The organism is Bradyrhizobium sp. HKCCYLRH3061 (assembly GCF_051168015.1).
GTDB lineage: Bacteria > Pseudomonadota > Alphaproteobacteria > Rhizobiales > Xanthobacteraceae > Bradyrhizobium.
The window spans coordinates 55326-140636 of record NZ_JBNPUE010000021.1 but is presented as its reverse complement, the minus strand read 5'-3'; the positions used below and the strand labels follow the sequence as shown (position 1 = coordinate 140636).

The 85311-nt window shown below is 65.9% G+C and carries 79 protein-coding genes (1 of these 79 cut by a window edge); 52 read left to right on the top strand and 27 right to left on the bottom strand.

Annotated features, from left to right (window positions below):
• Positions 1-298: 298 nt before the first annotated feature.
• The 4 genes from ACQR2C_RS28240 (at position 299) to ACQR2C_RS28225 (ending at position 4014) form a co-directional block, all read left to right on the top strand.
• A complete protein-coding gene (locus ACQR2C_RS28240) occupies positions 299-907 on the top strand; it encodes a nuclear transport factor 2 family protein (RefSeq protein WP_315805845.1) in 609 nt (202 codons plus the stop codon).
• Positions 908-1217: 310 nt separating this feature from the next.
• The gene (locus ACQR2C_RS28235; protein ID WP_315805846.1) at positions 1218-2261 is read left to right on the top strand and encodes an aromatic ring-hydroxylating dioxygenase subunit alpha; all 1044 of its coding nucleotides are present in this window, start codon (positions 1218-1220) and stop codon (positions 2259-2261) included.
• Between the two features lie 6 nt (positions 2262-2267).
• Positions 2268-3023: a GntR family transcriptional regulator gene (locus ACQR2C_RS28230; protein ID WP_315805847.1), complete on the top strand. Its 756-nt coding sequence runs from the start codon at positions 2268-2270 to the stop codon at positions 3021-3023.
• 10 nt (positions 3024-3033) lie between these two features.
• The gene (locus ACQR2C_RS28225; protein WP_434839127.1) at positions 3034-4014 is read left to right on the top strand and encodes a PDR/VanB family oxidoreductase; all 981 of its coding nucleotides are present in this window, start codon (positions 3034-3036) and stop codon (positions 4012-4014) included.
• Between the two features lie 12 nt (positions 4015-4026).
• Here the strand turns inward: ACQR2C_RS28225 and ACQR2C_RS28220 are convergent, their stop codons facing one another.
• Positions 4027-4677 (bottom strand): hypothetical protein, encoded by a 651-nt coding sequence (locus ACQR2C_RS28220; protein ID WP_316218631.1) that lies wholly within the window; start codon positions 4675-4677, stop codon positions 4027-4029.
• 138 nt (positions 4678-4815) lie between these two features.
• Positions 4816-5850 (bottom strand): uroporphyrinogen decarboxylase family protein, encoded by a 1035-nt coding sequence (locus ACQR2C_RS28215; RefSeq protein ID WP_434882575.1) that lies wholly within the window; start codon positions 5848-5850, stop codon positions 4816-4818.
• Positions 5851-6021: 171 nt separating this feature from the next.
• On the opposite strand from ACQR2C_RS28215, the gene ACQR2C_RS28210 reads away from it, so the two are divergent.
• The 3 genes from ACQR2C_RS28210 (at position 6022) to hemC (ending at position 9915) form a co-directional block, all read left to right on the top strand.
• A complete protein-coding gene (locus ACQR2C_RS28210) occupies positions 6022-7200 on the top strand; it encodes an acetate/propionate family kinase (protein WP_434882571.1) in 1179 nt (392 codons plus the stop codon).
• Positions 7201-7296: 96 nt separating this feature from the next.
• Positions 7297-8922, top strand: coding sequence for a GMC family oxidoreductase (locus ACQR2C_RS28205; RefSeq protein WP_434882570.1), 1626 nt, complete (start codon positions 7297-7299; stop codon positions 8920-8922).
• Between the two features lie 15 nt (positions 8923-8937).
• Complete coding sequence (hemC, locus tag ACQR2C_RS28200) at positions 8938-9915, top strand: hydroxymethylbilane synthase (protein ID WP_316218627.1); 978 nt, start codon at positions 8938-8940, stop codon at positions 9913-9915.
• A gap of 4 nt (positions 9916-9919) precedes the next feature.
• Here hemC and hemE read toward each other — a convergent pair whose 3' ends face one another.
• A complete protein-coding gene (gene hemE / locus ACQR2C_RS28195) occupies positions 9920-10951 on the bottom strand; it encodes a uroporphyrinogen decarboxylase (protein WP_410051925.1) in 1032 nt (343 codons plus the stop codon).
• A 197-nt stretch (positions 10952-11148) separates the two neighbouring features.
• Between hemE and ACQR2C_RS28190 the strand changes: the two genes are divergently transcribed.
• Both ACQR2C_RS28190 and ACQR2C_RS28185 read left to right on the top strand, forming a co-directional pair.
• On the top strand, positions 11149-11391 hold the full coding sequence (locus ACQR2C_RS28190; protein ID WP_315805854.1) for a hypothetical protein: 243 nt from the start codon (positions 11149-11151) through the stop codon (positions 11389-11391).
• Positions 11392-11561: 170 nt separating this feature from the next.
• Positions 11562-13472, top strand: coding sequence for a diguanylate cyclase (locus tag ACQR2C_RS28185; protein WP_434882569.1), 1911 nt, complete (start codon positions 11562-11564; stop codon positions 13470-13472).
• Between the two features lie 13 nt (positions 13473-13485).
• On the opposite strand, the gene ACQR2C_RS28180 is transcribed toward ACQR2C_RS28185, so the two are convergent.
• On the bottom strand, positions 13486-13713 hold the full coding sequence (locus ACQR2C_RS28180) for a SlyX family protein (RefSeq protein WP_434882568.1): 228 nt from the start codon (positions 13711-13713) through the stop codon (positions 13486-13488).
• On the bottom strand, positions 13700-14479 hold the full coding sequence (locus ACQR2C_RS28175; protein WP_434882567.1) for a rhodanese-related sulfurtransferase: 780 nt from the start codon (positions 14477-14479) through the stop codon (positions 13700-13702). The genes ACQR2C_RS28180 and ACQR2C_RS28175 overlap by 14 nt, the downstream gene beginning before the upstream one ends.
• Before the next feature lie 132 nt (positions 14480-14611).
• On the opposite strand from ACQR2C_RS28175, the gene ggt reads away from it, so the two are divergent.
• Entirely contained in the window at positions 14612-16198 is a 1587-nt protein-coding gene (gene ggt, locus ACQR2C_RS28170) for a gamma-glutamyltransferase (RefSeq protein WP_315805858.1), read from the top strand.
• An 841-nt stretch (positions 16199-17039) separates the two neighbouring features.
• Positions 17040-17498 (top strand): FKBP-type peptidyl-prolyl cis-trans isomerase, encoded by a 459-nt coding sequence (locus ACQR2C_RS28165; RefSeq protein WP_434882566.1) that lies wholly within the window; start codon positions 17040-17042, stop codon positions 17496-17498.
• Between the two features lie 375 nt (positions 17499-17873).
• Here ACQR2C_RS28165 and ACQR2C_RS28160 read toward each other — a convergent pair whose 3' ends face one another.
• Positions 17874-18089, bottom strand: coding sequence for a CsbD family protein (locus ACQR2C_RS28160; RefSeq protein WP_315802709.1), 216 nt, complete (start codon positions 18087-18089; stop codon positions 17874-17876).
• 148 nt (positions 18090-18237) lie between these two features.
• On the opposite strand from ACQR2C_RS28160, the gene ACQR2C_RS28155 reads away from it, so the two are divergent.
• The gene (locus ACQR2C_RS28155) at positions 18238-18756 is read left to right on the top strand and encodes a cupin domain-containing protein (RefSeq protein ID WP_316217385.1); all 519 of its coding nucleotides are present in this window, start codon (positions 18238-18240) and stop codon (positions 18754-18756) included.
• Positions 18757-18906: 150 nt separating this feature from the next.
• Here ACQR2C_RS28155 and zigA read toward each other — a convergent pair whose 3' ends face one another.
• The 5 genes from zigA to ACQR2C_RS28130 form a co-directional block, all read right to left on the bottom strand.
• Positions 18907-20112 (bottom strand): zinc metallochaperone GTPase ZigA, encoded by a 1206-nt coding sequence (gene zigA, locus ACQR2C_RS28150; protein WP_434882565.1) that lies wholly within the window; start codon positions 20110-20112, stop codon positions 18907-18909.
• A 572-nt stretch (positions 20113-20684) separates the two neighbouring features.
• Positions 20685-21914 carry a TadE/TadG family type IV pilus assembly protein gene (locus ACQR2C_RS28145; protein ID WP_434882564.1) on the bottom strand — a complete coding sequence of 410 codons (1230 nt, stop codon included), beginning with the start codon at positions 21912-21914 and terminating at the stop codon, positions 20685-20687.
• A gap of 282 nt (positions 21915-22196) precedes the next feature.
• Positions 22197-23648, bottom strand: coding sequence for an MATE family efflux transporter (locus ACQR2C_RS28140; protein WP_434882563.1), 1452 nt, complete (start codon positions 23646-23648; stop codon positions 22197-22199).
• Between the two features lie 150 nt (positions 23649-23798).
• Positions 23799-24965 (bottom strand): hypothetical protein, encoded by a 1167-nt coding sequence (locus ACQR2C_RS28135; RefSeq protein WP_434882562.1) that lies wholly within the window; start codon positions 24963-24965, stop codon positions 23799-23801.
• The gene (locus ACQR2C_RS28130; RefSeq protein ID WP_434882561.1) at positions 24962-25663 is read right to left on the bottom strand and encodes a FecR family protein; all 702 of its coding nucleotides are present in this window, start codon (positions 25661-25663) and stop codon (positions 24962-24964) included. Before ACQR2C_RS28130 ends, ACQR2C_RS28135 begins: the two co-directional genes overlap by 4 nt.
• Positions 25664-25802: 139 nt before the next feature.
• On the opposite strand from ACQR2C_RS28130, the gene ACQR2C_RS28125 reads away from it, so the two are divergent.
• Positions 25803-27131 carry a phospholipid carrier-dependent glycosyltransferase gene (locus ACQR2C_RS28125; RefSeq protein ID WP_434882560.1) on the top strand — a complete coding sequence of 443 codons (1329 nt, stop codon included), beginning with the start codon at positions 25803-25805 and terminating at the stop codon, positions 27129-27131.
• A gap of 66 nt (positions 27132-27197) precedes the next feature.
• Here the strand turns inward: ACQR2C_RS28125 and ACQR2C_RS28120 are convergent, their stop codons facing one another.
• Positions 27198-27848, bottom strand: coding sequence for an OmpA family protein (locus ACQR2C_RS28120; protein ID WP_434882559.1), 651 nt, complete (start codon positions 27846-27848; stop codon positions 27198-27200).
• 75 nt (positions 27849-27923) lie between these two features.
• Here ACQR2C_RS28120 and ACQR2C_RS28115 point away from each other — a divergent pair, with 75 nt between their 5' ends.
• The 5 genes from ACQR2C_RS28115 to ACQR2C_RS28095 all read left to right on the top strand — a co-directional run bounded on the left by ACQR2C_RS28115 (position 27924) and on the right by ACQR2C_RS28095 (position 31405).
• Entirely contained in the window at positions 27924-28097 is a 174-nt protein-coding gene (locus tag ACQR2C_RS28115; RefSeq protein WP_434882558.1) for a hypothetical protein, read from the top strand.
• Positions 28098-28232: 135 nt separating this feature from the next.
• Positions 28233-28463 (top strand): hypothetical protein, encoded by a 231-nt coding sequence (locus tag ACQR2C_RS28110; RefSeq protein WP_315802718.1) that lies wholly within the window; start codon positions 28233-28235, stop codon positions 28461-28463.
• A gap of 74 nt (positions 28464-28537) precedes the next feature.
• On the top strand, positions 28538-29710 hold the full coding sequence (locus tag ACQR2C_RS28105; RefSeq protein WP_434882557.1) for a winged helix-turn-helix domain-containing protein: 1173 nt from the start codon (positions 28538-28540) through the stop codon (positions 29708-29710).
• A 126-nt stretch (positions 29711-29836) separates the two neighbouring features.
• The gene (locus ACQR2C_RS28100; protein ID WP_434882556.1) at positions 29837-30394 is read left to right on the top strand and encodes a TetR/AcrR family transcriptional regulator; all 558 of its coding nucleotides are present in this window, start codon (positions 29837-29839) and stop codon (positions 30392-30394) included.
• 48 nt (positions 30395-30442) lie between these two features.
• Complete coding sequence (locus ACQR2C_RS28095; RefSeq protein WP_434882555.1) at positions 30443-31405, top strand: alpha/beta fold hydrolase; 963 nt, start codon at positions 30443-30445, stop codon at positions 31403-31405.
• 36 nt (positions 31406-31441) lie between these two features.
• Here ACQR2C_RS28095 and ACQR2C_RS28090 read toward each other — a convergent pair whose 3' ends face one another.
• Positions 31442-31876, bottom strand: coding sequence for a DUF2809 domain-containing protein (locus ACQR2C_RS28090; protein ID WP_434882554.1), 435 nt, complete (start codon positions 31874-31876; stop codon positions 31442-31444).
• 129 nt (positions 31877-32005) lie between these two features.
• Here ACQR2C_RS28090 and ACQR2C_RS28085 point away from each other — a divergent pair, with 129 nt between their 5' ends.
• From ACQR2C_RS28085 to ACQR2C_RS28005, 17 genes are all read left to right on the top strand, one after another.
• Positions 32006-33337: an MFS transporter gene (locus ACQR2C_RS28085; RefSeq protein WP_434882553.1), complete on the top strand. Its 1332-nt coding sequence runs from the start codon at positions 32006-32008 to the stop codon at positions 33335-33337.
• 416 nt (positions 33338-33753) lie between these two features.
• Positions 33754-34860: an efflux RND transporter periplasmic adaptor subunit gene (locus ACQR2C_RS28080; protein WP_434882552.1), complete on the top strand. Its 1107-nt coding sequence runs from the start codon at positions 33754-33756 to the stop codon at positions 34858-34860.
• A 137-nt stretch (positions 34861-34997) separates the two neighbouring features.
• On the top strand, positions 34998-38138 hold the full coding sequence (locus ACQR2C_RS28075; protein ID WP_315802725.1) for an efflux RND transporter permease subunit: 3141 nt from the start codon (positions 34998-35000) through the stop codon (positions 38136-38138).
• Positions 38139-38162: 24 nt separating this feature from the next.
• The gene (locus tag ACQR2C_RS28070) at positions 38163-38771 is read left to right on the top strand and encodes a TetR/AcrR family transcriptional regulator (protein WP_315802870.1); all 609 of its coding nucleotides are present in this window, start codon (positions 38163-38165) and stop codon (positions 38769-38771) included.
• Between the two features lie 139 nt (positions 38772-38910).
• Positions 38911-39534, top strand: a complete 624-nt coding sequence (locus tag ACQR2C_RS28065; protein WP_434882551.1) for a flavin reductase family protein — start codon at positions 38911-38913, stop codon at positions 39532-39534.
• A 52-nt stretch (positions 39535-39586) separates the two neighbouring features.
• Entirely contained in the window at positions 39587-40006 is a 420-nt protein-coding gene (locus ACQR2C_RS28060; RefSeq protein ID WP_315802727.1) for an acyl-CoA thioesterase, read from the top strand.
• Between the two features lie 372 nt (positions 40007-40378).
• Positions 40379-40621 (top strand): hypothetical protein, encoded by a 243-nt coding sequence (locus ACQR2C_RS28055; protein ID WP_315802728.1) that lies wholly within the window; start codon positions 40379-40381, stop codon positions 40619-40621.
• Between the two features lie 159 nt (positions 40622-40780).
• Positions 40781-40972 carry a hypothetical protein gene (locus tag ACQR2C_RS28050; RefSeq protein ID WP_315802729.1) on the top strand — a complete coding sequence of 64 codons (192 nt, stop codon included), beginning with the start codon at positions 40781-40783 and terminating at the stop codon, positions 40970-40972.
• A gap of 150 nt (positions 40973-41122) precedes the next feature.
• Positions 41123-41956 (top strand): DeoR/GlpR family DNA-binding transcription regulator, encoded by an 834-nt coding sequence (locus ACQR2C_RS28045; protein ID WP_316178064.1) that lies wholly within the window; start codon positions 41123-41125, stop codon positions 41954-41956.
• A gap of 153 nt (positions 41957-42109) precedes the next feature.
• The gene (gene glpD / locus ACQR2C_RS28040) at positions 42110-43663 is read left to right on the top strand and encodes a glycerol-3-phosphate dehydrogenase (RefSeq protein ID WP_434882550.1); all 1554 of its coding nucleotides are present in this window, start codon (positions 42110-42112) and stop codon (positions 43661-43663) included.
• On the top strand, positions 43660-44742 hold the full coding sequence (locus tag ACQR2C_RS28035; protein WP_315802731.1) for an ABC transporter ATP-binding protein: 1083 nt from the start codon (positions 43660-43662) through the stop codon (positions 44740-44742). Before glpD ends, ACQR2C_RS28035 begins: the two co-directional genes overlap by 4 nt.
• A gap of 12 nt (positions 44743-44754) precedes the next feature.
• The gene (locus ACQR2C_RS28030) at positions 44755-45837 is read left to right on the top strand and encodes an ABC transporter ATP-binding protein (RefSeq protein ID WP_315802732.1); all 1083 of its coding nucleotides are present in this window, start codon (positions 44755-44757) and stop codon (positions 45835-45837) included.
• Positions 45838-45840: 3 nt separating this feature from the next.
• A complete protein-coding gene (locus tag ACQR2C_RS28025) occupies positions 45841-46743 on the top strand; it encodes a carbohydrate ABC transporter permease (RefSeq protein WP_315802733.1) in 903 nt (300 codons plus the stop codon).
• Positions 46743-47549 carry a carbohydrate ABC transporter permease gene (locus ACQR2C_RS28020; protein WP_434882549.1) on the top strand — a complete coding sequence of 269 codons (807 nt, stop codon included), beginning with the start codon at positions 46743-46745 and terminating at the stop codon, positions 47547-47549. The genes ACQR2C_RS28025 and ACQR2C_RS28020 overlap by 1 nt, the downstream gene beginning before the upstream one ends.
• 188 nt (positions 47550-47737) lie before the next feature.
• Positions 47738-48067, top strand: a complete 330-nt coding sequence (locus tag ACQR2C_RS28015) for a DUF2160 domain-containing protein (protein ID WP_315802735.1) — start codon at positions 47738-47740, stop codon at positions 48065-48067.
• A 67-nt stretch (positions 48068-48134) separates the two neighbouring features.
• Positions 48135-49931 carry an ABC transporter substrate-binding protein gene (locus tag ACQR2C_RS28010; protein WP_315802736.1) on the top strand — a complete coding sequence of 599 codons (1797 nt, stop codon included), beginning with the start codon at positions 48135-48137 and terminating at the stop codon, positions 49929-49931.
• Positions 49932-50097: 166 nt separating this feature from the next.
• Complete coding sequence (locus ACQR2C_RS28005; RefSeq protein ID WP_315802872.1) at positions 50098-50811, top strand: hypothetical protein; 714 nt, start codon at positions 50098-50100, stop codon at positions 50809-50811.
• Here the strand turns inward: ACQR2C_RS28005 and ACQR2C_RS28000 are convergent.
• Positions 50800-51615 (bottom strand): tetratricopeptide repeat protein, encoded by an 816-nt coding sequence (locus ACQR2C_RS28000; protein ID WP_434882548.1) that lies wholly within the window; start codon positions 51613-51615, stop codon positions 50800-50802. The two genes, ACQR2C_RS28005 and ACQR2C_RS28000, sit on opposite strands and share 12 nt — an antisense overlap.
• Positions 51616-51995: 380 nt before the next feature.
• Between ACQR2C_RS28000 and exbB the strand changes: the two genes are divergently transcribed.
• The 3 genes from exbB to ACQR2C_RS27985 are packed head-to-tail and all read left to right on the top strand — an operon-like array spanning position 51996 to position 54145.
• Positions 51996-52772, top strand: coding sequence for a tonB-system energizer ExbB (gene exbB / locus ACQR2C_RS27995; RefSeq protein ID WP_434882547.1), 777 nt, complete (start codon positions 51996-51998; stop codon positions 52770-52772).
• Between the two features lie 3 nt (positions 52773-52775).
• On the top strand, positions 52776-53201 hold the full coding sequence (gene exbD / locus ACQR2C_RS27990; RefSeq protein WP_315802739.1) for a TonB system transport protein ExbD: 426 nt from the start codon (positions 52776-52778) through the stop codon (positions 53199-53201).
• A complete protein-coding gene (locus tag ACQR2C_RS27985; protein WP_434882546.1) occupies positions 53198-54145 on the top strand; it encodes a TonB family protein in 948 nt (315 codons plus the stop codon). Before exbD ends, ACQR2C_RS27985 begins: the two co-directional genes overlap by 4 nt.
• Before the next feature lie 43 nt (positions 54146-54188).
• On the opposite strand, the gene ACQR2C_RS27980 is transcribed toward ACQR2C_RS27985, so the two are convergent.
• Both ACQR2C_RS27980 and ACQR2C_RS27975 read right to left on the bottom strand, forming a co-directional pair.
• A complete protein-coding gene (locus ACQR2C_RS27980) occupies positions 54189-54530 on the bottom strand; it encodes a hypothetical protein (protein WP_315717331.1) in 342 nt (113 codons plus the stop codon).
• Between the two features lie 48 nt (positions 54531-54578).
• Positions 54579-55421, bottom strand: coding sequence for a hypothetical protein (locus ACQR2C_RS27975; RefSeq protein WP_316217355.1), 843 nt, complete (start codon positions 55419-55421; stop codon positions 54579-54581).
• A 369-nt stretch (positions 55422-55790) separates the two neighbouring features.
• Between ACQR2C_RS27975 and ACQR2C_RS27970 the strand changes: the two genes are divergently transcribed.
• Together ACQR2C_RS27970 and ACQR2C_RS27965 are read left to right on the top strand one after the other, a co-directional pair.
• Positions 55791-56159: a hypothetical protein gene (locus ACQR2C_RS27970; RefSeq protein WP_434882545.1), complete on the top strand. Its 369-nt coding sequence runs from the start codon at positions 55791-55793 to the stop codon at positions 56157-56159.
• A 219-nt stretch (positions 56160-56378) separates the two neighbouring features.
• Entirely contained in the window at positions 56379-56735 is a 357-nt protein-coding gene (locus tag ACQR2C_RS27965; protein WP_434882574.1) for an EF-hand domain-containing protein, read from the top strand.
• A gap of 83 nt (positions 56736-56818) precedes the next feature.
• Here ACQR2C_RS27965 and ACQR2C_RS27960 read toward each other — a convergent pair whose 3' ends face one another.
• The gene (locus ACQR2C_RS27960; RefSeq protein ID WP_315802742.1) at positions 56819-57451 is read right to left on the bottom strand and encodes a response regulator transcription factor; all 633 of its coding nucleotides are present in this window, start codon (positions 57449-57451) and stop codon (positions 56819-56821) included.
• A gap of 310 nt (positions 57452-57761) precedes the next feature.
• Here ACQR2C_RS27960 and ACQR2C_RS27955 point away from each other — a divergent pair, with 310 nt between their 5' ends.
• Positions 57762-60155, top strand: a complete 2394-nt coding sequence (locus tag ACQR2C_RS27955) for a TonB-dependent receptor (RefSeq protein WP_434882544.1) — start codon at positions 57762-57764, stop codon at positions 60153-60155.
• A 394-nt stretch (positions 60156-60549) separates the two neighbouring features.
• Here the strand turns inward: ACQR2C_RS27955 and ACQR2C_RS27950 are convergent, their stop codons facing one another.
• Positions 60550-60687, bottom strand: coding sequence for a hypothetical protein (locus ACQR2C_RS27950; protein ID WP_434882543.1), 138 nt, complete (start codon positions 60685-60687; stop codon positions 60550-60552).
• Positions 60688-60703: 16 nt separating this feature from the next.
• Here ACQR2C_RS27950 and ACQR2C_RS27945 point away from each other — a divergent pair, with 16 nt between their 5' ends.
• Positions 60704-63631: an autotransporter domain-containing protein gene (locus ACQR2C_RS27945; RefSeq protein WP_434882542.1), complete on the top strand. Its 2928-nt coding sequence runs from the start codon at positions 60704-60706 to the stop codon at positions 63629-63631.
• Positions 63632-64177: 546 nt separating this feature from the next.
• A complete protein-coding gene (locus ACQR2C_RS27940) occupies positions 64178-64546 on the top strand; it encodes a hypothetical protein (RefSeq protein ID WP_409997934.1) in 369 nt (122 codons plus the stop codon).
• Between the two features lie 172 nt (positions 64547-64718).
• Here ACQR2C_RS27940 and ACQR2C_RS27935 read toward each other — a convergent pair whose 3' ends face one another.
• Both ACQR2C_RS27935 and ACQR2C_RS27930 read right to left on the bottom strand, forming a co-directional pair.
• A complete protein-coding gene (locus ACQR2C_RS27935; protein ID WP_434845387.1) occupies positions 64719-65816 on the bottom strand; it encodes an alkene reductase in 1098 nt (365 codons plus the stop codon).
• Between the two features lie 162 nt (positions 65817-65978).
• A complete protein-coding gene (locus tag ACQR2C_RS27930) occupies positions 65979-66482 on the bottom strand; it encodes a DUF1993 domain-containing protein (RefSeq protein WP_316178084.1) in 504 nt (167 codons plus the stop codon).
• A gap of 188 nt (positions 66483-66670) precedes the next feature.
• Here ACQR2C_RS27930 and ACQR2C_RS27925 point away from each other — a divergent pair, with 188 nt between their 5' ends.
• Both ACQR2C_RS27925 and ACQR2C_RS27920 read left to right on the top strand, forming a co-directional pair.
• Entirely contained in the window at positions 66671-66862 is a 192-nt protein-coding gene (locus ACQR2C_RS27925) for a hypothetical protein (protein ID WP_316217349.1), read from the top strand.
• Between the two features lie 203 nt (positions 66863-67065).
• Positions 67066-67440, top strand: a complete 375-nt coding sequence (locus ACQR2C_RS27920; RefSeq protein ID WP_434882541.1) for a VOC family protein — start codon at positions 67066-67068, stop codon at positions 67438-67440.
• A gap of 62 nt (positions 67441-67502) precedes the next feature.
• Here the strand turns inward: ACQR2C_RS27920 and ACQR2C_RS27915 are convergent, their stop codons facing one another.
• On the bottom strand, positions 67503-68741 hold the full coding sequence (locus ACQR2C_RS27915; protein ID WP_434882573.1) for a lytic murein transglycosylase: 1239 nt from the start codon (positions 68739-68741) through the stop codon (positions 67503-67505).
• Between the two features lie 245 nt (positions 68742-68986).
• Entirely contained in the window at positions 68987-70627 is a 1641-nt protein-coding gene (gene pgm / locus ACQR2C_RS27910) for a phosphoglucomutase (alpha-D-glucose-1,6-bisphosphate-dependent) (protein WP_316238485.1), read from the bottom strand.
• Between the two features lie 488 nt (positions 70628-71115).
• On the opposite strand from pgm, the gene ACQR2C_RS27905 reads away from it, so the two are divergent.
• Positions 71116-71820, top strand: coding sequence for a hypothetical protein (locus ACQR2C_RS27905; RefSeq protein WP_434874658.1), 705 nt, complete (start codon positions 71116-71118; stop codon positions 71818-71820).
• Between the two features lie 159 nt (positions 71821-71979).
• On the opposite strand, the gene ACQR2C_RS27900 is transcribed toward ACQR2C_RS27905, so the two are convergent.
• Positions 71980-72390 carry a hypothetical protein gene (locus ACQR2C_RS27900; protein WP_434882540.1) on the bottom strand — a complete coding sequence of 137 codons (411 nt, stop codon included), beginning with the start codon at positions 72388-72390 and terminating at the stop codon, positions 71980-71982.
• A 335-nt stretch (positions 72391-72725) separates the two neighbouring features.
• On the opposite strand from ACQR2C_RS27900, the gene ACQR2C_RS27895 reads away from it, so the two are divergent.
• Positions 72726-74024: a TadE/TadG family type IV pilus assembly protein gene (locus ACQR2C_RS27895; RefSeq protein ID WP_434882539.1), complete on the top strand. Its 1299-nt coding sequence runs from the start codon at positions 72726-72728 to the stop codon at positions 74022-74024.
• A 7-nt stretch (positions 74025-74031) separates the two neighbouring features.
• Here ACQR2C_RS27895 and mdoH read toward each other — a convergent pair whose 3' ends face one another.
• Entirely contained in the window at positions 74032-76170 is a 2139-nt protein-coding gene (gene mdoH, locus ACQR2C_RS27890) for a glucans biosynthesis glucosyltransferase MdoH (protein ID WP_434882538.1), read from the bottom strand.
• A complete protein-coding gene (locus ACQR2C_RS27885) occupies positions 76158-77663 on the bottom strand; it encodes a glucan biosynthesis protein G (protein WP_315802755.1) in 1506 nt (501 codons plus the stop codon). The genes mdoH and ACQR2C_RS27885 overlap by 13 nt, the downstream gene beginning before the upstream one ends.
• Before the next feature lie 591 nt (positions 77664-78254).
• On the opposite strand from ACQR2C_RS27885, the gene arsA reads away from it, so the two are divergent.
• On the top strand, positions 78255-80024 hold the full coding sequence (gene arsA / locus ACQR2C_RS27880; protein ID WP_434882537.1) for an arsenical pump-driving ATPase: 1770 nt from the start codon (positions 78255-78257) through the stop codon (positions 80022-80024).
• An 814-nt stretch (positions 80025-80838) separates the two neighbouring features.
• Here arsA and ACQR2C_RS27875 read toward each other — a convergent pair.
• The gene (locus ACQR2C_RS27875; RefSeq protein WP_315802757.1) at positions 80839-82284 is read right to left on the bottom strand and encodes a helix-turn-helix domain-containing protein; all 1446 of its coding nucleotides are present in this window, start codon (positions 82282-82284) and stop codon (positions 80839-80841) included.
• A gap of 195 nt (positions 82285-82479) precedes the next feature.
• Here ACQR2C_RS27875 and ACQR2C_RS27870 point away from each other — a divergent pair, with 195 nt between their 5' ends.
• A complete protein-coding gene (locus ACQR2C_RS27870; RefSeq protein ID WP_006612464.1) occupies positions 82480-82686 on the top strand; it encodes a DUF4170 domain-containing protein in 207 nt (68 codons plus the stop codon).
• Positions 82687-82920: 234 nt separating this feature from the next.
• Positions 82921-83469, top strand: a complete 549-nt coding sequence (locus ACQR2C_RS27865; RefSeq protein ID WP_434882536.1) for a hypothetical protein — start codon at positions 82921-82923, stop codon at positions 83467-83469.
• A gap of 15 nt (positions 83470-83484) precedes the next feature.
• Here the strand turns inward: ACQR2C_RS27865 and ACQR2C_RS27860 are convergent, their stop codons facing one another.
• Entirely contained in the window at positions 83485-84369 is an 885-nt protein-coding gene (locus tag ACQR2C_RS27860; RefSeq protein ID WP_316178101.1) for a metallophosphoesterase family protein, read from the bottom strand.
• 131 nt (positions 84370-84500) lie between these two features.
• Here ACQR2C_RS27860 and ACQR2C_RS27855 point away from each other — a divergent pair, with 131 nt between their 5' ends.
• Entirely contained in the window at positions 84501-85022 is a 522-nt protein-coding gene (locus ACQR2C_RS27855) for an NUDIX domain-containing protein (RefSeq protein ID WP_434882535.1), read from the top strand.
• Positions 85023-85072: 50 nt separating this feature from the next.
• Positions 85073-85311 carry the start of a glycosyltransferase family 2 protein gene (locus tag ACQR2C_RS27850; RefSeq protein WP_315802761.1) on the top strand. The gene runs 694 nt beyond the window's last position, so 239 of the gene's 933 nt are visible here — the first part of the coding sequence; it begins with the start codon at positions 85073-85075; the stop codon falls past the right edge of the window.

Genomic DNA, 85311 nt, shown 5'->3' with positions numbered 1-85311 from the left:
TACCTGCCGCCTGCATTCTTTTGAGCAGGCGGGCCACGGGCCTCAGCCGAGGTCCGGCCTTCCTCGCGCCCTCTCGTATTTCAGGAGGGACATGATTGCCGCATGACCTGGGCGCTGCGCGCCGCGGGAATGTGGGGCCGTGTCTCTGTAGCCGGCAGGGCCAACTCCGTCCTTCGGTGTCTCAAGGCCGGGACGACACCGAATTTGTCGCACGCACCGGGCAGCCATGATCAGCCGTGCCTTTGCAGCGCACTCCAGATCCCGTATCCAGCAGCAACAACGCAAAGAGGAAACCACCATGACCAAGACCGCCGCCGAGATCGAGGACGACCGCCAGATTCGCGAGCTGTTGCAGAATTGGGCGATCTGGCGCGATGCGGGCGATTGGGAGCGCTTCCGCACGGTGTGGCATCCGGATGGGCGGATGATGGCGACGTGGACGCAGGGCACCGGCGACGAGTTCATCGAGATCAGCAAGGCGGCCTGGGCCAAGGGTGTCAACATCCTGCACTTCCTCGGCGGCATCTCGGTCGATCTCGCCGGTCATCGTGCGATCTCCCAGACCAAGATGACGATCTCGCAGCGGGCCGAGGTCGAGGGCGTCGTCTGCGACGTGCTGTGCACCGGCCGCTTCTACGACTTCCTCGAGAAGCGCGCGGGCAAATGGGGCATCGTGCTGCGCCAGCCGATCTACGAGAAGGACCGCATGGACCCGGTGACGCCCGGCGCGGTGCCGGCGCTGGACCGTGCGCTGCTGGAGCAGTTTCCCGTGGGGTATCGGCATCTCGCTTATCTGCAGACGCGCATCGGCTACACAGTGAAGCGCGACATGCCTGGGCTGAAGGGGCCGGAGGTCGAAGCGCTCTATGCGCGCGGTGCCGCGTGGCTTCGGGGCGAGGGGCTGTGATCGTCGACCCCTGCCTCGCGGGAGCCGCGCTCCGAACGGGACCAGCTCTCGCCGTGAGGGGCTGATCCGGCGGATCTCTGGTGCCGTTACAGAGCGGGTGCCTCTTGCTGGGAGTGCATAGCGAGGAATCAGGGCAAGTGCCTGAATCAGAAAGGATTGTCTGTCAGCCTTGTTCCTTGGAGCGGAACCGTCGCGCGGGTATTGTATACAGGATCGGCAGTTTCTGCCGAAAGAAGGCGGAACTTGCGCCTCGTCCCCTGCTTGATGTATACAATACTCAGTTGGAAGTATACCGACACGAGGACACGCCATGGCCGCTTCTTTTCCGATGAATGCATGGTACGCCGCGGCCTGGGACGCCGAGGTCAAGCAGGCTCTGCTGCCGCGGACGATCTGCGGCAAGCACGTCGTGATGTACCGCAAGGCCGATGGCACCATCGCCGCGCTGGAAGATGCCTGCTGGCACCGGCTGGTGCCGCTGTCCAAGGGCCGGCTGGAAGGCGACACGGTCGTTTGCGGCTATCACGGCCTGAAATTCAGCCCGCAGGGCCGCTGCACCTTCATGCCGTCGCAGGAGACCATCAATCCCTCGGCCTGCGTACGTGCCTATCCGGCGGTCGAACGGCATCGGTTCATCTGGCTGTGGATGGGCGATCCGGCGCTGGCCGATCCCGCTATTATTCCCGACATGCACTGGAATCACGATCCGGCCTGGGCCGGCGACGGCAAGACCATCCACGTCAAATGCGACTACCGGCTGGTGGTCGACAATCTGATGGATCTCACGCACGAGACCTTCGTGCACGGCTCGTCGATCGGCAACGACGCGGTGGCCGAAGCGCCGTTCGACGTCACCCATGGCGAGCGCACCGCCACCGTGACGCGCTGGATGCGCGGTATCGAGCCGCCCCCATTCTGGGCGAAGCAGCTCGGCAAGCCGGGCCTAGTGGACCGCTGGCAGATCATCCGCTTCGAGGCGCCGTGCACGGTGACGATCGACGTCGGCGTCGCGCCGACCGGGACGGGCGCGCCGGAGGGTGACCGCTCGCAGGGCGTCAACGGCATGGTGCTCAACACCATCACGCCGGAGACCGACACGACCTGCCATTATTTCTGGGCGTTCGCCCGCAACTACCAGCTCACCGAGCAGCGGTTGACGACCGAGATCCGCGAGGGTGTGTCGGGCATCTTCCGCGAGGACGAACTGATCCTGGAAGCGCAGCAGCGCGCGATGGACGAGAATCCGGGGCGCGTGTTCTACAATCTCAACATCGATGCAGGCGCAATGTGGGCACGGCGGATCATCGATCGGATGATCGCGCGCGAAACGCCGCTGCGTGAAGCCGCGGAGTAGAATGGAATGGCCGAGCGTGACAGCGAGCGTTCGATCTCGCAGACCGTCCGAGCGCAGCTCACCTTGCGCGACCTGATCCTCACCGGCGGCTTGCGCCCCGGTGAGCGCATATCCGAGCTGCAGGCGGTCGAGGCCGCCGGCGTTTCCCGCACGCCGGTGCGCATGGCGCTGGTCCGGCTCGAGGAGGAGGGGCTGCTGGAGGCGATTCCGTCCGGCGGCTTCATGGTGAAATCGTTCTCCGAGCGCGACGTGCTCGACTCCATCGAGGTGCGCGGCACGATGGAAGGACTGGCGGCGCGGCTCGCCGCCGAGCGCGGCGTGTCCGTGCGCGACACCGAGCCGATGCGCGAATGCCTCGCCCAGATCGACGAACTGATCGCGCCCGCCGAGCTCTCCTTCGACGGGTTCTCGGCCTATGTGGCGCTGAATGCGCGCTTTCATGCCTTGCTGGCCGAGTTGTCGCGCAGTCCGCCGGTGATCCGCCAGGTCGACCGCGCCAGCGCGCTGCCGTTCGCCTCGCCGAGCGGATTCGTGATGGCGCAATCGGCGCTGCCGGAGGCGCGCCACATCCTGGTGGTCGCGCAGGAGCATCACCGCATCGTCATCGATGCGATCGAGAACCGCGAGGGCGCCCGCGCCGAGAGCATCATGCGTGAGCATGCCCGGCTGGCCGCCCGCAACCTGCGGCTGGCCGTGAAGGCGCGTGGTCCTATGGACCTGGTGCCGGCGGCGGTGCTGATCAAGACGCAGATCAACGGCTGAGGAGGCGATCATGCGTTTCCAGGACAATTGGTCGCCTGCGACCCTGGTCTCGACACGCGACCTTGCGCCGGGCATCCGCGAATTCATCCTGCGGCCCGACGGCTATGTCTGCGCGCCCTATGCGGTCGGCAGCCACATCAAGGTCGGCGTCCTCGCCGGCGGCCAGCCCGATGTCCGCTCCTATTCGCTGGTCGGCGAGGCGGACCCGCGGGGCTACCGGATCGCCGTGCGCTTCGCCGAGGATTCCCGCGGCGGATCGCGCTATCTGTGGTCGCTGCAGCCCGGCGCGCGGCTGGACGTGGCGAGCCCGACCTCGCTGCTGCAGGTCGATTGGCAGTATCAGCATTATTGTCTGGTCGCCGGCGGCATCGGCATCACGCCGCTGGTCGGGGCGGCGCATGCGCTGCTGCGCAAGACGCCGAGCGTCTCGCTGCATTACGCGGTGCGATCCCGCGGTGATGCGGCCTACCTCGATGAGCTCTCGGCGCTGCTCGGCGACCGTCTCGCGGTGTATGCCGCGGACCAGTCGCAGCGGCTCGACCTGACCGATCTTTTTTCGAGTCTGCCGTCCGGAGCAGCCGTGCTGTTCTGCGGACCGATGCGGATGCTGGACGCCGCGCGCAGCGCGTGGGCGGCGTGCGGCCGCGCGCCGGCCGATCTCAGCTATGAGACGTTCGGATCGAGCGGCCGGCTGTCGACCGAGCCATTCAAGGTCCGGCTGCGCGACAGCGGCGAGGAGATCGTGGTGCCGCGCGACCGCTCGATGCTCGACGTGCTCAATGCCGCCGGCCACGAGGTCATGGCGGATTGCCGGCGCGGCGAGTGCGGCGTCTGCGCGGTTGACGTCGTCGAAGTCGAGGGCGAGATCGATCATCGCGACGTGTTCTTCAGCGCCGAGCAGAAGCACGAGAGCCGCAAGCTCTGCGCCTGCGTTTCCCGCGCCCACGGCGTGGTCACGATCGATACGCTGGAGCGGGCCGACGCGCTGTGAGCGCACTGCCGGCTATTTGTCGGCGAGCAGGTTGACCGGCGTCGCCGACGGCGGCTTGCCTGAGGACTTCCGGCCGCTCTGCTCGGCTGCGACGGCGGCGCGTGCGGCCTTCAGGCGTGCATCGGTCTCCTTGTCGGCCAATAGCGCGTCGGTGAGGTTCGCTTCGGCGGTGTACGCCGCCTCGGCCGCGGCCTTGGCCGCCGCGATGTTGGCTGCGGTGGGATTGGCCTTTGCCACCGCCTCCGCCGCGTCGCGGTCGGAAATGGCCTTCTCGTTGGCCGCCAGCGCGGCATCGAGATTGGCGTCGGCGACCGTCTCGGCCGCATCGGCAGCCGCCAGCGTCGCCGCGGCCGGACTGAGCGGCGGCCGGGGGCGCAATGGTTTCGCTGCCGCCTGCGGCTTGACGGCCTGGGCCTGCGGCGGGAACGCGGGCCGAGAGGGTGGTGGCAGTGCCGTTGGCTGCTGGATGGGAGGCGGCTGGAGCGATGGCATGGTCGGCACGAGCCCGATCGGCACCATCCGCGCAAACGAGCTGCGCGCGTCGCGCATCAGGCCGCCCATGATATCGTCGAGCGGGTCGGCCATCGCGGTCCCGCTCACCGCTGCGCCGGCAAGCATGCCGATCGCGGCGGCGACGTTCCTCGTCGTGATGCAGACGGCCATCGGAGCCTCCCTCGCGACGAAATCGGGCCAGCCGACCCCCGGCGCTCACCGCCTGCCTTATTCCGGAAATGGGTTTGCAGGGTGGCGCCATCGTGGAGCGCCGCGCCCGACATGCGCCGCATCTGCCACATTGGGCTGTCAGGCGAGTTCCTCGCGCACCCGCGCCGCCGCCGCGCACATCGCCTTCAATTTCCCGAAGGCGGTCGCGCGCGGCAGATATTTCATGCCACAGTCGGGCGCCACGACCAGCCGCTCCGGCGCCACCACTTTCAGGCCGTTGCGGATGCGCTCGGCCACGACAGCGATCGGCTCGATCTCGGGATCGCCGAGATCGAGGACGCCGAGCACGATGGTCTTGGTCGAGAGATCTCTGAGAACGCCGAGGTCGAGCCGCGGCTGCGCCGCCTCGATCGCGATCTGCGCAGCGTGGCAATCGGCAAGCTCGGCCAGGAACGCATATCCGCTCGGCTTGCTGGAGCCCGGCACGATGGCGGCATAACCGAAGCAGACGTGAACGATGGTGGGCACCGTAATATGATCCAGAGCCCGGTTGATCGCCTTGACGGCATAGCGCCGCGCCGCCTGCGGATTGTTGCGGACCCAGGGCTCGTCGAGCTGGATGACGTCGGCGCCGGCGCGTTGCAGGTCGCGGGCCTCGGCATTGACGACCTCGGCGAAAGCCATCGCGAGCGCCTCGTCGTCGCCGTAGAAGTCGTCCTGGGCCTGCTGGCTCAATGTGAACGGCCCGGGCAGGGTGATCTTGGCGGCACGCCGGGTATTACGGCGGAGGAACTCCATGTCGCGCAGCTCGACCGGCTGCGTCCGCCGGATCGGACCGACGACGCGCGGCACTGGCGTCTTGATCCCGGACGGCGAGATGATGATGGCGGGATTGTCGGCATCGACGCCGTTGAGCGCGGTCGCGAACCGGTTGGAGTAGCTTTCGCGCCGGATCTCGCCATCCGACACGATGTCGATCCCCGCCTGTTCCATGTCGTGGATCGCGACGATGGTCGCGTCGTCCTGGGCGTCGTCGAGCAGCGGCCGGGGAATGCGCCACATGCCCTGCATGCGAATGCGAGGAACGGATTTCGAGAGCATTGCGCGATCGACCAGCCAATCCGGCTGCGGGTAGCTTCCGACCACGGTGGTCGGGAGGAGATGTCGAGGCATATTCACGCAATGGCCCTCCCGCGGGTCCGACTCAACCTTGGGTACGATGGCAGACGATAATTCGGTGTCAGAATGCAACCTAGCGTTTTGTTCGTCTTCGGATCGTCATGGAAATAATTCGTATTTTCTGCAGTTTATCAGTTCAACATTCGTCACGAGGCGGCATCACCGATGCAACACATCCTGACCCTCAACTCCGGCTCATCCTCGATCAAATTCGCCTTGTTCGAGGAAGATGCCGTCCTTGTCGAGACCGTGCATGGCCAGATCGAGGGGCTTGGCCGTAACGCGCCGCATCTCGAAGCAAAGCTGAGGGGCGCTCCGCTGGCCGATGAACGCCTGGATGCAGCGAGCGCCGCCGATCACGAAGCGGCTCTCGGCGTCGTGCTCGAGGTCCTGCAGCGCGCCATCGGCCGCACCGAAGTCGACGCCGTCGGTCACCGCGTCGTTCATGGCGGGCTCGCATTCACGCGGCCGATCGTCGTCAATGACGATGTTCTGAATGATCTGCAAAAGCTCATTCCGCTGGCGCCGCTGCACCAGCCTCACAATCTCTCTGGTGTCCGCGCCGCCCATCGCGCCTTTCCTGGCGCCATGCAGGTCGCATGTTTCGATACCGCGTTCCATCGCTCGCACCCCTGGGTTAACGACACCTACGCCTTGCCGCGCGAGTTCTACGATCAGGGCGTCCGCCGCTACGGCTTTCACGGCCTGTCCTATGAATACGTCGTGTCGCGATTGAAGGAGATCGCTCCGCTCGACGAGAAGGGCCGGGTGGTCGTGATGCATCTCGGCAACGGCGCCTCGATGTGTGCGATCCGGGATGGGCAGAGCATCGGTTCGTCGATGGGCTTCACGGCACTCGACGGTCTGCCGATGGGCACGCGCTGCGGTCAGCTCGACCCTGGCGTCGTTCTCTATCTGCTTGAGGAGAAGCGCATGACGGCCGAGGCGGTCACCGATCTCCTCTACAATCACTCGGGCCTCAAGGGATTGTCGGGGTTGTCGCAGGACATGCGCGAACTGGAGGCCGCCGGCACGCCGGAGGCGCGGCAGGCGATCGACTACTTCGTCGACCGCATCAGGCGCGAGCTCGGCGCCATGGCCGCGATCCTCTCTGGCATCGACGCGGTGGTGTTCTGCGGCGGGATCGGCGAGCATGCATGGCGCATTCGCGAGCGCGTCTGCCAACGATTCGAGTGGCTCGGGATCGCGTTGGACGAAAGCCGCAACCGCGCGAGCCATTCCTTGATCTCTTCGGACCAGTCGCGGGTGCGTGTGCGGGTGGTCAATACCGATGAAGAGATGATGATCGCACGGCACGCCGCGCGGCTGCTGAAGCAGTCATGACTGAGATGGCCGACCAGATCTGCTGATTTGCCGCTTGCATGCGCCGGCTTTTGGTATCATCGAGGATGAAACAACAACAAGGCCGGTGGGGAAGCGATGGAAGGCAGCGCAGCGTTGCGTGAGACGGACCTGGAGTTCGACTATATCGTGGTCGGTGCCGGCTCGGCCGGGTGCGTTCTCGCCAACAGGCTCAGCAGTGACGGCAAGCACACGGTGCTGCTGCTCGAGGCCGGTCCGAAGGACACCAACATCTGGATCCACGTTCCGCTCGGCTACGGCAAGCTTTTCAAGGAAAAGACCGTCAACTGGATGTACCAGACCGAGCCGGAGCCGGGGCTCGACGGCCGCTCGGTGTTTCAGCCGCGCGGCAAGGTGCTCGGCGGCTCCAGCTCGATCAACGGCCTGCTCTATGTGCGCGGTCAGCACGAGGACTACGACCGCTGGCGGCAGCGCGGCAATGTCGGCTGGGGCTATGACGACGTGCTGCCCTATTTCAAGCGGGCGGAAAATCAGTCCCGCGGCGCCGACGACTATCATGGCATCGACGGCCCGCTGCCGGTGTCCGACTGGCGGCACGAGGACCCCTTGTCTGAAGCCTTCGTGAAGGCGGCGGTCGAGGCCGGGTTGCCCTTCAATGGCGACTTCAATGGTGCGAGCCAGGAGGGCGCGGGGTTCTTCCAGACGACGACCCGGCGCGGCCGTCGCGCCAGCACCGCGGCCTCCTACCTGCGGCCGGCGCTCGGTCGCAGCAACCTGCACGTCGAGACCGACGCGCTGGCCCAGCGGATCGTGTTCGAGGGACGCCGGGCCGGCGGCGTCACGTTCAGCCAGCGCGGCCGGATGCGGACGGCCCGCGCCCGCAGGGAGATCCTGGTGTCGAGCGGCGCCTACAACTCGCCGCAACTGCTGCAGCTGTCCGGGGTCGGTCCGGCCGAGCTGTTGAAGCAGCATGGTCTCGACGTGGTCCTTGATGCGCCCGGTGTCGGGAGTGACCTGCAGGACCATCTGCAGGTGCGTATCGTGATGCGCTGCAGCCAGCGCATCACGCTCAACGACATCGTCAACAATCCGGTGCGCAAGGTGCTGGCTGGCGCACGCTATGCGGCCTTCCGCAACGGTCCGCTGACGATCGCGGCGGGGACGGCCGGCGCATTCTTCAAGACCGATCCGCGGCTTGCGAGCCCGGACATCCAGATCCACTTCATCCCGTTCTCGACCGACAAGATGGGCGAGAAGTTGCACACCTTCTCCGGCTTCACCGCCTCGGTCTGCCAGCTCAGGCCCGAAAGCCGTGGTTCGCTGCGGATCAGGAGCGCGGATCCGGCGGTGCCGCCGGAAATCCGCATCAATTATCTCGCCAGTGAAACCGACCGGCGGGCCAACGTCGATGGCCTCCGGATCCTGCGGAAAATCCTGGCGGCCCCGGCCTTGAGGCCGTATGTCTCGGATGAAGCCTATCCGGGGTCCAAGATCGTGAGCGATGACGATATCCTGGCCTATTGCCGGCAGACCGGCAGCACGATCTACCATCCGACCTCGACCTGCCGGATGGGGACCGATGCTGCCGCCGTGGTCGATCAGCGCCTGCGGGTACGCGGCGTCGACGGCCTGCGCGTCGTCGATGCCTCGATCATGCCGGACCTGGTTTCGGGCAACACCAACGCGCCGGTCATCATGATCGCGGAGAAGGCCTCCGACATGATCTTGCAGGACGCGCGCTGACGCAGGAATGAGTTCGTGACACGTTTCCGGATCGGCACCCGCAAGAGCACGATGGCCTTGGCGCAGACGGAGGAGATCGCCCGCCGGCTGCAGGCCGCGATTCCGTCGCTCGACATCGAGATCGTTAAGTTCGAGACGACGGGCGATTCCGACCAGACCAGCAAGCTGCTCACCCATGGCGGCAAGGGCGGGGCGTTCGTGGCCGAGATCCGCCGCGCCATGCTGGATGGCAGGCTGCATGCAGCAATGCACTCGCTGAAGGACATGCCGGGCAACGAGGAAACGCCGGGGCTGGTGGTTGCGGCGCTGCTGTCGCGCGATCCGCCGGGCGACGTGCTGGTGCTGCGGCGGGGGCTGTCGCTGGACGAATTCCGCAACGATGGCGGCCGGGGCTTCAAGATCGGCACCAATGCCGTGCGCCGGGCCGCCTATGCGCGACGACTGTTTCCGCAGGCCGAGCTGATCCATTTTCGCGGCGCGGCCGATACCCGCATCCGCAAGCTCGACAATGGCGAGCTGCAGAAGCTGCCGGACGGCGGCGCCGTGGGGCCGGCTGATGCGCTGATCATGGCGCGCTCCGGGCTGGAACGGGTCGGCCTGTCCGACCGCGCCTCCTACGACTTCCCGGTCGCCGACATGCTGCCGGCGGTCGGGCAGGGCATCGTCGCCGTCGAGTGCCCGGCCTCCGACTGGGACACGCGGCGCATCCTGGCGACCATCGACGACGCCGCGGCGCGGACCTGCGCCGATGCCGAGCGCGAGGTGCTGTGGGTGCTCAACGGTCACTGCAACTCGCCGATCGCTGGCTTTTCGACCATCGACGGCGGTCAGCTGACGCTGACCGCCTCTGTTCTCGACGAGGATGGCGGCCGCTTCATCGAGGCGCAGCGCTCGGCGCCTGCGGATCGTCCGCGCGAGCTCGGCCGGGCGGTCGGGCTCGAGCTGCTTGCCAACGGCGCGGCGGAGCTGATCGAGCGCAGCCGGCCGCGCTAGCAAGTCATCCCTTGTAGGCGCGGACCCGCGCCAGCATCTGCTCCACATGGGCGATCGGGGTTTCCGGCAGGATGCCGTGGCCGAGGTTGAAGATGTGGCGGCCGCCGGAATAGCTCGCCAGCACGTCGTCGACCGCCTGGTCGAGCGCCGCGCCGCCGGTGATCAGTGCCAGCGGATCGAGATTGCCCTGCACCGCGACCTTGCTCTGCACCTTCTCGCGCACGAGGCCCGGCTCCGCGGTCCAGTCGATGCTGACGGCATCGATGCCGGTTTCGGCGACGTAGCCCGGCAACAGCGCACCGGCCCCGCGCGGAAAACCGATGATCTTCGCATCCGGACGTACCTTGCGGACGCCCTCGACGATGCGCCGTGTCGGCGCGACGGACCAGCGCGCGAACTCGCGCGGCGACAGCACGCCGGCCCAGGTGTCGAAGATCTGCAGTGCGTCGGCGCCGGCCTCCAGCTGCTTCAGGAGATAGGCGATCGAGCTTTCGACCAGCGCATCGATGATTCTGCCGAACGCATCGGGATGCCGATAGGCGAGCAGCCGCGCTGGCGCCTGATCAGGCGTGCCTTGGCCTGCGACCATGTAGGTCGCGACCGTCCATGGGGCGCCGCAGAAGCCGATCAGCGCGGTGCTCCGCGGCAGCTCGGCCCGCACCCTGCGCAGCGCCTCGAACACCGCTTCCAGCTTCGACAAATCGGCCTTCGCCGACAGCGTCGCGATCTTGTCCGGCGTATCGAGCGGGTCCAGCCGCGGGCCTTCGCCGATTTCGAAGCGGACGCTGCGGCCGAGCGCGTGCGGGATCACCAGAATGTCGGAAAAGATGATCGCCGCATCGAAGCCGAAGCGCCGGATCGGCTGCAGCGTGACTTCGGCCGCGAGCTCGGGATTGAAGCAGAGGTCGAGAAAGCCGCCGGCCTTGGCGCGGACCTCGCGGTACTCCGGCAAATAGCGGCCGGCCTGCCGCATCATCCAGATCGGGGGCACGCTCTGCCGCCGTCCGGCCAGCACGTCGATGAAGGGCTTGTTCACGGCAGTCTCACTCACGCTGGGGCTCCGCAACTTTCGGGAACAGTTTACCGTCCGTGATACATGCCCACGCGGTTCCGGCCAAGGTGATATCGACGCGGAAGCGGCGGGAGATACGAGCGCCATTGCGGTCGCCGGCCGCCACATCTCGCGGAACACGTCTTTCGCCACTGCGTTGTCGTTCCACAGGGAGATTGACCATGGCTGAGAAATTCAATCCTGCGCCCCACGACAAGCACGCGGTCGATCCGCGCGAGGCCGCGCGTCTCGATCGTGAGACGGCCACGCAACTCGACAAGGGACTGATGGATACGTTCCCGGCATCGGATCCGGTGAGCCTGCAACAGCCCTCGACGACCCGAGCGAAGGACGACGACGTCGACCACGATCCGGCGCATGCGTCATCGTTGTGGGACAAGGTGCGATCGGTGTTCGCCCGTTGAACTAACAAGCGGGACGCCGCTTGCGACCGCGGATTTCTCGGTGTGGCTCCGTATTTGTACGGGAGCAGCCGTAGTCTTACGGGCCGCTGAGGACACCTTCGGAGCAGCCGCATTTCAGAGTTAAATAAGATGTCCATGGGAACCTCGGCGCGTCCGGAGAGTCCCGCGGAATGGACGTTGGTGCGACCAGAGTTGATCGAGGCCGCCTGCCCATGTGGGCGGCTGGCGTGCTTGCGCTCGTGTCGGTCGCCATTCTCGCTTTCAGCATCTGGGGCGAATGGACCTCCCGCCAGGCGGAGGTGCGAAATGCCGAAACCGATCTCAGCAATCTCGCTCATTCGCTCACCCAGCACGTCGAGGACACATTCGAGCTTGCGGATTCGCTGTTGCGGGGCGTCGTCGCCGCCCTCGAAACCGATGACGGCAAGCCCGGCGCGATCACCCGGCTGCAGACGATCCTGAAGGCGAGGAAGCCCAATCTCGGGCGCATCCGCGGCATCTTCGCGTATGGCGAAAACGGCGACTGGCTCGCGACCACCGAGGACGTCACGCTCACCAACTACAACAATGCCGATCGCGACTACTTCGCGCACCACAGGGTTTCCGCCGATCGTTCGCTGCTGATCGGTCGCCCGGTGCAGAGCAGGGCTGGCGGCCAGTGGGTCATCACCCTGTCGCGGCGCTGGAATCACGCGGATGGCCGGTTCGGCGGCGTCGTGCTGGCAACCATCGACGTTGCCTATTTTGCTCAGTTCTACCGTCAGTTTGCCGTCGGTCGTCAGGGCACGATCAGCCTGATGAGCCGCGATGGGGCCGTCCTCGCCGACAATGCGGAGCCCGACGCTCAGACGGTTGGGCGCGCCATCCTCGAAGCGATTCCCTATCATCCTGCGTCGGGGACGCTGCATTTCCGGCGGCTCGGCGAAACGTCCGACCGCATCGGGTTCTATCAGCACGCGCAGCGCTATCCGTTCCTCATTCTGGTGACGCGCACGGAGGCGGAGGTGCTGGCCGAATGGAAGCGTGATGCGCTGATTCGGCTCACGGTGCTGGTCTGTCTGGTCGCGCTCGTCATTGCGATCGGCATCTTCCTGGCGAAGCAGTTGCTGCAGCGCCAGCAGCTCGCCGCGGCGCTGGCCGCCAAGGAAGAAAACTTCCGGCTGCTCGCCGAAGGCTCCAGCGACATCGTGACGCGGATCGAGCTGGACGAATGCATCGGCTACGTTTCGCCCTCGACGATGCGCGTGCTGGGCTGGCATCCGTCGCAGCTCCTGGGCAAGCGCGCGCTCTCCGGCGTGCATCCGCTCGATCGCCCGCAGTTGCAGGAGATCCTCGATCAGCTCAGGCGAGGGGCCGTCGACGAAGCCCGCGCCACCTATCGCATGCGCCGCCGCGACAAGTCTGAGATCTGGGTCGAGGCCACGATCCGCGCCACCCGTCAGCCGGATGGCGCGCTCGATGGCTTCGTCGCGGTCACCCGCGACGTAACCCAGCAGAAGACGCTGCAGGGCCGGCTCGAGACACTGGCCATCGAGGACGGCCTCACCGGGCTCGCCAACCGCCGCCGGTTCGACGAGCGGCTGCTGGAGGAGTGGGGCAGGGCCTACCGCGACAAGACCTCGCTGGCGCTGCTGATGATCGACATCGACCACTTCAAGGCCTTCAACGACGCCTATGGCCATCCGGCCGGCGACGAGTGCCTGCACACCGTGGCCGGCATTCTCGCCGACGAGGCGCAGCGCAGCTCGGATCTGGCCGCCCGCTACGGCGGCGAGGAGTTCGCCATCCTGCTGCCGAACACCGATGCCGGGGGCTGCGCCAGGCTCGGCGAGCGGATCAGGCGGGCATTGCACGAGGCCCGCATCGTTCACGATCACAACCCGGCGGGCATCGTCACCGCGAGCATCGGCGGCGCGGTGTGCCGGCCGGGCTTCGAGCGCTCCGCCGGCCCGGCCTCGCTGATCGAGGCGGCCGACCGCGCGCTCTATGCCGCGAAGGACGCCGGCCGCGACCGCCTGATCATGGCCGGCGAGGTGATCGACCTGCCCGGCGGCAGGGCGCCGGCGACCGTCCCGGCCTGAGATCGCCGCCCGCTCAGTAGTGTGGCGGAGGCTCATGGCGCGGCCCCTCGGCGTTGCCTTGCGCGTCCTCGAGCCGCTCGACCAGCAGGGCGACCTGTCGCTTCAGCGCATCGATCTCGCGCCACTGCGCGGTGATGGTCTGGTTCAGCGTCTCGATCGTGTCGTCCTGGAAGGTCAGGCGCATCTCCACCGTGTCGATCCGCTCGCCAAGCTCCGCGTTGGACGGCTCAGAACTGCTCATCGCGTGCTCCCTCCGGAACGGCCTTGATGACGGCCTCGCTGTGCTCCCGCAGCCCGTGACCGAGCGCCACCCGTTCGTCGAACACGAAACAGCCGCCGCGCCAGCGGCTCTCGGCTTCCGGGATCTCCTCGAGATATTTCAGGATGCCCCCCTTGAGGTGGTAGACCTCGGAAAAGCCGCGCGCCAGCAGCAGCGCACTCGCCTTCTCGCAGCGGATGCCGCCGGTGCAGAACATCGCGATCCGCTTGTGCCTGGCAGGATCGAGTGCGCGTGCTGCAAAATCCTTGAACTGTCCGAAGCTCCGCAGGCCTGGATCGACCGCGCCTTCGAACGTTCCGATCGCCACCTCGAATGCATTCCTTGTGTCGAGCACGACGGTATCGGGCGCTGCGATCAGTGCGTTCCAGTCGGCGGGACTGACATAGGTCCCGACCTGCCGGGTCGGATCGGCGGCGGGATCGCCGAGCGTCACGATTTCCCGCTTCAGCCGCACCTTGAGGCGCCGGAACGGCATGGCGGTGGCGCGCGAGTATTTCAGCTCCAGATTGTGCAGCCGGCCGGCGAACAGCGTTCCGTGGCGAAACTCGCCCACCAGGGCGGCAATCGCCGGCTCGGTGCCGGCCACGGTGCCGTTGATGCCCTCCTCGGCCAGCAGGACGCTGCCCTTGATGCCGCGTTCGGCGCAAAAGGCGTGGAGCGGCGCACGCAGGTCGCGAAAATCCGGCAGGGCGACGAACTGATAGAAGGCGGCGATGGCGAGGGACATGCGGCCGTTTACCAGCAGAGCTGACCATAGAAAAGCTGGTATCCCCGGGCATTGCCGAGCCTGGAAGGAATGTGCGATGTAGCCGGCCAGCACTGGTATTCCAACCACCACACGATCACGCAGCGAGCAACGATGAGAAGCTTCCATTTCCCCGGCAGGTCGACGGTCCACGCCCAGAACGGAATGATCGCGACATCGCACCCGCAGGCGGCGCTGGCCGGGATCGAGGTGCTGCGGGCCGGCGGCACCGCGGCCGATGCGGCGGTGGCAGCCTGCGCCCTGCTCGGAGTGATCGAGCCGCAATCGACCGGTATCGGCGGCGACTGCTTCGCCCTGGTCCAGCCCAGGGGCGAGGGCCGGATCATGGCCTATAACGGCTCGGGCCGAGCGCCTGCCGCCGCGACCGTGGACTGGTACCTCGAGCGCAAGATCCATTCGGTGCCGCTGACCTCCGCCCACGCCGTCTCCGTGCCCGGTGCCATCGATGCCTGGGCGCGCATCCTGCACGACCATGGCCGGCTCGGCCTCGACCGGCTGCTGCAGCCGGCGATCCGCGCCGCCGAGGACGGCTATGTGGTGGCGCCGCGGGTGGCCTTCGACTGGAACAACCAGTTCGAGAAGCTCAAGAACGGCACCAACACCGCGCGCTACTTCCTGCCGCGCGGCAAGGCGGCGGCGGTCGGCGACGTGATCCGCCAGCCGGAGCTGGCGCAGACGCTGCGCGTGATCGCCAAGGAGGGGGCGAAGGGCTTCTACACCGGCGCGGTCGCCGAGGACATGGTGCAGACGCTGCGCGGCATCGGCGGCCTGCACACCCTGGAGGACTTCGCCAATCACCAGACCGAGGTGACCTCGCCGATCGGCACCACCTACAAGGATCACGACGTCTGGCAGTGCCCGCCGAACGGCCCGGGCATCACCATGCTGGTGATGCTCAACATTCTTTCCCGCTTCGACCTCACGCGGATCGATCCGCTCAGCGTCGAGCGCTTCCACCTCGAGGCCGAGGCCGCGCGCATCGCCTACATGATGCGCGAGCAGCATATCGGCGACCCCGCGCACATGACCACCGAGGTCGCGAGCATCCTCGCCAAGGAGTTCGCCGACGAGTACATCTCGCAGATCAGCCTCGACAAGCTGCTCGATCTGCCGAACGTCGCGCCGCCGATGAATCCGGAGACGGTCTACATCACCGTCGTCGACCGCGACCGCAACGTCTGCTCCTTCATCAACTCGATCGCGCATTCGTTCGGCTCGGCCATCGTCTCCAACGAGACCGGCGTGCTGCTGCAGAACCGCGCCGGCGGCTTCCGCATCCAGCCCGGTCATCCGAACTGCATCGGTCCGGGCAAGCGTCCGCTGCACACCATCATCCCGGCGCTCGCCACCAAGGCCGGCCGCGCCCAGATGTCGTTCGGCGTGATGGGCGGCCAGTATCAGCCGGTCGGCCAGACCCACGTGCTGACCAACATCCTCGATTATGGCTGCGACGTGCAGGAAGCGATCGATATGGCGCGCGGCCTGCATTACGAGGGCGTCTATCAGCTCGAGGACGGCGTGCCGGCCGATGTCGTCGAAGGCTTGCAGAAGATCGGCCACAAGACCACCAAGGTGGTGTCGCCGCTCGGCGGCGGCCAGGCGATCTGGATCGACTGGGACAAGGGCACGCTCACCGGCGGCTCCGACCCGCGCAAGGACGGCTGCGCGCTGGGATATTGAGGCGGGCGCGTTCTCGCGGACTATCTCACCATCACTGCGCTTGGGCCCAGTCGTGTCCACACATTCCGCTGTCGTCCCGGCCTTGAGCCGGGACCCATACCCCCAGGGAGCGGTTTGAGGCAGGATGGCAATTGGCTTTTTGCCCATCACGTCTGCTGCGGCGTATGGGTCCCGGATCGGCGCCGCGACGCGCTGGCGCGCGTCACGGCTTGTCCGGGACGACAGCGGTGGGTTTGGCGGATTTACAATTCAAACAGTCATCGAGTTGAAGACATGAGGACGTGATCTCGCGGCGAGACTCGCCCGAGGTCTGCACTTGGTCGTCCCTCGCAATCATGCAGAGGGCGCAGGGAATGCCGGGTGAAGGCCTCACCCATGGCCCGCCTGCGAAAAAAATGCAGGCGGCAGGTACCACAGGCAAAGCCGAACACTCCGGCATTCCCTGCGCGACGGTCTTCACGCTTATACGCAGTCTCCCTGGTGCGCCGGGCTTGTTGGCCACCATGCCGCGACGATGCTTGCGCATCGCGCGGGTGACACCAGCGTCGGGGTGTCAGGACGCTGCGACTTCACGTCCGCAAGATATCGTTCGTCCGCATCCTCGTCGAAGAGAATGCTGCGATCTCTCGCGGCCATCGCACCCCGCCTCGCGTGTCGTGACGATCGCGCGCTACGCCCCTCTGCGGTGAGGCGGGATGCGCGGAGATAATCATGATTTCCGATTATTGGCAATAGGATTATTTTTTTCGGAAGCAGATGCCGGGCTGGTCAGCCGCTCCCGCTTGGGCTAAACCGCGGCTCCCGTGAACGAGCAGAGGCGGTCTGGAGCATGCGGCGTCCGATGAACAGAAGAGTTGCGCTGATGATGGCGGCATCGGCCGCGGCCGGTGGCGTGCTGGGCTCCCGCGCGGTCGCGGCCCAGACCAGTTCCGCCCAACCGACAGGAAAGACCATGACCACTCCCTCCGGACTGCAGATCATCGACACCAAGGAAGGCACCGGCGCGACGCCGACGCGCGGTCAGACCTGCGTGATGCATTATACGGGCTGGCTCTACGAGAACGGCCAGAAGGGCAAGAAATTCGACTCGTCGGTGGATCGCAACGAGCCGTTCGAATTCCCGATCGGCATGAAGCGCGTGATCGCCGGCTGGGACGAGGGCGTCGCGACCATGAAGGTCGGCGGCAAGCGCACGCTGATCATTCCGCCCGAGCTCGGCTATGGCGCACGCGGTGCCGGCGGCGTGATTCCGCCGAACGCGACCTTGATGTTCGACGTCGAACTGCTGGGCGTGAAGTAGGTCTGGGCGAGTGACGGCGGTTCGGTCAGCAAGCGTGCTGTGCGATACAGCGTCCTCTCCCCCAAGGCGAAGCGGAGCTTCGCCAGGGTGGGAGAGGACATCACCGGCCCATCCGCGAACGCTATAGGGTGAGGGGCATCCTTCGGCGAGCGATGCTCGGGGAGAGATACCCCTCACCCGACGAAGCTTGTGGGGACTGTCCTGCATGCCCTCTCCCACAAGGGGAGAGGGCGCATTCATAGGCGCCGGTTGGGACGCCGATAGTTGCTATTCGTCGTCAACTAACAACGGCGCGAAGACCGGCCCGCGAGGGGCCGGTCTTGTTAGTTTCTGGAGATCGTCATCGCGCGACCTCAGCGACCGCGCCGATCCTGCTCAGAGGTTCTTGTTCGCAGCGCCGGCGGCGGTGTTCACCGCGTCCTTGGTCGCCTGCTTGGCATCGCCCAGCGCCTGCTGGCCCTTGCCCTTCACTTCCTGGATCGCGCCTTCGCCCTGCAGACGGTCGTTGCCGGTGGCTTCGCCGATGCCCTGCTTGGCCTTGCCGATCGCCTCGTTGGTCGCACCTTTGATCTTGTCCATGGTCGCACCCATGATGTCTCTCCATTGTGTGTGTGAACTGTGCGGACTCAACGCGGGCGTTGCGAAAAGGTTCGCGTGGAACCGCAATGGCGCCGATGCGGCATTTCGACTACAATCGCGCCGGTTCCTCCGAACACAAGAATCCGAGAAGAAGAAAATCATGTCAGGCTCTCACGATCACACGCACGGCCATTCCCACGATCACGGCGACGAGCGCTGGAAGCACGACGGCGTCCGCGTCATTCCGGGTCATCAGCTCGATGGCAACGTGCCGTCGACACCGGGCATGGACCGCAAGGCCGCGATCAACTTCGCGCGCGTCGGCGCGCAGAAATTGTGGGCCGGCACCGTCACGATCCGGCCGGACGCCAAGACCGGCGCGCATCATCACGGCCATCTCGAAAGCGTGATCTACGTCGTCAAGGGCAAGGCGCGGATGCGCTGGGGCGATCGGCTGCAATTCACCGCGGAGGCCGGCCCCGGCGACTTCATCTTCGTGCCGCCCTATGTGCCGCACCAGGAGATCAACGCCAGCCCGGACGAAGTGCTGGAATGCGTGCTGGTGCGCAGCGACGGCGAGGCGGTCGCGATCAACATCGACATCGAGCCGGTCGAGAAGCCGGAGACGGTGCTGTGGATCGATCCGGTGCACCGCGATCCCGCCGAGTCGAAGCCGTAGCCATCAAGGAAATGGCGGAGCCGTCTCGCGACGGCTCCGCCGGGCAGGGAGTGGCTATACCGCCCTCCCTCTCACACGCGAAGCAGGGGCGACTGTCGCGCGTGTGTCTCGCGGTTCGTTGTCTCGAGCCGCAGTTCGGATGAATGCCGATCAGGCCGCCTCGTCGGCGCGGCGCCAGACCGGAAACGGATCCGACAGCCGCGCCCATGCGGCGACATCCATCGCAGGCTTCCCCGGCAGCAGGCAGGCGTCGAGCCGCGCGCTCAGGCCCGCCTCATCCATGTTGCTGCCGATGAACACGATCTCCTGGCGGCGGTCGCCATAGACCTCGTCCCAGCGCCCGAGCATGCGCGTGCGCCAGTCGAGGTCCTCGGGCCACAATTTCTGCGGCACCGCAGCCCACCAGAAGCCGAGCGCGCTGGTGCGGACGATGGCGCCGGCCTGGCTGATCTCTCCGAGCCATTGCGGCCGGGTCGCCAGCCAGAAATGGCCCTTGGCGCGGATCACGCCCGGCCAGGATTCGCGCAGGAACCGGTCGAAGCGGGCCGGAATGAACGGCCGCCGGGCGCGGTAGACGAAGCTCGTCACGCCATAGGCCTCGGTCTCCGGCGCATGGTCGGCGAAGCCGTAGAGCTCGCTGTACCAGAGCGGGTGCTGCTGGGCGCGGTCGAAGTCGAAGCGCCCGGTCGCAAGCACGCGCTCCAGTGGCACACGGCCCTGGTTGGTCTCGATGATGTCGGCGTCCGGATTGAGCGCGCGAATGATCTTGCGCGCGGCGTCGCGCTGATCGCTGCTGGCATCGTCGACCTTGTTGAGCACGATCACGTCGGCGAACTCGATCTGCTCGACCAGCAGATCGACCAGCGCGCGCCGATCGCCGTCGAACTGGTCGCCGCGGTCAGTCAGGAAGTCGGACGACGAATAGTCCTTGAGCAGGTTGACCGCGTCGACCACCGTCACCATCGTGTCGAGGCGCGCGACATCCGACAGGCTCATGCCATGCTCGTCGCGGAAGTCGAAGGTCGCCGCCACCGGCAGCGGCTCTGAAATGCCGGTGGCCTCGATCACGAGATAGTCGAGACGACCGCTCTCGGCCAGCGTGCGGACTTCCTTCAGCAGGTCGTCGCGCAGGGTGCAGCAGATGCAGCCATTGGTCATCTCGACCAGTTGCTCATCCGTCCGTGACAGATTGGCACCGCCATCGCGAACGAGGTCCGCATCGATGTTCACCTCGCTCATGTCGTTGACGATCACCGCCACCTTCAGACCCTGGCGGTTGTTCAGGACGTGGTTCAGCAAAGTGGTCTTCCCAGCCCCGAGGAAGCCGGACAAGACCGTGACGGGGAGTTTGCGCATCGAGATCGAACAGCCTCTTCAGGGGAAGGGGTCGGTGCCGGCGAACGGGCATGCGGCCTCAATCGTTATGTTATAACATAACATCATCTCAAGTCGCGCTGGGTGTCAAGGGAGAGTGGGTGACAAAGGTGTGAGAGGCGTGATGACGTGGGATCTTGCCGCGGGCGGTGGACGCGCGGGGGAGGCGTCGGCCTCAAGGAGAGCAGAGCAGGTTCAGCGGTGTGCTTTAGAATCGCCGGGAAACCGATCCGCTTGAGCGATGTTGCAGGAGCGACGCTGCAAGAACAACGCTGCAAGAACAACGACTGGTGCGCTCCCTCTCCCCGTTCTTACGGGGAGAGGGTCGGGGTGAGGGGCAGCCACACAAGAAGTCTTAGTTGTTAGGTCCGTTCTTTCTTGGCGTGAGGACGTTCGTGATGTGATCCGAACCTCTGTGATTCAGGTGAGACGGGTGGAGGCTATCGACTCAAACCGCTCGTGCGGCTGCCGCTCACCCCAACCCTCTCCCCGTGAAGAACGGGGAGAGGGGGCGCACCGTCATTGCGGCTGGAGCGTGCCTCATATGCAGCAAGCTACTTCGACAAAAACGCCGTGCCGGCCTGGCCGCTGGTCGCCGACATCGACAGCGCGCCGGGCGCGATCGCCCAGTTGGTCTGGTTGAGGATCAGCGTGTTGAACACCATCGTGACGCTGTTGCTGCTCATGGTCGAGACCGAGTTGATGGTGACGTTGCGGCTCGGCAGGTACATCAGGCCGGTGTAGGACGAGCTGCTGGTGCCGTTGATCGGCAGGTTCGTCGTCGACAGGCCTGACGGCTCGTACATCAGGATGTTGGCGTAGGTGCCGCTGGTCGGCGCCGACAGCGTCGCATTGACGTTGCCGTTGAAGGTGAGCGTCGCGTTCTGGTCGACGAGGTAGAAGGTGACGCCGCTGCCCGTCACCGTCCACCCCGAGTTGAAGGTCATCGCGCCGCCCTTGATGATGTAGAGGCCGGGATTGAGCGTCAGCGTGCCGGAGCCGTTGAAATTGGTCGCGCCGCAATACACGCCGGGGCTGAGCGTGACCGAGCCGGGATCGTAGACCTTGTTGTTGGTGGTGCACGCGCCCACCGTGACGGCGGGCAGCTTGCCGGCGAAGGGATCGGCGATCGCCGCGCAGCCGGTCTCGGCCGGCGGCGTGACGCCGCCGTTCTTGGTGATGTTGGTGCCCTTGATGCAGATGCGCTTGACGTTGAGCGTGGCGTTGAACATCGCCGCCGGGCTCTGCGTCGACAGCACGTGAACCTCGCAGCTCGGCGCATTGAGCTGGGCGCCGGAATTCACCAGCAACGATTGCGCGTTGATGGTGCTGACCAGCAGGATGCAGACCGGCGACCTGGCCTGCGCACCGGCTTTCGCCGTAGCGGACGCCGTCACGCCGAGCGACGTCGTGCCCATGACGTTGAGGAACGAGGTCTTCACCATGGTCGTCGCGGTGCCCGACAGCGAGCCGTCGCCGTTGGGCGTGAAGGTCGCCGATGTGCCGCTGCCGAACCGGCCCTTGAAGCTGCCCGAGAACACCGCGCTCGCGGTCGAGACCTGCTGCGCGCTGGCCTGGGTCACGCCGGCGAGGACCGCGGCATCGACCGACTTCTGGAGTTGCGCCTTGGTGTCGCTGGATTTGGCGAAATCGACGGCGGCGCCGACCGACACCAGGATGGGGATGATGGTGATGGCGAAGATCATGCTGATCTGGCCGTCCTTCGCGCGGCCAAATCTCCATGCCAGATCGCGAAGTGTCTTCGACGAAATCGATACGGTCATGTGCAACGCTTCCTGCTGATGGCTGTCCGAGGCTCGACGCCGGCGGATGCGAGCCCGTGCTGCAAGGAAGTGGCGGCCAGACATTACCGCATGCTGAATCCGGTTCCGTAAAGGAACCCTGCGACGTCGTTGCGGAAGCCGAAGGTTATCAGTGTATTTGCCGGATCATCGAGAGGTGCTCGTTCGCACCACTCACTGGTAGTAGCCGCGCGAATTGCTTGTATTCGGCGGTGACTGGTTGTGAGTTGCAGGTCGTTGGATTGCGCTTGCCGGTTGGTGTCGCTAAGCAGGCGCGCGCCAGATCCAGGGCGAGAGAACGAGGCTGCACACCAGTGCGTAGGCGACGAGCGACAGGGTGACCATCGCGGCGAGCGAGGCCATGCCGCCGCCGAGCATGACGACGGCGGCATAGCCGCCGCCCGCCGCGATCAGCACGCGCAGGGCGGAGCCGACGAACGGCCATAGCACGTGCCCCGCGCCTTGGCCGGCAAAAGCCAGCACGAAGCCGAAGCCGAGTGCGGCGTAGGCCGGCGCCACGGTGCGCAGATAGGTCGCGCCCTCGCGCACAACCTCGGCGTCGCGGCTGAACAGGCCGAGCCAGAGCGGCGGATGCAGCGCCACGATCACGCCGATGGTCCCGACCAGCGCTGCGCCCGCCAGGGCGCTGATCCAGGCGATGCGGCGCGCACGGCCGCGCTGTCCGGCGCCGACATTGATGCCGACCATGGTCAGGGTGGCCGTGCACAGTCCGAACAGGATCGGGATCATGATGTAGTCGAGCCGCGAGGCGATGCCATAGGCGGCGAGTTCGGAGGTGCCGAAGCGGCCGGCGAGCGCGGTCACCAGGATGACGGTGAGATTGACCATGACCGCGTTCAGCGCGGTCGGCAGCCCGACTCTCAGGATGTCGGCGAACAGCCGGGCCTGCAGCCGCGCCACGCGCACATGCAGGCTCGAGCGGCCGGAGGCCATGTAGCGCACCAGCACCAGCATGGCGCCGCAGTAATACAGGCCGAAGGCGATGCCCGCGCCGGCGATGCCGAGCCCCGGCAGCGGACCGAGGCCGAAGATCAGCAGCGGCGAGGCGGGGATCATGACCAGCGCGCCGACCAGGGTGACCAGCGCCGGCACGCGCACATTGCCGGCGCCGCGCAGCGCTGCCGCCTGCAGGTTGACGATCCACACCGGGATGGCGCCGGCGAACAGATAGTTGGAGTAGCGCAGCGCCGCCTCCAGCGCGCCGGCACGCCCGCCGAGCGCGTGATACAGGGCCGGGCCGAACAGGGCGGTCGCGAGCGTGAACAGGCCGCCGGCGATCACCGCCAGCACGATCGCATGGAACGCGATGGCATCGGCATCGGCGTTGTGCCCGGCGCCGACGGCGCGCGCCACCGCCGAGGAGACGCCGCTGCCGATGCCGCCATTGGACATCATCGTCATCAGCATGAAGATCGGGAACACCAGCGCGACGCCGGCCAGCGCATCAGTGCCGAGGAAGCCGACGTAGTAGGCCTCGGCGACGTTGACCGCGGTCTGCGCCACCAGCACCGTCATGGTCGGCAGCGCCAGCCGGAACAGCGTCGGCAGCACCGGGCCGGAGAGCAATGCCGTGCGGACCGATTCGGCCTTGGCGCGCGACGGAGCCGGGGCCGGCGTGACAAGCGGCGTTGGCGCCTCCGGAGCTGCCGTGCCGCTACGCCGGGCCTCGCTGGTCGCCTGGGTGGAAACGTCCATCGGATCTCCGCGCGCCTGGCGAGCCGTTGCATTGAAATGACGATCATCATTCAATAGGTCCGCCGCCGGGCGCGGGTCAAGGCGACGCGGGCGCAGGCCGATCATGAAAATTTGGCGGAGCAGGGTGATCCGCTGCGCCGGGGCGGCCCGCTAGTAATGGACGCGCAGGCCGATGCCGCCGTGGATGGTGTTGCCGACCGGCTGCGGGCCGAGCGTGCCGTTGACGAACAGGTCGGCGATCCAGCCCTGCGGCAGGCGGAAGCCGAGCCGGCCGCCATATTCGAACCAGCCCTGGTTGCCCATGGTCGGCGTCACCGTGCCGTTGCCGGTGACGGTGGCGACGATGCCGGAGCTGGTCGCGAACGACTGGACGTAGCCGCCATTGATGTTGGCCTCGATGCTCGTGCCGAACAGGTGGGTCCACTGGCCGCCGACCTTGACCAGGCTGGTGCGGTCGGTGCCGCCGGCGATCGTCGCGTCGAACGGGTTGAAGGCCACCGTGGGATCGCGATAGCCGGCGACGTGCTGCCACAATTGCCAAAGCTCGACCGAAGCCGCGAGCTCGTCGCGCGGCGAGAACCGGCTGATCCAGCCGGCGCGGCCATAGACCGCGTAGTTCGATGCCGTGGTGGTGCCGTCCACGGTGACGTTGCCGAGGCTCGTCGCATAGCTGCGGCCGTAGCGCACGCGCTCATAGGGCGTCAGGATGGTGCCGACGTCGAAGAACGGCCGCGACGAGCCCCAGTCGGCGAAGTCGTAGCGCAGTGCAAAGGCGCCGATCGGCGCAGACGTCACGTGATAGCCGTTCTCGTCGTAGTGCGTGTAGGCGAGGCCGGCGAGCAGCGCCAGATTGCTGGTGAGCTGCTTGCGGCCATGGATGCCCGCCGAGAACGAGCCGGCCGAGCCGAACGCGCTGACGCAGTCGCTGCAGTTGACCTGCTCATTGACGCCGAGCAGCACCAGCCCGAGCACGCGGTTGGTGATCATCTGGTTGAAGCGCTGGTCGGCGAGGCTGTTGATCGCGTTGGCGCTGTTTCCCGCGCCGGTGGGCGACGGCGACGGGGTCGGCGTGCTCGAGGGCGAGGGCGTCGGCGTCGGACTGGCGGTCGACGTCGGCGTGGCCGACGGCGTCGGCGTCGCGGTGGGCGAGGAGGTCGGAGACGGCGACGGGGTCGGGCACGGCGCCGCCTCGAAATTGTCCACCCCGCAATTGCTCTGCGCGGCGGCCGGCGCGGCTTGCAGGGCGAGCGCGAGCAGCCCGCCGGCGATGGCCGTCATCAGGAGAGCAAGCTGACCGCGTCGCGTCCTCATCGTCATCGCCCGCACAGGATGCCGGTGAAGTCCTGCGGCGGCGCATTGCTGGCGAGATCGGTGACCGTGCAGAGGCCCGATGTCGACGCGCAGCTCGCCGCAAAGCTCCAGGACGGATTGCTGGTCTTCTTGATCGTGCTCCTGCCGTTGCCGGTTGCGGTGATGATGGCCGTGTCGCCGGGCTGGGTCAGCTCGAGGCATTGGAAGGTGAGGGTGCAGACCCGCGACGCGCCTTCCTGCAGCACGACCATGGTCTGGCCGCGCTGCGAGCGGATGTCGAGGATGGTGCCGCGCACGCCGATGGTCGCGAGCGGCGTGTTGATCTTGTAGGCGGTCTTCTCGGAATGGCCGGTGACGAAGCGGAACGCGCCGGTGCCGAGCCGGATCGCGATGTCGCGATAGCTGGTCTCGTCGTTGAAGACGGTGCGGTCGAGCGTCAGGGTGGCGTTGGCGCCGAGCGAGAGATTGGTGCTGTCGATCATGACGAGCCGCGCGGCGCTGTCATTGCCGGTGCGCACCGTCTCGTTGCGCACGACGCCGTCGCCGACATTGATCGGGCTGCTCGCCGCGCCTGCAACGCGCAGCACGTCCTTCTGCACCAGCACGGCTTCGCCGATGCGGCCGTCGGCGCTTGCCCCGCCCGCCGCGCCCAGCAGGGCGGCAGCCGAGATTGCAGCGACACAGGTTCGGCGACGCTGACTCATATCCACACCGAAGATTGTTCCTTGCTCAATCTAGCCGAAGACGGCGCGCGGGGTTGTTGTAAAATGGGCACAAGTTTGCCTCGATGACCGTTCGGTGGTTAGTTGCCGTCACCGTGGGATCAGTTCAACGCGGAGGCCCATGAAGGTATCTGCTGCTCGCCGGGATGACGACGAAGATGACGGCGAGGTTGCGCAGGATGGCGCTCTGTCGGTCCGCCGCTGCGTGATGACGGCGTTGCTGATCTTCGCGATCGCGCACGTCGTGCTGATGATCGGGCTCGCTTCTCCGCCGAAATTCGTCTTCGACGAGGTGCATTACGTGCCGGCGGCGCGGCAGATGCTGGGACTGGGGCCGGCGACGCCGCAGCTCAACCCGATGCATCCGCCGCTCGCCAAGGAGCTGATCGCGCTGTCGATCAGGACGTTCGGCGACAATGCCTTCGCATGGCGCTATCCCGGTACCGTGCTCGGCGGGCTCGCCGTCGCCGCGATCTATCTGTGCGGCCTGGCGCTGTTCGCGGCGCAATGGCCTGCCATCGCGGCGGCGGTGCTCGCGGCCTTCAACCAGATGCTGTTCGTGCAGGCGCGCATCGCGATGCTCGACATCGGCGCGCTCGCCTTCAGCCTGCTCGGGATCGCAGCCTTCCTGTTTTCGTTCAGGCAGCGCCGGCCGCAGGTCGTGTTCGCGCTGGCGGGGGCGCTGTTCGGCCTTGCGATCGCCTGCAAATGGAGCGGGCTGTTTCCGCTCTTGACGGCGCTTCTCATCGTCGGTCTCATCAAGCTGTTGCAGCATTGGCAGACCTCGTTCGGCGATGGCGAGCCGACCGACTGGTATCGGCCCGAGCAATGGCCGCAACTGAGCTGGCTGCAGATCGTGCTGTGCCTCGTCGCGATGCCCGCTGTCTGCTATCTCGCGACCTTCGTCCCGCTGCACGGCCTGTCCGTCATGGGCATCTTCGAGGCGCAGCGGCGCATCTTCGCCGACAGCGTCACCACGGCGATCGCCGGCCACACCTATATGAGCGCATGGCCGACCTGGCCGCTGCTGGTCCGTCCGGTCTGGTTCCTGTTCGACAAGAATGGTGACACCGACATCGCCGCGGTGGTGCTGCTCGGCAATCCGCTGGTGCTGTGGCCGGCGCTGGCCGCGCTCGCGATCTGCGCCCGGGATTTCATCGCGACGCGCAGCGCGACGGCGTTCCTGATCCTGGCGTTCTATCTCGGCTGCTATCTGCCCTGGGCGCTGCTGCCGCGCGCGCTAAGCTTCATCTACTACTACCTGCCGTCGGCGACGCTGGCGAGCCTCGCGCTCGTCCATGCGCTGCTGCGCTGGCCGCGCTGGGTGCTGGTGAGCTATGTCGCCGTCGCGATCCTGGGCTTCGTCGCGATGCTGCCGATCAGCGCCGCCTTCATCGGCACGACGATGCAGACCTTCACCCGGCTGATGCTGTTCCAGAGCTGGATCTGAACGCGGACAAAAAGCGTCCCGCCCGCCAGGGACCGTAAGCAGGCGGGGCGATGCGCGGCGGAGCGCTCACTTCGCCGCGGTTTTGGTGTCCATGTTGACGACCTGGACCCGCCGGTTGAGCGGATCGGCCGGGTTGGCCGCGTCCTTGAGCTTGGTCTTGCCGTAGCCGACCGTGACGAGGTCCTGGCCGGGGAGGGCGAACTTCTCGACCAGATAGCGCTTGATGGTGTCGGCGCGGCGCTCCGAGAGATCCTGGTTGAAGCCGTCGCTACCGATGCCGTCGGTATGGCCGGCGACCACGAAGGTCGAGCCCTTCAGGTTCGGATCGGACAGCGCCTTGCCGAGCTCCTGCACGGCCGGCATCGAGGCCTTGCTGATGTCGGCCGAATTGTAGTCGAACTGGATCTCGAGATCGATCTTGGGCTTGGTCGCCGCGATCTCGGCGATCTGCTCGCGCTCGCCGAGCGACAGCGAGCGGGTCTTGCGGTTGCGCATGCTGTCGATGAAGGCCGCTTGCTTCGCCTGCGTCGCCGTGTCGGCCTGCGGGTTCGCCTGCGGTCCGATCGAGATGCCGCGCGTCACGGCCTTCGGCCTCAGCGCGTTGAGGATCTTGTCGGCCGACACGGCCTCGCCGGCGAAAGCGGTGCCTGCGCCGATTGCCAGCATCGCGGAGAACGCCGCCGCCTGAACTGCAAAACGTCCAAAATATGGGGTCATCGTCGTTATCCTCGGGTCGTCATGCCCTATGGCCATTGGATGCGTGAACGATAGAACGGGTTCAAAGCGTCCAATGTGATCGACGTCACGTTGTCGGGCCAGGCGGCCCTCGAGGGGCGAAGCGAGCGGTCCGCGGGACGCGCCGCGCGCTGCCGCAAAGCGATCGGCAGCTGGCCGGTCCGCGAACAACAAATCGGCCAGATGCGGTTCTACCGGATAGCGCTCGCCGGGAAAAAATCGCAAACCTGAGGGACGCGAACGGCGAGTGGATTCGTAGTCAAGAAACGCGAACAGAAAAGCAGAGCCGTGTTCAACCCATCGCACAGGCGCGACTATCAGTCCCATCGGGCGAGCAGCCAGGATCAGGCGGGATCGTCCGGTTCCATGTCGACGCTGATTGGAGCAGGGATCATTGCCGCATCGATCCTGCTGTCGACGCTGTTCACGGCTGTCGGCAACCGCTATGTCGGCCTGGAAAGTCCCTCCGAGGATACGGCCTGGCTGGTCGACCGCCTGACCGGCCGCATCTACAAATGCCGTGCGCCCGATCCCGGCCGCGCCAGCTGCAAGGCCGAGATCGCCACCGGCAGCATTCCGGACAAGTCCAAGCCTTGAGGTTCCGCAAGGGGTTCCCGTCGGCCTGATTCGCCGTTGCGGGAGCGGGGGCGAATCTCGCACCATTGCGCGGCATGCCCGCCGTTTCCACGCCCATCCCGCTCTCCAAGCCGCAGGCGCGCCGCATCTGGCTGCGCGCGCAGCGCCTCGATGCCGAGGCACCGTTCGGCGCGGGCCCGGAGGCGGTCGCCGCCGCCATCGCCCATCTCGGCTATGTGCAGATCGACACCATCAACGTCATCGAGCGCTGCCATCACCACATCCTGTTCAACCGCATTCCAGCCTATCGCCGCGCCGATCTCAGGCAGGCGCAGAGCGCGGACAAGACCGTGTTCGAATATTGGACCCACGCGCTGTCCTATATTCCGGTGCAGGACTTCCGCTACTTCGTTCCGGCGATGCGCCGCCACCGCCGCGAGGGCCATCGCTGGCTCACGACCGTGAAGCCGGAGGATACGCGCAAGGTCATGCGGCTGATCCGCCAAGGCGGCGCGCTGACGATCCGCGACATCGACGACGACGTGCTGCGCGAGAAGGACCACGCCTGGGCCAGCCGCAAGCCGTCGAAGCGCGCGCTGCAACTCGGCTTCTACGAGGGCGTGCTGACGGTGTCGGGCCGCGACGGCATGCTCAAGACCTACGACCTCACCACCCGGCATTTCGGCTGGGAACGGCTGCCGAAGGGCGCCAACGATCGCGAGATCGCGGCCTATCTGCTCGACCGCGGCCTGCGCGCGCAAGGCGTCGTCAGCCTCGATTCGCTCTGCCATCTCAATGCCCCCAGCAAGGCCGCGGTGCGCCGGGTGATCGATGCCAGGGTCAGGCGCGGCACGCTTGTGCCGGTGGCGCTGGAGGGCGCCGGCAAGCAGGAGCACTGGGCGACGCCAGCAGCGTTGGACGAGCCGGTTGAAATCGATCCGGCGCGCGTGCACATCCTGTCGCCGTTCGATCCGCTGATCATCCAGCGCAAGCGGACGCAGGCGATCTTCGACTACGATCATCGCTTCGAGGCCTATGTCCCGAAGGACAAGCGTCTGTTCGGCTATTTCGCGCTGCCCGTCCTGGTCGGGGACGAGATCGTCGCCGCGCTCGACCTCAAGACCGACCGCCAGAACGGCAAGCTCCTGATGCAGAAATGGAGCTGGGTCGGCCAGGGCAAGGCCGCGCGTGGCGAGCCGCGCAAGGCGCTGAAGCGGCAGATCGAGGACGAGTTGCACCGGTTCCAGCGCTTTCAACTTGGAGACTGACCGCTGCGCCGGAGAGTCCCGTCGTGCTCTTGATTTGGAAATGAATGTTTCCTAAAAGAAGGAATGACGCGGTCACGAACGAATTCATCCGAGCGCCGCGGCCCCGGTCGGCCGCGCGAGTTCGATATGGACACTGCACTGAACAGGGCCCTGGTGGTCTTCAGCGAGCGCGGCTACCACGGCGCGTCGCTGGCCGAATTGCGCGCTGCCATGAAGCTCACCACCGGAAGCCTCTACAAGGCCTTCGCGGACAAGCACGCGATCTTTCTGGCGACGCTCGATCACTACATCGCGCGCCGCGACCGGCAGGTTCGCGACTGCCTCGATCCACACCACAGCGGATGCGACAAGCTCAAGGCCTTGCTGCAGTTCTACGCGGAATCCGCCAGCGACAGCGAAGGCCGGCGCGGCTGCCTCGTCGTCACCAGCGCGACCGAACTCGCTACCTTGGATGCGGAGGCTGCCGCCAAGGTCCGGGGGGCGTTGCGCCGGGTTGAGACCTTGTTGCGCGACCTGATCAAGTTGGGACAGGCCGACGGATCGATCCGGCCGGCGCTCGACCCGGAAGCCGTCGCGGGCGCGCTCTTCTGCGTGATCCAAGGGCTGCGGGTGGTTGGCAAGACGGGGCGTGCAAGGAGCGAGATGATGAGCGTCGCAAATCAGGCCGCGGCGTTGCTCGCATGATGTCGTGCCGAAATAGGAAACGTTTGTTCTAAAATAGGAGAGTGATCAATGCCCGAGTTGATGAACGCCATCCCTGCCAAAACTCCACCGCGGCTGGTCGCGGCGGAGCCGTTCAGTCGCGCCGAGCCGTCGCTGCTGGGATTCACCCATCGCTTCGAAACCGTCGACGGCGTCCGGCTGCACTATGTCAGCGGTGGCCCGCCGGCTGGCGATGTCGTGGTGCTGCTCGCCGGCTTTCCCGAAAGCTGGTTTGCCTGGCGCAAGGTCATGCCGCTGCTCGGGTCGCGGTATCGGGTCATTGCCGTCGATGTCCCAGGGCAGGGTGACTCGGACCGGCCGGCCGACGGCTACGACACGCAGGCCCTGGCGACGGCGGTGCATCGCCTGCTGCAGCAACTCGGCCTCACCAGTTATCATCTGGTGGGGCACGATATCGGCGCGTGGGTGGCCTATCCCTATGCGGCCTTGTTCGAAGCCGAGGTGCGCAGCCTGGCCCTGCTCGACGCGGGAATTCCCGGCGTCACCTTGCCGGAGGCGCTGCCGTTCACGCCCGACCGTGCGTGGCGCACCTGGCACTTCGCGTTCCACGCCGTCGCGGATCTCCCGGAGATGCTGATCCACGGTCGCGAACGCGACTATCTCGCCTGGTTCCTGCGGCGGAAAGGTGCCAATCCCCAAGCCTTCTCCGAAAGCGATCTCGACGAATACGCCCGGGTGCTGACCAAGGCCGGCGGCTTGCGCGCCGGGCTCGCCTATTATCGTGCCGCCGCACTGTCCGCGCTCCAGAATCGCGAGCTGAAAGCCCGGGGCAAGCTGAAGCCGCCGGTGCTGGCCGTCGACGCCGACCAGGGATCGATCGTGGACATGGCCGCGCCGCTCAGGGAGGTCGCTGATCACGTCGAGGGCATCACCATATCTTCGTGCGGCCACTACATCCCGGAAGAGCAGCCTGCCGTTCTGGCCGAGGAGCTGAACGCCTTTTTCAGCCGCGTCGGTACCGCGTCGGGCTGAGCTCTCGCGCGATGTCGCAGCTTGCCCGGGGCAAGCCTATGCCGAAGCCGGCCGCATCGCGATCCGGTCGATCCAGACGCCGATGAGGATGCCGACCACATAGGCGGCAATGTTCCACAGCGAGAAGATGCGGCCGAGCAGCAGCGCGCCCGCCAGCGTCAGGCGAAAGCTGTCGAGCCAGGGCGTGTGGATCAGCCTGAAGGCTTCGACGATGGCGGCGATGGCGAGCGCGAGGCCGGCGATCTGCCACACCGCCATTCGCGGCAGCAGCGCGACGAGCAGCATATAGACCATCGTCGCCCAGAGCACGGAGCCGCCATACTTGACGATCAAGGCGGGAAGGCCGAGGCCGGGACCGTGGAAACGCAGGCCGAGCCCGAGCGCGATCACGATCAGCGCCGTCGCGAGCGCTCGTGCTGCGCGGCGGCGCCTGTCAGCGCGGGCGAGCATCCCGGGTGACGAGAGCGTCATGCGCGTGCCGCGCCCCCGCGATGCGCCGACGGGCTGTGGGATGTCAGGTTTTCCGATTGACTTGCCACGACCGATGCTCAACACCGCCCATCAACTACCAATGTCTGCAATGCTCCCGGGAGGAGATCGATGAGTCCGTCCGCCACCACCCCGGCCGCGCCTGGCCGCTCCGACATCGAGGCCGCGACCATCCGCGCCATCTCCTGGCGGCTGATTCCGTTCCTGGTGCTGGCCTATTTCTTCTCCTATCTCGACCGGGTCAATCTCGGCTTCGCCGCGCTGACCATGAATGCGGAGCTGAAGTTCTCGCCGCTGGTGTTCGCCTGGGGCGCCGGCATCTTCTTCATTGGCTATTTCATCTTCGAGGTGCCGAGCAATCTGGCGCTGGAGAAGTTCGGCGCCAGCCGCTGGATCGCGCGCATCATGGTGACCTGGGGCATCATCTCGGCGCTGATGGCGCTGGTCTCGGGCCCGTGGAGCTTCTACACGCTGCGCTTCCTGCTCGGCGTCGCCGAGGCCGGATTCTTCCCGGGCATCATCCTCTATCTCACTTACTGGTATCCCGCGCAGTATCGCGCGCGCTTCCTCGCCGCCTTTGCGGTCGCCGTGCCGATCTCGACCGTGATCGGCGCGCCCGTGTCGGGCCTATTGCTCGGCCTGCACGGCCTGATGGGACTGCAGGGCTGGCAGTGGCTGTTCATCATCGAGGGCATCCCCTCGGTCATCCTCGGCGTCGTCACCTGGTTCTACCTGACCGACCGGCCGGAGCACGCGACCTGGCTGTCGGCGGAGCAGAAGGCCTGGCTCGCGGCAAAGCTCGAGGCCGAGACCGCGGCGAAGCAGGCCGCCGGACACATGACGCTCGGTGAGGCGCTGTCGTCGCCCAAGGTGATCGTGCTCAGCCTGATCTATTTCGGTTTCGTCGGCGCGCTCTACGGCATGCAGTTCTGGCTTCCGCAGATCGTCAAGGCGTTCGGACTGAGCAATGTGCAGACCGGCTTCGTCACCGCGATCCCCTATGCGTTCGGCACCGTGGCGATGATCCTGTGGGCGCGGCATTCGGATGCGACGCGCGAGCGCGTCGTGCACGTCGGTGCGCCACTGATCCTGATCGCGGTGGCGCTGGCGGCATCGAGCATGATCGGCGATCCCACGCTCACCATGGTCGCGCTGACGGTTGCCGCGATCGGCGTGTTCTGCGTCTTCGGCGTGTTCTGGACCTTGCCCACGGCGTGGCTGTCGGGCACGGCCGCCGCCGGCGCCATCGCGCTGATCAACTCGATCGGCAATCTCGCCGGTTTCGGCGGCCCCTATCTGGTCGGCTGGATCAAGGACACCACCGGCTCGACCACCCATGGCCTGCTCGCATTGTCGGTGCTGCCGCTGATCGCCGGGCTGCTGGTGTTCTTCGGCGGCCATGAGAGCAAGGTGGAGTTCGCCGGCCAGGCGCCGGCGGAATAGCGACCGCACAATCGGCTGACGATTGCAGAGGCTTGAGATCGCCCATCGAGTGAGGTGACGAAGGGCCCGGTCTCGACCGGGCTCTTTGTTGTGGCTTCCAGGCAAGGGCACGTGCGCTCCGCGGGGTCGAGGCGGGGGCGATCCGCGGCGGCCGCGCGGACGTTCGTTGGCAGGCTGCATCAGCCGACCGAACCCGAAGCTCGAGATGAGGAGGATGGTGCCGACCAGCGCGGGATTCCGGGTTCGACGGCTGCCGCCGTCGCCTTGGCTGGGGGGAGCTCCCCAAGAGCGCCTGCCGCGCCAACGAGCACCTGCGGCAACGTGTCCAGATGTTCACGAAGTCATGATCACTGACGAATATTGACAATCATCACTCAACATTCGACACTCGCTCGCAACTGCAGCGAGGGTGCGCCATGTTGATCCGCCTGATTTTCGCGAGCTATTCCAAGCTGTTGACCGGTCTTGCGCTGGCCACCATGGCCGTCGCCCTGGCCGGGTGCAATGAGACCGTCGCCCAGAAGGCCGAGCCGGTCCGGCCGGTTCTGGTCGCCCCGGTCCACTATGAGGCCGAGACGCCCGAACGCAGCTTCGTCGGCACCATCCGCCCGCGCATCGAGGCCGATATCGGCTTCCGCGTCGCCGGCAAGGTCGCCAAGCGCCTGGTCGAGATCGGCCAGACCGTCGATGTCGGCCAGCCGCTCGCCACGCTCGACGAGGTCGACCTGAAGCTCCAGGCCGAGCAGGCCGAAGCCGAATTCCGCGCCGCCACCGGCGTGCTGGCGCAAGCGTCCGCCGCCGAGACCCGCGCCAAGGAGCTGCGGGCCAAGGGCTGGACCACCGACGCCCAGATGGACCAGGCCAGGGCGTCCGCCGACGAGGCGAGGGCACGGCTCAACCGTGCCGAACGCTCGGTCGAGCTGACCCGCAACTCGCTGTCCTATGCGACGCTGGTTGCGGATGCGCGCGGCGTGGTCACCGCGAGCATGATCGAGCCGGGCGTGGTGGTTGCCGCCGGCCAGGCCGCGATCCGTGTCGCGCGCTTCGCCGAGAAGGAGGCGGTGGTCGCGATCCCGGAGACGCTGCTCGAACGCGCCAAGACCGGCAGCGCCTACGTCACGCTGTGGTCGGACGCCGACAAGAAATATGCGGCCAAGCTGCGCGAGATCGCGCCGGCCGCCGATCCCGCCACGCGCACCTATCTCGCCAAATTCTCGCTGCCGGACGCCGGCGAGGCCGTCTCGCTCGGCATGACCGCGACCTTGACGCTCGCCGATCCCGCCACCACCCGCGTCGCGCGGCTGCCGCTGTCGGCGCTGTTCAGCGAGGGCCGCGAGCCCTCGCTCTACGTGGTGAACGACAAAGGCGAGGTGTCGCTCAAGCCGGTGAAGGTGAAATCCTACGACAGCAAGGACGTGCTGGTCACGTCAGGCGTCGACGAAGGCGAGAAGGTCGTGGCGCTCGGCGTGCAGAAGATCGATCCCGCGCAGAAGGTGCGGGTGGTCTCGGCGCTGACGTTCTAGCTCTGCTGTCGTTCCGGGGCGCACGCAGTGCGAACCCGGAACCTCGAGATTCCGGGCTCGATGCTGCGCATCGCCCCGGAATGACGATCTCTAGCAAATCGATCTCGCATACGGCATCGGATCATCGGAGAGCACCCATGAAGCGGTTCAACCTGTCGGCCTGGGCGGTCAATCATCCGCCGCTGGTGCTGTTCCTGATCATTGCGCTCGGCGTCGCCGGCTTCTTCTCCTATCAGAAGCTCGGCCGCGCCGAAGATCCGTTCTTCACCGTCAAGGTCGTCAACGTCTCGGTGATGTGGCCGGGCGCGACGGCCGTGGAGATGCAGAGCCAGGTCGCCGACCCCATCGAGAAGAAGCTGCAGGAGCTGCCTTATTTCGAGAAGGTGCAGACCTATTCGAAGCCGGCCTTCACCGCGATGCAGGTGACCTTCCGCGATTCGACGCCGCCGAAGGAGGTGCCGCATCTGTTCTACCTGATCCGCAAGAAGCTCGACGACGTGCAGTCCTCGCTGCCGTCGGGCATCGTCGGTCCGTTCGTCAATGACGAGTTCTCCGACGTCGATTCGATCCTGTTCATGATGACCGGCGACGGCGCCGACTATGCGCAATTGAAGAAGACCGCCGAAGGCCTGCGCCAGCGCCTGCTGAAGGTCGCCGGCGTCACCAAGGTCAATCTCTACGGCACCCAGGACGAGCGCATCTATGTCGAGTTCAGCCATGCCAAGCTCGCCACGCTCGGCATCACGCCGCAGGCGCTGTTCGATTCGCTTGCCAAGCAGAACAATGTGACACCGGCCGGCACGGTCGAGACCTCGTCGCAGCGCGTGCCGCTGCGTGTCACCGGCGCGCTCGATGGCGCCAAGGCGGTGGCGGAGACGCCGGTCGAAAGCAACGGTCGGGTGTTCCGGCTCGGCGACATCGCCACCGTCACTCACGGCTACGTCGATCCGCCGAGCTTCAAGGTGCGGCAGGAGGGCAAGCCCGCGCTCGGCATCGGCGTGGTCACGGCCAAGGAGGCCAACATCCTGGAGCTCGGCAAGGAGGTCCACGCCGCGGCCGACGACTTCATGAAGGCCGTGCCGCAGGGCATCGAGATCGAGCAGATTGCCGACCAGCCCAAGGTGGTCGAGCACGCCGTCAGCGAGTTCGTGCATTCGTTCGTCGAGGCGCTGGTGATCGTGCTGTTCGTGTCGTTCCTGGCGCTGGGGTGGCGTACCGGCATCGTGGTGGCGCTGTCGGTGCCGCTGGTGCTGGGGCTCGTCTTCATCGTCATGAACATCATGGGGCTGAACCTGCACCGCATTTCGCTTGGTGCCCTCATCATTGCGCTCGGCCTTCTGGTCGATGATGCCATCATCGCGGTCGAGATGATGGTGGTGAAGATGGAGCAGGGCTGGGACCGGATGCGCGCGGCGTCGTTTGCGTGGGAGTCCACCGCGTTCCCGATGCTGACCGGCACCCTGGTCACGGCCGCCGGCTTCCTGCCGATCGGCTTCGCCAATTCCGCGGTCGGCGAATATGCCGGCAGCATCTTCTGGATCGTCGCCATCGCGCTGGTCGCGTCCTGGTTCGTCGCGGTGATCTTCACGCCCTATATCGGCGTCAAGCTGCTGCCGGACATGAAGGCCCATCACGGCCATGACGAGCACGCGGTCTACGACACGCGCATGTATCGCGGCCTGCGCGCCATCGTGCGCTGGTGCGTCGATCACCGCATCACCACCGTCGCTGCGACGGTCGGCGTGTTCGCGGCATCGATCGTCGCCTTCGGCCACGTCCAGCAGCAGTTCTTCCCGCTGTCGGAACGCCCCGAGCTGTTCCTGCAGTTGCGGCTGCCGGAGGGCACCGCGTTCGGTGTCACCGAGAAGGCGGCGCGCGAGGCCGAGGCGCTGCTGAAGGACGACAAGGACATCGAGACCTACACCGCCTATGTCGGGCAGGGCTCGCCGCGCTTCTGGCTCGGCCTCAACCCGCAACTGCCGAACGAGGCCTTCGCCGAGATCGTGATCGTCGCCAAGGACGTCGCCGCGCGCGAGCGCATCAAGGCCAAGATCGAGACCGCGGCTGCGAACGGCGAGCTGAACGAAGCGCGCGTCCGCGTCGATCGCTTCAATTTCGGTCCGCCGGTCGGCTTCCCCGTCCAGTTCCGCGTCATCGGTCCCGATGCGGCCAAGGTGCGCGAGATCGCCCATCAGGTGCGTGACGTCATGCGCCAGAACCCGAATGTCAGGGATCCGCAGCTCGACTGGAACGAGCAGTCGCCTTACCTCAAGCTGGTCGTCGACCAGGATCGTGCCCGTGCGCTCGGCCTGACCCCGCAGGACGTGTCGCAGTCGCTGGCGATGCTGATCTCCGGCGTCCAGGTCACGACCATCCGTGACGGCATCGAGAAGGTCGGCGTCGTCGCGCGCGCGGCACCGTCCGAGCGGCTGGATCTCGCCCATGTCGGCGATCTCACCATCACCTCGAAGAACGGCGTGGCGGTGCCGCTGCAGCAGATCGCCAAGATCGAATATTCCCACGAGGAGCCGATCCTGTGGCGGCGCAACCGCGACATGGCGATTACGGTGCGCGCCGACGTGGCCGATGGCGTGCAGGCGCCTGATGTCACCAACCAGATCTCGCCGAAACTGCAGGATATCCGCAACCACCTCGAGCCCGCCTACCGGATCGAGGCCGGCGGCGCGTTCGAGGAATCAGCCAAGGGCAATGCCTCGATCTTCGTGCTGTTTCCGCTGATGGTCATCGTGATGCTGACCCTGCTGATGATCCAGCTTCAGAGCTTCTCGCGGCTGATCCTGGTGTTCCTGACGGCGCCGCTTGGCATCGTCGGCGCCTCGCTCGGGCTGAACGTCGCCAACGCGCCGTTCGGCTTCGTGGCGCTGCTCGGCCTGATCGCGCTGGCCGGCATGATCATGCGCAACGCGGTGATCCTGGTCGATCAGATCGAGACCGACGTCGCCCATGGCCTGACCCGCAAGGACGCGATCATCGAGGCCACGGTGCGCCGCGCCCGCCCCGTGGTGCTGACCGCGCTGGCGGCGATCCTGGCCATGATCCCGCTGTCGCGCTCGGCGTTCTGGGGCCCGATGGCGATCACCATCATGGGCGGGTTGTTCGTTGCAACCTTCCTGACGCTGCTGTACTTGCCTGGATTGTATGCCTTATGGTTCCGCAAGAGTCTGGACGAGCGCGGAGCGAAAGACGCGGATCATTCCGCAGCGCAGCACGTTGACGTGCCGAGGCCTTCGCTTCCTCTGGCCGAGGCCGCCGAATGAAGGATCAACAAGATCGCAGGCATGATGACCCTGGTTTCCGACCATATCGAATCCGACACGCACGAGCGCATTCTCGTCGTTGCTGAGCGCCTGTTTCGACAGATCGGCTACCAGAAGACGACCGTCGCCGACATCGCCAAGGAGCTCCGCATGAGCCCGGCGAATGTCTACCGGTTCTTCGACTCGAAGAAGGCGATCCACCGGGGGGTCGCCCGCACGCTGATGGCCCAGGTCGAGGCGGCCGCCATCGCGATCGCGGAGCGGCCCGGTCCGGCGGCACCGCGGCTGCGCGAGCTGCTCGGCACGATCCATCGCATGAACACCGAGCGCTATGTCGGCGACAACAAGCTGCACGAGATGGTCGCGGTGGCGATGGAGGAGAGCTGGGACGTCTGCGAGGCGCACATGCTGCTGATCACCGAGATCATCGGCCGCGTGATCGGGCAGGGCGCGGCGTCCGGCGAATTCGCGGTCACCGACCTGACGCTGGCGGCAAAATGTGCGACGACCGCGATGATGCGCTTCTTCCATCCGCAGATGATCGCGCAATGCGCGACCAAGCCGGGCCCGACGATCGACGAGATGATCGATTTCGTGCTGGCAGGGCTTGGTTCCAGGGGCGCTGCGGTCTAGGTTGCAGTCATTCCGGGGCGATGCGAAGCATCGAACCCGGAATCTCGAGATTTCGGGTTCGCCTCTTCCGATCAAAGTGGCTTCGCCATTTTTGTCGCGCGAGGCGCCCCGGAATGACTGCTGCTTAGGAGACGACGGCGTGATCGAACGCGACTTGCATTTCTACGAACCGAAGAACGGCCACGGCCTGCGCCACGATCCCTTCAACGCCATCGTCGCGCCGCGTCCGATCGGCTGGATCTCGTCGCGTGATCCGGATGGACACGTCAACCTTGCGCCCTATAGCTTTTTCAATGCGTTCAACTACACGCCGCCGATCATCGGCTTCTCCTCGACGCAGTGGAAGGACTCGGTCGCCAACATCCAGGACACCGGCGAGTTCGTCTGGAACCTGGTGACGCGCGACCTTGCGACGCAGATGAATGCGACCGCCGCGCATGTCGCGCGCGAGGTCGACGAGTTCAAGCTCGCGGGCGTGACGCCGGTCGCTTGCAAGTTCGTCAACGTGCCGCGGGTCGGCGAAAGCCCCGTCGCGTTCGAATGCAAGGTGACGCAGATCATCCAGCTGCAGGGCGCCGACGGCACCAAGGCCCAGGCCTGGCTGACGCTCGGCGAGGTGGTCGGCGTGCATATCGACAAGACGCTGATCAAGGACGGTGTCTACCAGACAGCGCTCGCGCATCCGATCGTCCGCGCCGGCCGTCGCGGCGACTATTTCGAGATCATGCAGGAGGCGATGTTCGAAATGGCGAGGCCGGACTGACGGCCCTGCTTGGCGCCTTCTTGAACGCTCCCGCAATTGGAGACCATCCGACGTGACCGAAGCGACCGCCCATGCCGCGCCGACCGAGCCCCGCGGCGATCTCTGCATCCGCACGCTGGCGATGCCGGCGGACACCAACGCCAATGGCGACATCTTCGGCGGCTGGCTGCTCAGCCAGATGGACGTCGGCGGCGGCGTGTTCGCCGCCAAGGTCGCGAAGTCGCGCACGGTGACGGTCGCGATCGAGGCGATGAACTTCCGCAAGGCGGTCTATGTCGGCGACCTCGTGTCGGTCTACGCACATCTCGTCCGCGTCGGCCGGACGTCGATGACGGTGCGTCTCGAAGCCTGGGTGCTGCGCCGGAAAGAGGAGCAGCCGATCCTCGTCACCGACGGCAATTTCACCTATGTCTCGATCGACGACGGCGGCCGGCCGCAGCCGATCCAGCGTGATGGCGTGATCGCGACCTGATCACATTCGCGGTCGGCGGCCGCAAATAACCTCCGTTAATGCGCGGCCTATGCCGCTCGCTCGGCATAGGAACCGGCATCCGGCGATGCGCGTTCATTCGAGCACGTTCGCGCGGCGTCTGCGCCGATCACTCTCGCGCGATCTACGTCCGGTCCACAGGGCAGGCGTCTTTACGATGTTTGCAAGTTCTGGTTGCTTGGATGCGCGTTGCCGCGTCTCTGCCGTATTGCGCGCTTCGAGTGGCGCGCCGGACGGACAGCAATCATGGCAGTCCGTTTCCGACCAACAAGGCAAAAAATGCCAGCCGGAAAAAATTGCCGGCACAGGGGAAATGGTGGGGGCATGTTGCGCGAACAGGGTGGGAGGAAGTCCATGTCGGACGTCGACGAGAAACTGACCTTGCAGGTGCTGAAGAAGCTGCAGCAGCGGCTCCTCCATGCCGAGCGCAGGATTGGCGTCTACGAGCATCAGCTCAGCGCGTTTCGTGAACATCACGTCGAGGTGCTGAGGGATCTGCGCACGATCTATCAGTTGCTCGGTCGGCATCAGCACTGTCTCGGCGGAGCCGATGCATCGCTGCACAAGGCGACGCTCGTCCCGGATGATCCGCACTGATTCGGCAAGGCGTCACGGCGTGAGGGCGTGCAGCGCAGCCAACATAACATCCACACAATTTCCTGTTGGCATTCACGTCGGAATAGCCGGGGCTCCCTGCACGGAACATTCGTCATGGAGCTCGGTTATACGCCCCGGAATGAACGACGGGATTGCGCAATGTCCGAAACCTATATCATCGAGGTCAGCTCCCAGGCGGCGGGGATCGTCATCCGTGACCGCGGCGGCTTTCGCTTCTTCGCGGCGTCCCATCGCTTCAATGCCCTCGAGGGCCAGGTGTTTCGCAATGCCCGCGAAGCCGAACGCGCCGCGATTCGGCTCGTGACCGGTGAGCTGAGCGCAGCCGCCTGAGCGAGCTCGGCGCACGTGGACGTAGGCCGGACCAAGGCCGCGTCTGAGCTGCTCCGGGGCGGCCGATTGCTGCGATGCGCCCAATGCTTCGCCGATTGACGCTTGACTCGATCAGCATCACCATGGTGCAGCTTGTCCTGAAAGCTTGCCATGGCCGTCCTGTCCCAACGCCAGACCGACATCCTCAACATCGCCCGCGCCTCCGGCCGCGTCATGGTGGAGGATCTCGCGCGCCGCTTCGAGGTCTCGGCCCAGACCATCCGCAAGGATCTCAACGATCTGTGCGAGCAGCGCGCGCTGACGCGCATCCATGGCGGGGCCATCATCGCCTCCGGGGTCGAGAATCTCGCCTACGAGGCGCGGCGCTTCGTCGCTGCGGACGAGAAGAAGGCGATCGGTGCGGTTGCAGCCGCGCGGATTCCGAACGGCTCCTCTCTGTTCATCAATATCGGCACCACGACGGAGGAGGTGGCGAGCGCGCTGTCGTCGCACCAGGACCTGCTCGTCATCACCAACAATCTCAACGTCGCGATGCTGCTCTATCCGCATCCGCGCATCGAGGTGATCGTGGCCGGCGGCACCGTGCGGCGCTCGGACGGCGGCGTCATCGGATCGACCGCGACGCAACTGATCGGCCAGTTCAAGGTCGACTACGCGATCATCGGCGCGTCCGCGATCGACGAGGAGGGCGCGCTGCTCGACTTCGACTATCGCGAGGTCCAGGTTGCGCAAGCCATCATCGCCAATGCCCGCAGCGTGATGCTGGTCGCCGATTCCACCAAGCTCCACCGCAGCGCGCCGGTGCGCATCGCCCATCTCAGCCAGATCCAGACCTTCGTCACCGACCGCCCCCTGCCGGACGGACTGGCGAGCCTCTGCCATAGCCGCGGCATCGAGGTGGTCTCGGCGATGCCCGCCGACGATGCCGACGACGCCGCAGAGGCAACCGAAACGGCGGGGTCCGCCGTGCTCCGCCGCGCCTGACTTTCCGCCACTCTCGCAGGCTCCTTGATCCCGGTTTGGGCAGCTTTTGCCCAACCGCGGCCCAACATGCGAATTTCGATTTGCTTTCACTTTCGTTTGTGTTTAACTCGAAACCGAAAGTGAAATCGTCGCAGTCAAGGCGATTGCCGGGGGATGCGTCTGTTGGAGCGGATCTACGACCTCGCCATTGTCGGAGGCGGCGTGAACGGTTGCGGCATCGCGCGCGATGCGGCCGGACGCGGAAATTCCGTTTTCCTGTGTGAAATGAACGATCTGGCGAGCGGAACCTCGTCCTGGTCGACCAAGCTCGTGCATGGCGGCCTGCGCTATCTCGAATATTACGAGTTCCGGCTGGTCCGCGAGGCGCTGATCGAGCGCGAAATCCTGTGGCAGATCGCGCCCCATATCATCCGTCCGCTGCGCTTCGTGCTGCCGCATCATTCGGGGCTGCGCCCGGCCTGGCTGCTGCGCCTCGGCCTGTTCCTCTATGACCATCTCGGCGGCCGCAAGCTGCTGCCGGCGACACGGTCGGTGAACCTGCGCAGCGACGAGGTCGGCCGCCCTTTGATCCCCGGGCGCTACAGCAAGGGTTTCGAATATTCCGACTGCTTCGTCGACGATGCGCGCCTGGTCGTGCTGACCGCTCGAGATGCCGCCGATCGCGGCGCCGTCATCCGCACCCGCACCCGTGCGACCGAGATCCATCAGGATGGCAGCCACTGGCTGGTCACGACCGAGAACACCCAGACCGGCGAGCGCGAGACCATCAAGGCGCGCGCGCTGGTCAATGCCGCCGGTCCCTGGGTCGAGCAGGTGCTGGCGACCGGCGCCGGCGTCAATGCGAAAGCGAAGGTGCGGCTGGTGCAGGGCTCGCACATCGTGGTGCGCAAGCTCTACGATCACGACCGCGCCTACATCTTCCAGAACGCCGACGGCCGCATCATCTTCGCCATTCCCTATCAGCAGGATTTCACGCTGATCGGCACCACCGATCGCGACTATCAGGGCGATCCGGCCAAGGTGAAGGCGACCGACGAGGAGATCGCCTATCTCTGCGCCGCGCTCGGGGAATATCTCGCCAAGCCGGTGACGCCGGCCGACGTCGTGTGGAGCTATTCCGGCGTGCGGCCGCTCTATGATGACGGCGCCAGCGAGGCCAAGGCAGCGACCCGCGACTACGTATTCGAGCTCGATACGCCCGGCGGCTTGCCGCTGCTGTCGATCTATGGTGGCAAGATCACCACCTACCGGCGCCTGTCGGAAGAGGCGCTGGAGCGTCTTGCGTCCTATCTGAAAGGGGGCAAGGCGGAGGAAGGCTGGACCGGCAAGGCGCCGCTGCCCGGCGGCGACATGAAGGTCTCGGCCGTCGGGCCGTTGATTGCGGATCTCTGCAAGACCTTTCCGTTCCTGTCGGATGCACATGCGAAGCGCATCGCCCATGCCTACGGCACGCGGGCTGCGGCCATGCTCGCCGGTGCGACATCTTTGGCCGATCTCGGCCAGGACTTCGGTGGCACCTTGACGGAGCGTGAAGTCAGGTACCTGATGACGGACGAGTGGGCGTTGACGGCCGAGGACATCGTGTGGCGTCGATCGAAGCTGGGGTTGCGGATGTCTGCGGCTGAGATCGCCGCCCTCGAGGCGTGGATCACAGCCAATCGCGAGCGCTCCACCTTGCCGGCGCGTGAGGCGGGAGGACGCGCATGAGCGTCACGCTCGATCACGTCTCCCGAATTGTCGACGGCGTGACCACCATTCGCGACGTCTCGCTGACCTTGCAGCGCGGCACGCTGAGCGTGCTGCTCGGGCCGACGCTGTCCGGCAAGACCTCGATCATGCGGCTGCTCGCCGGCCTCGACAAGCCGACCACCGGCCGCGTGCTGGTCGACGGCAAGGACGTCACCGGCGCCGATGTGCGGCAGCGCTCGGTCGCGATGGTCTATCAGCAATTCATCAACTATCCCTCGCTGACGGTCTATGAGAACATCGCCTCGCCGCTGCGCGTGCAGGGCAAGTCGCGCCAGGAAATCGAGAAGCGCGTGGCGGAAGCGGCGCGGCTGCTCCGGCTCGAGCCCTATCTGAAGCGCACGCCGCTGCAGCTCTCCGGCGGCCAGCAGCAGCGCACCGCGATCGCGCGCGCCCTGGTCAAGGGGGCCGACCTCGTGCTGCTGGACGAGCCGCTCGCCAATCTCGATTACAAGCTGCGCGAGGAGCTGCGCACCGAGCTGCCGCGCATTTTCGAAGCCTCGGGCGCAATCTTCGTCTACGCCACCACCGAGCCGTCGGAGGCGCTGCTGCTCGGTGGCCGCACCATCTGCATGTGGGAAGGGCAGGCGCTGCAGGCCGGCGATACCGCGGCCGTGTATCGCCGACCCGATACCTTGCGTGTCGGCCAGGTGTTCTCGGACCCGCCGATGAACACGGTCGAGATCCAGAAGCGCGGCGAGAGCGTGGAGTATGCCGGCGGGGTCAAGGCGCCGGCGGTCGGCCTCTATGCCGATCTGTCCGATGGCGCCTACCGCGTGGGCTTCCGCCCGCATCAGCTCGGGCTTGGCAAAGGCGACGGCAGCCACGGCCGCCATGCCTTTCCCGCGATCGTCTCGGTCACCGAGATCACGGGATCGGAGAGCTTCGTGCATCTGACGCGCGACGGCATGAACTGGGTCGCCGTGCTGCACGGCGTCCATGAATATGAGCCCGGCGAGATCCTCGACGCGGTGCTCGATCCGTCCAATGTGTTCGTGTTCGACGCCGGCGACCGCCTGGTCGCCGCGCCGGCGATCTGAGGGAGATGCCGCATGGCCCGCATTGACCTCGTCGATCTCGCCCACGCCTACAACGGCAACAGCGGCGATATCGAGAGCTACGCGCTGAAGCCGGTGACGATGACCTGGCGCCAGGGCGGCGCCTATGCGCTGCTCGGCCCGTCCGGCTGCGGCAAGACCACCTTGCTCAACCTGATCTCGGGCATTCTCACGCCCTCGCACGGCAAGATCCTGTTCGACGGCACCGACATCACCAAAGCCTCGACCCGTGAGCGCAATATCGCGCAGGTGTTCCAGTTCCCGGTGATCTACGACACGATGACGGTCGGCGAGAACCTCGCCTTTCCGCTCAAGAACCGCGGCGTGCCCAAGGCCGAGATCGACAAGCGCGTCGCCGAGATCGCGCGTCTCCTCGATCTGACTCCGGACCTCAACCGCAAGGCGACACGGCTTACCGCCGACGCCAAGCAGAAGATCTCGCTCGGCCGCGGCCTGGTGCGCTCCGATGTCGCCGCCGTCTTGTTCGACGAGCCGCTGACCGTGATCGATCCCGAGCTGAAATGGCAGCTGCGTTCGAAACTGAAGGCGCTGCATCGCGAGCTCGACCTGACGATGATCTACGTCACCCACGACCAGACCGAGGCGCTGACCTTCGCCGACACCGTCGTCGTCATGCATGACGGCCGCGTGGTGCAGAGCGGCACGCCGGCAGAGCTGTTCGACAAGCCGGCGCATACCTTCGTCGGCTACTTCATCGGCTCGCCGGGCATGAACATCCTCTCCGCCGAGGTGAAGGGACGCGAGGCCCGCATCGACGGTCACACGCTGACGCTGTCGCGCAGCTACGACGCGCTGCCGGCCGGAGCCAAGATCGAGATCGGCGTGCGGCCAGAGTTCGTCGATGTCGCTCAGCCCGGACCCGGCCTGCTCGATGCCAATATCGAGCGCGTCGACGATCTCGGCCGCATCCGCTTCGCGCGCGTCCGTGTCGGCGACGTCAAGTTCGCCGCGCGACTGCCGGCCGGCTTCTCGCCGCAGGGCTCCGCGATCGGGCTGAAGTTCAATCCAGCCTATGTCCACGTCTATGCCGACAGCCGTCTCGTCGAGGGAGCCTGAGTGATGGACAAGACCATCAACAACAAGGCCTGGTTCCTGGTGCTGCCGGTGTTCCTGCTGGTGGCGTTCTCCGCCATTCTGCCGCTGATGACGGTGGTGAACTATTCGATGCAGGACACCTTCGGCAACAACCAGTTCTTCTGGAACGGTGTCGGCTGGTTCAAGGAGCTGCTCGATCCCTCGACCGATCTCGGCGGCCGCTTCCTCGCCTCGCTGTGGCGCAACCTGATCTTTTCCGGCGCAATTCTCGCCATCGAGGTCCCGCTCGGCATCGTGATCGCGCTGGCGATGCCGCGGCAGGGCTGGACCGTGGCGTTCGCACTGGTCGTGCTGGCATTGCCGCTGTTGATTCCGTGGAACGTTGTCGGAACCATCTGGCAGATATTCGGGCGTCCCGACATCGGCCTGCTCGGCTATGTGCTCAACGCCATCGGCCTCGACTACAACTACGTCTCCAACGAGGCTGACGCCTGGTTCACCGTCATCCTGATGGATGTCTGGCACTGGACCAGCCTGGTGGCGCTCCTATGCTACTCCGGCCTCAAATCGATCCCGGACGCCTACTACCAGGCGGCCCAGATCGACGGCGCCTCGCGCTGGGCGGTGTTCACCGCGATCCAGCTGCCGAAGATGCACCGCGTGCTGCTGATCGCCGTGCTGCTGCGCTTCATGGACAGCTTCATGATCTATACCGAGCCGTTCGTGGTCACCGGCGGCGGCCCGGGCAATTCCACCACCTTCATCTCGATCGAGCTGGTCAAGATCGCGCTCGGCCAGTTCGACCTCGGCAAGGCCGCGGCGCTGTCGCTGGTCTACAATCTGATCATCCTGATCGTCTGCTGGGTGTTTTACACCATCATGACCAATGCCGGCGCCGAGCGCCGGCCGGTGGAAGGGGGCGCGTGATGAACACGATTCCGGGCCGCCGAATCATCATCTCGCTGTTCTTGGTCTTCCTGCTGTTGCCGATCTATTGGCTCGTCAACATGAGCTTCAAGACCAACACCGAGATCGTCTCGACCATGACGCTGTGGCCGCATCAGCCGACCATCGCCAACTACATGCGCATCTTCACCGACGAGAGCTGGTATTCCGGCTACGTCAACTCGTTGAAATACGTCGTCATCAACACGGTGATCTCGATTGCCGTAGCGCTGCCGGCGGCCTACGCCTTTGCGCGCTACCGCTTCCTCGGCGACAAGCATCTGTTCTTCTGGCTGCTGTCGAACCGCATGGCGCCGGCCGCGGTCTATGCGCTGCCGTTCTTCAATCTCTACTCGGCGATCGGGCTGTTCGATACGCCCTGGGCGGTGGCGCTGGCCCATTGCATCTTCAACATCCCGCTCGCGGTCTGGATTCTCGAGGGCTTCGTCTCGTCCGTGCCGCGCGAGATCGACGAGACGGCGTTTCTGGACGGCTACTCGTTTCCGCGCTTCTTCATCAAGATCCTGGTGCCGCTGATCGCCAGCGGCATCGGCGTGGCGGCGTTCTTCTGCTTCATGTTCTCCTGGGTCGAACTCCTGCTGGCGCGCACGCTGACGGCGACCGAAGCCAAGCCGATCTCGGCGATCATGACGCGAACCGTGTCTGCCGCCGGCATGGACTGGGGCCTGCTCGCCGCCGCCGGCGTGCTGACCATCATCCCCGGCGCGCTCGTGATCTGGTTCGTCCGCAACTACATCGCGCGCGGCTTCGCGCTGGGACGGGTGTGATGATGATTTCATGTCGCCGCAGTCTCCGCTCCACCTCTCCCGCCTGCGGGGGAGGTCGCGTCGCATCGTCAGATGCGATGCGGGTGGGGACCTCTGTCCTCTCGGGCAGTTCGACTCGCGGCGCCCCCACCCCAACCCTCCCCCGCAAGCGGGGGAGGGGGGCCGCTACCGCCTGGAGTCACTGAGCCATGGACAACATCGCATGGATGGCATGGACCCTGCCGACAGCAATCTTCTTCGCCGCGCTGGCCTGCACGCTGGTCGTCATGACCTGGCTCGCGGCCCGCTACCCCGAGGCCGAGCGGGTCGGAGTGCTGCGCATTCCGACCACGCGCGGCGATCGTCTGTTCATCTCGCTGATCTTGGCGGCGATCATCCATCTTGCCTGGATCGGCCTGGTCGGCACCGACACGATTACGACCTTGCCGATCGGCGAGGAAGGGTTTGAGGTTTCGAGCCTGTGGCTCGCAACCGCAATTTCGCTTGCGTCCGCCGTTGCGATCTTTCGCACCGTCTGACGCAAGTGAAAAGGGGCAGATCCGGGGGCAACCCGGACCTGGAATATTGTCGCTCAAGGAGGAAAGCATGCGACACTTGAAGCCTAGGAAGCATCACTTGACCAAGGCCCGCTACCTCGCGATGACCAGCGCCGCAGCGCTGTTTGCCGCGGGCATGACGATGTCCGTTCCGGCAAAGGCCGACGAGGCCGCCGCAAAGAAGTGGATCGACAGCGAGTTCCAGCCGTCGACGCTCTCGAAGGACGACCAGATGAAGGAAATGCAGTGGTTCATGAAGGCCGCTGAACCCTTCAAGGGCATGGAGATCAACGTTGTCTCCGAGACGCTGACAACCCACGAATACGAGTCCAAGACTCTGGCAAAGGCGTTCGAAGAGATCACCGGCATCAAGGTCAAGCACGACATCATCCAGGAAGGTGACGTCGTCGAGAAGATCCAGACCCAGATGCAGTCCGGCAAGAATGTCTATGACGGCTGGATCAACGACTCCGATTTCATCGGCACCCACTTCCGCTACGGCCAGGCCGTCGACCTGACGGACTGGATGGCGAAGGACGCCAAGGACGTCACCGATCCGATGCTCGACGTCAACGACTTCATCGGCAAGTCCTTCACCACCGCGCCCAACGGCCATTTGTATCAGCTGCCCGACCAGCAGTTCGCCAACCTGTATTGGTTCCGCTACGACTGGTTCACCAACCCGGACTACAAGGCCAAGTTCAAGGCCAAGTATGGCTACGACCTCGGCGTGCCGGTGAACTGGTCGGCCTACGAGGACATCGCCGAGTTCTTCACCAACGACATCAAGGAGATCAACGGCGTCCGAGTCTATGGCCACATGGACTACGGCAAGAAGGATCCCTCGCTCGGCTGGCGTTTCACCGACGCCTGGCTGTCGATGGCCGGTAACGGCGACAAGGGCCTCCCGAACGGCCTGCCGGTCGACGAATGGGGCATCCGCATGGAAGGTTGCCGTCCGGTCGGCTCCTCGGTCGAGCGCGGCGGCGACGTCAACGGACCTGCCGCAGTCTATTCGATCGTCAAGTATCTCGACTGGATGAAGAAGTATGCTCCGCCGCAGGCCCAGGGCATGACCTTCTCGGAATCCGGCCCGGTGCCGTCGCAGGGCAACATCGCTCAGCAGATCTTCTGGTACACCGCCTTCACCGCCGACATGGTCAAGCCCGGCCTGCCGGTGATGAACGCCGACGGAACGCCGAAGTGGCGCATGGCTCCGTCGCCGCACGGCTCCTACTGGAAGGACGGCATGAAGCTCGGCTATCAGGACGTGGGATCGTTGACGCTCCTGAAGTCCACGCCGGTCGATCGCCGCAAGGCGGCCTGGCTCTATCTGCAGTTCATCGTCTCGAAGACGGTGTCCTTGAAGAAGAGCCATGTCGGTCTGACCTTCATCCGTGAATCGGACATCTGGGACAAGTCGTTCACCGAGCGCGCGCCGAAGCTCGGCGGCTTGATCGAGTTCTACCGCTCGCCCGCGCGCGTGCAGTGGACCCCGACCGGCAACAACGTGCCCGACTATCCGAAGCTCGCGCAGCTGTGGTGGCAGAACATCGGCGATGCGTCGTCCGGTGCGAAGACGCCGCAGCAGGCGATGGACGCACTCGCAGCCGCACAGGACTCCGTGCTCGAGCGTCTTGAGAAGTCCAAGGTCCAGGGCGACTGCGGGCCGAAGCTGAACAAGAAGGAGTCGGCCGAGTACTGGTTCAACAAGTCGGCCAAGGACGGCAACATCGCTCCGCAGCGCAAGCTCGCGAACGAGAAGCCGAAGGGCGAGACGATCGACTACGACACGCTGATCAAGTCGTGGCCGGCGTCGCCTCCGAAGCGCGCCGAGGCGAAATAGCAACCTCTCCTTCGGACGACCGGCGACAGGTCGGTCGTCCCCGGGGAGTTTGGAAGGCCGGGAGCAATCCCGGCCTTCTTCTTTTTCGTTGACTTGTTCGGTCGTGCGAGTTCGGATCTGGATGCCAGTGGCCCGGATGAGACCGGGTCGAGCTCTGGAATTTGCGATGCGCATGATCTTTCGCTGCGACCCCGTCCTTGCGGATCACCTGCTGCGACCGGTGCCGGCCCGAACCATGCTGCCGGAATGGTTGCGCCAGATGCCGGCCTCGGCGCATTCGGAGCTTCACGGGCGCGACATCCGCACGGTCAAGCAGTGTCCCCCCTTTGTCGACGCGATGGCCTATGGCGTGACGATTCTGCTGCCCTGCGACGTCAGGGTCGAGCGCGGCGCATTCGCCTGGGAATGGGACATTCCGGCGCCGGCGACCAAGGGACATCCGCGTGCGCCGTTGAGCTTTCATGTCGCGGCCCAATTGGCCGGTGCGCCGTTTGCGTCGGACAAGCAGGCGGCCATCAAGTTCAATTCCTTCTGGACGATCGAGTGCGAAGCCGGGTGGTCGCTGTTCGCGACGCATCCGATCAACCGCGAGGACCTGCCGTTCCGGACCCTGTCGGGCCTGGTCGATGCGGATCGCTTCCACGACGGCGGCATCAATTTTCCGGCGCTCTGGCTCGATCCAGATTTCACCGGCATCCTGGCCAGGGGAACGCCGGTGGCGCAATGCTTTGCAGTATTGCGCGAGCCGCCGCAGCTCGTGTTCGAGCCGCTCGACGACGCGCAGCGGGATACGTATGCCGGGACGGTCGCCGAGGTGCTCGCGACACCCAACGTGTACCGCAAGAAATTTCGCGCACGCCGCGGCCGCCTAACCAGCTGAGTTCAGGGCGCGCTTCAACGCGGCAGGGTCGATCCAAAGTCGGCCATGCGGAGCCGAGGTGAGCGCCATGGCGATGGCACCGAACATCTGTGGGCGAAGCCGATAGGCACAAGCATAGGCCTGCATTGCCGCGTCGGGGTCGCCGCTGTCCTGCAGGACGATGCCGAGATTGAGCGCCGCTTCGGCGTGATCCGGCCTTATCGCCAGCACGCGGCGATAGGCTGCGGCAGCTCCCGCGAGATCCGCAACATCCTGTCGCACGAGGCCGAGATCGAACCAGACCGAGGCCGGCGCAGCCGGGTTGGCTGCCCGTTCGAGGACGGTCCGTGCCGTATCGAAGTCGCCGTTCTCCCAGGAAAGACGTCCGAGCCGCGCTAGTGCTTCGTCGTGCTCCGGTATGACCTTGAGAATCGCCAGCCAAGCTGCCCGCGCATGGGCTGCCATTCCTGCCTGATCGAGAATGCGCGCTTTTTCGATGAAGACATCGCGGCGGGGTGACAGCGCGATGGCGCGGTCGACATGGGCGAGCGCGCGCTCGAAATCCTTCCCCACCCGCGCGATGCGCGCCGCAAGCAGCCGAGCTGCGGCATGGTCCGGCCGGCGGGCCAGACTGGCCTCGATGCGCAACCGTGCTGCGGCGTTGTCCTCGACCGCGAACAGCACTGCGGCAAGCAGATGGCTCAACATCGGTTCGTCTGGACTTTGCTTCAAGCCCGCTTCGCACAGCCGTTGCGCCTCTGCCGCGCGCCCTGCGTTGAAGGCGGCCGTGGCGCGTCGCGCGATCTCTTCGGTGGTTTCGCTCATATTCACGATCATATACGGTCGGGCCGGACAACTGAACTCGGGTGCCGGCTCCGGACTCATCGTCCGCGGTGATGCGAGCGGTGCCCTCGCCGGCTCGAGCTGGGCGAACTTGAGGCCGATGCGCACCACCGTAGCGCAGCAACCGCTCGCGCCCGTTCCATCCGGGAATTCTTCCCATCGGCCTGGGGACATATTCCATGAGGCAAGTGTCTTGAAGCTGCCGAGAACAGGCGGCACTCTCGGCTTGCGAACAGTGCAGCCGTTCCATTGCAGCTCTGCCCGGGTATCAAAACCAAGAGCCCTCCGGGGAGAACGGTGGACGGCACGGGGCTCCGCGGCTGCATCGAGGACCCCCAAGGTCCCTTACAGGGAGTACGGCCATGGATCAGGCGCACATCGCCAATATCGCGAGCACGCTGCCGGAGGCGTTGTCGCCCTGGACCATGTTCATGCAGGCCGACATCGTCGTGAAGTCGGTGATGATCGGCTTGGCGTTGGCCTCGGTGGCAACCTGGACGGTGCTGGTCGTCAAGACCATTCAGCTCCGCTCGGCGCTGCGCACGGCCCGCGGCGCGCTCGGCATCACCATGGCGGCCCGCTCCTTGACCGATGCGACAGGACGCATTTCGGCCGATGAGGGTGTCGTCGGCCGACTTCTCGCCCTGGCCGACGACGAGATCGACAAGTCGCGCGGCCTGCCTGCCGACGGCATCAAGGAGCGCGTCTCCTGGCAGTTCGAGCGGATCGAGGCGGCGGCAGTGGCGCGCATCGGCCGCGGCATCGGCATTCTCGCCACCGTCGGCGCCGTCGGCCCGTTCGTCGGCCTGTTCGGCACGGTCTGGGGCATCATGAACAGCTTCATCGGCATCTCGCATGCGCATACGACCAACCTCGCGGTGGTGGCGCCGGGCATCGCGGAAGCGCTGCTCGCGACCGCCTTCGGCCTCGCCGCCGCGATTCCCGCGGTCGTGATCTACAACCTGTTCGCGCGCGCCACCGGCGGCTATCGCGCCGTCATCGCCGATGCGTCGGTGGCGGTGATGCGCCTGCTCAGCCGCGATCTCGACCGGCAGCATGCCGGGCCTGCCGAGGCGCGGCGCAGCGCCATCCGCGCGGTCGAGGCGCCGATGCTGTCGATCGCCAATCCGGCGGAGTGAGCCATGGCCGTCAAGCTCGCCCGGCGCACCGACGAGTTCGAGGAGACGCACGACATCAACGTGACGCCGTTCATCGACGTCATGCTGGTGCTCCTGATCATCTTCATGGTCGCCGCGCCGCTCGCCACGGTCGACGTCCCGGTCAACCTGCCGGCGATCTCGGCCGAGCCGCAGCCGCGCGCGGAGACGCCGGTCTTCGTCACCTTCAAGGCCGACCGCTCGCTCGCCGTCGGCGACCAGAGCGTGGCGCAGGCCGACATCGCCGCCTCGCTCGATGCCGCCACAAAGTCCGATCATGAGCAGCGCGTGCTGCTGCGCGCCGATCAGACGCTGCCCTATGGCGAGGTGATGGCGCTGATGAACACGTTGCGCCGCGCCGGCTATACCAAGGTCGCACTCGTCGCACTGGAAGACCGGGGCGCGCAGTGAGCGTCCTGACGCTCGATCCGTTCGAACACGAGCAGCGCCGTGAGCGGACGCTGTGGACCATCGCCGCGCTGGTGGTGGCCGCGCTGCATGTCGGGCTCGCCGTCGGCTATCTGCTGCTGCGCCCCGCGCCGCAGGGACGTGCCCAGGCGCCGGCCTTCGACGTCGTGTTCACCCCGGCGGTGGTGAGCGAGCCGGCGCCGACGGCGCAGGATGCGCCGGCGTCCGAGCCGCCGCCGGCGGAGCCGCCGAAGGAAGAGCAGGTGAAGGACGAGCCGGTCGCGCGTGAGGCCGTCGCTGAGCCTGTCCCGCCGGCTCCCTCCGAGCCGGAGCCGCAGGTCGTGGCCAAGCCTGACCTGAAGCCGGATGTCATTCCCTCGCCGGAGCCCGCGCCGCAGGTCGCCCTCGCGCCCGAGCCGCCGCGTGCGGACGATGTCGTTCTGCCGCCGCCGCCACCACCAAAACCGATCGAGGCGAAGCCGCCGGAGCCGAAGCCCGTTCCCGTGCCCGAGCGTGTCGAGCGCAAGCCGGTCGAGAAGAAGGAAACGAAGGAGCGGGCCGAGAGGAAGTCCGCACCGCCGAAGCCGGCTGCGGCGCCGGCGGCCCGGCCTTCACGTGTCGCGTCGGCGCCCAATCCCGGCGAGGACAGCGTCGGGGCGCGCGAGGGCCAGGCCAGTTGGAACGCCGAGGTGGTGGCGCAGATCCGCCGCGCCGCGGCCTATCCCTCCGACGGCAATGGCGCGAGCGGCACCGTCATGCTGAACGTCGTGATCGATCGTAACGGACGTCTGCTGTCGCGACGGCTCGCCGGCAGCTCGGGCTCACCGGCGCTGGACCGCGCGGCGCTGGGCATCATCGAACGCGCCGCGCCGTTCCCGCGCTTTCCGCCGGCGATGGCTCAGGCGCAGGTCTCGCGCACGGTGCCGCTGCATCTGAGGCCGCGCTGAACGCGGCGCCATCCGGAGCTACGTCCGGTGGCGCTCCGTCCCGCTATTTGCTGCACTCGGTCAGATCCGTATCGCGCACGACGAACTGCGCGCCTTCCTTGAGCTCGATGTTCTTGGCGACGCAGGTGCGGCCGCCCTTTTCGGACAGCTTGATGTCGTAGCGGCCGGACTTCACGCCGACCAAGGTCATGCGCTCGTTGTGGTCGACCTCGCCCTCGTCGTCGTTCTTGCACTGGTCGGCGCCCCAGGTCTTGGTGCCCGCGGCCGCCAGGTACATCTTCACGATGGTCTGGCCGGTGCGGTTGAGAAAGCGCGGGCCGTCCTCGGCGGACGCGGCGGAGCCGGCCAGCATGAGAAGCGCGCAGGCGGTGACGAGGCGACGCATGACGAGTGTCCTTTTCTTATGATTGGTCACGGGATGAAGGCGCGCGGATCAGAAATCCTTGCCGATGCTGGTCTTGACGGCGAGGCCACGCGAGGCGTTGGTCAGGCCGTAGCCGAGGCCGAAGCTGAGCTCGAAGCCCTTGAAGCGGGTGTCGGCGACTGCGTAGAGCGTCTGCATCTGCTGATTCCAGGGCAGGATGTAGCCGAACGGTCCGAGATTGGAGAAATGCTCGATGCCGACGGTCCAGCGGTCGCTGAGGCGCTTGACGAAGCGCACCGACGGCTCGAACGCCGAGCCGGCGCCGTCGATGCCGAAGGTCATGTTGGCGTTGAAGATGAGCTGATAGTCGTTGGGCAGGTTGACGCCGATGATCGGCGTGAACATCTGCGCCACCCGCGGCGTGGCCTCCTGCACGAAGCGCGGCGCGCCGGGCTGGCCGGCGCCGGCCTTGTTGGCGACCCACAGATCGGGCGTCAGGCCGCCCTGCGGCGCCAGGATGGTGCGTGACACCAGGCCGAGGAAGACGGTGCGCTCGAGCCGGTCGCCCTGGATGAAGGTCTGGCGAATGGTGACGCCGCCGGACTGGAATGAATAGCCGGGCACGCCGTTGTCCATCACGTTGCCCAGCGCCATCGGCACATTGGTGCGGGCAAAGGCGTAGGGCGAGGTCAACGCGATCTCGTACCATTCGGTCGGCGAGTAGCCGATCTCGGTCTCGCCGGTGACCGCACGCTGCGGCACGCGGCGTCCGCCGTTCTGTTGCGGATTGAAGGTGGTCAGATAGCCGAAGCGCTGCTCGACCTGGAAATGTCCGGGCGAGGCCGGGTCATTGCCCTGGATCTCCTCGGCCGCTGCACCGAAGGGCGCGAGCACGAGAGCACCGGCAGCCATGTACAATCGCGATCGTCTTTTTGCACTCCTGGCGATGCCGTTCGGCTGCATGTCCCCGCGCTCCCTTCAACTGATGAGCTAGCGAGTCGGCGGGGCGAAAACATGCGGGCCTGTCGGCTGAAAGATGACGCGATCGGGAAACGATCAGTCGTTGAATGCCGCATTTGCTCCGGCCTTTCCTGTTTCGGTGAGGAATAGGGATGTTTTGGCAAGTCGAACGGGACATTTTGACCGAGACAATATGGCGGCCATTTCGCGAGTGAATCTCAACACGGTGATGAATGTGGCGTGTTGCAAACACATTGAGGTCATAGAGCGAGGAAAACATCGGTTGCAGCATGCATTGCTGATCGCCGGATCAGCCAGAGAATGGACACGCCCGTGCTTCACACACCCGGTCATCGTCGCCGCTCGTCCACTCAGCTGATGCGGCTGGGGCTGATAGTCGCGCTCCTCCTGTCCACGCTGCTGCTGGACGGACGCGCCTTCGCGGAGGAGGCGCTGCGGGACCAATTGGAGGCCTGGTGGAGTCAAACCCACGCCGGCAAGAGAAGTCAGGTTGGGCAAGCCCAACACGCGTTGTCGGGCAGCGATGCCAAAACCGCAAGGCATGTCGCCAAGCGCAGACGCCACGTCGCCAACGCCTGGGCCGAGGCGGAGGGAGGCGCCTTCGACCACGATAGCGGTCCGCGTCGCGACCGTCCGGGGAGATATTTCCTGCACGGACCGAGGTTCTAGTCCCGACGCTCTTGCCGGAATTTCCCGGGCGTCGCGTTCTTGCACTTGCGAAATGACAAGGCCTCCCATAGGTCAAAGCGATGTGTGGCGCGTTTCCGGTGAAACCAGCGTCGCTCGCATACGTTGTTTTCTTGCCCTTCATCGCCGCCCCTCGGACGGCGGAGACAAAGGATCAATTCGATGAATTGGAAACTGATGATGACGGCCGCTGCCGTCGGCATGGCGGCGATCGTCGGCACGTCGACGATGGCTGTCAGTGCACTGGCCCCGTCTAAGCTGCTGACCTCGATCGACCCCGACAAGGACGGCACCGCCGACATGAGCGAGGTCCGCACGGCCGCAGGCGCGCTGTTCGATCGTCTCGATCGCGACCATGACGGCACGCTCGACGCCAAGGAGCTGCGTGGCCGCGTGTCGGCCAAGGATCTCAAAGCCGCGGATCCGGACAATGACGGCACGCTGACCAAGGACGAGTATCTCGCGCTGGTGGAAAGCCGCTTCAAGGCAGCCGATCCTGACAACGACGGCACGCTCGACTCGAGAGAGCTGAAGTCGGTCGCCAAGCTGCTGAAGTGAGGCGCCGTCCGTATCGGACTGACGCGACCAAGACATCAACTCACGGGGCCTGCGACGGGAGACCGTCGCAGGCCCCTCGCGTTTCAGCTTGGGCGGGACATTTCCACTGCGAGACGAACCAGGTCGGGCAGGCTGCGGGCCCCGAGCTTCTGCCGCAGCCGGTAGGTCAGGTTGATGACGGTCTTGTAGCTGATGCCGAGATGGTCGGCGATCGCCTGATAGGATTTCGCCTCGGCCAGCAGCGCCAGCGCCTGGCGCTCGCGCGGGGTCAGCGCAGGGGCAGCCATGCCGTCGGGGTCGGCGCGGAGCAGGGCGATGCGGGTGGCGAGCTGCGGATCGAGATAGGTGCCGCCGGCGCGCACCTGCTCCAACGCCTTGGGCAGCTCGTGCGGCGGCGCGTCCTTCAGCAGATAGCCGCTGGCGCCGGCGTCGATCGCCGAGCGGACGATACGCGGATCGGCATGCATGCTGAAGACCAGGATCCGGGCGCGGGGATCGTGCGACCGCATGCGTTCGATCAGACGGATGCCGCCGAGCTCCTGCCCGTGCAGACGCAGATCGACGATCGCGACGTCCGGCCGGTCACGGACATAGGCGTCGTACCCGCTGTCGGCATCGTGTGCCTCGGACAGCGAGCGGATCCCGGCTTCGTTCAGCAGCCAGCGGCAGGCCGTGATCACGACCGGGTGGTCGTCGACGAGGAGAACGCGATACATCCGACGTCGTCTTGCCCCTATGGCGCCGACGGCGCCGATGCTTCCCTCTACCAATGAGTTCCCTTGCAAACCAGGATCGGGTGCAACAGTGCGGCCGAGTCTGGGAGAGAGCCCGGCGAATTGATCTCCACTTTCCGGATCCGGGAAGATTGTCCCTAGGGGCCGAAGAATATTGCCCGTTGCGACGAACTGGACGGCTGTTTACGAATGTTAAGGTTCGTAAACGGGTAAATCGACCAGTTTTGGTGCGGGTGGGGCTCAGGGGCGTGGGCTGTTGCCGGAACCGGTCGACAAGAAACTGGGGGACGTCTTGACCAGACTGTCGGCGCCGAAGAGCGCGCTTCTCGCGACGTGTGCGTTGCTGCCTACGGCTGCGTTCGCGCAGCAAACCCTGCAGACCATCGAGGTGGTCGGCGTCTCGCCCGTTCAGGGCAGCGAGATCGCGAAGGACAAGATTCCATCCAATGTCGAAACCATCGGAGCGCGGGAGCTCGACCACAGCCGCGCGCCGACGCTGCTCGACGGCATCCTGCAATCGGTGCCCGGCGTATCGCTCAGCGACCAGACCGGCAACGCGTTTCAGCGCGACCTGAACTACCGCGGCCAGACCGCCTCGCCGGTGCTCGGGACGCCGCAGGGCATCGCCGTCTACCAGAACGGCACCCGCATCAACGAGGCCTTCGGCGACGTCGTCAACTGGGACCTGATCCCGGAAATGGCGATCGCGCGCATGACGCTGATGCCGAACAATCCGCTGTTCGGCCTCAACGCCACCGGCGGCGCGCTCTCGATCGAGATGAAGAACGGCTTCAACTACCAGGGCGGCGAAGCGCAGCTGTTCGGCGGCTCGTTCGGCCGGATCCAGTCGGGCGCGCAATACGGCTGGAACAATGGCACCTATTCGACATACATTGCCGCGGAAGGCGCCTATGACCGCGGCTGGCGCGACTATTCGTCGGCCTCGCAGATCCGGCGCATGTATGCCGATTTCGGCGCGCGCGGCGACAACACCGAATTCCACCTCTCCTTCACCGGCGCCGACAACAAGCTCGGCTCGGTCGCGGCTACGCCGATCGAGATGCTGAATCAGCGCTGGTCCAGCGTCTACACCTGGCCGCAGTCGCTGCGCCTGCAGATGCAGATGGTGCAGGCCAGCATGAAGTGGGCGCCGACCGACACGCTCTCGATCCAGGCCAACGGCTACTACCGCAACTACAAATCCGCGCGCATCGACGGCAACGGCACCGAGGTTGCGGCCTGCGACCCTGCGGGCGCGTTCCCCGGCGAATTCTGTCTCAGCGATTCCGCCGGCACCGAGTTCCAGATGAACCGCAACGGTCCGACCGTCAACACGCTGGCGGGCGATGCGGCGCTCGGCCAGATCGACCGCAACACCGTCAAGACCGACAGCTATGGCGGCTCGCTGCAGGCGACCTCGACGACGCAGCTCTTCGGCCATGACAACCATTTCGTCGTCGGCGCCAGCGTCGATCACGGCAATACCAACTTCCAGGCCACCTCCGAGCTCGGCACCATCGACAACAATCTGTTCGTCACCGGCCTCGGCGTCTACGTCGATCAGCCCAATGCCGGCCTCGCCCCGGTCAACCTGAACGCCAAGAACACCTATCTCGGCGTCTACGCGACCAACACCTTCGACATCACCTCGCAGCTCGCCTTGACGGCCGGCGGCCGCTTCAACTGGGCGCAGATCAATCTGCGCGACCAGACCGGCTTCGCGCCGCTGCTGAACAGCAACAACAACTTCCAGCGCTTCAACCCGGTGGTCGGCCTGACCTACAAGATCACGCCTGATATGACCGCTTACGCCGGCTACTCCGAGGCCAACCGCGCGCCGACGCCGCTCGAGCTCGGCTGCTCCGATCCGGCCAATCCCTGCCTGATCGACAACTTCCTGATCGCCGATCCGCCGCTCAAGCAGGTGGTGTCGCGCACCGTCGAAGGCGGCCTGCGCGGCGAGATCTCCGGCGGCCGCTCGGCCTACGCCGCCGATCTGCCGGCCTATCGCAAGGCGCCGATCAAGTCGGTGGCGGTTGATGACGGCTGGCGGCTGCGCTGGGGCCTCAGCCTGTTCCGGACCGAGAATTCCGACGACATCATCCAGGTCGTCGACCCGGCCAACCCGGTGCGCGGCTACTTCAAGAACGCCGGCACCACCCTCCGCCAGGGTGTCGAGGCCAAGCTCGATCTCGCTTGGAATCGCTGGACCGCATACGCCAACTATACTTTCATCGACGCCACCTTCCGCAGTGCTTTCGACGTCAACGATCCGTTCCTCGGGGCGCCGGTCGGTGTCGTCTCCGGCAACCACATTCCCGGCATTCCGGCGCATCGCCTGAAGCTCGGCGCGGAATATGCCGTGACCGACGCCTGGAAGGTCGGCGCCAGCGTCAACTATGTCGGCAGCCAGTACCTGTTGCACGACGAAACCAACGTCTATCCGAAGGTTCCGGCCTACTGGGTCGTGAACGTCAACACGTCCTATCAGGTGACCAAGAACGTCGAGGTGTTCGGCCTGATCCAGAACCTGTTCAACCAGCGCTACTACTCGGCGGGCACCGTGTTCGACCCTGCCGGCTTCAACACCGCCGGCGGCGGAACGGCGTTCGCGTTGAACGATCCCCGCAGCATGGTGCCGGGAATGCCGCTCGCGGCCTATGCCGGCATCCGGGCGAAGTTCTGAGCCTCAGCCACGGACCACCAGCGACGCATAGGCGCATCCGCGCCGCGCCACGGCAGCCCCCACCGTGGCAAGAAGGCCGGGAGAAATCCCGGCCTTTTCATTTGCTGGTCGGGGTCTTGCAGGTGCCGGAACCGCGAGCGCGGAGTTCATCTCTGCGATGTCCTTCGCGGTAGAGCGGTCTGCCGTCCTCGTCGTCAAGTTTCAGATCTGGCGGGAGAGCGGTGCTTCAAGCGAAGCCGCTTATGATGATTAATCGAATTACTATGGGACTAATTCTGCTGTTAGTTGGACAATGTCCCGTGCGTTCATAGAAAAGTTCGCCTTGCTGGTTCCTGCCAACGTTTCGATACAATCGGTCATCAACAAGAAGCCGTGTATTGCGTAACGTGGGGCGTCAGGTGAAATCAAAAAGAAAAAAGCGCAGCGAGGCGGCTGCTGCTAGTTTCGTGTTGTTGTCGACATGGATGGTCGTCGGCGAGGCAAGGGCCGAGTGCACGACGCCGGGTGTCACGGTCACCTGCAGCGGGAGCATCTCCTCCGCGATCACCGTGTACGACGCCGCTGCGGCGACAGCGACGCCCTCGAGCGGCAGCAATTCTTATACGCCGGCGAACCCGGTCTTTCCAGCGACCGGCTACAATCCCAACCCTCCCACGGCGATCGTCACGCTGGACTCCACGGCCGTTCGCAATCTCACTACGAACACCCAGACCGGCCTGGCCGATCGCGGCATGATCGCGGCCAATTTCTCCAATGCCGAGGACCCAGCGGTCAACAACGTCATCATCAACAATGCCGGCTGGCTGAGCCTCACCACCAGCCAGCTCAGCGCCGGCCGGCTTCACGTCGTCGTCGCCGACAGCCAGGTCAACAAGTTCACCGTCAACAACACCGGGACGCTCGCCGTCACCCAGAATGTCTTCGGCGCGTTCGATGCGAGCAAGCTGAGCGTTTCGATCGGCGCTACGGCGACAGGCCGGTACAACGGCACCAACCTCGCGGTCATCTCGGCGCTCTATTCCGACGACAACACCAACAGCTTCGTGGTGAACAACCGCGCCGGCGGTACGATCTCGGCGACCGGCAACTATGCCGCTGCCTATTACGGCCGGGCCGACACCTCGATCACCAACTCCGGCACCATCGCCAACACGAGCTGGACGGCGGCGAGCCGCTTCTACGACGGTCACTGGGCGATCGCAGCGTTCGCCGGCGCCGAGTTCGATACCATCCCCGGCAGCAATCCGGATTCGCCGCTCTACAAGTTCGACTCCGCGGGCAACGTGACGGTGACGGAGACCAAGGCGCTGACGCTGACCAACAATGCCAGCGGCGTGATCAAGGGGGACATCCTGGCGCTCGATACCAATCCGCTGACCACCGCCGCCGGTCTCGCCGCAGGATCGACCTTCCCGCTGACTGGCAGCGGCTCGAACTCTGGCCCGCGCGACAGCGTCATCGCCAATGCCGGCCTGATCCAGGGTAACCTCTATCTCGGCTCGGGCGAGCATGACGTCACCAACAGCGGCACGATCTCGGGATCGATCTCGGTCGACCAGAGCGCCTCGCGCGGCTCCTTTGCCAAGGCGACCGCGGGTACCGTCGCCGGCACCTATAGCAGTTCCGGCTCGGGCATGGATGCCAACGGCAACGCCTGTCCGACGGCCGGCACCAACACCACGGACCCGCTCTGCGCCGCCAGCAACAACCAGGCGGCGACGTTCTTCGGCGCCCGCACATTCAATCTGGTCAACACGGGCACGCTCGGCGGAGACATCACCATCAACGACGAGGATGGCGCCACGAATGCCATCCTGCTCAAGGGCACCGGCTTCAGCGGCAACGTCGTCGCGCAGAACGGCCTCGGCAGCAATTCGCTGACGCTCGACGGCGTGACAAGCCTCGCCAGCATCGTCAATTTCGGCATGCTGGACCTGATGAAGTCGCAGGTCACCGTGAGCGGCGGGGCCGGCGTGCAGCTCGTCGATGGCGCTGTGCTGCGGACCACGATCTTCGGATCTGGCGGCACCGCGGCGGCGCCGACCAGGATCGGCAACATCACGGGCGCGGTGACCTTTGCGGGCGCGGGCACGGTCGCGCCGACGCTTCAGGGCATTGTGCGCCATGGCGATGTCTACCGCGTCGCGACGGTGGTGTCGGCGACGCCGCTCGACGTCGATTTCCCCGGCGCGCTGGTCGGCTTCACGGCCGATACGTCCACCGGGGCTCTGCTGCTGAATGCATCCGTGCGGTCGCCCGCGACCATCGCCGGCATCTCGCCCTCCAGCCTCGCCGCGCTGAACGGATTGCTTGGCTACAGCGGCAGCAACGCGCAGGTGCAGGCGCTCGGCGGCGCGGTGCAGAGCCTCGGCACCGACAGGGAGGTGCGCAGCGCCGGCGATCAGTTGCGTCCGTTCGTGAACGGCGCCCAGGTCCAGGTGCCGCTCAGCACCGCATCGCTGTTCCAGAACCAGATCGACAACCGGCTGACGGCCGCGGCCGCATCGCCCAATTCGCGCGTCGCCTCGGCGTTCGCCGACGACACCGATCCGCTCACCTCGATGCTGATGGCCTTCAATGCGACCAAGGCCCGTCCGACGGTGAAGGCAGCGCTGGCTCCGGCCATCGCGCCCGAACCGGAACGCACCGTCTGGGGCAGCCTGATCGGCACCAATGCGTCGCAGCGCGACGTGGCCGGTGTTGCCGGCTACAGCGGCAATACCGGGGGGCTCGTTGCCGGCATCGATCAGCGGATCGATGGTGCGTTCCGCGTCGGTGCCGCGTTCGGCTATGCCACCAGCGCGATGGACGATCGGACCGCCGCCGGCGATGCGGTCGGGATGCAGCACTATCAGGGCACGGTGTACGGTGCCTATGTCCAGCCGTCCTGGTACGTCAACGGCTCCGCCGGCGTCGCGCTGGTCGACTACACCACCACGCGCCGCATCAACTTCGCGGGCTTCACCGATACCGCCTCCGGCAGCCACAAGGGGTGGCTGACGCTGCTCCGCGGTGAATTCGGTCTGCCCGTGAAGGTGGATCAGGCCGTGCTGACGCCGTTTGCCGGCGTGACCTATGCCCGCCTCGATCAGCAGGCCTACACCGAGACCAGCACCGCAGGTGCTGCGCTCGCGATCGCCAAGCAGACCACCAATTCGGTGCGCTCGAACCTCGGCCTCCGCGCCTCGGTTCCGTTGCTGGTGACCTCGACCTACGGCTTCGGCCTGGAGACGCTGGCGGCATGGCGGCACGAGTTCGGCAACACCGCGCAGAACGTGACCGCAAGCTTCGCCGGCGGCGGCGCGACCTTCTTCGCCGCCGGACCGTCGCCCGAACGCAACCTGGCCGAGCTGGGCGCCGCGCTCAAGCTGGTGGCATTCGGCGAGCGTCAGTCGATCTCGCTGGGCTACAACGCCGTGGTCGGCAGCCAGTATCTCGAGCAGTCGGCGGTGCTGAAGGTGCGGGCGGAGTTCTGAAGAGTCCGCCTTTGGCAGAGCCTGCGAAGCACGACGTCGAAGAGGCCGGGAGCAATCCCGGCCTTTTTGTCGCTGCATCGTCGCAGCGCGCGGCGCGACGCGTCTCCGCTGCCGTAGGGTGAACAAAGGCGCGCGCGACACTGCATGCCGCGAGCTGAACTCCATCGCGCACCGTGCCCACCATTCCCTCCGGTTGCGCGGGTGCACGGTGGGCACGCGACGCCTGCGGGGCGGCCGCTTTGCCCACCCTACGCAGCCTGCATGAATCGTCGAGGGGCCTGCTCACGCCGGGTCTCGGGCAATTATCCCGCTGGCCTCGTGAGCGGGATCGTTGCCTGCTCTTGGAATTTACGAAGCATCGCGATTAGTTGCTGCCGGCCTCCGTCAACTACGAACTTCCGCCACAGAAGCCGACCAGCTATTGCGCATCGTATCGAGCAGCGAGGTGTGCACATGAGTCGTAGATCTTCAAGCCTTGTATCGATCGTCTCATTATTGGTGGATGCCCTTCGCCGGCCCCACGTCCGCCGTTGGGTACGAGCGACGATCTCGGTCGCGACTCTCGCCGGCGGTATAGGTGCGCATTCTCTGCTGCTTGGCGATGCGACGGCGCGCGATCTCGACGGGCGTTATGCCAATTCTCCGCTCAAGGGCTGGTTCGAGAGTTTGCGTTCGGGCAGGGGGCCGTGCTGCTCGGATGCGGATGGCACCGCGCTCTCGGACACGGATTGGGACACGAAGGATGGCCGCTATCGTGTCCGCATTGAAGGCCAATGGTGGGTCGTTCCGGAAGAGGCCGTGGTGACTGAGCCCAATCGCGCCGGCCGGACGATGGTATGGCCCGTGTATTATCGCGAGCTGAATACGGGCCTGCGCATCGATGTGCGCTGCTTCCTGCCGGGCAGCATGATGTAGGTGGGGATGTGCTGGATCGCAGGGCTGTAGGGTAGGCAAAGGCGCGCAAGCGACATGCTGCGTCAGACGCGGTCTCTTGCGCGCCGTGCCCACCATTCCCTCCGCTTGCGCGGATGCACGGTGGGCACGCGCCGCCTGGCGGCAGCGCTTTGCCCACCCTACGAGATGACGATTACTCCGCCGCTTGCGCCGCTTTCAGCGTCGGATAGTCGGTGTAGCCCTTTTCGCCGCCGCCATAGAGGGTAGCGCGGTCGAGCTCGTTGAGAGCTGCGCCCGTCTTGAGCCGCTCGACCAAGTCGGGATTGGCGATGAACGGCCGACCGAAGGCGATCAGGTCGGCCGCGTTGGCATCCAGCTGCTTGTTCGCGAGCGCGAGGTCATAGCCGTTGTTGGCGATGTAGGTGCCGTTGAAGCGCTTGCGCAGCGAGGCGTAGTCGAACGGTGCAACGTCGCGCGGGCCGCCGGTCGCCCCCTCGATCACGTGGATGTAGACCAGATTCAGTGCCGCGAGCTGGTCGACGATGTAGTCGAACAGCGCCTGCGGATTGGAATCCGAGATGTCGTTGGCCGGCGTCACCGGCGACAGACGGATGCCGGTCTTGTCGGCGCCGATCGCCTCCGAGACGGCCTTGGCGACCTCGAGCATCAGCTTTGCGCGGTTCTCGATCGAGCCGCCATAGGCGTCGGTGCGCTTGTTGGCGCCGTCCTTGGCGAACTGGTCGAGCAGATAGCCGTTGGCGCCGTGGATCTCGACGCCGTCGAAGCCGGCCTCGACGGCATTCAATGCGGCCTGCTTGAATGCCGCGACGATGCCGGGAATTTCGCCGAGCTCAAGCGCGCGCGGCGCTGAGACGTCGGTGAAGGCGCCGCCGACGAAGGTCTTGGTCTTGGCGGCAACGGCCGACGGCGCGACCGGTGCGCCGCCGTTCGGCTGCAATGAGACATGGGAGATGCGGCCGACATGCCAGAGCTGGATGAAGATGCGGCCGCCCTTGGCGTGCACCGCGTCGGTCACCTTGCGCCAGCCGGCGATCTGCGCCTTGGAATAGATGCCGGGCGTGTCCTGATAGCCCTGACCCTGCTGCGAGACCTGGCTCGCCTCGGAGATCAGGAGGCCGGCCGAGGCGCGCTGGGCGTAGTACTCGGCCGTCAGCGGACCAGCGGCGAGGCCTTCAACGGCGCGGTTGCGCGTCAGCGGCGCCATCACGACGCGGTTGGCGAGGGTGATCGGACCGAGCTGGTACGGCTCGAACAGTTTGGATGCACTCATCGGGGTCTTTCCAGGAGGGAGGAGGAGGGGGTTCAGGTCAGTTGTGCATTGCCGCGAACAGCGCAATGCCGGGAGGTATCCGTCCGGCGCAGACGAGCCGCGCGATGGAGCGGCCGCGACTGGCCGTCCGCTGGACAGCCTGTCGCAGTCCACGAAAGGGGATCAGGCCACGCCCAGGAAGTCCCGCTTGCCGATGTCGACGCCGTTGTGGCGGAGAATGCCGTGAGCGATCGCAGCGTGGAAATAGAAGTTGGGAAACGAGACGCGGTTAACGAAGTCCTGCCCCTTCAGGGTCAGGGTGGTGTTGGGCCCGCTGGGAAAGGTCACGTCGCGGCTATCGGCCCCGTCGAACTGCGCCGGCGTGAACGCCTTGAGGTAATCGACGGTCTTGGCGAGCCGCTGGCGGAGCTCGGCGAATGTCGTCTCGGTGTCGGGCGTGCTGGGGATCTCGCTGTGGGACAGCCGCGCGCACCCCTTGGCGGCGAAGTCGCAGGCGAGCTGGATCTGCTTGGAGAGCGGCAGCATGTCCGGATACAGGCGTGCGCCGAGCAGCACCTCGGGGGCGATCTTCCTGGCTTCGCAATGGGCCTCGGCCTTGCTGAGCAGGCCGGACAGGCTGCCGAGGATCTGGAGGTAGGCCGGGACGGTCGAATCGTAGAAGGACATGTGATGCTCTCTCTTGGCAGGAGACGTCGCGACGAAAGCGCGCGCCCTCGGAGATGGGGCGGCGTCCAAGAGAATGCAACTGCATCTTTCCGGTTTTTCCGGGCGCTGGCGGATTGCTGCCCTACCGTTCCCGGCATATCACCTCGTCTATGCGAGCTGGCCGTCGCCGGCGTTCTCAGCGATTTTCGATGTCGCGGCAAATAGGCGGTCGCCACTGCTGTCGCACGACTGGCATCCATCAGGCGCATGCCTTCCAGTATGAGGATTTCGCCAAGCCGTGGACGCAACGCCGGATCGAGGTCGTGGAGAATTTCGAGCGGGACACCGGCCTGAAGGCGTATAAGGCTTGGATGGACAAGAAGGACCGGCACCCGTACTGAGACAGGCACGACGGCGACGGCTCATTTCGGCTGAGTTGCCGACCATGCTCGGGATGGAGATCATTGTGACAAGCCGACGGGCTCGAGTTGTCCGTCACCTCCCGCTTTTGTGTCCGGAGCGATCATCTCGCGGTCCAATTCCAAGGGTGATAGATTGGAATTGGGAGGAGCGGACGATGGTCGCATGACATCGGAGGACACGCATGATCCGTTCCGGAGCTTTGATCGCCATCCTGCCGTGCAATGATCTCGATGCCTCGGAGCGGTTCTACAATCGGCTCGGCTTTGCGCGCCCGGACAGCGACAGGCCGGCTCCGGGTGAGCCCAACACCTATCGCATGCTGTCGAATCCGCAAGGTGGATCTCTGCACCTGACGGACGCGGTCGAGGGATGGCTGACGCCGGGCCGAAACCCCTTTGGACTCTACCTCTATGTCGAGGATGTCGACGCCGCGGCGCAGGAGTTTCAGCAAACGCCCGAAGACAAGCCTTGGGGGATGTACGAGTTCGCGCTATCCGACCCGGATGAAACCTTGGTCCGTGTCGGCTGGCCAACGCGGCTGCGCGCCGGGTCGTAAGAGGTCATCGACTCGTTTGGGCTCTTACGCGCCACGCGCGGGCGTCGCCCGCCGATGTGCGCTCACCGCGTCGCTGTCGTTGAAGCCGGTGCCGCCTGCGCCCGCGGCGTGTTTCCACGCATCCGCGTGAGCAGCTCTGCCGTGGGCCAGGAGTCGGCCGGCAGCCCCAGCCGCAGCTGCATCGTCTTGACCGCGGTGCGGCTCTGCTGTCCCAGCACGCCGTCGACCTTGCCGACGTCGAAGCCGGCCTTCACCAGCAGCTGCTGCAGCTCCTTGATCTCGTTGAACGGCAGTTGCGCCACGGGGCCGGCGGGCTTGCGCATTGGCGGCGCGCCGGCGATGCGGGCGGCGAGGTAGCCGGCCGTGGTCGAATAGATCAGCGAGTTGTTCCATTCGGTATAAGCGGCGAAGTTGGCATAGGCCAGGAACGCCGGGCCGTTGCGGCCCATCGGCAGCAGCACCGAGCCTTCGAGCGCATCGTTCGGCAGCGGCCGGCCATCGGCATAGGTCACGCCGAGGGCGGTCCATTTGCTGCGCGGCGCCTTGACGGTGAGGTCGGCCTGCTCCCAGGGAAACGTCTGCGGCACGCGGATCTCCTCCAGCCACGGCTCGCCGCGGCGCCATTTCAGTCCGGTCGCGATGTAGTTGGCGGTCGAGCCGATCACGTCGGGCGCGCTGCGCAGGAGATCGCGGCGGCCGTCGCCGTCATAGTCGACGGCATAGGTGACGTAGTGGGTCGGCAGGAACTGGGTCTGGCCGAGCTCGCCAGCCCAGGAGCCGATCATCTCTGACGGCGTGAGATCGCCGCGGTCGATGACCTTCAATGCGGCGACGGTCTCGTTTTGGAAGCGCTCGCTGCGGCGGCAGTCATAGGCCAGCGACACCAGTGACGGCAGCACCGGCAAATTGCCCATGTTGGCGCCGAAATCGCTCTCCAGACCCCAGAACGCGGCGATGACCGCCGGGGGCACGCCATACTCCTTCTCGGCGCGCGCGAACGCTGCCGCGTGCGCCTTGATGTGCTGCTGGCCGTTCTGCATCCGGTAGGGCGCGGCCATCCGGCCGGCGAACTCGGTGAACAGTTGACCGAACACGCGCTGGCCGCGGTCGCGATTGACGATGCCCTGGTTGTAGGTGAGGTAGGGCGAGGCGGCCGCGATCGCGCTCTGAGACACGCCTTCGGCAATGGCACGCTGCTTCAGCTCGGCGAGAAACCGGTCGAAGCTCTGGCCGTTATGGCAGGCCGCGGCGCGCATCGATGGCGCCGGCTTGGGCCGCGGCGCCGCAGCCTCCGGCGCCATTTGCGCGGTGGCGCTGACAACCAGCATGAACGAGGTTGCGAGCGCGCTGAAGGTGACGCGCAAGGCAGTCGAAGAGCTTCGCATCCGGTCTCACCGATGGCTGTCTAATTCCTTGTCCATCCATCGATATCCGATACGGAGGGAAAGGAAAAGGCGAGGGGGAAGCGAATGGTGGAAAGGGGCGAATGGCGAATAGGGAGTAGCGAATAGGGGATGAGGAAGCCCCCATTCGCTACTCGCCCTCTTCACCCAACCTTCGCCAGCGCCGCCTGGGCCTCGCTCTGGATCCGCTTGAGATGCTCGGCGTCGCGAAAACTCTCGGCATAGAGCTTGTTGACGTCCTCGGTGCCGGAGGGGCGCGCCGCGAACCAGCCGTAGTCGGTCTCGACCTTGATGCCGCCGAACGACTGGCCGTTGCCCGGAGCCTTGGTATGCACCATGCGGACGGGATCGCCGGCGAGCTCCTTCAGGTTCAGCATTTCCGGCGTCAGCGCCTTCAGCGCCGCCTTTGCCGGCGGGCTCGCCGGCACGTCGATGCGCTCATAGACCGGCGCGCCGAGCTCTGCCGTCAGCTCCTTGTAGAGCTCGCTCGGATCGCGGCCGCGCCTGGCCATGATCTCGGCGGCGAGCAGCCCGAGGATCAGGCCGTCCTTGTCGGTGGTCCACACCGTGCCGTCGCGCTTCAGGAACGAAGCGCCCGCGCTCTCCTCGCCGGCGAAGCCGAAGCTTCCGGAGCCGAGCCCTTCGACGAACCATTTGAAGCCGACCGGCGTCTCCACCAGCTTGCGGCCGAGCTTCTGCGCGACGCGATCGATCAGCGAGCTCGACACGATGGTCTTGCCGATGGCGGCGTCGCTGCGCCAGTCGGGCCGGTGCGCGAACAGATAGGAGATCGCGGTCGCCAGATAGTGGTTCGGATTCATCAGCCCGCCCGAGCGCGTGACGATGCCATGGCGGTCGGCGTCGGTGTCGTTGGCAAACGCGACGTCGAAGCGCTCGCGCATGCCGATCAGGCTCGCCATCGCATAGGGCGACGAGCAGTCCATGCGGATCTTGCCGTCCCAGTCCGCGGTCATGAACCGGAAGGTCGGATCGACGAGATCGTTGACGATGGTGGCATTGAGGCCGTAGCGCTCGATGATCGGCGCCCAATAGGCAATCGCCGCGCCGCCGAGCGGATCGATGCCGATCTTGATGCCCGCGGACTTGACGGCCTCGAGATCGACGGTGTTGGCGAGATCGGCGACGTAGGGCGTGATGTAGTCGTAGGTGTGCACCGAGCCGCTCTGCTTGGCCCGGCTGTAGCTGATGCGCGATACGCCATCGAGGTCGTTGGCCAGATAGACATTGGCCTGCCGCTCGATCTCGCCCGTCGCATCGGTGTCGGCGGGGCCGCCATGCGGCGGATTGTATTTGTAGCCGCCATCCTCCGGCGGATTGTGCGACGGCGTGATGACGACGCCGTCGGCGAGATGCGCCGTGCGGCCCTTGTTGTAGGAGATGATGGCGTGCGAGATCACCGGTGTCGGTGTGTAGCCGCCGTCCTTGTCGACCATCACCTCGACGCCATTCGCGCCGAACACTTCGAGCGCGCTGGCCAGCGCCGGCTCGGCCAGCGCGTGGGTGTCGATGCCGACGAAGAGGGGGCCGTCGAGGCCCTGCTGGCGGCGGTAGTCGCAGAGCGCCTGGCTGGTGGCGAGAATGTGGTTCTCGTTGAAGCCGGTCTTCAGCGACGAGCCGCGATGGCCCGAGGTGCCGAACGCGACGCGTTGGGTCGGCTCGTGCGGGTCGGGCTTCAGCGCATAATAGGCCGTGATCAGCCGCGGAATGTTGGCGAGCGCGGCATTGGCGATCGGCTTGCCGGCTGCGGGGTCTGTCTTGGCCATGAAGCATCCTTCGCAAGTTCGAGAAACATCTGCGGCGGCGCTTCGTTCCGCCGCGGCGGGCGCAGGGAACGCGGCGCGTCGCGACGAGCCTGCCGCAACATGGCGGCGCGCGGCGATCCGATCAACGGAATTCGTGCCTGCCCCCCGCGGCGGCGTGAAGCCTGTTTGATATCCGCTGGGGGGAATGCCGGAGACTCGCGGTCGAGGCCGGCCAATGTCGCCGCCTTGTGCGCGCGACATTAACCACGCCTCACTGAGTCCGCGTGCCGGGACCGGCGCTTAAGCCTGAGTTTAACCGATGACCCTTGAAATAGCAGGCCAGAGCAGAGGCGCGTCTCGTGCGCGGGAGAGTCGTCAGGAGCGGAAAAGTGAGAGCGCTTTGTCTCGGCGCGTTGGCCGTCGTTTCAACCTTGGCGCTGGCCGGCTGCAGCCACCAGGTCACGCCGCAGGTGGCATCGTCTTGCGTCGATCTGAGCGGAAGGCCATGCGTGGACGGTCCCGTCGCCGACCAGTCGCCGCAATCATTGGAGCCTATCACCACGATCCACAAGCCTGCGGTCGCGCGCCGCGCGGCTCTGCAGCGCAAGCACGCCCGTGCCGCAAAGCGCCGGGTCAAGTCGCAAATCGTCACCGCCAAGCCGGCTGAGAAGCCGACTGAAAGGCCGGTTGACAAACCGATCGAGAAGCCGCTCGCGGCGCCGGCGCGAACGCCGCGGCCCGGTTCGCCTGCGCCGGCTGACGGAGCACCTTCGCCGGTGATCAAGACCCCCGCCGCCACGACGGACACGCCGAGTCCGGCCAAGGTCCAGAACGACGTCATGGTGGCTGCGGTGACGGTGGCCGCCGAGCTCGCCGAGCGGATGACCGCGCTGCGTGTCCCCGAAGGACCCGGCGAAAGTCCTCTCGTCGCTGTGCTGCTGGCGCGTCCCACCGTGCGTGGCGTAGGCGATCTCAGCGGCAAGGTGATCGCGATCGACGAGCGCTATGCCAAGTCCAACGCGAAGATCACCGCGGCCATGAATGCGGCCGGTGCGACGGAGGTGCTGCTGCTGGAAGGGCAGGCCACCGCGATCACCCGGTTGAACAATGGCGAGGTGAGCGCGGCCGTGGTGGCCCTGGTCTCGCCCGAGGCCGCGGAGGCGTTTCCGAAGATCGCGGGCTTTCGCCTGTTCTCTGTCGTCCTGAAGCCGTAGCTTCACGATGAGCATGAACATCTGCTTGGCACATGCCAAACCAGCACCTTCATGCAGTCATCCGGACAGATTGTTGCGGAGGCAAGTCGAAAGGCCCGGCGAAGGTTGCTGTCGAGGGCGCAATCTTGCGGAGGGGGGCTCCCACGTTCGGAGCCCGGCTCAAGCCTTCTTCGGCGCGGCCTTCTTCGGTGTGGGCTTGGCAGGATCCTTCCCGGCCGCCTTGCTCGTCGCCTTGCCGCCTTGCGGCTTGGCCGCCGCACCGTCGGCCTTCTTCTCCGGCTGCTTGGTCTCCGGCTTCCTGGGCAGCTCCGCGGCGGCGGCCTGGCGCATCGCGCGGGCGTAGCTGTCCGCGACGTTGTCGGCGGAGATCAGGAGCCGTCGGGCGGCGGCATTGGCCTGCTCGACCGCCTCGCGCGCGAGCAGCTTGAAGCGCTCTTTGGCGTCCCTGTCCTTGGCCTTGACGGCCATGCCATTGAAGCGGTCCTTGCGCTTCTTCGCCGCCGCCAGAATGGCCTTGTTCTGCTGCTTGGCCAGTTGCCGGATCACGGCATCAAGATCGGCATCCGCCATCGTCGTCCCCAACTCCCCCAGAGAATCAGCGCGCCCCGGCGCTGCAAAGCGCGCGGACTATGCAATCGGCGCAGCCGCTTTGCAATCGGGGTACCAGAGGAGGGGCGCCGCGCAGATCGGGGCGGCGGGCGGATGAGACCCGTCCGTCATTCGGTGTCGTGCCGGCCCACGAAAACCCTGCGCATGGCGGTCATGTCGCTTCGAGTGGTGCATCAACACCGCTTACGACAATCGGAAACGCAACGTAACGAATTCTCTGCAATTCCATCAATTCCAATGCAACGGTTGATCCGCAACATCTTCGGCAACATCACCGTGTTTGTTGGAGTGTGGCCGTGCTGGCCGGAAATAGATACCTCAGCCTATTGTCGCGGTTCCGTCGCGACCAGAGCGGCAATATCGCGATCATCTTCGCGCTTGCCCTGCTCCCGATCCTCGCCTTCGTCGGCTCGGCGATCGACTATTCGATGGCCGTGCGCGCCAAGGCGAAGCTGTCGGCTTCGATGGACGCCGCGATGCTGGCTGCGACCGGCTACACCGCCATGCGCGGCGCCGCGTCGGACGCCAAGACGGCGGCGACCAACATGTTCAACGGCCAGATGGCGGCGCATAATCTGGCGGCGGACTCGCTGAACATCGATATCAGCGATAGCGTCACGGCGCGGACCGTGACCGGCAGCGCCAGCGTGGTGGTCAAGACGGCCTTCATGCACATGTTCGGCTACCCGACCATGACGGTCTCGGCCTCGTCGTCGGCTTCGGCCTCGTTCCCGACCTACATGGACTTCTACGTTCTGCTCGACAATTCGCCGTCGCAGGGCCTCGGCGCAACCACGGCCGACATGACGACGCTGCAGAATGCGACCTCCGACAAGTGCGCCTTCGCCTGCCACGACACCTATACGTCGAGCACGAAGAAGACGCTGCAGACCAACAGCTATTATTCCATCGCCAAGAAGAAGGGCGTGACGATGCGGATCGACGTCGTCAGGTCGGCGACGCAGTCGCTGACGGACACCGCGACCGCCAGCCAGGTCGTCAGCAACCAGTACCGCATGGCGGTCTACAGCCTGGGCAGCGACTGCGGCTCGCTGGGATTGACCACCATCGCCAGCCTGTCGTCGAGCATGTCGTCGGTGAAGTCGTCGGTCGGCGCGCTCGACCTGATGACGATCCCCTATAGCGGCTACAACAACGACATGTGCACCGATTACGACGGCGCGATGTCCGCCATGAACGGCGTGATCCCGACGCAGGGCGACGGCTCGTCGACCAAGCCGCAGAAATGGCTGTTCCTCGTCGCCGACGGCGTCGCCGACTACTCCTACCCGACGACGTGCAGCAAGACCGTGCTCTCCGGCGGACGCTGCCAGGAGCCGCTGAACACCGCGACCTGCACCTCCCTGAAGGCGCGCGGCATCAAGATCGCTGTGCTCTACACCACCTATCTCGCGATCACCAACAACAGCTGGTACACGACCTACATCGCCCCGTGGCGCAGCGACATCGGCAATATCATGAAGTCTTGCGCCAGCCCCGGCTACTACTACGAGGTGGATTCCAGCGGCAGCATCGGCGCCGCATTGACCGCTCTGTTCCAGCAGGCGATCGCCTCGGCGCATCTGACCAAGTAGCCCGGGCTCATGCCTCGGCGGCCGGCAGCTTGACGAGCCGCTCGATCGTGGTGCGATCGTTGAGCACGGCGAGCGTTTCGCGGCGGGAGAGGAAGTCGATCGCGTCCCTGAAGCAGGCCGCGTCGGCAATCCTGGCCTTCGCCGTCGTCAGCTCGACATCGATGTCACCCGGCTCGCGGCGCCGTGGCGCGGGCAGGGCATCGACATGCTGTCGCCGCAGCTCGGCATTCCGCTGCAGCGCGACCAGCGCGGCCTCGCGGCGGGGCTCGGGCTCGCGGGCAAGCTCCCGCGCCCGCATCAGCACGCGCGGCGGCGTCCGGTCCTCGGGCGTCACGAACAGGCCGGCGCCGGTGCCGCGGCCGCCCGTTAGAAGGCCGATCGGAATCGACAGCACGAGGCCGGCGATGACCGGCGACATCCAGGCGAGCAGCGGCAGCGACACCGCATAGGCGCTGGCAGCCATGGCGAGGCCGCACAGGGTGGGCAGCGCGAACTTGCGATAGATCTCCTGCCGGCTCACGCCGCCGTCGCTGCGGCGCTGCACCTGCCACCCGGCGTCGCGCCCGAGCAGGATCTCGATCACGGCGACCGACTGGAAGATCATCATCGATGGCGCGATCAGCGCAGCCAGCACGGTCTCAGCCGACACCGCGACGCAGAGGCGCAGCCCGCCGCCGAAGCCGCGGCGCCGCGCCGGCGTGAACAGGGCCGCGAGGCAGGCGAGCAGCTTCGGCACCATCAGCAGCCCCAGGGTCGCGGCAAAGACCTGGGCGGCGAGCACCGGATCCTGCGCCGGCCAGCTCGGAAACAGCGCAAAGCCCTTCGGGAAATATTCCGGGCGGACGAAATTGGCCTGCAGCGAAATCAGGATGCCGAGCACGAGGAACGCGAACCAGAGCGGCGCGGTGATGTAGGCGCCGATGCCGATCAACAGGTGCAGCCGCGACACCCAGTGCAGGCCGCGCGCCGGCAGCACCGCCAGATGCTGCAGATTGCCCTGGCACCAGCGCCGATCGCGCGCGGCGTGATCGATCAGCGATGGCGGCACTTCCTCGTAGCTGCCGTCGAGGTCGACCGTCATGTAGATTCCCCAGCCGGCGCGGCGCATCAGCGCGGCCTCGATGAAGTCGTGGCTGAGAATATGCCCGCCGAATGGTTTTCGCCCGCGCAACTCCGGCAAGGCCGCGTCCTGCGCGAAGGCGGCGATGCGGATGATGGCGTTGTGGCCCCAGTAATTGCCTTCCGCGCCGTACCACCAGGCATTGCCGGCGGCGATGACAGGTCCGTAGAGCCGGCCGGCGAATTGCTGCAATCGCGCGAACAGGCTGGTGCCGTTGACGATCACGGGCAGGGTCTGGATCAGCGCCGCCTGAGGGGCGTGCTCCATGGCATGCGCCAGCCGCACCACCGTCGCGCCGCTCATCAGGCTGTCGGCGTCGAGGATGATCATGTGATTATAGGCCGCGCCGAAGCGCCGCACCCACTCGGCGATGTTGCCCGCCTTGCGGGCGACATTGTCGGCGCGGTGCCGGTAGAACACGCGATCGGTGGCGCAGGCCTCGCGCAGCGCCAGGAACGCGGCCTCCTCGCCGATCCAGATGTCGGGATCGGTGGTGTCGCTGAGAAGAAACCAGTCGAAGCGCTCGGCCTGGCCGGTCTCCGCCACGGACTCGATCATGGCGCGCAAGCGCACCATCACCGCGTGCGGCTCCTCGTTGTAGGTCGGCAGCAGCATCGCCGTGCGGCTCGAGAGCCCGGGCAGCGGACCTTCGACATCGATCGCGATCGTATCGCGGCGGCGCGCGAACATCGCGCAGAAGCCGGCCAGGGCCGACACGAAAGCAAAGGCGATCCAGGCGAGCAGGGTCGAGAACAGCACCAGCACCATGCCTTCCAGCACGGTCACGCCGCCGACCTCGACCACCTCGTACATCCTGGTGCAGCCGGCCAGCGTCAGCGCGGCCGTGCCGGCGAAGATCAGCATGCGTCGGAACGCGATGCGTGGCCCGCTCGTGATCGCCTGCGCCGCCGCCGGAACATGATGGAGCGGCGACGGCTGCATCGCGAGCGGCGCTTCTGGGGGCAGCAGGCCGTTGATCTCCGCGCGACGAGGCGCGCGCATCGTCTCTGCGGCTACGGCGTCCATCGGTAGATCCAGCTTTCGGAGACGAGCTTGTCGTTGGCGGTCAGCTCCGCGCGCAACTCGACCGGTGCGCTATTGACGGCGCATTGGAAGCTCAGCCGCCATCCGCCCGTCTCGGGATTGGGCTGCGTGACGATGTTGGTCACCTCGGCCTTGTCGGCGCTCACCACGCCCTTGATCTGCGCCGGATCGAGCCCTTTCAGGGCGTCGCCTTCGAGCTCCAGCACGAACAGCCGGCCTTCGCCGTGAACGCCGACGCCGGTGCGGGTGAAGCGCGCCAGCGCGTGCGGCTTCGGCGCGTCCTGGCCCCAATGCAGGCGATAGGTCATGTTGTGCTCGCCCTTGGCGGCGAGCGGCGTCTTAGGCCGCCAGAATGCGGCGATGTTGTCGTGGATCTCCTGCTTGGTCGGAATCTCGAACAGCACCACGGCGCCTTCGCCCCAGTCGCCGATCGGCTCGATCCACAGGCTCGGCCGCCGTTCGAAATGCGATTCCAGATCCTGATAGGCGGCATAGCTGCGCTCGCGCTGCATCAGGCCGAAGCCGCGCGGATTGAGGTCGTTGAACACGCTGACTTGCAGGTCGCGCGGATTGCTCAAGGGACGCCACAGCTGCTCGCCCTTGCCGTTGAACATCGCAAGCCCGTCGGAATCATGCACCGCGGGTCGGAAGTCGTCGGCCTCGTTGCGGTCGTTCGGTCCGAAGAAGAACATGCTGGTCATCGGCGCCAGCCCGGCATGGCCGATCTCGACGCGCGGGTACAGCGAGGCCTCGACGTCGAACACGGTGGTCTCGCCGGGACGAATGGTGAAGCGGTAGGAACCGGTCGCGCTCTTGCTGTCGAGCAGCGCGTGCACCACCATCGCGGTGGCGCCCGGCGTCGGCTTCTCCAGCCAGAACGCCTTGAAGACGGGGAATTCCTCGCCCTTCGCCTCGCCGGTGTCGATGGAAAGTCCCCGCGCGGAGAGACCATAGATCTCACCCTTGGCCACCGCGCGAAAATAGCTCGCGCCGAGGAACACGCAGACCTCGTCATAGTAGTCCGGCCGGTTCATCGGCGCATGGATGCGGAAGCCGGCGAAGCCGAGGTCGGCCGCCGGGAACGCCGCGACCTGCTGGCCGAATGCGAAGTCCTCGGGACGATAGGCCACGGGCCTGGCCTGTCCGTCCGCAACCTCGTAGATGTCGACCCGGTCCTTGTAGATCGAGCCGCGATGGAAGAACTGCGCCTGGAACGGCAGGTCGTCGCCGCGCCACAGCGCGTGGTCCGGCAGGAAGCGGATCGAACGATAGGCATCGTAGTCGAGCTTCGCCAGCGCGTCCGGCAGCTTGTCGTCCGGCGCGGCGAATGGCTTGGCCGCGAGGGCGCGTGCGAGGTCGCGCACGGTGGCTGCACTGAACGGCTGAGCCGCAGGCGGCGCTGCGGACGCGCTCCGCGCCAGGGACGCGGCGACCGGGATCGCAGCCGCAGATTGAATGAACTGACGGCGATTCAACTTATTCTCACTCTGTTGCGTGGAACTGCGGAGCAACCCTTCTGGAGGCCTGCGGTTCCACCGCAAGCCAACAAGAGGCGGCTTTGGAGTTCCGACCTGCTGAATGCGCCAACGGCGATCCGTCCGGCGCGTGCAGAGCATGTGCGCGGCGTTCTGAACGCAGCGTGAGCGACGGTCCCGCGTGACGGACATGGAGCCGAGACGTGAGCACTCGACCTGCTCGCGTCAGCCACAGCAATTTTGCTTCTCGTGTCTTACGCCGGAAGGTGCGGGGCTACATCCAGGGCTGGGATCTTCCACGTCCTGACTCGCACACGGCGGCTGCCGCAATGCCGACGATGGGTGCGCTCCTGCAACACGATTATTGATCCATCGCAACAAGGTTTCCAGCCGGGGCTCTACGAATCAACTGGTCTGCGGCAACCGATCAAGGCACGAAAAGGGACCATGATTGGTGACCCGAAAGGACGTCGAAGTCGGTCTAGCACTCCGCGCCAAGTTCATGCACCGAATCGAGCGAACGCCGGCGAGAAAAATCTTACCGACTCCCGGGTCGGCAATGCCGCACACGATCACCTGGAAGGGATTTGAATGCTTCGATTGCGCGCGCTGAACGCTCCGACGCCCTTTCTCTTTTTCACTGGCAAGGGCGGTGTGGGCAAGACGTCGCTCGCTTGTGCGACCGCCATCAGTCTCGCGGACCGTGGATTGCGTGTCCTTCTGGTCAGCACCGATCCTGCGTCGAACCTCGACGAGATGTTGGAAGTTGAACTAACTGACAGCCCGGTGCCGGTGCCGAACGCGGCAAGGCTCTTCGCGATGAATATCGACCCTGAGGCCGCAGCCGAGAGCTACCGATCTCGCGTGCTCGAACAGCTCGAGACCACGGTGACGGATCAGGAGAGATCGACCATACGCGAGCAGCTTTCCGGCGCATGCACCACCGAGATTGCCGCATTCGACGAGTTCGTCGGATTGCTGGACGGGGACAGAGCGGGTTACGACCATATCATCTTCGATACGGCCCCGACCGGCCACACCTTGCGGCTTCTGAGCCTGCCGAAGGCTTGGACCGGTTTCCTGAAGGACAACGACCGCGGAGCATCGTGCCTCGGCCCACATTCGGGTTTGAAGATGCAGGAGGATCGTTTTCGACAAGCGCTTCAAGCGCTGGGCGATCCTCGGCGGACGACCGTGGTCCTGGTGACCCGCGCCGACCGGAGTGCAATCCGGGAGGCGGCGCGAACGTCGAGCGAACTTGATGCACTCAACCTCTCCAATCAGACACTCGTCGTGAACGGACGCTTTCACGCCACTGCCCCTGCCGACGCGGTCGCAAGCGCACTCGAGCGGGATCAGGATGAGGCGCTCGCCTCGATGCCGGATTCGCTGCGAAAGCTGCCGCGGGACGACGTCCCATTGGTTGGGTTCGACATTGTGGGTCTCGCGGCGCTCAGGGCCGTGTTGTCGTCGTCCAGTCCACGGCTTGAGACGTCGACTGGCGAGCAAGTCGGAGTGCCGGTCGGCCTGCAGGGCCTCGACCGTTTGGTCGATGACATTGCTCACCGCAATAGCGGCCTCATCATGGTCATGGGCAAGGGCGGCGTCGGGAAGACGACGGTTGCCGCTGCCATCGCTGTCGGCCTTGCGAGACGCGGACATGCCGTCCATCTCAGCACGACCGATCCAGCGGCCCACGTCACGGATGTCGTTGATGCCGCGATGCCCGGGCTGACGGTGGATCGGATCGATCCTCGGCGCGAGACGGAGCGCTATGTCGCGAAGATACTGGCGAGCCGTGGCCGCGACCTGGATGAGCAGGGCAAGGCGCTCCTGCTTGAGGACCTGGCTTCGCCCTGCACGGAGGAAGTCGCCGTTTTCCATGCCTTCTCGCACGTGGTTGCGGAAGCCCGGAGCGCCTTTGTGGTGCTCGATACGGCGCCGACCGGTCATACTCTGCTCCTGCTCGATGCGACCGGGGCCTATCATCGCCAGATGACGAGCCAATTGGAGCCGAGCGCCGCTGGCCGGCTGATCACGCCGCTGATGCGATTGCAGGATTCCAGCTACACGCAGATCATCCTGGTGACCCTGCCGGAAACGACGCCCGTTTCGGAGGCCGCCGCTCTCCAAGAGGACCTGCGGCGCGCCGGCATCGAGCCGTTCGGTTGGGTGATCAACAAATGCCTCGCCGCCTCCGGAACTCGCGATCCCCTGCTGCAAGCGCGGATTGCCAGAGAGCGGACCCAGATCGCTCGTGTTCAGGACGGCCTGGCCAAGCGCGCGTTCATCATGGGGTGGCGAAGCAGGCCTCCTGTCGGCATCGAGGAGCTGGAGGCCTTATCGATACCGAGTTCTTGATCACGTTCAGCTCCAGCGCGATCTGGTCTCCTCCCCTCGCGTCTCTTGTTACGCGACCCCCGCCCGCCCGTCGGGCAAATCGGCCGCGCATATTTGTTGGATTTGCGGCGCGCGCTACCGGCTCATGGCCTGTCGAGCTGTCAATTCCGTGTGCGCCGATGGACTGATTTCGTCAGCGAGTTCAGCTGGATCACTCGTGTCCAGTCCTATCGGCAAAAATATTGCTATTTCCATTTTTCAGAATTTGATGTTCACTCCGCTTGTCCCGCCTCGATCTGAGGGGCGTTTCGCGGTCGTCACGAGCGTTGGGTGCGGGATGCGATGGGCGTATCGAACTGCAGCGCGAGCGATCGTGCCGACGAACGGTTCGATGCGCACGGTCAAGCCGTGTGGTCCTGATCTCCCGGTGCTGAGATCAAGTCGCGCCGACGATGGCGCTGATGACAGGGGCAAGACAGCCGGTCCCTGGGGAGAGCACGGAGTAAGCCGTAAAGCCATCGCGCGGGGAAGGCCGGGATGTCCCAGCCGAACCTGTGGTTCCTGCCCCGTGCATTTTTTCCGCACGGGGGCCATGGGGGCGGCGAGCTCCCGGTCTTCCCTGCGCCCTCTGTGTTCAAAGGGGGCAAACTAACAGAAAAGCTCGGGCGCAGATGCGCCGCGAGGAGGTGACTGCATGTCTCTCCGCACCGGATATCCGAGCTTCACGTGTCTCCGCGTGACGTGTGCTCGCGTCCGTGCGTTGTTTTTTCAGTGTCATTGCGAGAGCGGGGCTACACACTCCGCCCCCGGAATGACGGAGGCGAGAGTGGAGCCCTCACAACTCCCTCGCATTGCTGAACGCGAACGAGCTGACGCGCCGGGTGGTCTCATCCAAAATCAGCGTCCGCGTGATCGGCGGCTCGGCGCGCTGGGCGCAGTTCTCGCGCTCGCAGAGACGGCAGTTGACCCCGATCGGGGTGCCCTCGGCCGTCTCGAGATCCATGCCGGCGGCGTAGACGAGGCGCGACGCGTGGCGGATCTCGCAGCCCAGGCCGATCGCGAAGCGTGGCTGCGGCAGCGGATGCGGCGCCACCGGCCGGCGGACCATCTGGGCGATCGAGAAATAGCGCGAGCCGTCGGGCAGCTCGATGATCTGCTTCAGCAGCCGGTCCGGCGTGTCGAAGGTCGAGTGCACGTTCCACAGCGGGCAGGTGCCGCCGAACTTGGAGAACGGGAAGGTGCCCGACGAGAAGCGCTTGGAGACGTTGCCGGCATTGTCGACGCGCAGCATGAAGAACGGAATGCCGCGCGCGTTCGGGCGCGACAGCGTGGTGAGGCGGTGACAGACCTGCTCGAAGCCGGTGTTGAAGCGCTGCGCCAGCACGTTGATGTCGTAGCTGAGCGCCTCGGCAGCAGTGAGAAACGGTGCGTAGGGCATCATCACGGCGGCGGCGAAATAGCTCGCGAGTGTCATGCGGTAGAGCCGGCGCGAGGTGTCGTCGAGCGCGCCGGCGCGGCCGATGATGATCTCGAACTGTGGGAGGCATTCGGCCATGCCGAGTTGGACTGCGAGCTGGAAGGTGCGGCCGGGCCCGTCGACCAGCTCGGAGATCAGCAGCTGACGCCGATGGCGGTCGTAGCGGCGCAAGGTCTCGCGCATGACGTCGACCGGCATCACACGGGTCTGCACCGAATGTTTTTCGCGCAGCCGCGCGGCGAGCGCGGCATAGAGTCCTTCGGCCGGGACGTCGAGCGCGTCGCGCAAGGCTTCGGCCTGCTGCTCGAGCTCGGCGAAATAATTGCGGTTGGCCTCGATCAGGTCGCGCACCCGCTCGATCGGGTTGGCTTCGAAGCGGGCGCCGTCGTTGCGGTCGGCCATCTGCGCCGCCACCAGGGTCTCGCCGCGCCGGGCCTCGGCGTAGGCCGCGTACAGCCGCTGCAGCGCATGGGTGACGCCGGGGCAGAGCTCGGCAAGGTCGCGCAGTTCCTGCTTGGGCAGCTCGATCTGCCGGAACAGCGGATCGGAGAAGATCTCGTTGAGCTCGGCGAAGAAGCGGTCCTCGTCCGCGGTGGCGAGATCGCGCAGATCGAGATCATAGGCCTCGGCCAGCCGCAGCAGGATCTGGGCCGAGACCGGGCGCTGGTTGCGCTCGATCAGGTTGACATAGCTCGGCGAGATGCCGAGGCCCTCGGCGAGCTGGGTCTGGGACAGCCCGAGCTGCTGGCGGATGCGCCGGAAGCGGGGCCCGACGAACAGCTTCTTTCCGGACTCACCGGGCATCGCGATCCCCTCATGGCCGACCGGCCCTCGGATTGTGACAAAATTGACAAAATGACATTTATGACAAGTGATGATGTTACATGACATCACCATTCGAAAACAAGGCCTCTATACGAAGCTGCCAGTTTCGCGTTTATCTCCTGTCACGCAATTCGCAATGCACTGTCAAAGTTGTGACGGTTGAAGGAGGGTCTCATGACCAGCAATTTCTGGGTGATCGGCGGCGAGTTCGGCTCGATGAATTTCCACAAGCTGGTGGAAGGCTCGGCCCAGGTGAAGGGGCCGTTCAAGTCGCGCAAGGAGGCCGAGGACTGCTGGCGCGAGGTGTCCGAGGAGAACCGCCACAAGGCCGGCGTCCGCTTCTCGATCGTCGAGGAGCCGCAGCGCGCGCCGGCGGCCTGATCGCTGGGAAGGAATGCATTGCCGGGTATTTGATTAAGCTCGAGGAAAGAGCCCAAGGACGGGGCGGTCTCAGCCGGGTCATGCCGGAGGAGGCCGCCCACGTCCGTTTCGTGGTTACGCCAGCGTGCTTATAACCCATTGAAGATGAAAGGGGATTGCAGAATACTGGGTTACTGCTACGTTAACACGGTGGGAACCTGGCGAAACCAGGGCCGAACCGTGAAAGCGTGACCGATGTCCGAGGCCGCCGACAGCAGCACTGAAGCCCGCCCCGTGCGCCTGCGCGAGGCGCTGCGCCAGGCCCGGATCGAGGCCGCAGACCGAACGGGCGTGGTGGTTGATCTGCGCGACGCCGAGGTGGCGCGGCTGGAGATCCTCAACGACGCGCTCGACCCGCTGTTCGCGGATATCCCGATCCAGCTCGATCTGTTCGATCGCGGCATCAGCCAGGGCGAGACGCCGCGGCTGTGGATCGACGTCGTCGCCCACGTCGTGATGGGGCGTGACAAGCGGCAGTATCGCTTCGTGCAGGACACCCGAAACGGCCGCGTCGTGCTCGCCGAGTCGCACGACATCGCGGCGATCGTGAAGGCCGTCACCGACTACGTCGCCCGCCGCATGGTCGAGCGCGAGCGCGCCTTCAGCGTCGCAAGGGCTCAGGCGAAGACGAGCGCCAAGGCGCCGCGGCGGCGCGGTGGGGTCTGGCCGTTCGTGCTCGGCTTCGTGCTCGGCGCGCTGTCGCTGTTCGGCGTCGCATTCTATGCGAGCCTACAGCAGATCTGACGGCGTGGCCGCGCCTCAAAGCAGGCGGACCTCGCGGATCTCGCGCACCCGCAGCGCCTCGTTGACCGCGCGCACGGTCATGTCGCAGCGCCAGTGATTGCCGTCGCTGCTGATGGCAAACATGTTGTAGGCCGCGGCCGGATAGTGGCCATGCGCCATCGACGACGCCGAGGGCACGCCGACGACCGGGATCTTGCGCTCCGGGCCGTCGATCCAGATCGTCGAATGCACGTGGTCGTGGCCGTGCAGGATCAGCTCGACGCCGTGGCGCGCGAGCAGCGCGATCAGCTTCCCGGCGTCGGTCAGCCGCTTCATCCGGTGGGCCGAGCGCAGCGGATGATGCACCAGCAGCACGCGGAACAGCTGCTCGTGGGCCAGCGATTCGAGCATCTGCTCCAGCGCGGCGAGCTGTGCGCTGCCGAGCCGTCCCGTCGCCATGAACGGCGCCGACGGCACGGCCGAGGACAGGCTGATCAACGCGAGCGGCCCGCGCCGGCGCAGCGACGGGAACGTAGCCGGTCCCTCGGCATCGCCGCCGAAATAGTCGGCAAAGCTCTCGGCGAAGCGCAGCCGGGTCGAGCGCACATAGGCGTCGTGATTGCCGGGAATCGCGGTGACCTTGTCCGGCGGCCCGACGGTCCGCAGCCAGGCCTGGGCGAGCGGGAATTCCGATTCCAGCGCGAAATTGACCAGATCGCCGGTGACGGCGATCTGGTCCGGCATCTGCGCATGCAGATCGGAGATGAGCAGATCGAGGATGTCGCGGCGGTGATATTTGTAGCGATTGCGCGTCCAGTTGAGATAGCCGAGTGCGCGCTTGCCGGCGAGCTCCGACAGGCGCGGCTTGTGCTGGGGAGCGAGGTGCGGGTCGGACAGGTGGGCGAGGGTGAAGGCAGCCATTACGCCCCTCGGTGCCGATGGCGGATGCAGGCGCGCCCAGCAGATGTCATCTCGTGCTATCCCTCGTGATGCCCCGGCTCTCATGACAAGCCCCGCCTGCGAGCGCAAGAACAACCAGGACGACGACAGCGATGACGACATATCTGAGCCGGCTGCGGATCCGGTTCGAGCCGGTGCTCCGGCGCGGCTTCCACCTCTATTGGCGCTTCGCGCGCGGCATGACGCTGGGCGTCCGCGGCGTGGTGCTGGATGCCGAGAACCGCGTGTTCCTGGTCCGGCATGGCTATGTCTCGGGCTGGCACCTGCCGGGCGGCGGCGTCGAGGTCGGCGAGACATTCATCGAGGCGCTGACGCGGGAGCTGTTCGAGGAGGGCCGGATCGCGCTCGAAGGCGAGCCGGAGCTGCACGGCATCTTCCTCAACAGCCACGTCTCGCCGCGCGACCACGTCGCCGTCTTCGTTATCAAAAGGTTCACGCAGGACCGGCCGCCGGAGCCGAACCTCGAAATCGTGGAGACCGGCTTCTTCGCACGCGACGCGCTGCCGGAGGGAACCACGCTCGGCACGCAATCCCGCCTGCGCGAGGTGCTGGACGGCGTTAAGGTCATTCCCACCTGGCGGCCGGAACAGCGCGTTGTCGCCGGATCATTATGAATTTCTGCACCGAATGAGGGCAGTCTCCCGTCCCTGGGGGAGAGGGGTCGATGAGTTCAGCTTCGATGCGGATCGCCGTGCTGGTGCCCTGCTACAATGAGGAGGCCGCGGTCGCCACCGTGGTCCGCGATTTCAAGCAGGCGCTGCCGACGGCCACCGTCTACGTCTATGACAACAATTCCAAGGACCGCACCATCGAGGTCGCGCGCGCGGCCGGCGCCGAGGTGCGCAGCGAGCGGCGGCAGGGCAAGGGCCATGTCGTCCGGCGCATGTTCGCCGATGTCGATGC

Coding starts and splice junctions, on each gene's coding strand:
- ACQR2C_RS28240 (WP_315805845.1), top strand. CDS start 299: ATGACCAAGACCGCCGCCGAGATCGAGGACGACCGCCAGATTCGCGAG.
- ACQR2C_RS28235 (WP_315805846.1), top strand. CDS start 1,218: ATGGCCGCTTCTTTTCCGATGAATGCATGGTACGCCGCGGCCTGGGAC.
- ACQR2C_RS28230 (WP_315805847.1), top strand. CDS start 2,268: ATGGCCGAGCGTGACAGCGAGCGTTCGATCTCGCAGACCGTCCGAGCG.
- ACQR2C_RS28225 (WP_434839127.1), top strand. CDS start 3,034: ATGCGTTTCCAGGACAATTGGTCGCCTGCGACCCTGGTCTCGACACGC.
- ACQR2C_RS28220 (WP_316218631.1), bottom strand. CDS start 4,677: ATGGCCGTCTGCATCACGACGAGGAACGTCGCCGCCGCGATCGGCATG.
- ACQR2C_RS28215 (WP_434882575.1), bottom strand. CDS start 5,850: ATGCCTCGACATCTCCTCCCGACCACCGTGGTCGGAAGCTACCCGCAG.
- ACQR2C_RS28210 (WP_434882571.1), top strand. CDS start 6,022: ATGCAACACATCCTGACCCTCAACTCCGGCTCATCCTCGATCAAATTC.
- ACQR2C_RS28205 (WP_434882570.1), top strand. CDS start 7,297: ATGGAAGGCAGCGCAGCGTTGCGTGAGACGGACCTGGAGTTCGACTAT.
- ACQR2C_RS28190 (WP_315805854.1), top strand. CDS start 11,149: ATGGCTGAGAAATTCAATCCTGCGCCCCACGACAAGCACGCGGTCGAT.
- ACQR2C_RS28185 (WP_434882569.1), top strand. CDS start 11,562: ATGGACGTTGGTGCGACCAGAGTTGATCGAGGCCGCCTGCCCATGTGG.
- ACQR2C_RS28180 (WP_434882568.1), bottom strand. CDS start 13,713: ATGAGCAGTTCTGAGCCGTCCAACGCGGAGCTTGGCGAGCGGATCGAC.
- ACQR2C_RS28175 (WP_434882567.1), bottom strand. CDS start 14,479: ATGTCCCTCGCCATCGCCGCCTTCTATCAGTTCGTCGCCCTGCCGGAT.
- ggt (WP_315805858.1), top strand. CDS start 14,612: ATGAGAAGCTTCCATTTCCCCGGCAGGTCGACGGTCCACGCCCAGAAC.
- ACQR2C_RS28165 (WP_434882566.1), top strand. CDS start 17,040: ATGAACAGAAGAGTTGCGCTGATGATGGCGGCATCGGCCGCGGCCGGT.
- ACQR2C_RS28160 (WP_315802709.1), bottom strand. CDS start 18,089: ATGGGTGCGACCATGGACAAGATCAAAGGTGCGACCAACGAGGCGATC.
- ACQR2C_RS28155 (WP_316217385.1), top strand. CDS start 18,238: ATGTCAGGCTCTCACGATCACACGCACGGCCATTCCCACGATCACGGC.
- zigA (WP_434882565.1), bottom strand. CDS start 20,112: ATGCGCAAACTCCCCGTCACGGTCTTGTCCGGCTTCCTCGGGGCTGGG.
- ACQR2C_RS28145 (WP_434882564.1), bottom strand. CDS start 21,914: ATGACCGTATCGATTTCGTCGAAGACACTTCGCGATCTGGCATGGAGA.
- ACQR2C_RS28140 (WP_434882563.1), bottom strand. CDS start 23,648: ATGGACGTTTCCACCCAGGCGACCAGCGAGGCCCGGCGTAGCGGCACG.
- ACQR2C_RS28135 (WP_434882562.1), bottom strand. CDS start 24,965: ATGACGATGAGGACGCGACGCGGTCAGCTTGCTCTCCTGATGACGGCC.
- ACQR2C_RS28130 (WP_434882561.1), bottom strand. CDS start 25,663: ATGAGTCAGCGTCGCCGAACCTGTGTCGCTGCAATCTCGGCTGCCGCC.
- ACQR2C_RS28125 (WP_434882560.1), top strand. CDS start 25,803: ATGAAGGTATCTGCTGCTCGCCGGGATGACGACGAAGATGACGGCGAG.
- ACQR2C_RS28120 (WP_434882559.1), bottom strand. CDS start 27,848: ATGACCCCATATTTTGGACGTTTTGCAGTTCAGGCGGCGGCGTTCTCC.
- ACQR2C_RS28110 (WP_315802718.1), top strand. CDS start 28,233: ATGTCGACGCTGATTGGAGCAGGGATCATTGCCGCATCGATCCTGCTG.
- ACQR2C_RS28105 (WP_434882557.1), top strand. CDS start 28,538: ATGCCCGCCGTTTCCACGCCCATCCCGCTCTCCAAGCCGCAGGCGCGC.
- ACQR2C_RS28100 (WP_434882556.1), top strand. CDS start 29,837: ATGGACACTGCACTGAACAGGGCCCTGGTGGTCTTCAGCGAGCGCGGC.
- ACQR2C_RS28095 (WP_434882555.1), top strand. CDS start 30,443: ATGCCCGAGTTGATGAACGCCATCCCTGCCAAAACTCCACCGCGGCTG.
- ACQR2C_RS28090 (WP_434882554.1), bottom strand. CDS start 31,876: ATGACGCTCTCGTCACCCGGGATGCTCGCCCGCGCTGACAGGCGCCGC.
- ACQR2C_RS28085 (WP_434882553.1), top strand. CDS start 32,006: ATGAGTCCGTCCGCCACCACCCCGGCCGCGCCTGGCCGCTCCGACATC.
- ACQR2C_RS28080 (WP_434882552.1), top strand. CDS start 33,754: ATGTTGATCCGCCTGATTTTCGCGAGCTATTCCAAGCTGTTGACCGGT.
- ACQR2C_RS28075 (WP_315802725.1), top strand. CDS start 34,998: ATGAAGCGGTTCAACCTGTCGGCCTGGGCGGTCAATCATCCGCCGCTG.
- ACQR2C_RS28070 (WP_315802870.1), top strand. CDS start 38,163: ATGACCCTGGTTTCCGACCATATCGAATCCGACACGCACGAGCGCATT.
- ACQR2C_RS28055 (WP_315802728.1), top strand. CDS start 40,379: ATGTCGGACGTCGACGAGAAACTGACCTTGCAGGTGCTGAAGAAGCTG.
- ACQR2C_RS28050 (WP_315802729.1), top strand. CDS start 40,781: ATGTCCGAAACCTATATCATCGAGGTCAGCTCCCAGGCGGCGGGGATC.
- ACQR2C_RS28045 (WP_316178064.1), top strand. CDS start 41,123: ATGGCCGTCCTGTCCCAACGCCAGACCGACATCCTCAACATCGCCCGC.
- glpD (WP_434882550.1), top strand. CDS start 42,110: ATGCGTCTGTTGGAGCGGATCTACGACCTCGCCATTGTCGGAGGCGGC.
- ACQR2C_RS28035 (WP_315802731.1), top strand. CDS start 43,660: ATGAGCGTCACGCTCGATCACGTCTCCCGAATTGTCGACGGCGTGACC.
- ACQR2C_RS28030 (WP_315802732.1), top strand. CDS start 44,755: ATGGCCCGCATTGACCTCGTCGATCTCGCCCACGCCTACAACGGCAAC.
- ACQR2C_RS28025 (WP_315802733.1), top strand. CDS start 45,841: ATGGACAAGACCATCAACAACAAGGCCTGGTTCCTGGTGCTGCCGGTG.
- ACQR2C_RS28020 (WP_434882549.1), top strand. CDS start 46,743: ATGAACACGATTCCGGGCCGCCGAATCATCATCTCGCTGTTCTTGGTC.
- ACQR2C_RS28015 (WP_315802735.1), top strand. CDS start 47,738: ATGGACAACATCGCATGGATGGCATGGACCCTGCCGACAGCAATCTTC.
- ACQR2C_RS28010 (WP_315802736.1), top strand. CDS start 48,135: ATGCGACACTTGAAGCCTAGGAAGCATCACTTGACCAAGGCCCGCTAC.
- ACQR2C_RS28005 (WP_315802872.1), top strand. CDS start 50,098: ATGCGCATGATCTTTCGCTGCGACCCCGTCCTTGCGGATCACCTGCTG.
- ACQR2C_RS28000 (WP_434882548.1), bottom strand. CDS start 51,615: ATGAGCGAAACCACCGAAGAGATCGCGCGACGCGCCACGGCCGCCTTC.
- exbB (WP_434882547.1), top strand. CDS start 51,996: ATGGATCAGGCGCACATCGCCAATATCGCGAGCACGCTGCCGGAGGCG.
- exbD (WP_315802739.1), top strand. CDS start 52,776: ATGGCCGTCAAGCTCGCCCGGCGCACCGACGAGTTCGAGGAGACGCAC.
- ACQR2C_RS27980 (WP_315717331.1), bottom strand. CDS start 54,530: ATGCGTCGCCTCGTCACCGCCTGCGCGCTTCTCATGCTGGCCGGCTCC.
- ACQR2C_RS27975 (WP_316217355.1), bottom strand. CDS start 55,421: ATGGCTGCCGGTGCTCTCGTGCTCGCGCCCTTCGGTGCAGCGGCCGAG.
- ACQR2C_RS27970 (WP_434882545.1), top strand. CDS start 55,791: ATGGACACGCCCGTGCTTCACACACCCGGTCATCGTCGCCGCTCGTCC.
- ACQR2C_RS27965 (WP_434882574.1), top strand. CDS start 56,379: ATGGCGGCGATCGTCGGCACGTCGACGATGGCTGTCAGTGCACTGGCC.
- ACQR2C_RS27960 (WP_315802742.1), bottom strand. CDS start 57,451: ATGTATCGCGTTCTCCTCGTCGACGACCACCCGGTCGTGATCACGGCC.
- ACQR2C_RS27950 (WP_434882543.1), bottom strand. CDS start 60,687: ATGCTCCCGCTGCAGGTGACCGTGACACCCGGCGTCGTGCACTCGGCC.
- ACQR2C_RS27935 (WP_434845387.1), bottom strand. CDS start 65,816: ATGAGTGCATCCAAACTGTTCGAGCCGTACCAGCTCGGTCCGATCACC.
- ACQR2C_RS27930 (WP_316178084.1), bottom strand. CDS start 66,482: ATGTCCTTCTACGATTCGACCGTCCCGGCCTACCTCCAGATCCTCGGC.
- ACQR2C_RS27925 (WP_316217349.1), top strand. CDS start 66,671: ATGTCGCGGCAAATAGGCGGTCGCCACTGCTGTCGCACGACTGGCATC.
- ACQR2C_RS27920 (WP_434882541.1), top strand. CDS start 67,066: ATGATCCGTTCCGGAGCTTTGATCGCCATCCTGCCGTGCAATGATCTC.
- ACQR2C_RS27915 (WP_434882573.1), bottom strand. CDS start 68,741: ATGGCGCCGGAGGCTGCGGCGCCGCGGCCCAAGCCGGCGCCATCGATG.
- pgm (WP_316238485.1), bottom strand. CDS start 70,627: ATGGCCAAGACAGACCCCGCAGCCGGCAAGCCGATCGCCAATGCCGCG.
- ACQR2C_RS27900 (WP_434882540.1), bottom strand. CDS start 72,390: ATGGCGGATGCCGATCTTGATGCCGTGATCCGGCAACTGGCCAAGCAG.
- mdoH (WP_434882538.1), bottom strand. CDS start 76,170: ATGGACGCCGTAGCCGCAGAGACGATGCGCGCGCCTCGTCGCGCGGAG.
- arsA (WP_434882537.1), top strand. CDS start 78,255: ATGCTTCGATTGCGCGCGCTGAACGCTCCGACGCCCTTTCTCTTTTTC.
- ACQR2C_RS27875 (WP_315802757.1), bottom strand. CDS start 82,284: ATGCCCGGTGAGTCCGGAAAGAAGCTGTTCGTCGGGCCCCGCTTCCGG.
- ACQR2C_RS27870 (WP_006612464.1), top strand. CDS start 82,480: ATGACCAGCAATTTCTGGGTGATCGGCGGCGAGTTCGGCTCGATGAAT.
- ACQR2C_RS27865 (WP_434882536.1), top strand. CDS start 82,921: ATGTCCGAGGCCGCCGACAGCAGCACTGAAGCCCGCCCCGTGCGCCTG.
- ACQR2C_RS27860 (WP_316178101.1), bottom strand. CDS start 84,369: ATGGCTGCCTTCACCCTCGCCCACCTGTCCGACCCGCACCTCGCTCCC.
- ACQR2C_RS27855 (WP_434882535.1), top strand. CDS start 84,501: ATGACGACATATCTGAGCCGGCTGCGGATCCGGTTCGAGCCGGTGCTC.